This window comes from Streptomyces sp. NPDC006516, from assembly GCF_040611875.1.
In the GTDB taxonomy this organism is placed as follows: Bacteria; Actinomycetota; Actinomycetes; order Streptomycetales; family Streptomycetaceae; genus Streptomyces.
This window is the reverse complement of the sequence record NZ_JBEXPD010000013.1, coordinates 113945-229287: the sequence shown is the minus strand read 5'-3', so window position 1 is coordinate 229287 and position 115343 is coordinate 113945. Positions and strand designations below refer to the sequence as shown.

Sequence of the window (115343 nt, the reverse complement as noted above, 5' to 3'; positions counted from 1 at the left end):
CCGTGCGGACGTACGCGTCGGACACGAACTGGCCGTTGGCGATGTTGTCCCAGAGGTTCGACGTGCCGTAGGGACCGGAGATCCACTCCCCCGGCATCTGGCAGTAGACCGGGACGCTCATGCCGTACGGCAGTGTCCGGACGATCCCGTACTGCGTGCCCGGCCCCCTGCGCACGTTGACCCGGTAGCCGGGCGCGATGGGATAGACGACGGTCGCCGCGGCGAGCGTCGCCACCTCCTCGGCAGCCGTCTCCGCGACCACCGCGGTCGCGGTCGCGACATCCGTGGTGACGTTCTCCTCAACACCCATGCGGGCCTCCCCCGTTGAAAGCGATGCGTGTGACGCGCAGGCTAACAAGCCCCACGCTCCTCGCACGCACCATCGACTAGGCTCCGTGCGTCGCGCTTGCGGTCGAACACACGGGGGTGGGCGATGCCGCCGCTGCGAGGGACCGGATCACATCCGGAAGCGGAGCATCCTGAGTACGCCGGGCAGTACCGGCTCGAGGCATGCCTCGGGGCGGGCGGCATGGGTGTCGTCCACCTGGCACGCTCCCCCTCGGGGCTGCAGCTCGCGGTCAAGGTGGTGCACCGCCAGCACGCGGCGGACCCAGAGTTCAGGGCGCGTTTCCGGCAGGAGGTCACTGCTGCCCGGCGGGTCAGCGGGGCGTTCACCGCGCCGGTCGTGGACGCGGACCCGACGGCCGCGCTGCCCTGGATGGCCACCCTGTACGTGCCGGGCCCGACCCTCTCGGCGCAGGTGAAGCGGAACGGCCCGATGAGCCCGGCCGAACTGCGCAGGCTGACGGCGGGACTCGCCGAGGCCCTGCGCGACATCCACCGGGCCGGGGTCATCCACCGGGATCTCAAGCCGAGCAACGTGCTGCTCCCCGACTCCGGGCCCAAGGTCATCGACTTCGGGATATCCCGGCCCTACGACAGCGATGTGCGTACGGAGACCGGAAAGCTGATCGGCTCTCCGCCGTACATGGCGCCCGAGCAGTTCCAGCGGCCCCGCGAGGTGGGTCCCGCCGCCGACGTGTTCGCGCTCGGGGCGGTACTGGTCCACGCGGCGACGGGCCGGGGCCCCTTCGACTCGGACAGTCCCTATCTCGTGGCCTACCAGGTGGTGCACGACGAGGCGGACCTGGCCGGAGTGCCGGAGGACCTCTCGCCGCTGGTCGGGCGCTGCCTGGCGAAGGACCCCGCGGAGCGCCCCACCCCGGACGAGATCATGGCCGCTCTGCACCCTCCTTCCTACGAGGCGGCGGCCTTCATCCCGGTGCAGCGCAAGCCGCTCGCCGTCGAGCGCGGGGAGCCGGCGGCGTCCCGGGAGGGCGTCTCGCCGGAGGCCGCGGAGACGACCACGCACATCCGGGCGGCGAACGGGCCTGCGTCCGGCTCGGACACGGGGACCGGCCGGCGGGCACGGCGCAGGCTCGCGGTCGCCGCCGCGCTGTCGGTCCTGGTGGCCGGGGGCGTCTGGGCGGCGGGTGCGAGCTCCGGGACGCCGGAGGCAAAGGGGCCGGGCAGCGGGACGGAACGTCCGGCTGCCTTCGTACCGTGGCAGACGCCGCTGCGGTCCCAGGAGGGCTCCACCCCGGCGTGCGCCCCCGCCGGTTCCTCGCTGTACTGCGTCTCGGCAGGGTTCGGCGCCGCGGCTCTGGATCCCGCGCACGGGCGGGTGCTCTGGTCGCACACCGAGCCCCTCTCGGGGCAGTCCGGTCCCGCCTCGGGGGGTGTACGGCCCGGCGGCACGGTGGCCGGGAACGTGGCCTACACCGTCGTGCCGGGCGAAGTGCTGCGCGCGTACGCCACGGCCACGGGCACGGAGCTCTGGCACAAGGACCTCTCCGCGTACCTCGACACCCCGTTCCCCGCGGGGGACCTGCTGCTGACGGCCCGGCAGGACGGCACGCTCCAGGCGCTCGACGCGGGTACCGGCGCGTCCCGCTGGCGGCACGGCGTCCCGGGGCACCGGGCTCCGGCCTACGCGCTGTACGAGGGTGGGACCGGGGTCGCGTACGTCTTCGAGAACTCGGCGCAGGGCACCACCACTCTCGTCACGGCGATCGAGGCGAGGACCGGGGACACGGCCTGGCAGCGCGAGCTGGACGGGCTGCTCACCCCGGTCGGCACCTCGGGCGGGGCGCTCCTGCTGACGGCGATGAACGAGAAGGCCCAGACGACCGGTCTCGTCCGCTACGACCCCGCGCGCCGCGAGGCGACCCGGGTGCCGTTGCCCTTCCGGATGAACGCCCCGGAGACCGTGGTGGACGGGGACACCGCCCTGCTGCTGGAGCGCGGGGGAACCCTGCTGGCTGTCGACGTCCGCCCGGGCGCCGCGCGCGCCGAGCGGTGGCGGCTGGAGACGGCCGTCGGGACGACCTCGGCACCCGTACTCGGAGCGGGCGGCCGGCTGTACTTCTCGGCGGCCGACGGGCGTCTGCTCGCCGTCGACACGGAGCACGGGACGCTGCTGGGCCAGACGCGGCCGAGGCTCAGGGCGGGGAAGCTCAGCCATGCCTCGTCGCTGCCCGCCCCCGTCGTCCTCGGCGGGAGCGTCGTCGGGACCGCCCCGGACGGGTCCGTCTTCGCCGTGGACGCGAACGGCCCCGCCGCCTGGTGAGACCAGGGGCGGGGCCGGGCGGGGCCGCTGTGGATCAGCCGAGCTTGGAGACGTCGCGGACGGCGCCCTTGTCCGCGCTGGTCGCCATCGCCGCGTACGCGCGCAGCGCCTGGGAGACCTTGCGCTCGCGGTTCTTCGGCGCGTACACGCCGTTCAGCGCCTCGCGGCGGGTGGCCAGTTCCGCGTCGGGGACGAGGAGCTCGATGGAGCGGTTCGGGATGTCGATCCGGATCCGGTCACCGTCCTCGACCAGCGCGATCGTGCCGCCGGACGCCGCCTCGGGCGAGGCGTGGCCGATGGACAGACCGGACGTGCCGCCGGAGAACCGGCCGTCCGTGACGAGCGCGCAGGTCTTGCCGAGGCCCCGGCCCTTGAGGAACGACGTCGGGTAGAGCATCTCCTGCATGCCGGGGCCGCCCTTGGGGCCCTCGTAGCGGATGACGATGACGTCGCCGTGCGTGATCTCCTTGCGGAGGATCTTGTCGACGGCGTCCTCCTGGGACTCGCAGACCACGGCCGGCCCCTCGAAGGTCCAGATCGACTCGTCGACGCCCGCCGTCTTCACCACACAGCCGTCCACGGCGAGGTTCCCCTTGAGGACGGCCAGGCCGCCGTCCTTGGAGTAGGCGTGCTCCATGTCGCGGATGCAGCCTCCGGCCGCGTCCGTGTCGAGGCTGTCCCAGCGCTCGGACTGCGAGAAGGCGGTCGCGCTGCGGACGCAGCCCGGGGCGGCGTACCAGAGCTCGACGGCCTCGGGGGACGGGGAGCCGCCACGGACGTCCCAGTTCTTCAGCCACTCGTCGAGGCTGCTGGAGTGGACCGCGTGCACGCCTTCGTTGAGCAGCCCGCCGCGGCGCAGCTCGCCGAGGAGGGCGGGGATGCCGCCGGCCCTGTGCACGTCCTCCATGTAGTACGTCCCGCCGGGCGCCACGTTGGGGGCGACCTTCGCGAGGCAGGGGACCCGCCGGGAGATCTCGTCCATCTCCGGGAGGCCGAAGTCGAGCCCGGCCTCCTGGGCGGCGGCCAGCAGGTGGAGGATCGTGTTGGTGGAACCGCCCATCGCGATGTCGAGGGCCATGGCGTTCTCGAACGCCTCGCGGCCGGCGATGCTGCGGGGCAGGACGGAGTGGTCGTCCTCCTCGTAGTAGCGCTTGGTGATCTCGACGATCGTGCGGCCGGCGTTCTCGTACAGCGCCTTGCGGGCGGTGTGGGTGGCGAGGACCGAACCGTTGCCGGGAAGGGCCAGACCGATCGCCTCGGCGAGACAGTTCATCGAGTTGGCGGTGAACATGCCCGAGCAGCTGCCACACGTCGGGCAGGCGTTCTCCTCGATGCGGAGGATGTCCGCGTCGGAGATCTTGTCGTTGACCGCGTCCGAGATCGCGTCGACGAGGTCGAGGGTGCGGACCGTGCCGTCGACCAGTGTGGTCTTGCCGGCCTCCATCGGACCGCCGGAGACGAAGACCACGGGGATGTTGAGGCGCAGCGCGGCCATCAGCATGCCGGGGGTGATCTTGTCGCAGTTGGAGATGCAGATCAGGGCGTCGGCACAGTGGGCCTCGACCATGTACTCGACGCTGTCCGCGATGAGGTCACGGGAGGGCAGGCTGTAGAGCATGCCGCCATGGCCCATGGCGATGCCGTCGTCCACCGCGATGGTGTTGAACTCGCGGGGCACCGCGCCCGCGGCCTTGATGGCCTCGGAGACGATCCGGCCGACGGGGGCGAGGTGCGTGTGGCCCGGCACGAACTCGGTGAACGAGTTGGCCACCGCGATGATCGGCTTGCCAATGTCCTCACTGGCTACGCCGGACGCACGCATAAGGGCGCGGGCGCCCGCCATGTTGCGGCCGTGGGTGACAGTGCGGGACCTCAGCTGGGGCATCGTCTCTCGCTCCTTCGACAGAAAAGACTGCTCCCGAGGTTACGCCTCCCGTGCCAAGATCTGGACACACTGTCCGTAATGCGGGATACGGAACTCAACGGGCGGACAGGGACGGCGCCTTCCCGGCCGCGCCTTGCCCCCGCCCCCGTGCCCTGTGCCCGTACCCCCGCCCCCGCGCCCTGCCGCGCCCAGGGCCATGGCCCCCACGCCCGCACGGGTCGCGCGCGTCACACCCGGGCGCCGCACCTCACCGCGGGCCGTCGCATGTCACACAGCGGGCAGCGCCTGGAGCCGTCCGGCATGCAGTGCGGCCAGCCGCTTGCCGCCCGCCACCACGTACCACTGCTCCAGCGAGCCCTTGCCGTCGTTGTAGGTCCAGCGGAGCTTTCCGTCGCGGGCGTCGTAGGCCTGGACGCCGCCGTTCTCGTCGAACTCCGTGGCTCCGTAGAGCGTGTCCCCGACCTTGGCGAACTGGAGGGGGACCGAGACGTCGAGCAGGTCGGTGTTGTGCCACCGCTGCTTGCCGGTGGAGGGGTCGACGGCCCACAGGGCGTGGGCGCTGTCCGAGGCGTAGAGCACCCCGTCGAGGATGCTCGGGCCGTTGAACGAGGAGAACTCCTCGGTCTTCAGCGCCCAGCGCTCACTGCCGTCCTCCACGGAGAAGGCACGCAGGTGCCGGCTGTCGGCGACGAACACCGCCCCTTCGTGCACGGCGATGCGCTCGAAGTTGGAGCTGCTGATCTTCTTCGTCCACAGCTGGCGGCCCGTCGCGGCGTCCCGGACCGTGAGGTTCTTGCGGTGGTCCGTGTAGACGAGCCGGCCGTCCAGCACCACGGAGGTGATGCCGGACTCCTCGGTCCCCGCGTCCCTGCGCTCGGTCCAGACGGCCTTGCCGGTGCGGAGGTCGATGGCGGCTATCACGTTGTGCTGCGAACTGAGGTCCTTCTCCAGGATTCCCGCGATCACGTACACGTGGTCCTTGTCGGCGCCGACGGGCCGGGGCTGGGCGTACCGCCCGTCCAGGCGGCTGCGCCAGGTCTCCTTGCCCGTGGCCGGGTCCAGGCCCACGAGGTCACCGTCGTACGTGCCGCTGGCCAGGTAGAGCGTGCCCCCGCTCATGATCAGCCGCGCGCCGGGCTGGGCGGCGCCCTTCAGCGACCAGAGCTCCTCACCGGTGGCGAGGTCCCGGCCGACCAGGGGATCGCCGGCCACCAGCACCACGTTCCCGGCGACGGCGAGCACCTCCTGGTTACCGAGGGTCGTGGCCTTTGCGGGGTGCTGCCACAGGGCACGCGGGGCGGTCCCGGCGGGCGGTGTCGTGAACGCGTCCCCGCCCTCGGCTCCGCCACCGGGCTTCGAGGCCCCGGCTCCCCCGGCGGGGTCCGTCTCCTCCGGGCCGCAGGCCGTCGTCAGCGCCCCGGTCAGCACGAGGCCGATCCCGGCACCGGCCATCCGCAGCAGGTTGCGACGGGGCAGGGCGGAGGACCTGGTGCCCTGCGCCGGCTGTTCCTGGCTGTTCGCGTTCCGAGTCGTCATGATTTCGCTCCCCCATGGTTGCCATTCGCGACGTACGGCCGCGGTGCACGGCTTTCGCACAGCCAACCATCAGGATTCGGACAGGTCAGCAGCTGATACTGATCCGCAACAACGCTGTGAAGCCACCGGCACAGCCGTCACAGGAGCAAAACCCGGGGAGGGTCAGCGGTCCGCGAGGTACCGCTGGAGCGTGGGGGCCACCATGGCGACGATCTTCTCCGGTTCCGCGGACGCCAGCGGCTCCGCCTTGATCACGTACCGGAGGATCGCGATGCCGACCATGTGCGAGGCCGCGAGTTCGGCGCGGAAGGTGGGATCGGGCACGTCGAGCTCCGCCGCGATCCGCTCCAGCAGCCGCCGGAGCACGAAGCCGCGCAGCACCCTCGCCGCCGCCTCGTGGGTGAGCGCGGAGCGGAGTATCGCCAGCATCGGCGCCCGCGACACCGGGTTCTCCCACACGCCGATGAAGTAACGGGCCAGCCGCTCCCCCAGGTCCTTCTCGGGACCTTCCAGGATCGTGGGGAGGACGAGCGCCGGCTCGAAGGAGACCTCCACGGCCGCGGCGAACACGTCGTCCTTCGTGCCGAAGTAGTGGTGGACCAGGGCGGCGTCCACGTCGGCCGCCTTGGCGATGCCCCGGACCGACGTCTTGTCGTAGCCGCGTTCGGCGAACTCGGTACGGGCCGCCTCCAGGATCCGGGTCCTGGCGTCGGGGCCGGTGGCGTGCGCCGTCCGCGGGGGACGGCCCCTGCGCCGGGGGGCGGGGCCGTCGGTGCCGGGGGTCACTGGCCGGGCGTCCGCGCCGACGAGGCCAGGTGGAGCCGGGTGAAGGCGAGCGCCTCCGCGAGGTCGGCCTCACGTTCGGCCGACGACATGGCGCGCCGGGTGTTGACCTCGATGACCACATGCCCGTCGAAGGAACTACGGGCCAGCCTCTCCAGCAGCTCCGCGCACGGCTGGTCACCCCTGCCGGGCACCAGGTGCTCGTCCTTGCCCGAGCCCTTGCCGTCGGCGAGGTGGACGTGGGCGAGCCGGTCGCCCATCCGGTCCACCATGGCCAGACCGTCGGTGCGCGCGGTCGAGGTGTGCGAGAGGTCGACGGTGAAGTGCCGGTAGTCGTCGTTGCTGACGTCCCAGGCGGGGGCGTACGCGAGCATCTCGCGGTCGCGGTAGCGCCACGGGTACATGTTCTCCACCGCGAAGCGCACATCGGTCTCGTCCGCCATGCGCCAGATGCCGGTCACGAAGTCGCGGGCGTAGTTGCGCTGCCAGCGGAACGGCGGATGGACGACCACCGTCGAGGCGCCGAGCTTCTCGGCAGCGGCCCTGGCCCGCTGGAGTTTCACCCACGGGTCGGTGGACCAGACGCGCTGGGTGATCAGCAGACAGGGCGCGTGCACGGCGAGGATCGGGACCTGGTGGTAGTCCGACAGCCGTTGCAGCGCCTCGACGTCCTGACTCACGGGGTCGGTCCACACCATGACCTCGACACCGTCGTAGCCCAGGCGCGCGGCGATCTCGAAGGCCGTCGCCGTCGACTCCGGATAGACCGAGGCCGTCGACAGGGCGACCTTCGCATCCGGGATGCGCACCACTGGTTCTGCCACGTGGACAGGGTACGGGCAGCGGTACGCCTCGCCGAGGGACCCCGGCTGAAAGTGAGCAGGACCATGACCCGGTCCGGACGGTCAGGCGAGCACCGCGTGCGCCGCCGGCAGGTGGTCCAGCCGGCGCAGGATGACCCCTTCGCGCAGCGCCCAGGGGCAGATCTCCAGCTCCTCCACGCCGAACAGGTCCATCGCCCCCTCGGCCACCATCGCCCCCGCGAGCAGCTGCGCGGCCCGTCCGGGGGTGACCCCGGGAAGCCCGCCCCGCCGCTCCACGGTCATCACCGACAGCTTCGGCACCCACTCCTCCAGGGCCTTGCGGGTGAGGACGCGCTGCACGTACAGGCCCTCGGCCGAGCGCGCGGCGCCCGAGATCCTGGCCAGTTGCCGGAAGGTCTTGGAGGTCCCGACGACGCGATCGGGCGGACCCAGCCTGGTGAAGTCGCCGACCGTACGGGCGATGCCGGCGCGGACGTGGCGGCGCAGCGCCCGTACGTCGGCCGGGTCCGGCGGGTCGCCCGGCAGCCAGGCGGCGGTCAGGCGGCCCGCGCCGAACGGCAGCGAGACGGCGGCGTCCGGCTCCTCGTCCATGCCGTAGCCGACCTCCAGCGAGCCGCCGCCGATGTCGAGGACCAGCAGCTTCCCCGCGGACCAGCCGAACCACCGGCGGGCGGCCAGGAAGGTCAGCCGGGCCTCCTCCTCACCGCTGAGGACGGCGAGGGCGACGCCGGTCTCGTCCCGCACCCGGGTCAGCACCTCGTCCGCGTTGCTCGCCTCACGCACGGCGGACGTGGCGAACGCCAGCACGTCCTCGCAGCCCTTGTCCTCGGCAGCCTGGAGCGCGTCGGCGACCGTCGTCACGAGGCGCTCCACGCCCTCGGGGCCGATGGCACCGTCCCGGTCGAGGAGTTCGGCCAGCCGCAGCTCCGCCTTGTGCGAGTGTGCGGGCAGCGGGCGGGCGCCGGGGTGCGCGTCGACCACCAGAAGGTGCACCGTGTTCGACCCCACGTCGAGGACTCCGAGTCTCATACGCGCACGCTACTGCGGCTTACTCTGGGCGCGTGCCAAAGACGAAAAAGGCGAAGCCGGACAAAGCCACGAAGAAGCAGCGGAAAGCGAAGCAGGAGATGCAGCAGCCGGAAGCAACGGGGCCGGGCGGGCCCGACGAGAAGGGGCTCGACTTCGCGCGGGCCTGGGTCGAATTCCCCGACCCCACCGACGACGAGCAGGTCTACCGCTGCGATCTGACCTGGCTGACCTCCAGGTGGTCCTGCATCTTCGGCAGCGGCTGCCAGGGCATCCAGGCGGGTCGCGCGGACGACGGCTGCTGCACGCTGGGCGCCCACTTCTCGGACGAGGACGACGAGAAGCGGGTGGCCGGGCACGTGGCACGGCTCACCCCGGAGCTCTGGCAGTTCCATGACGTCGGCACGAAGACGGGCTGGGTGGGCGTCGACGAGGACGGCGAACGCCAGACGCGGCGCTGGGAGGGCTCCTGCATCTTCCAGAACCGGCCCGGCTTCGCGGGCGGCGCGGGCTGCTCGCTGCACATCCTGGCTCTGCGGGAGGGCAAGGAGCCGCTGGAGACCAAGCCCGACGTCTGCTGGCAGCTGCCGGTCCGCCGGACCTACGACTGGATCGACCGGCCGGACGACACCCGCGTGCTCCAGATCTCCATCGGGGAGTACGACCGGCGGGGCTGGGGACCCGGCGGGCACGACCTGCACTGGTGGTGCACCTCCGCGACCTCGGCGCACGGGGCCGGAGAGCCGGTCTACGTGTCCTACCGGCCCGAGCTCACCGAGATGATGGGCAAGGAGGCCTACGACCGGCTGGCCGAGCTGTGCGAGCAGCGGCTGGCGTCCCTGCTGCCGATGGCGCCGCATCCGGCGGACCCCGCCTGAGCCGCAAGGGCTGCTGGCGCCGCGCGTACGGGGGCCCGGCCCGCCGCTGCCGGGCGCTCCGCCTCGCACCCGGGCCGGCCGCGTCACCCGGGCCGGGCGCGTCACCCTGCCGGTCCGGACGAGGAGTCCGAGGGCGCCGGGTCGGACGGCGGAGCGGGCTCGGTGGAACCGCCGGTCGGTGAGGGTGTGGGAGAGCCGGGGGTCTCCGTCGGCTGCTCCGTCGGAGTCGGGGTCGGGGTGGGCGTCGGCTCCGGGGCCGGATCCGTCGGCGGTGGGGTGGACGGCGTGGGGCCGGGCGGCTGCGTGGGCGGGGGAGGTGAGGGCCGCGGGCTCTCCGGGCGAGGTGACGCGGCGCCGTGTCCGGTGATCGCGACCGCGGATCCCGTGGGGCTGAGCACCACGCGGGCGTTCCAGGGGCCCTGCGGTTCGGCCGCGCTGTTCACGAAGACGTAGAAGGTGACGCTCCGGCCGGGGGCGACCGTGCCGGACGTGCGGCTCAGGCGCAGCCACGCGGCGTCGGCGCGTGCCGACCACGCGACGGCCTCGGTGCCGGTCGCGGTCAGGGTGATCGCCGTACGGCTGCCGGACGAGCGGGCCGAGACCGCGAGCCTGCCGGCGCCCCGCGGCCCCGGTCCCACGCTGATGACCTCGGCCGAGACGTCCGGTGTCCGGGGGTCCTGAGTGAAGGCGCCGTCGCCCTCGGGGCGGGCGTTGCCCGCGTTCTCGTAGTGGTCGTACGCGTCGTCGCCGAGCCCGGACCCTTCGTCGGTGTCCGCCGCGCTGACCGAGGTGTCGCGGCCCTCGCCGGTCAGCGGCGCGCCCCGGTAGGCGGCCCAGAGGGCGATCACGGGGGCGGCGACGACGGTCGCCACGACCGTCGTCGTCACGACCCGGGCGCGCACTCTGTCCCGGCGTGCGGCGTGGTCCTTGGGATCCAGGGGAAAGCCCGTCCGGCCGAAGCGCGGTGCGCCGGACCGGGAGCGCCGGGCGTGGGCCAGGGCGACGCGCACGGAGGGGCGGGGCGCCTCGACGACCGGGAGGGCGGCCGCCGGGGTGACGGCCGCTCCGGGCCAGGGGCCGGCGGCTCCGGCGCGCTCGGCGGCGCGGCGGCAGCGGGGGCAGTCGTCGACATGCCGGACGAGCTCCCGGCGCAGGGCCGCCGACAGCAGCACCTGATGGGTCCCGGTGAGCCGGGCGACGGCCGGGCAGTCGCCCTTCTCCACGACGGCGAGGGCGGCGCGGGTGCGCTCCACCTCGCAGGCGGCCCCGGCCAGGAGCTCCCGCGCGCCGGCGGCGTCGAGGCCGAGGACGGCCGCGACGGCACGCGGCGTGAGCCCGTGGCGTACGGCGAGCTCCAGCGCCTCGCGCTGCTCGGGGGTGGTGCCCGCAGCCTCCGGCCAGGCGAGCTGCGCGAGCTCGCGCCGGCGCGCTTCGGCCGCCGGGGACTCCTGGGCGGCCCCGGGGGCGGCGGCTTCCTCCGGGGTGCCACCGCCCCCGGAGGGACGGGCGGGCGCGGTCGGTGCCGTGGGGCGGCGGTGCGCCTGTCGGCCTTTGCGCTGTTCCGTCAGCGCGCGCAGGCACATCCACCTGGCCAGGGCGTACAGCCAGGATTTACGTTCCTCCTCGGCCGTGGGGCACCGGCCGTCCTGCCGTTCGGCGATCGCGAGGACCGAGCCGAGCGCCTCCGTGGCGGCCTCGTGGTCGCAGAGCACGGAGAGGCAGTAGGTGAACAGGCCGTCGAGGTACGGCTCGTAACGTGCGGGCGATCGCTGCTCCGACGGGCGGGCCGTGCGGCGGTGCGCCCGGTGTGCGCCGGTGCGGGGTGTGGGGGTCTCCAGCCTGCTGCTCGTCACGGGGCGACCGTAGGCAGATGAGGGCGCAAGCACGACAGCACTTTCCGACATTTAATCCGTACGGGTGACACTCTCCCTCGAAAGGGGACAGGAATCCGGTTTCTCTCCGGAACTACCGCATCGGCCACATGTTCGTTCTCCTCGCCCGCGACCGGCACTGTCGGACCCCACCTATACGGTGACGCCATGGCTGCCCGTACGAAATCCGCGAAGGACCGTCCGTCCTACCGCTGCACCGAATGCGGCTGGACGACGGCCAAATGGCTCGGCCGCTGCCCGGAGTGCCAGGCCTGGGGCACGGTCGAGGAGTTCGGCGGCGCACCCGCGGTGCGTACGACCGCGGCGGGCCGGGTCTCCTCGGCCGCCGTACCGATCGGCCAGGTCGACAGCAGGCAGGCCACGGCCCGCTCGACCGGGGTCGGGGAGCTCGACCGTGTGCTCGGCGGGGGGCTCGTGCCCGGCGCCGTCGTGCTGCTCGCCGGTGAGCCGGGCGTCGGGAAGTCGACGCTCCTGCTGGACGTGGCCGCCAAGGCGGCGAGCGAAGACCACCGCACCCTGTACGTCACGGCGGAGGAGTCCGCGAGCCAGGTGCGCATGCGGGCCGACCGGATCCGGGCGATCAACGACCATCTGTACCTGGCGGCCGAGACCGACCTCTCGGCGGTGCTGGGACATCTGGACGCGGTCAAGCCGTCCCTGCTGGTCCTCGACTCCGTGCAGACCGTCGCCTCGCCGGAGATCGACGGCGCGCCCGGCGGTATGGCGCAGGTCAGGGAGGTCGCGGGGGCTCTCATCCGGGCCTCGAAGGACCGCGGGATGTCCACGCTCCTGGTCGGCCACGTCACCAAGGACGGGGCGATCGCGGGGCCGCGGCTCCTGGAGCACCTCGTCGACGTGGTGCTCTCCTTCGAGGGCGACCGGCATGCCAGGCTCCGGCTCGTGCGCGGCGTGAAGAACAGATACGGCGCGACGGACGAGGTCGGCTGCTTCGAGCTGCACGACGAGGGGATCACCGGCCTGGCCGACCCCTCCGGCCTCTTCCTCACCCGCCGCGACGAGCCCGTCCCCGGCACCTGTCTGACGGTCACCCTGGAGGGCAAGCGCCCCCTCGTCGCCGAGGTGCAGGCGCTGACGGTCGATTCACAGATCCCCTCGCCCCGGCGCACCACCTCGGGCCTGGAGACCTCCCGGGTATCGATGATGCTGGCCGTCCTGGAGCAGCGGGGCCGGATCAGCGCGCTCGGCAAGCGGGACATCTACAGCGCCACCGTGGGCGGCGTGAAGCTCACCGAGCCCGCGGCGGACCTGGCGATCGCCCTGGCCCTGGCCAGCGCGGCCAGCGACACACCGCTCCCGAAGAACCTGGTGGCGATCGGTGAGGTGGGTCTCGCCGGGGAGGTCCGAAGGGTGACCGGGGTCCAGCGCCGGCTGGCCGAGGCGTACCGTCTTGGGTTCAAGCACGCCCTGGTTCCACGGGACCCGGGGAGGGTCCCGGCCGGTATGAAGGTCACGGAAGTCGCCGACATGGGCGACGCGCTCAGAGCCCTCCCGCGCAGGTCTCGTCAGGACGGACCACGGGAGGACGGCGCACGCCGGTAGACTTTGCCCTGGTCTCGCCCGCCCGTACGAACGGTATGAGGGACGCAAGGGCACCGCAAACCTGTGACCGGAGGAGTGCAGTGGCAGCCAACGACCGGGCAGCATCGCCCGGAAAGTCCGGCCAAGGCACGGGTAACGAGGCGCTGATGCGCGCCTCGTTGAGCGCGGTCGCGCCCGGAACGGCCCTCCGCGACGGCCTGGAGCGCATCCTCCGCGGCAACACCGGCGGACTGATCGTTCTCGGTATGGACAAAACCGTCGAATCCATGTGTACCGGCGGTTTCGTGCTGGATGTGGAGTTCACCTCGACCCGCCTGCGCGAACTGTGCAAGCTGGACGGCGCGATGATCCTCGACAAGGACATGACCAAGATCCTCCGGGCCGGCGTCCAGCTGGTCCCGGACGCCTCGATCCCCACCGAGGAGACGGGTACCCGGCACCGCACGGCGGACCGGGTCTCCAAGGCCTGCGGCTTCCCCGTCGTCTCGGTCTCCCAGTCGATGCGGCTGATCGCGCTGTACGTGGACGGCGAGCGGCGGGTCCTGGAGGAGTCGTCCGCCATCCTCTCCCGCGCCAACCAGGCCCTCGCCACCCTGGAGCGGTACAAGCTCAGGCTGGACGAGGTCGCCGGCACGCTCTCCGCGCTGGAGATCGAGGACCTGGTGACCGTCCGGGACGTGACGGCGGTCTCGCAGCGGCTGGAGATGGTCCGCAGGATCGCGACCGAGATCGCCGAGTACGTCGTGGAGCTGGGCACCGACGGCCGCCTGCTCGCACTCCAGCTGGACGAGTTGATCGCGGGCGTGGAGCCGGAGCGGGAGCTGGTCGTGCGCGACTACGTACCCGAACCGACCGCGAAGCGGTCCCGTACGGTCGTGGAGGCGCTGTCCGAGCTGGACACGCTCAGCCACACCGAGCTGCTCGAACTTCCGGTGGTGGCGCGGGCGCTGGGTTACAGCGGCTCGCCGGAGACGCTGGACTCGGCGGTCTCCCCGCGGGGTTTCCGGCTGCTGGCCAAGGTGCCGAGGCTGCCCGGGGCGATCATCGAGCGCCTGGTGGAGCACTTCGGCGGCCTCCAGAAGCTGCTCGCCGCGAGCGTGGACGACCTCCAGGCGGTGGACGGTGTCGGCGAGGCACGCGCCCGGAGCGTGCGGGAGGGCCTCTCGCGGCTGGCGGAGTCCTCGATCCTGGAACGCTACGTCTAGGTTTCATCCGCCCGGCTCACGGGTTCGGGCCGTACACCCCGGCCCCGCGCTGCCGGTCACGCACCCCGGCCCGGCTCCCTCCGGGACACGCGGGGCGCACGCAGGGACCGCGCAGGGCGCCCGCGCAGAATCGATTCTGCTGCGCCGCACGGCGGTTGGGCCCCGCCGGAGATCACTCCCCGTGGCACACCGCCGAGTTGTCAGTCCCCGGCCGGGACGATCAGTCCTTGGCCAGCACGAACGAGGCGCGCAGCACGGTCTCGCCCGGGATCTTCGCTTCCAGCAGATACGTGCCCGGGGCAGCGGCGCCGGCGGGCGGCGTCGCGCACTTGGGCGCGCTCTTCCCGCGGTTCCAGTCCACGGTGTGGACGACCGTCCCGCCGGCCGGGATCCTCAGGAAGAGGGCTCCGGCCTTCGGGCAGTCGGCGGAGGACCACAGCTGCTCGTCGTCCTCGCCGGCTTCGGTGATCGTGAGCACCGCGCTCTTCGGGCCGAGGTCGGCCTTGCAGTCGGCGGCCGAGGTGTTGCTCGCCGTCAGCCGGAAGCGCGGCTTGTCGTCGGGGCCGTAGCTGAGCTCGGTCTTCAAGGTCAACCGCAGCGTGGCGGGCGTGCAGTTGGGGAGGGACGAGCCGGCCGGGACCTGCTGTCCGGCGCTCGTACCGCCGCTGGTGCCCGCGCTCGCACCCGTCGACGTGGAGCCATCCGCTCCGGTGCCCGCTCCCCCGGCGCCCGAGCCGGTGTCGCCGCCCGGACCGGCGGCCCCGCCGCTCGCTCCGGAGCCCGTGGATCCGCCCGTTCCGGACCCGCCCGACTCATCGCGTCCGCCCGGGGGTTGACCGACGACCGGTCCCGAGCTGGAGGGGCCGGGAGTGATGGACGGGGCGGGATCCGAGCCTCCGGGCTTCCCGTCGTCCTGCCCGCCGCCACTGCCGCCACGCGAGGTGACGGCCCACGCAACCAGGGCCGCGAGCAGCGCGATCACCAGCACCGCTACTGCTCTCCGACGCCAGTAGATGCTGGAGGGAAGCGGCCCGACCGGATTGCGCATAGATCCCACGGACCGAACTGTACGAGAGATCCAGGCCAACTCCGGCCCACAACCGCCGCTCTGATCGACAAGTTTTCCAGATCATCATCACGGCTCGGCCGCTGTCGGGCAGTTACAGCCACTTTGCCCGGCTCGGGCATCGTCCGCCCCGTACGAAGGGACAGAACGGGTGGCGTTATCACCCCGTGAGCCCTCAGCCGGACCGACACCCCCGTGGCCGTGCCCCCTCCCGCGTCTTCCGTGCCAGGATCGTAGGTGCGATGACTGCCACGACTTCGACACAGACGCCCCCCGCCTCCCTCCATGCCCCCGTCATCGGGTGGTTCGAGCAGCACGCCCGCGATCTGCCCTGGCGCCGCCCCGAAGCGGGCGCCTGGGGTGTGATGGTGAGCGAGTTCATGCTGCAGCAGACCCCGGTGAACCGGGTCCTCCCGGTCTACGAGCAGTGGATGGCCCGCTGGCCCCGCCCCGCGGACCTGGCCGCCGACGCACCGGGCGAAGCCGTCCGCGCCTGGGGCCGGCTCGGTTACCCACGCCGCGCGCTACGCCTGCACGGGGCCGCGCAGGCGATAACGGAACGCCACGGCGGCGATGTGCCGAGCGAGCACGGCCAGCTGCTCGCCCTGCCCGGGATCGGGGAGTACACGGCGGCGGCCGTGGCCTCGTTCGCCTACGGGCAGCGTCATGCCGTACTCGACACGAACGTACGCCGGGTGTTCGCCCGGGCCGCCACCGGCATCCAGTACCCGCCGAACGCGACGACCGCCGCCGAGCGCAAGCTCGCGCGCGCACTGCTCCCCGAGGAGGACGACCGCGCCGCGAGCTGGGCGGCGGCCACGATGGAACTCGGTGCCCTGGTGTGCACCGCGAAGAACGAGGACTGCACGCGCTGCCCGATCGCCGGACAGTGCGCCTGGCGGCTCGCCGGGAAGCCCGCCCACCAGGGACCGCCGCGCCGCGGTCAGACGTACGCCGGCACGGACCGCCAGGTGCGGGGCCGGCTGCTCGCGGTGCTGCGTGACGCGGTCACCCCGGTGCCGCAGTCCGCACTGGACGCGGTGTGGGAGGAGCCCGTGCAGCGGGCGCGCGCCCTGGACGGCCTCGTGGCCGACGGTCTCGTCGAGCCTCTGGCGAACGGCCGGTACCGGCTGCCCCTGTCCTGACGCATCATGGCGGCGCGGCTGTCCAGCGGCTGTTACACAACCGATGGACAGCCGTGCGTCCGTGTACGGCTGCTCCGCACACCCTCGTGACAACCCCTCCGTAACGTCATCGGACGTCGGCCACGGGACCACCCGGCCGACGGCGGTACGACGGGGATCCACGGGGACGGAGGCGGTTGTAATGGCGCAGGGCGAGGTGCTCGGCTTCGAGGAGTACGTACGGACCCGGCAGGACGCGCTGCTGCGCAGTGCCCGCCGGCTCGTGCCCGACCCCGTGGACGCGCAGGACCTGCTGCAGACCGCGCTGGTCCGCACCCTCGGCCGCTGGGACGGGATCGCGGACAAGTCCCTCGCCGACGCCTATCTGCGCCGCGTCATGATCAACACGCGTACGGAGTGGTGGCGGGCCCGCAAGCTCGACGAGGTCCCCACCGAGCAGCTTCCCGACGCGAGCGTCGACGACGGTGCCGAGCAGCGCGCCGACCGCGCCCTGCTCATGGACGTACTCGGTGTGCTGGCTCCGAAGCAGCGCAGCGTCGTCGTGCTGCGACACTGGGAGCAGATGAGCACGGAGGAGACGGCCGCGGCCCTCGGCATGTCGGCCGGTACGGTGAAGAGCACGCTGCACCGTGCCCTCGCACGGCTCCGCCAGGAGCTCGAGGACCGCGCGGCCCGGAGCGGCGAGGCCGAGGGGGCACCCGCACCGGCACGGATACCCGCACAGCGGGACAGGCGTCATGACGAGCGGGGGCGGGAGCGGTGCGCGGCCTGACAGGCAGCGGTGGCGACAGGCCGGCGGGGAGCCGGGGAGTCGGGGCCACCGTGGCGGCGGGGAGTACGGCGGTGGCCGGGCTCGCCGCCTTCGGCCTGTTCTGCTCCGGCTGTTCCACGAGTGGTACGGGCACGCGTGACGAGGGCCCGGCGGGTACCCAGCAGGTCGCGGTGGCCACCCCGACGAGCGCCGTCCCCGCGGGGACGGCCACGCCCATGCCCCGGGTCGACGCCGTGCGACTCGTGAAGGCCGACCCCGAGGTGAGCCGGCGGCTCAAGGAGGACCTGAAGCCCTGCACCGGTGACGAGTACCCGGTCGACACCTCCTACGGCACGCTCACCGACGGCTCCTCGGCCGATGTCGTGGTCAACGTGATGACCTGCGGCGATTCGGTGGGGGTCGGAACGTACGTCTACCGCAGGCTCGCCGACGGTTCGTACGGGAACGTCTTCGCCGCCGAGGTCCCCGCGGTCTACGGGACGATCGACCGGGGCGACCTGGTGGTGACCACCCAGGTGTACGGCTCGAAGGACTCGGTCGCCTACCCGTCCGGCGAGGACGTCGTCACCTATCACTGGGCCTCCGGCCGGTTCACGGAGACCGACCGGGTGCACAACGAATTCAACCGGGCCGTCGGCGGCGGGGAAGGCGCTCTCCCCGCACCGCAGCCGACGCAGAACTGAGAGCCGTTCGCATGGCCGAGACCCATGTCCTGTTCGTCGAGGACGACGACGTCATCCGCGAGGCCACCCAGCTCGCCCTGGAGCGGGTGGGCTTCGCCGTCACCGCGGTGCCCGACGGCCTGCTGGGCCTGGAGGCCTTCCGGGCGGACCGTCCGGACATCGCGCTGCTGGACGTGATGGTGCCGGGGCTGGACGGTGTCAGCCTGTGCCGTCGCATCCGGGACGAGTCGACCGTGCCCGTGATCATGCTGTCCGCGCGGGCGGACGCGATCGACGTGGTGCTGGGCCTGGAGGCCGGGGCCGACGACTACGTCACCAAGCCCTTCGACGGGGCGGTGCTCGTCGCACGCATCCGCGCCGTCCTGCGCCGCTTCGGCCATGCCTCCGGGGCGGGCGGCCGTACCGACGGGGGCGCCGGGGCCCGGGACGACGCGGACGGCGGCGTGCTGGTCTTCGGTGACGTGGAGATCGACACCGAGGGCATGGAGGTGCGCCGAGGAGGCGCGCACGTGGGTCTCACGCCGACGGAGATGCGGTTGCTGCTGGAGTTCTCCTCGGCTCCCGGGACGGTCCTCTCCCGGGACAGGCTCCTGGAGCGGGTCTGGGACTACGGCTGGGGCGGGGACACCCGGGTCGTCGACGTCCATGTGCAGCGGCTGCGCACCAAGATCGGGCAGGACAGGATCGAGACGGTCCGCGGCTTCGGCTACAAGCTGCGCGCATGAGACGGCTGGCGCTGCGGACGGGTGTCCGCTGGAAGATCAGTATCGCGATCGCCGCGGTCGGCGCGCTCATCGCGCTGGCGCTGAGCCTCGTCGTCCACAACGCAGCCCGGGTGTCGATGCTGGAGAACGCCCGCGAGGTGCAGCTGGAGCGCCTGCTGTTCGCCCAGCGGCTGTACGAGGCGGCGAGCACCCAGAAGCCGTCCCCGAAGTTCGGCGCCAAGATCAACGATCCGGCGCTGCCGCCGAGTCTGCGTGACCGGATCCGGGACAACCGGCGCGCCACCCATGTCGACGAGAAGGCCGACGGGGTGCCGGACGTCTGGGCGGCCGTTCCCCTGGCCAACGGCGACGTGCTGTCGCTGCACACCCGGTTCGCCGACCGCAGCGCCACGATCATGAGTGACCTGGACCGGGCGCTGATCATCGGCTCGGTATCGGTCGTCTTCGGCGGCTGCGCGCTGGGCGTCCTGATCGGCGGCCAGTTGTCCCGGAGGCTGCGCAAGGCCGCGGCGGCGGCCGGCAAGGTCGCCCAGGGCAACACGGAGGTCCGCGTACGGGAGGCCGTCGGAGGTGTCGTGCGCGACGAGACCGACGAGCTGGCCCGGGCGGTGGACGCCCTGACCGACGCGCTGAACGAGCGGATCGAGGCGGAGCGCAGGGTCACCGCGGACATCGCCCACGAGCTGCGCACCCCGGTGACGGGGCTGCTCACCGCGGCCGAGCTGCTGCCCCCGGGGCGGCCGACGGAGCTCGTACGGGACAGGGCGCAGGCGATGCGGACCCTGGTCGAGGACGTCCTGGAGGTCGCCAGGCTGGACAGCGCGTCGGAGCGGGCCGAGCTCCAGGAGCTGCCGCTCGGCGAGTTCGTGAGCCGCCGGGTCAGGCTGCTGGATCCGGAGATCGCGGTACGGGTGGTGCACGAGTCCTGGGTGTCCACGGACCCGCGCCGGCTGGAGCGCATCCTGGGCAATCTGCTGGGGAACGCCGCAAAGCACGGCGCGGGGCCGGTCGAGGTCACGGTCGAGGGCCGGGTCGTACGGGTCCGCGATCACGGGCCGGGCTTCCCGGAGGCGCTGCTGCGGGAGGGACCGAGCCGGTTCCGTACGGGCAGCAGCGACCGGTCCGTGCGGGGGCACGGGCTGGGGCTGACCATCGCCACCGGGCAGGCACGTGTCCTGGGCGCGAGGCTGACCTTCCGCAACGCGGGGCCGCCCGGGAACACCGGCGACACCAGGGACACCGGGGACGCGGGCGGGGCCGTGGCCGTGCTCTGGCTGCCCGAGCACGCCCCGACGAACACCGGGAGCTTCCCGATCCTGCGGCAGACCGACCTGGACTGAGCGGGCACGTGGCCACCCCGGGCCCCGGAGGCGAGTCGCCTCCGGGGCCCGGGGTGTGATGCGCGGCTGGTCAGGCGTTCTGCGACGCCTTGGCCGCCGGGGAGGCGGTGGAGTCGTCGACCTGCGCGGAGTCCGTGACCTCGGTGACCTGCGCGGCGTCTGCGACGTCGGCGTGCGCGGCGTCGCCGGAGTCGGCGGCCGGCGCCTCCGGCTTCGCGGCGCCCCGCAGCGGTACCTCCTTGACGAACAGCGCCGCCAGCAGGGCGATCACCGCGACGGAACCACCGACCAGGAAGGCGATGTGCGTACCGGAGGCGACGGCGTGCTCGTACGCCTCGCGGGCCGCGTCCGGGAGCTTCGCCAGGCTCGCGGCGTCCAGCTGTGCGGACCGCTCCGTCACCGCGCCACCGCCGCGGGCCGCCATCTCGTCCTGCACGCGCCCGGTGAAGAGGGCGCCCATGATCGCGACTCCGAAGGAACTGCCGAGCGTGCGGAAGAGGGTGGTGGCGGAGGAGGCGACACCCATGTCCTTGAGCTCGACGCTGTTCTGCGCGACGAGCATCGTGATCTGCATCAGGAAGCCCATGCCCGCGCCGAGCACCGCCATGAAAACACCGGAGGTGAAGCGCGAGGTGCCGGTGTCCATGGTGGCGAGCAGGAAAAGACCGGCGACCATCAGGATGCTGCCGAGGATCGGGAAGATCTTGTACTTGCCGGTGCTGGTGGTGATCCGGCCCGCGACCAGCGAGACGACCATCATCGAGAGCAGCAGCGGCAGGAGGAGGAGCCCGGAGTTGGTCGCGGAGGCCCCCTGGACCGACTGCTGGTAAAGCGGGAGGAAGAGCACCGCTCCGAACATCACGAAGCCCACCATGAAGCCGACCACCGACATGAGGGTGAAGTTGCGGCTTCGGAAGATGTGCAGCGGCATGATCGGTTCGGCGGCCTTCGTCTCGACGAAGACGAACCCGACGAGGGAGGCCACGCCGAGCGCGATCAGCTCCATGATCACGGCCGAGCTCCAGGCGTACTCCGTACCGCCCCAGGTGGTGACCAGCACGATCGCGGTGATGCCCACGGTGAGGAGGGCGGCGCCCGGATAGTCGATCCGGGCCGTCGACCGCTCCTTGCGGGGGAGGTGCAGGACAGCGGTGACCATGGCCAGCGCGACGGCGCCCAGCGGGATGTTGATGTAGAAGCTCCAGCGCCAGCCCAGGTGGTCGGTGATGGTGCCGCCGACCAGCGGTCCGCCGATCATGGCGATCGCCATCACGCCGGCCATCATGCCCTGGTACCTGCCGCGCTCCCGGGGCGGAACCAGGTCACCGAGGATCGCCATGACTCCGACCATCAGGCCGCCGGCGCCGAGTCCCTGGACCGCGCGGAAACCGATCAGCTGGCTCATGTCCTGGGCCATACCGCTCAGCACCGAACCGATCAGGAAGATCACGATGGACGTGAGGAACACGCCCTTGCGCCCGTAGAGGTCGCCGAGCTTGCCCCAGATCGGGGTGGAGGCCGCGGTGGCCAGGGTGTAGGCCGTGACCACCCAGGACAGATGTTCCATTCCGCCCAGGTCGCCGACGATGGTCGGCATCGCGGTGCCGACGATCAGATTGTCGAGCATGGCCAGCAGCATCGTGATCATCAGGGCGAGAACGACCACCCTGACGCTGCGTGCCGCCGGCTCGGCCGGTGTCTCCGCCGCCTTCTCGAGTTCCGCCATGTCGTCTCCCCTGACCCCTGATCCCCTGAAACACCTGGTCTGCCACCACCCGGGCCCTTACTTGCCGCCCGGCTAGCTGACTACACTGAGGGAAGGTAGACCCGTAACTAGCCGGGCGTCAAGTAAGTTCTTGGGAGAGTCGCATGGGCAGCACGCCGCAGCCGCGCCGGGGCAACACCCGCCAGCGCATTCAGGACGTCGCCCTGGACCTCTTCGCCGAGCAGGGGTACGAGAAGACCTCGCTCCGCGAGATCGCGGAGCGGCTCGGGGTGACCAAGGCGGCGCTGTACTACCACTTCAAGACCAAGGAAGACATCCTCACCAGCATCTTCGAGGACCTGAACCGGCCGATCGAGGAGCTCCTGGAGTGGGGCAGGCAGCAGCCGCGGACCCTGGAGACGAAGAAGGAGATCCTGGTCCGCTACAGCCAGGCGCTGGAAGCGGCCTCACCGCTCTTCGTCTTCATGCAGGAGAACCAGTCGACGGTGCGCGAGCTGAAGATCGGCCACACCATCAAGCAGCGGGCCGTCTCCCTGGTCGACCTGATCAAGGATCCCGACGCGGCGCTCGCCGACCAGGTGCGCTGCTTCACCGCGCTCATGGCCATGCACGCGGGCGTGTTCGCCCTCAGGGACGCCGAAGGCGACCCCGGTGAGAAGCGCAGGGCTGCTCTCGAGGTCGCCTTCGAGCTGGTGACCAGGGCCCACGATCAGGGCCCCGACGGCGCCGCGTAGGACGGGCGCCGGGTCACGTCAGATGTGGACGTGCACGGAGTTCAGGAACGAGACCGGGTTGATCGCCGAGCCGTAGTTCGGAGTGGTCCGGATCTCGAAGTGCAGGTGCGGGCCGCTGGAGTTTCCGGTGTTGCCGGACAGGCCGATCTTCTCGCCCGTCTTCACACGGTCGCCGATCTTCACGTCGATCTTCGACAGGTGCGCGTACTGCGAGTACTTGCCGTTGGCGTGCTTGATCACGATGGCGTTGCCGTACGCGGGACCGTCGCCGCCACCGTTCGGGCCGGCCTTGACGACCCGGCCGGTGTGCGCGGCCTCGACCTTGGTGCCGATCGGCACCGCGAAGTCCTGGCCGGAGTGCTTGCTGGCCCAGCGGTCGCCACCGGTGCCGTAGGTGGCACTCAGCACGTACTTGTTGACCGGGGCCTCCCAGGCGGCCTTCTTCTTCGCCGCGGCCTTCTTCTTGGCAGCGGCCTTCTTCTTGGCCTCGGCCTTGTCCGCCTTCGCCTTCTCGGCGGCCTTGCCCTGGGCGGTCGCCTGCTGGGCGACGGAGCCCGCGGTGGTCGTACCGGCGAGGGCGGCGGTGTCCGTAGTGCCGGACGCGAACGCCGCGCCCGCACCGAACACCATCGACGCACCCAGGCCGGCGGCCACGACGGCGCCACTGACGCGGGACATGGACGGGCGGCGGGAGTGCTGGAACGTAACGCGCTTCGACATGCGGTGAGAACCTCCGGGGTGACTGGACCCGGTGCTCGGACCGGGCTTGCTCCACCTTGGTAACCCGCACCCCCGGCAACACTCAAACCCCCCATCTACGAACAAAAGCCGTAGTGAAGGGGACGGGAATTCACTCTGGTCACCCATCCCGAGGCGGCAGACGATCTCCCCGGATATTTTCCGGCGTGCGGGTTTAAGCCCAGCTCCAAAGGCGTCCTTCCCGGACACTGCCCGCCAATACGGGCATACCAACCCAAACGCCGAAAGCCTCAGCCGAGGCGGGCCGAAAGTCCCTCCGCCGATCTCCGCCCTTTCTCCTACCGTGCCTAGTAGGCCTCGAAAGGCCTGTGCGCCTTGTCACCGCCGGTGGGCCCGAAGCCTGTCCGTTTCGGGACCTTCGGCCCTGCGGCCTGACTACGCTGACCGGCACCTGCACAGCACCCCGGGGGGAAACAGATGACCGACGACACCGCCCATGGCCTGGACGGCATCGAGCTCGCCGACGCCGTGGAATCGATCCGCAACCAGCTCGTCGACGCGGCGACCCGCGCCACCGGCACACCCGTCGCCTTCTCCGTCGGCGACATCCAGATGGAGTTCACGCTCGAACTCCGCCGGGAGAACAAGGCAGGGGGCAAGGTGAAGGCCTGGGTCGTGGAGGCGGGCGCCGACACCTCCCGGTCCACCGGCACCACGCACAAGGTCGCCTTCACCCTCACCCCCCGCAACGCCGTGACCGGGGCGGCCTGGGAGATCGGCGACGAGGAGGCGGGAAGCACCGACCACTTCGGTGACGTCACGACGGCCGCGCGGTGAGCCTCCTCCAGCCGGCCGACCGCACGGTGGTGGTCTCCGGCGCCCTTCAGGGCAGCGGGGTCCTGCTCACCGACCGGCTGGTACTGACCTGCGCCCATGTGGTCAAGAGCGGCAGTCGCTGCTACCTCGCCCATCCCGCCCTCGGCTCACGGATCGCGGCGTCCGTCGCCTGGATCGACCACGACCTCGACGCGGCCCTGCTCCAGACCGAGGTGCAGGTGATCGAGGCGGGACCCGTGCGGCTCGGTCTGGTGGACACCCGTCAAGCCATCCACGGCTGCGAGATCACCGGCTTCCCGCGCATCCAGCGGTACGGCGCCGAGAAGCGCGTGGAAGCCGACCAGTACACCGCGACCGTCCTGCCCATGGCGGGCCGGCTGCGCAGGCTGCTGGTCTGCGATCTCGACCAGCCGCCGGCCGTACGGCCCGACGAGGAGCCCTCCGTGCTCGCCGGCCTCTCCGGCGGCCCCGTGTTCGCGGGGGACGTACTGCTCGGCATCGCCCGCCAGGTGCCACGGCAGCGCGGCGGCAGACGGGTCGAATGCGTCCCCCTCGGCCCGGTACTGAGCGCGGGCCCGTTCCGGCTCGTCTACGAGCAGACCGGCCCCCGCCTCCAGTACGAGAGCGTCCGGGGCCACTTCCCCGAGGACCTGCGGTACGAGGAGGCGTACGCGGCCTCCATCGGCGCCGCCTACCGGCGTACGAAGATCTTCGGTCTGGACGAGCTGGGACGGCACGACTCACAGTGGGACCTGGACACGGCCTACCTGAGCCTGGAGGCGCAGTCCCAGCCCCGATCGCTCGCGGTCCCGCCCACAGGGCCCCAGCGGGTCGACGCGCTTCTCGCCGACCGCCCTCGGGTCCTGCTCCGGGGCGACGCGGGCGCCGGAAAGACCACGCTCCTGTGGTGGCTGGCCGCCCATACGTCGGCACGCACCCTGAGCGACGCCCTGGAACCGCTCAACGGCCTGATCCCCTTCGTCGTCCCGCTGCGGACCCTCCGGGCCCGGGGCAGCAGCTTCCCCGGGCCGGCGGAGCTGTCCGAGGCAGCCGGCCTGGTGATCGACCGGGCGCCGGACGGCTGGGCGGGCCGGGTGCTGGAATCGGGCCGGGCACTCCTGCTGGTCGACGGCCTGGACGAGGTTCCCCCCGAGGAACGGGAACAGGCACACGCGTGGCTCTCCCAGCTCCTGCTCCGCTACCCGGACACCCGCTGCGTCGCCACCGTCCGCCCGCTGGCCGTGGAACCGGGCTGGCTGGACTCCGAGGGCTTCGAGGAGCTGCGGCTGCTGCCGATGCGGAACGAGGACATCCAGTCCTTCGTGAGGTCCTGGCACAGGGCGGCGCGGCTGTCCGAGGACGACGAGGACCTGGAGAGGCTGACCGAACTGGAACGGGACCTCTCCCGGCAGTTCGCGCAGAACTCCATCCTCCGGGACCTGGGCCGCACCCCGCTGCTGTGCGCGGTGATCTGCGCCCTGCACCGCCGCCGCGAGGGCTTCCTCCCGGAGACCCGCTGGAAGCTGTACCGCTCGGCGCTGGAGATGCTGCTGGGCCACCGCGACCGGCGGCGCCGGATCGAGCGCCCCGAAGGCATCGTCATGGACGTCGAGGAGCACACCCAGCTCCTCCAGCGCATCGCGGTGTGGCTGGTGCGCGAGGGCCAGTCGGAGTTCACCCGCGAGCAGGCTCTGCGGCAGCTGGACCGCGCCCTGCCCGGGATGGGCCGGGTCAGCGCCCAGGGCACGGCCGACCAGATCCTGACCCACCTCCTGAACCGCAGCGGCCTGCTCCAGGAGCACACGGACGAGACGTACCAGTTCGCCCACCGCACCTTCCAGGACTTCCTCGCCGCGAAGGAGCTCATCGAGGACGACCACCTCGGGGAACTGCTCGGGCACGCCGGCGAGGAGCAGTGGCAGGACGTCATCCTGCTGTCGGCCGGCCACTGCGGGCGCAGGGAGCTTCCCCTGCTGGTGGAAGGGCTGCTGGACGCGGGTCTGGCCTACCGGGAGGGGACCTCGCGCCGCACCGGCCTGTACGTCCTGGCCGCCCTGTGCGAGCAGCACGCGGCGTGGCTGGAGGGAGAGGTACGGGAACGGCTCCGGCGCTCGATGGAGGCCCTCTTCCCACCCTCCGGCGAAGGCCACGTGCAGGAACTGACCCGGCTCGGCGACGCGGCACTGGCCTTCCTGCCCGCACCGGGGAGTGTGCCGACCGACAGTCCACCCGCCGTGCGTATGGTGCAGTTGCTCAGCCGGATCGGCGGCCGCGCGGCGATCGGGCACGTCCGGGAATGGGCAGCCGCCCACCCGTCGGTGATCAGTGACGTCGCGACGAACTGGGCCGCCTTCCCGCCCGATGAGTTCGCCACCGAGGTGCTGGCCCACTGGGACCTCGCCCGCGACTACGTCGTGGCCCAACGGCCGCAGTTGTCCGCCCTGCGCCGCCTGCCGACGCTGCGAAAGCTCGCCCTCATCGGTGACCTTCCGGAGGACGAGCTGCGCGCCGCGCTGGAAGACCTCCAGCTCACGGCGCTCCACCTCCACGCGAACACCCGAGCCGTGGACCTCGCCGCGCTCGGCTCCCAGAGCAGTACGTTGCGGCATCTGAGACTCCAGGCCTGTCCGGCCGTTGAGAGCCTCGCGCCGCTCGTGGACCTGGCCGTGCTCGACACGTTGCAGGTGCACGCGTCCGGCTGCCCTGCCGACTTCCTGTCTCCGGTGCCGGGCTTGGCGCGGCTGACCCGCCTGGACGTCACCGGCCTCGCATCCGGCGAACTGAGCGCGTTGCCCGTCCACCCGGGGGTGGTTCGTCTGCGCGTGGGTAGCGACCGGGCAGTGGTGCTGGACGGGCTGTCTGCCTGGGAATCGCTGTCGGGTCTGAGGATCGGTCAGGTCAGCCGGCTCGACCACCTGCTGACAGCCCTGGGGGCGAACCCACGGATCACCTTCCTCGAACTCGATTCCCTGCCATGGGAGTACCCGGCGTTCACGGTCCCTCCGGTGACCTCCCTGAAGTGCCTCACCGTGCGAGCCCCCCGGGACGGCGCCCACCTGCCGGCGGTCTGCCGGCTCTTCCCAGGACTCAGCGACCTGGTCCTGACCACCGCCTCTTCCACCGGAGAACTGGATCTCACCTCACTGCACCCGTGGCCCGGGCTGCGCGTGACGGTTGTCGGCGATCGTGTGCCCGCGCTCCGAGGGCGGGACGGGCTGGGTGACCGGCTCAGCGTGGTCGCCTACTGATCCGCTCTGAGGCCCCCGCCACAGAAAAGGGGCTGCCCCGGACCGAAACCGGTCCGGGGCAGCCCCTTCGACGCTCAGGCGCTACGCGCCCTACGCCTCCTTCGTCAGGTTCGGGCCGCCGCCCGCCGCCTGCTCGATCGGCGGGACGTCGGGCAGTGCCGACTTCTCCTCGCCACGGAACGAGAACTTCTTCTCGTCCCCTTCGCCCTCGGTGTCCACGACCACGATGTGACCGGGGCGCAGCTCACCGAAGAGGATCTTCTCCGAGAGGATGTCCTCGATCTCGCGCTGGATCGTCCGGCGCAGCGGCCGGGCGCCCATCACGGGGTCGTAGCCCTTCTTCGCCAGGAGCGACTTGGCCTCGGCGCTGAGCTCGATGCCCATGTCGCGGTCCTTGAGGCGCTCATCCACCTTGGCGACCATCAGGTCGACGATCTGGATGATGTCTTCCTCGGTCAGCTGGTGGAAGACGACCGTGTCGTCGACACGGTTGAGGAACTCGGGCCGGAAGTGCTGCTTGAGCTCTTCGTTGACCTTGACCTTCATCCGCTCGTAGTTCGTCTTGACGTCGCCCTGGGCGGCGAAGCCCAGGTTGAAGCCCTTTGAGATGTCCCGGGTCCCGAGGTTGGTCGTCATGATGATGACCGTGTTCTTGAAGTCCACGACCCGGCCCTGGGAGTCGGTCAGACGACCGTCTTCCAGAATCTGGAGCAGGGAATTGAAGATATCGGGGTGGGCCTTCTCGACCTCGTCGAAGAGGACGACGGAGAACGGCTTGCGGCGCACCTTCTCGGTGAGCTGGCCACCCTCCTCGTAACCCACGTAACCGGGGGGCGAACCGAAGAGGCGGGAAACCGTGTGCTTCTCGCTGAACTCCGACATGTCGAGGGAGATCAGCGCGTCCTCGTCGCCGAAGAGGAATTCGGCGAGCGTCTTGGAGAGCTCCGTCTTACCGACACCGGACGGGCCGGCGAAGATGAACGAGCCACCGGGGCGCTTCGGGTCCTTCAGGCCGGCTCGCGTACGGCGGATCGCCTGCGAAAGGGCCTTGATGGCGTCCTTCTGCCCGATGACGCGCTTGTGGAGCTCGTCCTCCATGCGCAGCAGACGCGAGGACTCCTCCTCGGTCAGCTTGAAGACCGGGATACCTGTGGCGGTGGCCAGGACCTCGGCGATGAGCTCCCCGTCGACCTCGGCGACGACGTCCATGTCGCCGGCCTTCCACTCCTTCTCCCGCTTGGCCTTCGCCGCCAGCAGCTGCTTCTCCTTGTCGCGGAGCGAAGCTGCCTTCTCGAAGTCCTGGGAGTCGATGGCCGACTCCTTGTCGCGGCGGACGCCCGCGATCTTCTCGTCGAACTCGCGGAGGTCCGGCGGCGCGGTCATCCGGCGGATGCGCATCCGGGAACCGGCCTCGTCGATCAGGTCGATCGCCTTGTCCGGCAGGAAGCGGTCCGAGATGTAGCGGTCGGCCAGGGTCGCGGCCTGGACCAGCGCCTCGTCCGTGATCGAGACCCTGTGGTGGGCCTCGTAACGGTCGCGCAGACCCTTGAGGATCTCGATGGTGTGCGGCAGCGACGGCTCCGCGACCTGGATGGGCTGGAAGCGGCGCTCGAGCGCGGCGTCCTTCTCCAGGTGCTTGCGGTACTCGTCGAGCGTCGTGGCACCGATGGTCTGGAGCTCGCCTCGCGCCAGCATGGGCTTGAGGATGCTCGCCGCGTCGATCGCGCCCTCGGCGGCGCCCGCACCCACGAGGGTGTGGAGCTCGTCGATGAACAGGATGATGTCGCCGCGGGTGCGGATCTCCTTCAGGACCTTCTTCAGGCGCTCCTCGAAGTCACCTCGGTAGCGGGAACCCGCCACCAGGGCACCGAGGTCGAGGGTGTAGAGGTGCTTGTCCTTGAGGGTCTCGGGCACCTCGCCCTTGACGATGGCCTGGGCCAGGCCCTCGACGACCGCCGTCTTGCCGACGCCGGGCTCGCCGATGAGCACCGGGTTGTTCTTCGTACGGCGGGAGAGCACCTGCATGACCCGCTCGATCTCCTTCTCGCGCCCGATGACCGGGTCGAGCTTGGATTCGCGAGCGGCCTGGGTGAGATTGCGGCCGAACTGGTCCAGCACCAGGGACGTGGAGGGCGTGCCCTCCGCGGGGCCCCCGGCGGTGGCCGCCTCCTTGCCTCCCGAGTACCCGGAGAGCAGCTGGATGACCTGCTGCCGCACCCGGTTCAGGTCGGCGCCCAGCTTCACGAGGACCTGGGCCGCGACGCCCTCGCCCTCGCGGATCAGGCCGAGCAGGATGTGCTCCGTGCCGATGTAGTTGTGGCCGAGCTGAAGGGCCTCGCGGAGCGACAGCTCCAGGACCTTCTTGGCCCGGGGGGTGAAGGGGATGTGCCCGGACGGGGCCTGCTGGCCCTGACCGATGATCTCCTCCACCTGCTGGCGGACCGCCTCGAGCGAAATCCCGAGGCTCTCCAGGGCCTTAGCGGCGACACCCTCACCCTCGTGGATCAGGCCCAGGAGGATGTGCTCGGTGCCGATGTAGTTGTGGTTGAGCATCCGGGCTTCTTCCTGAGCCAGGACGACAACCCGCCGCGCGCGGTCGGTGAACCTCTCGAACATCGTTAATCGCTCCTCAGAGCGGTCAGGCAGTAAGGGGTCGGTCCCCTCCCTGTCCTTCCGCAGCTTAGTCCCGCAAGCGGGGACCGCTCATTTCAACTGCCGACACCCGGCCCTGCTTCCCGGGGGTTCTCCCGCCCCGAACGCCGACAACTGCTCCAACCCGATGGTGCGAGACGATGTTCCCGCAGGCCAGGCAGATAGCCCTTTCGCCAGTACGCCGATGGCGAACGTGAGACGTTTTTGCCCGCGTGTCGCCCCTTCCCACTAGGGATGTCTTACCCGCACCCACTGACAGTCCATGCGGCGCACCCCCGTTTACTCCGCTACGGGCGAACAACTTCGCGCCGCCGGACGCTCCCGCACTCCCCCGTGGTAGGCACACGACGGAGCCGATCATGCGCACTGCGTAACCCGGAGGCCGGTTCGGGGGTTCATCGGACATGGCTTCCCTCGTCCCGCCTCCCCGCTCGTCACCCGAATCGGACGGCTGCGCGCGGTGGTACGCCCGCGAGCTGGACTGGGCCACGACGGGCACATCGCCGGTACGGCTGCTCACAGGGCTGCGCTTCGACGTGCTGGAGGTGCCGGCCGCGGCTGGTCACGCGGCGCTGCGCCGCGTGGGGCCCACCGGCCCGGTGGCACTGGCGGGTGGTCGCATGCGGCTGCTGGTGGCCGCGGGCAGCGCGGAGGAACTCCCCGGGCTGCTCGGCTGGCTGGAGTGGGGCGGGATCTCCCTCGACCTCACCGCCATCGGCCACGGCGGGCACATCACGGCTCCGCTGCCGCCCGACTCGGCAGCGGCGGGCTCGCCGGGGGCCGCGTTCTGGCTGCGGCCCCCTGGGACGCGCCAGGAGGTGGAGCTGTCACTCCCGGCCCTCGGCGGCCTCGGGAGCAGGGGTGGGGATGCTCCCGATCTCGTACGACTCGTCGACGCGGCGGCCACGGAGTGCCACCGGGTCAGGCTCACGCACGCACGGACACGCCTGCGGGCCCATCGGCCGACAGGTCAGCCGTTGGCCTTCTCGTAAGCCTCGCGGATCTCGGCCGGAACTCGACCACGGTCATTCACATTGTGGCCGTTCTCGCGCGCCCACCTACGGATCTCCGCGGTGTCCTTGTTGCCACCCGTGACGGCGCGGCCCTTGCCACGGCCGGTCGCGGCGCGACCACCGGTGCGACGGCCACTCTTGGTGTACGGCTCGAGAAGACCACGGAGCTTGTCCGCGTTGGTCGTCGTGAGGTCGATCTCGTACGTCTTGCCATCCAGAGCGAACGTCACTGTCTCGTCCGCCTCGCCACCGTCGAGGTCGTCAACAAGAAGGACCTGAACCTTCTGTGCCACCGGATTTCCTTTCATCGAAAATGCAGTACGCGGAAAGGAAACCGCTTTTCCCGGGAAAACACAAACCCCTGGGAGAGGTTCAGGAGTGCAAGAACACGGGAAACATGCGCGATTCGGACATAGGGTTCCGGAGTCTTCCGCCGTTCACAGGTGCAGAAGCATCCGGCTGTTGCCCAAGGTGTTCGGCTTCACTCGTTCGAGACCCAGGAACTCGGCGACACCCTCGTCATAGGAACGCAGCAGCTCACTGTAGACATCTCCGTCGACCGGCGTCTCTCCGATCTCGGTGAAGCCGTGTGCGGCGAAGAAGTCGACTTCGAAGGTGAGACAGAAAACCCGGCGCACACCGAGCCAGCGCGCGGTCTGCAAGAGCTTGTCCAGCACCTGGTGTCCGACTCCGGCGCCCTTGATGCGGGGATCGACGGCGAGAGTACGGACTTCGGCGAGGTCTTCCCACATCACGTGGAGTGCGCCGCAGCCGACGACACGGGCGTCCTCGTCGCGTTCGGCGACCCAGAACTCCTGGATGTCCTCGTAAAGCGTCACCGTCGCTTTGTCGAGCAGGATGCCTTCGGAGACGTAGTCGTCAAGGAGTGTCCGGACAGCGGTCACATCGCTCGTCCTGGCGCGGCGGACGGTGATGGCCGGCCTATTTACCGACGGGCCGGTATGAAGATCTGTGCCCCGCGCCGTTTCCGGGCCGGGACGAGCTCCCGTTAGCGACTCGGTACGGTGCTCGGTTTGTGGCTGCTCTGAGGACATCCCCCGACGCTATCTCCCGCTCTCCGGCGGCGCTTCATCGGCTGCGGCCTCGTCATCCGGCGCGCTCCCGGACGGTTCGGGGAAGGCGGGCGCGACGACGCGCATCGCGTCACCGAGAGCCTCGCGTTGCTCCGCGGACATCATGCCGAAGAAGGCGACCAGCGCGGCGGCGGGGTTGTCACTCCGGGACCACGCTTCGTTCATCAGTGCGGCCGAGTATGCGGCGCGGGTGGAGACCGCCGTATATCGATATGCGCGGCCGTCGACTTCGCGGCGCACCCAGCCCTTCTGATGGAGATTGTCCATTACCGTCATGACGGTCGTGTACGCGATGGACCGTTCCTGTTGCAGGTCCTCGAGAACTTCCCGCACCGTGACCGGCCGGTTCCATTGCCAGACCCGTGTCATCACGGCGTCTTCCAGCTCTCCCAATTGGCGAGGCACAGCATCACCTTAGTGCTAGATGTCTGGAATGGGATATTTCTGGGACGACAAAAGGGCGCACGACTCCACGGGAGCCGTGCGCCCTTCGTGCTCGGGTCCGGGCCGGACGCCCTGGCTAGGCGCGCGGCGCCTGTTCGGCGGCTTCGGCGCGGGCGATCGCCGCGTCCACGGCGGCGTCCTCCTTGGCCTTGTTGGGGCCGCCCTGGCTCTTGATGATCGTCACGACGACGCCGACGAAGAAGACGGCCATCACCACGGGGGGAACGAGCGCGGATACGTAGTCCATGCCGTCCAGGGTAGCGAGCCCGGCATTCCGGCCGGTCCCGGGCACCCCTCCCAGGCGTGGCGCGCCTCAGGAGGCGGCGCGCTCCTCCGGCGGGGCCGCCGGTGCGGGCCTGCGTCGGGGCGGGAAGACCTCGGACGGTTTCGGCGCCGGACGCTCGCCGGGGGAGGACGGCCGGGACGGGGCGGAGGGCCGCGCCGGCGCCGGGGGCCGCTCGGGCTCCTCGGCCGCCGCCATACCGCCGGCGAGGGCCAGCAGCCTGCCGCGCGGCGCGGGCGCGGTGACGGGCACCGCGCGCCCTGCGAGGCGCGCCCGGACCGAGCGCTCCGCGAGCACCTGGCAGCGCTCCAGGAGGGCCGCGGCGACCCGCCCGCCGCGCAGGGCGCGCAGAGCCGCGAGGTCGTCGGGACGGGGGTCGTAACCCGCCGCGAGGGCGTCCTGGAGGAGCTCCAGGTAGCCGCTGAGCGAGCCGGGGAGCGCTTCGCGGTAGCGGGCGAGATCGGCGAGGAGGAAGGCGCGCAGCCGGCCGGCCTCGCTCACCGCCTCGTCCACCGCACCCGCGAGCCGCAGGCAGTCCTGGACATCCTCTTCCGGCAGGGGCGTGGGGTGGAGGGCGGTGGCGAGAGCGTGTCGGAGCACCCGGAGCTCGTCCGCGCTGAACGCCATGCCGCCGCGTGATCCGTAGGGCGTGGGCATGCCGCGACAATACGTGCTAAATGGACAAAATCCGCTTAACTGGCCGCTCGGCGGCGCGGCGTCGGGCACCGCGCCGCCGAGCCGTTCCCGCAGGTGGCCATGGGCGTGCGCTACATCCGGGCGAGGTTCCGCTCGTACACGAGGCGCAGCCCGATGAGCGTCAGCCAGGGTTCGTGCTCGTCGATGACTGAGGAGTCCTTCAACACCATCGGAGCAAGGCCCCCGGTCGCGATGACCGTGACCTCGTCGGGGTCGGCCGCGAGCTCCTTCTTCATCCGCTCCACGACACCGTCGATCTGGCCGGCGAAGCCGTACACGATGCCGGACTGCATGGCCTCGACGGTGTTCTTGCCGATCACGCTGCGCGGCCTGGCCAGCTCGATCTTGCGCAGCTGGGCGCCCTTCGCGCCGAGGGCCTCCACCGAGATCTCGATACCGGGCGCGATCACCCCGCCCGCGTACTCGCCACGCGCGGACACCGCGTCGAAGGTGGTGGCGGTGCCGAGGTCGACGACGATCGCCGGGCCTCCGTAGAGCTCGACGGCGGCGACCGCGTTGACGATGCGGTCCGCGCCGACCTCCTTCGGATTGTCCATCAGGACGGGCACACCCGTCTTGACGCCCGGCTCCACGAGGACCGCCGGGACATCGCCGTAGTAGCGGCGGGTGACCTCGCGGAGTTCGTGCAGCACGGCGGGGACGGTCGAGCAGATCGCGATGCCCTCGATGCCGTCGCCGAGCTCCATGCCGAGCAGGGGGTGCATGCCCATCAGACCCTGGAGCAGCACGGCGAGCTCGTCGGCGGTACGGCGGGAATCGGTGGAGATCCGCCAGTGCTCGACGATCTCCTCGCCGTCGAACAGGCCCAGGACGGTGTGGGAGTTGCCGACGTCGATGGTGAGCAGCATCAGGCGTCGGCCCCGTCGGTCGGCGTGACGTCGCGGAAGTCCAGGCCGATGTCGAGGATCGGCGAGGAGTGCGTGAGCGCGCCGACGGCCAGGTAGTCCACCCCTGCCTCGGCATAGGCCCGGGCGGAGTCCAGGGAGAGCCGGCCCGAGGACTCCAGCAGGGCACGGCCTCCGACGAGAGCGACGGCCTCGGCGGTCGCGGACGGGGTGAAGTTGTCCAGCAGGATCAGGTCGGCGCCCGCGTCGAGCACCTCGCGTACCTGCTCCAGGGTGTCGACCTCGACCTCGATCGCCAGCTCCGGGTAGGCCTTCCTGACGCGCGTGAACGCCTCGGCGACTCCTCCGGCGGCGATCACGTGGTTGTCCTTGACCAGCGCGGCGTCCACGAGCGACATCCGGTGGTTGACACCGCCGCCGCAGCGCACCGCGTACTTCTCCAGGGCGCGCAGTCCCGGAGTCGTCTTGCGGGTGTCACGGACCTGGGCCTTCGAGCCTTCGAGCACGTCGGCCCAGGCACGGGTCGCCGTGGCGATCCCGGAGAGCCGGCAGAGCAGGTTGAGCGCGCTGCGCTCGCCGGTGAGCAGGTCACGCGTGCGGGTGGTGACCGTCAGCAGCTTCTGCCCCGGCACGACGCGGTCGCCGTCCTCGACGTGCCGCTCGACCTCGAACTCCTCGGTGCAGACGATGGACAGGACGGCCTCGGCGACACGCAGACCGGCCACGACGCCCGCCTCACGCGCGGTGAAGTCGCCGGTGGCGACGGCGTCCGCCGGGACGGTCGCGACGGTGGTGACGTCCTCGCCTCCGTCGAGGTCCTCCTCGATGGCCACGTGGGCGATGTCCTCGACCTGCACCGGGTCCAGCCCGGCCTCGGACAGCAACTGGGCGAGCGCGGGGTCCAGCCCGCACTCCAGGCCGTCGGGGTCGTAGCCGTCACCGCAGCCGCAGCCGTCGCCGCAGCCGCCCCCGGACTCGGCGGGTGCGCCGATGTGGATCAGCGGTACGTCCACGGGTGTGGGGCGCGGATTCTCTTCGGGCGTGCTCACGGTTACGGCTCCTCGGGGGCGTCGGCGGGCTGGTTGCGGAGGCTGGTGGGCGGTGCTGTGTCCGCCGGGTTCCCGGGGTCGGCGGCACGGGGGTCCAGGGCACGTACGGGCGGGAACGCGGCACCGTCCGTCGTGCGGACCACGGGCTGCCGGTCGGGGGTGACGCGCACGACGAGGTGCCGGAGCCAGCCGGAGTCGTCGCGGTCCGGGAAGTCCTCGCGCCAGTGGCAGCCACGGGTCTCCTCGCGCTCACGGGCGGCGGCGACCAGCACCCGCGAGACGAGCAGCAGGTTGGTGGCCTCCCATGCCTCGACCCCGGGCACCGCGTCCTTGGAGCCGGCTTCCTCCGTGGCGGCGGTCAGCCGGAGCGCTTCCAGCTCCTGCGCCGCGGTGGCGAGGCTGGTGGCGGAGCGGATCACTCCGGCGCCCCTGGTCATGATGCGCTGGATCGTGGTGCGGGACTCGGCGGTGAGCAGCGGGACGGTCCGCGAGTCCGCCTCCAGCTCGGGTATGCGCCCGGACCCGGCCCGGGGCGCGTCCCCGCTCGCGGCCGCGGCCGGAGCGCCGGTGATGTCCGCCGCGATGCGCTCGGCGAAGACCAGGCCCTCCAGCAGGGAGTTGGAAGCGAGCCGGTTCGCGCCGTGCACGCCCGTGCAGGCGACCTCCCCGCAGGCGTACAGGCCGGGCACGGTCGTACGGCCGCTGAGGTCCGTGCGCACGCCGCCCGAGGCGTAGTGGGCGGCGGGGGCCACAGGGATCGGCTCGGTCACGGGATCGATGCCATGGGCACGGCAGGCGGCCAGGATCGTCGGGAAGCGCTGTTCCCACATCTCGGCGCCGAAGTGGCGGGCGTCGAGGTACATGTGCTCGGTGCCCTGGAGATGCATCTGGCGGGTGATGGCCTTGGCGACGATGTCACGGGGAGCCAGCTCGGCGAGCTCGTGCGTGCCGAGCATGAAGCGGGTGCCGGACGCGTCGACGAGATGGGCGCCCTCGCCCCGCACGGCCTCGGACACCAGCGGCTGCTGGCCTTCCGAGTCGGCGCCCAGAAACAGGACGGTCGGATGGAACTGGACGAATTCCAGGTCGCTGACCTCCGCGCCCGCCCGCAGCGCGAGCGCCACCCCGTCGCCCGTGGAGACCGGGGGGTTGGTGGTGGCGGAGAAGACCTGGCCCATGCCTCCGGTGGCCAGGACCACGGCGGGGGCGCGGACGGCACCGACGCCGTCGTGCTGGCCCTCACCCATGACGTGCAGGGTGACGCCTTCGGTACGGCCTTCCGCATCCGTGAGGAGGTCCAGGACCAGGGCGTTCTCGATGGTGCGCAGGGCGGCCGAGCGCACCGCGCCGACCAGGGCGCGGGAGATCTCGGCGCCTGTCGCGTCGCCTCCGGCGTGCGCGATACGGCGGCGGTGGTGGCCGCCCTCACGGGTCAGGGCGATCGCGCCGGTGTCCGTGGTGTCGAAGTGGGCACCGGTGTCGATCAGCCTGCGTACGGCGTCGGGGCCCTCCGTGACGAGGGCGCGCACGGCGGCCTCGTCGCACAGCCCGGCCCCGGCGACCAGGGTGTCGTCCAGGTGCTGCTGGGGGGTGTCGCCCTCGCCGAGCGCCGCGGCGATGCCGCCCTGTGCCCAGCGGGTGGAACCGTCGTCGAGGCGCGCCTTGGTGACGACGACGGTGGCGAGGCCGGCCGCGGCGCAGCGCAGGGCGGTGGTCAGACCGGCCACACCGGAGCCGACCACGACCACGTCCGCTTCGATGGCCCAGCCGGGGGCGGGGGCTGTCAGCCGTATTCCGGTCACGTGAGGGCTCCGAGAGTCAGCGGGATGTTGTCGATCAGCCGGGTGGCGCCCACCCGCGCGGCGACGGCGAGGAGCGCCTCGCCGGTGACGCGGTCGTCCGGGATCTCGGTGAAGTCGGCCGGGTCCACGAGCGCCACGTAGTCCAGGACGAGCGGCACGGCGGCCTCGGCGGCCTCGTCCAGCACGGCCTGCGCGGCGGCCCGCACCGCGGCGGGCGCGACGGTCGGCCTGGCCAGCGCCACCGCCTGGGTGTCGGCGGCGGCCCGGGCCTCCCCGAGCCGGGTGAGGGCGGCGGCCCGGCCCTGACGGTCGGGGACCGTCCTGGCGCGGGCGTGCAGCGCCTGCTGGGCGGCCAGCCGGTCACGGGCGGCGAACAGGGCGCGGGGCAGGGCCAGCGCGGTGTGGCGCTCCTCGGCGGAGAGGAAGCGGTTGCGGCTGGAGAGGGCGAGCCCGTCCGGGTCGCGGACGGTCGGTACGGCGACGATGTCGATGCCGAAGTTGAGGTCCCTCACCATGCGGCGGACCAGCGCCAGCTGCTGGGCGTCCTTCTGGCCGAAGAACGCCGCGTCCGGCCGGGTGAGATGGAGGAGCTTGGCGACGACGGTGAGCATGCCGTCGAAGTGCCCGGGGCGGTGGGCGCCCTCCAGCCGCTCGCCCATGGGGCCCGAGGTGATCCTGACCTGCGGGTCACCGCCGGGGTAGACCTCCTCGACGGCCGGCGCGAAGACCGCGTCGGCCCCCGCCTCCGAGGCGACGGCGAGGTCGGCGTCCAGGGTGCGGGGGTAGCGGTCGAGGTCGGCCGCCTCTCCGAACTGGAGCGGGTTGACGAAGACCGTGACCACGACCTGGCCGTCGGGCCCCGCCGCGGCCCGCGCCGCGCGGATCAGGGTGGCGTGGCCCTCGTGGAGCGCGCCCATCGTCATGACGACGGCGCGACGGGCCCCGGGGGCCCGGCCGAGGGCGTCCAGCTCCGCGGCGGTGCTGAGGAGGGTGACGGGTGCGGTGTTCATCGGCTCTCCCCCGGTCCGGACTGGTCCGGGCCCTGTGTTCCGTTCGTCCCGTTCATGGGATCGCTGTCCGAGAGGACGCCGAGGAGGTCCTCCGCGAGCTCCGGCTTGAGCAGCCCGTGGTCCAGCGCCCGGTCGGCCGTGGCGCGGGCCATGGCGAGGTATCCGGCCACCGTCTGCGGGGCGTGCCGCCTCAGCTCGTGGATGTGCGCGGACACCGTACCGGCGTCCCCCCGGGCGACGGGGCCGGTCAGGGCCGCGTCGCCGGAGCGCAGGGCGTTGTCGAGCGCGGCCCCGAGCAGGGGCCCGAGCATCCGGTCCGGGGCGCCCACGCCGGCCTTGCCGAGCAGTTCCATGGACTGTGCGACGAGGGTGACGAGGTGGTTCGCACCGAGGGCGAGTGCCGCGTGGTAGAGCGGCCGGGACTCCTCCGCGATCCATTCGGGCTCGCCGCCCATCTCGATGACGAGCGCCTCGGCGGCGAGCCTGAGCTCCTCAGGGGCGGTGACCCCGAAGGAACAGCCGGCCAGCCGCTGGACGTCGACGGAGGTGCCGGTGAAGGTCATCGCCGGATGCAGCGCGAGCGGGAGCGCGCCGGCCCGCAGAGCCGGGTCGAGCACCTTCGCGCCGTAACGTCCGGAGGTGTGCACGAGCAGCTGGCCGGGCCGCACGGCGCCGGTCTCGGCGAGTCCTTCGACCAGGCCGGGCAGCGCGTCGTCCGGCACGGTCAGCAACACGAGCTCTGCCCGGGCGAGCACCTCGGCGGGGGTCACCAGGGGTACGTCGGGGAGCAGCGCGGCGGCCCGGCGCACCGACGCGTCGGAGACGCCGGACACCGCTACCGGGCGGTGCCCGGCGAGCTGCAGCGAGGCGGCGAGTGCGGGGCCGACCCGCCCCGCGCCCACGACTCCTACGGTGAGGCGGGCAGGGCGGTCCCTCGCGTCGAGGGGTTCCTTCGAAACTGATGCGTTCACGCGGCGACGGCCTTCCGTTCCAGTCCGCGGGGGGTACCGGACGATTCCTCTGAATGCTACGCCAGCGTTTCCGCGCAGCCCGCGACCGTCCACACCCTGTGGATAACTTCTGACGACAGGGGAACCCGCGGTAGGGCCGCTCCGGCGGTCCGGGTGATGATCGTCCCATGGGAGTCACCGATGAGCAGAAACAGCGGAACCGCAGGCTGACCGCATGGCGGCGATCGGGAAAGGTGCTGGCGCGCGCCTCGGCGGACCACACCCTGGGAGAGCGGCTGACCGCGCTGGCCGCCGACGCCGGCACGGTCCACGACCTGGGTGAGTGGACGGATGTGTACGGCGACGGCGTCGTCGCCGAGGTCGAGCGGCGCACGGCGGACCTGCTGGGGACGGAGGCCGCGGCCTTCTTCCCGACCGGGACGATGGCCCAGCAGGTCGCGCTGCGCTGCTGGGCCGGTCGCACGGGCAGTCCGGTCGTGGCGCTGCATCCGCTCGCCCACCCCGAAGTACACGAACGGAGCGCCCTCACCTCGGTGAGCGGGCTGCGCACGGTGCATCCCACGCGCGCTCCCCGGCAGGCCACCGCCGAGGAGATCCGGGACTTCCCCGAGCCCTTCGGCACGCTCATGGTGGAGCTTCCGCTGCGGGACGCGGGATTCGTGCTGCCCTCCTGGGAGGAGCTGGAGGCAGCCGTGGCCGCCGCCCGCGAGCGGGACGCCGTGGTGCATCTGGACGGGGCACGGCTGTGGGAGTGCACGCCGCACCTCGGGCGGAGCCTCGCGGAGATCGCCGCGCTCGCCGACAGCGTGTACGTGTCGTTCTACAAGTCCCTGGACGGCCTCTCCGGTGCGGTGCTCGCCGGCTCCGAGTCACTGGTCGAGGAGGCCAGGACCTGGCGCCACCGGTACGGCGGCCAGGTCTTCCAGCAGTATCCGGCGGCCCTCTCCGCCCTGCTGGGACTGGAGCGGGAACTGCCGAGGCTGCCGTCGTACGTGGCGCACGCGAAGGTGGTCGCCGGCGCTCTGGCGGAGGGCTTCGGCGACTCCGCCGTGCCATGGTTCCGGGTGCACCCGGAACCGCCGCACACGCACCAGTTCCAGGTCTGGCTGCCGTACGCGGCGGACGTCCTGGACGAGGCCTCGGTGCGGCAGGCCGAGGAGACGGGTGTGACCCTCTTCCGGCGCTGGTTCGCGGCTCCGGCCGGGCCGCCCGGACTCTCGTACACCGAGGTCACGGTCGCGGCACCAGGGCTGGAGTGGACGGCCGGGGACGTCGGGGAAGCGGTGGCGGATTTCGTGGCGCGGCTGGCGTAGGCGCCTCATGCCAAGGGCGGGCGGTGGGCGGCCGTCCAGGCGCGGATCCGCTCACGGACCGAGCGCAGGACCTCCCGGTCGTGGGTGCCGGGCGGCGGGGGCGGCGCCACGCCCTGCCGAGCCGCCCGATAGCTGTCGAGCATCTGCTGCTGAACGCTGTCCATGCCTCCAGCCTGAACCCGTCGCCGCAGGTCCGCCCGTGGACCGACGACCGCGGTCAACCGTGGTCCGGGCCCGTCCGCGCACCCCGCACCATGGAGGGGTGAGCGTGCACATCGACATCGCGGGCCTGCCTCCCGAGCGCATAATCTTCGAGACCTCCCCTCTGGCCGAGCTGGGGCTCGCCCTGCACGCGCTCTCCGAGCCGGGCCACCACCCCGGCCTGCACGGCTGGGCGACGGCGACCTCCGCCGCCCTGGAGCCCGACCTCGCGGACCGGCTCCACGAGGCGGAGTTCCTCTGGCGGCACACCTTCTCCGACGTCTTCATGCCCTTCGCCGGTGTCCGGGGCGGAGACGGCAGGACCGGCACGACCCTTGCCGAGGACCTGGACATCCTGGACAAGCTCGACGACGAGCGCTTCGTCTCCGCCGCCCTCGAGTTCACCTGCACGAGCCTGTACGGCACGGGGGCGCCGTCACCCCTCACCGACACCGCGATGCGTGACCGCGCGCTGCACATGGCCGCGGCCCGAGGGGCTCAGCAGCTGGAGTTCACCCAGCAGCTGCTGGACGATCCCGGCGCCGTACGCGGCTGGATCAGGCGTCTCCTGGAGGACTGCGACCAGGCCTTCTTCGCCGACACCTGGCGGCGGGCGCAGGTCCAGCTCGTCGCCGACGCCCGGCACAAGACGGAACTCCTGCGGCACAAGGGCGTCCCGGCCGCGCTGAGCGCGGTCTCCGCGGCCCTGTCCCTGGACGAGGAGGCCGGCAGGATCAGCGTCGACAAGCTGACCCAGGGCAGGACCGACTTCTCGGGGTCTGCGGGCCGCGCCGGGCTCACCCTCATCCCGACCAGTTTCGGGTGGCCGCACCTGATGGTGCTGCACGCCCCGGGATGGCGACCAGTGATCCACTACCCGGTGCACCGCCCCGAACTGCCCTCCCCCGCCTCCGTCGAGCTGCTCCGGCTGCGGATGGAGGCACTGGCCCACCCGATGCGCATGCGGATCTGCCGCGACCTGGCCCGCTCCCCGTACTCGACCGGCGAACTCGCCTCCTCGCACGGCATCACACCGCCCGAGGTCTCCCGCCACCTCGCGGTGCTCAAGAAGGCCGGCCTGATCACCACCCGGCGGCGCGGGAGGTACGTCCTGCACTCCCTGGACCTGACGGTGGTGGCCCGGCTCGGCAGCGACTTCCTCGAGGGCGTGCTCCGCTGATCTGAGGGGCGGTCAGCCGCCGCCGCAGGGTCTCCCGCTCGGCGGGCCCAGCGGTCAGGCCGCCCCGCCACCCGCCCTGACCAGCCCCGTCTCGTACGCGAGAACGACGACCTGCACGCGGTCGCGCAGCGCCAGTTTGGTGAGGATGCGGCCGACGTGGGTCTTCACGGTCGCCTCGGAGAGCACCAGTCGCGCCGCGATCTCGCCGTTCGACAGCCCCTGGGCGACCAGCAGCATCACCTCGCGCTCGCGCTCGGTCAGCTTCCCCACCTGCTTGTTCTGCGGCTCCGGCGTGGTGCTCGGCAGCATCGGGGAGAAGCGGTCGAGCAGCCGGCGGGTCGTGGAAGGGGCCACCACGGCATCACCGCTGTGCACCGAGCGGATGGCGGAGAGCAGCTCGCCCGGGGGCACGTCCTTGAGCATGAAGCCGCTCGCCCCCGCCTTCAGACCTGAGAAGGCGTACTCGTCCAGATCGAACGTCGTCAGGATCAGCACCTTGGGCGGATCGGTCTGCGCGCAGATGCGCCGGGTCGCCTCGACGCCGTCGAGACGTGGCATGCGGACGTCCATCAGCACCACGTCGACGGCCGTGGACCGCAGGACCTCGATCGCCGCGGCTCCGTCACCCGCCTCCGCGACGACCTCCATGTCCGGCTGGGCGGCGAGGACCATCCGGAACCCCGTGCGCAGCAGCACCTGGTCGTCGACGAGCATCACGCGGATCGCCATGAGGTGTCCTGTCCTTCCGTCACTGGTTGGCGGGCTTGAGCGGAAGCAGGGCGCTGATCCGGAAGCCGCCGCCCTGGCGCGGGCCGGCGTCCAGCGTGCCGCCCACCATGCCGACCCGCTCGCGCATGCCGATCATCCCTTGTCCCGCGCCGTCGATCCCGCCGTCCTCGTACAGCTCGTGCGGCGCCCCTCGGCCGTCGTCCTCGACGAGGAGGCCCAGTCCGTCGTCGAAGTAGACCAGCCGCACGCTCGCCCCCGCGTTCGGGCCGCCGTGCTTACGGGTGTTGGTGAGAGCCTCCTGCACGATGCGGTAGGCGGTCAGCTCGACCCCGCTCGGGAGCGGGCGCGGGGTGCCCTCGATCTTGAAGTCCACCGCCAGCCCGGTCTCCCTCACCTTGCCGACGAGCTCCTCGATCTGCTCGACGTCGGGCTGGGGGACGTACTCCCCGCTCTCCTGCGCGTCTCCGGTCCTGAGCACCCCGAGCAGCCGCCTCATCTCGGCCAGTGCCTGGCGGCCGGTGCCGGAGATGGTCTCCAGTGCCTGCCGGGCCTGGTCCGGGGAGGAGTCCATCACGTACGCGGCACCGTCGGCCTGGACCACCATCACCGAGACGTTGTGCGCCACGACATCGTGCAGCTCGCGGGCGATACGGGCGCGTTCGGCGGCCACGGCCACCTTCGACTGCGCCTCACGTTCGCGCTCCAGCCGGGCGGCACGCTCCTCCAGCTGACTGAAGTAGGCCCGCCGGGTGCGTACCGAGTCGCCGAGCACCCAGGCCAGGACGAACGGCACGGTCATGATGACGACGTAGCCGACGGTCTGCGCCCAGCCGCCCGTCGGGGCGTCGTCGGGCCAGCGGAGCCGCGAGATCCCGGCCGCCGCCAGGCTGCACCCGAGGGCGAGCCGGGACGCCCACCGCTCCCCGACCGTGGCCACGGTGTAGGTGATCACCAGCATGGCGAAGTCGGCCACGTCCGGCCGCACGCCGAACAGCAGTTGCGCGACGCCCATCAGGATCGCGAGCAGCAGCATCTTCTCCGGCGCACGGCGGCGCAGCGCGACGACGGCGCACAGCCCGACGGCGATCGGCACCGCGGCGATGCGTTCCAGGCTGTCGCCGGTCCGGTCGGCCACGATGGACACGCCGGAGAACCCGAGGAGGCCGACAGCCCAGAGGATGTCGACGCCCGTCGGGTGTCTGCGGATGAAATCGTAGAAGCGCTGCACGTTACCCAGCGTAGGGACAGCTGATCGGTACCAGGTCAGCCGAAGGACCGATCCGGCTCCTGGGACCGTACTCCCCAAGGTGGAGACTTGCCTACGTGACGGATGACTGGTGCCGATGGCGGGAAGCCGCAGAGTCCGCTTTGTACGGCGAAAAGGGTTTCTATCGGCGCCCGGAAGGCCCGGCGGGCCATTTCCGCACCTCGGTGCACGCCTCCGCGCTGTTCGCGACCGCCGTCGCCCGGCTGCTCTCCGCCACGGCCCAAGAGCTGGGCACGGACTCCGTCGACCTGGTCGACATGGGTGCGGGCCGCGGCGAGCTGGTGACCGGGGTGCTGGCGGCACTGCGCAGCGGTGCTGTCGCACCCGTGCCGGCGGTGAGGGCGTACGCGGTGGAGATCGCCCCGCGCCCCGAGGGCCTCGACCCGGCGGTCGAGTGGTGCGCCGAGCCGCCCCGGGGCGTGCGAGGGCTGCTGTTCGCCAACGAATGGCTGGACAACGTGCCCACCGACATCGCCGAGGCCGACGCCGACGGGGTGGCCCGCTACGTCCTCGTGCGCCCCGACGGCGCCGAACGGCTCGGTGATCCTGTGACCGGGGCGGACGCCGTGTGGCTGAGCCGCTGGTGGCCGCTGTCGCGGCCCGGCGACCGTGCCGAGATCGGCAGGCCGCGCGACGAGGCCTGGGCCCGGGCCGTCGCGTCGCTGACCGCAGGCACGGCCGTGGCGGTGGACTACGCGCATGTACGGGCGGCCAGGCCGCCGTTCGGGACCCTGACCGGCTTCCGGGACGGCCGCGAGGTGCGGCCCGTCCCCGACGGCAGCTGCGACCTGACCTCGCACGTGGCCCTGGACGCGTGCGCCGCCGCGCACGACGGGACCGAACTCCTGGACCAGCGGACCGCTCTGCGGGAGCTGGGCATCAGCGGCGAACGCCCGCCACTGGCCCAGGCGTCGACGGATCCGGCCGGTTACGTGCGGGCGCTCGCGTCGGCGGGCGAGGCCGCGGAGCTCACCGCTCGGGGCGGTCTGGGGGACTTCGGCTGGCTGCGGCAACGGGTCGCGGGCCGCCGGGAGGGATGGCGGGGCCCGGACGGCAAGGGGGGATACTGTCCCGCATGACGGAGACGACGATCGGCATCGGCGGCGCGGCGGAGAGCACCGACATGGTGCTGAACATCGGTCCCCAGCACCCCTCGACGCACGGTGTGCTCCGGCTGCGGCTCGTGCTGGACGGCGAGCGGATCCTGCAGGCCGAGCCGGTCATCGGCTACATGCACCGGGGCGCGGAGAAACTCTTCGAGGCCCGGGACTACCGCCAGATCATCATGCTCGCCAACCGGCACGACTGGCTCTCGGCGTTCTCCAACGAGCTCGGGGTCGTCATGGCCGTGGAGCGCATGCTCGGCATGGAGGTCCCGGAGCGTGCCGTCTGGACGAGGACACTGCTCGCGGAGCTGAACCGGGTCCTGAACCATTTGATGTTCCTCGGCTCCTACCCCCTCGAACTCGGCGGGATCACCCCGATGTTCCACGCCTTCCGGGAGCGGGAGGAGCTCCAGGCCGTGATGGAGGAGGTCTCCGGCGGCCGGATGCACTACATGTTCAACCGCGTCGGCGGCCTCAAGGAGGACCTGCCCGCCGGCTGGCTCGGCCGGGCCAGGGACGCCGTGGCCTCGGTGCGTTCGCGGATGGACGTCTACGACCGGCTGGTCCTCGGCAACGAGATCTTCCGGGGCCGCACCCGGGGCGTGGGGGTGCTGTCCGCCGACGCCGTGCACGCGTACGGGGTCTCGGGGCCGATCGCCCGCGCTTCGGGTGTCGACTTCGACCTGCGGCGCGACGAGCCGTACCTGGCGTACGGGGAGCTGCGGGAGACCCTCAAGGTCGTCACCCGCTCGGAGGGCGACTGCCTGGCCAGGTTCGAGTGCCTGCTGGAGCAGACCCACAACGCGCTGGACCTCGCCGACGCCTGCCTGGACCGGATGGCCGACCTGGCGCCGGGCCCCGTCAACCAGCGGCTGCCCAAGGTGCTGAAGGCGCCGGAGGGCCACACCTACGCGTGGACCGAGAACCCGCTCGGCATCAACGGCTACTACCTGGTCTCCACGGGCGAGAAGACCCCGTACCGGCTGAAGCTGCGGTCCGCCTCGTACAACAACATCCAGGCCCTGACGGAGCTGCTGCCCGGCACGCTCGTCGCCGACATGGTGGCGATCCTGGGATCGCTCTTCTTCGTCGTCGGGGACATCGACAAGTAGCCCCGGGAGGCCCGCAGGCAGTGCCCGGAGGGCCGTCGGGTGCCGATGCCGGCTCGGCTCCGGGCTCGGGCCCCGGACGAGCACCTCAGGAGGAGATCGCGCTCCGCAGCTCGACGACGTCCAACTGCTCGGTCTCGTCGTGCGGGGTCAGGTCGATGACCTTGCCGACCGCGCGGTTCTCGGCCGTGCCGGTCCGGTGCGCCGCCAGCGCCTCCTCACCCACCACGTCCGCGAGGTCCTCGTTCTGCACCGACTCGATCGCGGCGCTCGCCTTCTGCGTCCCGAAGAAGTCGAAGCTTCCCTGCGGCACGAGGTGGCGTCGCGCCGCGGCGTACGGGACGACGGCGGACGCGGCGGGCACCGCACGCGGCGGGCGCACCGGGGCGGGCGACAGCTGCGGGGCGGGCAGGGCGGTCCGGGGGCGGCGGTGCTGGAGGTCACCCGCTCCGGCGACCGCCGCGTGCTTCCCCTTCGAACCGTCTCCCTCCGCGTCCCGCTCGGCGGCCCGCTCCGCGAGGTCCCGCTGCCTGGCCAGCTCCGCGGTACGGCGGGCCTCCTGGAGCGCGGCGTTGCGCGGGAGGTCCTGGAGTGCCTGGGCGGCGCGCAGATAGGCACCGGCGGTCGGCGTGGACCGGGCGGGCAGGAGCTCACGCGGCCCGGAGGCCTCGATGGCGAGCTGCCTGCGGCCCTCCAGGGCACTGGCCCGCTCGGTCTCGGCGTTGGCGTATCGGCGGAGCAGCGCGGCGTGTTCGTTCCGCAGTCCGGCGAGCTCCACGCGCTTGCGGCGCAGCTTGGTCTCCAGCCGGGTGCGCAGTTCCCGTGATTCCTCGAGGTCGGCCTCGATCTCGGCTATGCGTTCCTCGGTCTTCCACTCGTCGCTGGCTCGTGCCCGGGTCAGTTCCGCGACGCGCAGCCCCGCGGCCCGGTCCCAGGTGCGCATCAGGCAGGCGCTGGTGAGGGCGGCGGCGGCCGTCACGGCCACCAGGCCCCGGAGGGCGAGCGGTTCCGCGAGGAGCCAGGCGCCGGCGGCACAGACGACCGGCACTCCGGCCAGCACGGCGGGCGGCAGGATTCTGTGGAGGGGCGGCGAATGGCGGTGGCGTCCTCGTGGCATGGCGCGAAATTTACCGTGCGTGCGAGTCACTTGGGAGGCCGCCCGGCAATCTGTTCCCCGCCGGTTACCTTGCGGCCTCTCAAGTGGCCCTGCGAAACGCCCTTCTACTTCTTGATCAAGCCCTTCGAGCGCAGATAGTCGGCGGCCGCATCGGCGGGCTTGGCGCGCTCGGCATCGACCTTGCGGTTCAGTTCCGCGAGATCCTCCGTGGTGAGCACGTCGGTGAGCTTCGCGAGGGCCTCCGCGATCTCCGGGGCACCCGCGTCCTTCGCATTGACCACCGGAAGGACGTTGTCCGCGTTCTGCAACTTCTTGTCGTCCTCCAGGAACACCAGCCCGTACGGTTCGAGCACCGCGTCCGTGGTGGTCGTGAGGACCAGCTGGTCCTTGCCGTCCTTGACCGCCTGCTTGGACTGCGGGGTGCCGACGCCCTTGGGGTCGATGCCCGTGACGTCGATGCCGTAGGTCTTCTTCAGCCCCGGCGCGCAGAACGGGCGCACCTCGCACTCGTCACCCGCCGCGATCTTCACCTTGATCTTGGAGCTGCCGAGATCGGAAAGCGTCTCCAGGTCGTTCTTCTCGGCGAATTCCTTCGAGACCGCGAAGGCGTTCTGGTCCACCGCGTCGCCGGCCGGAAGGACCTTCAGCCCGAGCGGGGTGGCGAGCTTCTCCAGAGCGGCGACGGTCGCCGTCACATCCCCCGAGGCGACGGGGTTCTTCTCGGCCTCCGCGGCGCCGTTGACCTTGGCGTTGAGGAATTCCGCGAGGGTCGCCGCGTATTCCGGTACGACGTCGATCTCGCCCTTCTCCAGCGAGGGTTCGTACAGTTCGCGGTTCTTCACCGTGGTGATCGAGGCGTCGTATCCGGCGTCGCCCAGAATCTGCGCGTAGAGCTCGGCCATCACCTTGGACTCGGTGAAGGCGGCTGCGCCCACGACGAGCGAGCCCTTCGCGGAGCCGCCGCCCGAGGCAGCGTCCGAGCCGCTCTTCTCCTTCTCCAGGCTGTCGCCGCCGCAGGCGGCGAGCGACCCTGCCAGCGCGACCACTCCGATGACCGCACCCGCTATGCGCGAGGTCCTGCTCATGGTGTTCTCCGTCCGCGAAAAATGATGTGCACAGTGCGAAAAGTCCGGGGCGTTCATACGGTCCTGCGGCGGCGCAGGGGCGACAGCAGCCGGTCGAGTGCCACGAGCACGCCCTCCACCACCAGAGCCAGCAGCGCGACCAGTACGGCGCCCGCGAAGACCTGCGCCGTGTCGTAGGTGTTGAAACCGGCGGTGATGATCCTGCCCAGCCCTCCGAGGCCCACCATCGCGGCGATCGAGGCGGTCGCGACCACCTGGACGGCGGCGGACCGCAGACCGGTCATGATCATCGGGTAGGCCAGCGGGAGCTCGACCCGCACGAAGAGCTGCGCACCGGACATGCCCATGCCCCGCGCGGCCTCCAGCACCGACCGGTCCACCTCCCGCATCCCGACGTAGGCGTTCGTCAGCAGCGGCGGCACGGCGAACAGCACCAGCGCGATGACGGTGGGCAGATAGCCGGAGTTGCGCAGGGGGGTCATCATGAAGAGGGCGAGCACCGCGAACACCGGTACCGCACGCCCCACGTTGGAGAGGTTGACGGCCAGCGCACCGCCCTTGCCCACGTGTCCCAGGTACAGCGCGACCGGCAGGGCGATGACGCAGGCCACCGCGAGGGCGACCCCACTGACGTACAGATGCTCCGCCAGGCGGTGCGCCGCTCCGCCGTCCCCCGTCCAGTTGCTGCCGGTGGTGAGCCAGGCCCACGCCTCCCCGATGACCCCCATGGATCAGACCGCCTCCGTCTTCGCGAGGCCCGCCCCGGCGGATGCCCTGGCGGGCGTCCGTATCCGGGTCCAGGGCGTGAGCAGGCGCTGCACGCCGAGCAGCAGCAGGTCCGCCGCCACCGCGAGCAGGACGCAGAGCACGGACGCGGTGAGCACCTGGGCCTTGAAGAAGCTGGGCAGGGCGTCCTCGATGAGATTGCCCAGGCCGCCCTTGCCGACGAGGGAACCGACCGTGGTCAGCGCGACCGTCGAGACCGTCGCGATGCGCAGGCCTGCCATCAGCGCGGGCAGCGCGAGGGGGAGTTCGACCTCCCACAGGAGCCGGGCGGGCCCGTATCCCATGCCCTTGGCGGCCTCTCTCGCCTCGTCCGGCACGGCTTCGAGGCCCGCCAGAATGTTGCGCACGAGGATGGTCAGCGAATACAGCACAAGACCGGTGACGACGAGGGCCGCCGACAGTCCGAAGAGGGGCAGCAGCAGCGAGAACATCGCCAGCGACGGCACGGTGTAGAGCACGGTGGTCAGTCCCAGCACCGGGCCCGCGAAATGCCGGCCGCGGCGCGCGAGCAGCGCGAGCGGAAATGCGACCAGGAGCCCTATCAGCACGGAAGCAGCGGTGATCCAGATGTGCTGGACGGTCGCTTCGGTCAACTCGTGGCTGCGGGAGCGCAGATACTCCCCGCAGATCCAGTCGTTCGCCACCAGGCAGTTCTGCTCGGCCATCCGCCCCCACCTCCTGTTTGCCCTCGCGATGTCGCCCCGGCCCGCTCCCGGGTGACCCTATCCCCGACCACCGACAATCGCCGAGGCTGTCGTATTCCGGCAACATGGCCTTCACAGAACCCGCGTCACAATGGGGAATCATGATCCGTTTCGAGCACGTCACCAAGCGGTACGCGGACGGCACCACCGCCGTCGACGACCTTTCCTTCGAGGTCGCCGAGGGTGAACTGGTCACGCTCGTCGGACCTTCGGGCTGTGGCAAGACGACCACCATGAAGATGGTGAACCGCCTGATCGAACCGACCGAGGGCCGGATATTCCTCGACGGGGACGACATATCCGCCATCGACCCTGTGCAACTCCGGCGCCGTATCGGCTATGTGATCCAGCAGGTCGGCCTCTTCCCGCACAAAACGGTCCTGGAGAACACGGCGACCGTCCCCCATCTCCTCGGCTGGAAGCGGGGAAAGGGGAAGGAGCGCGCCGCCGAACTGCTCGATCTCGTCGGACTGGATCCCTCCGTTTATGGCGGCCGATATCCGGAGCAGCTTTCCGGCGGTCAGCGTCAACGCGTGGGCGTGGCAAGGGCACTGGCGGCCGACCCGCCGGTGTTGCTGATGGACGAGCCTTTCGGCGCGGTCGACCCGGTGGTGCGAGAGAGACTCCAGAGCGAATTCCTGAAACTGCAGGCGACGGTCCGCAAGACCGTCCTGTTCGTCACGCACGACATCGAGGAGGCCGTGCGGCTCGGCGACCGGATCGCCGTGTACGGACAGGGCCGCATAGAGCAGTTCGACACGCCCGCCACCGTGCTCGGGGCCCCCGCGACGCCTTACGTCGCCGACTTCGTGGGAGCCGACCGGGGCCTGAAGCGGCTTTCGGTCACCCCGGTCGAGGAGGGCGACCTGGAGCAGCCGCCCGTCGTCCATCTCGACGATCCACTGACGAAGGCGACCGAGCGGCTGCGGGCGCAGGGCGCGCGCTGGGCGGTCGTCCTGGACGGCCAGGACAATCTGCACGGCTGGCTCCCCGCGGACGACGCGGCGGCGGCCGACGGCACGGTCCGGGAGCACGCCCGGCGTATGGAGGCATGGCTTCCGCTGGGCGCGCCGCTGAAGCAGGCCTTCGCCACGATGCTGCAGCACGACGCGGGCTGGATCGCCGTGATCGACAAGGAGGGCGCCGGCCGCTTCCTCGGCGTCCTCACCCCGGCCCGGCTCCACGAGGCGCTGCGCCGGTCGATCGACGCCGACGCGCAGGACGTGCCGCGCTCGGAGGTCGCCGTGGAGACGGTGGCGGGCGCCGGCACCCGGTGAGCCCGCGGCAAGCGGGCGGTCGGCCCCTGTGACCCGTCGGCGGGCCTGCGCCCGCCGGGCGTGTCGCGCACCCGAGGGGCGGTGTGAGTCCGGCCGGGCCGCCCTCCCGCCGGCGGCGGGAGGCCGGGCGGATCCGCGCACGCGCCGGCCCCGGGTCCGCGGGTTCGCGGGGCGCCCCCAGGACGGCCCCGGAGGGCGTCCCCGCCCCGCCTCCGCCCTGCGCGCAGGCGGGCCCCCGTGCACGCGGCCCGGACAGCAGCGTTCCGGGCCTACGCTGGTCGCATGAGTACGTTGCGAGGACGGGGCACGGTCCGAGGTCTGCCGGAGTGGGACCGCTGCGCGGTCATGGGGGTCGTCAATGTGACGCCCGACTCCTTCTCCGACGGAGGCCACTGGTTCGACACCACAGCGGCAATCAAGCACGGCCTCGAACTGGTGGCCGAAGGGGCGGACCTCATCGACGTCGGCGGAGAGTCGACCCGCCCGGGCGCGAGCAGGGTGGACGCGGACGAGGAACTGCGACGGGTCATCCCCGTCGTGCGGGGGCTGGTGTCCGAGGGCGTCACCGTCTCCGTGGACACCATGCGCGCCGGCGTGGCCGAGCAGTCCGTCGCAGCCGGAGCGGCCCTGGTCAACGATGTGAGCGGCGGCTTGGCCGACCCGGACATGGTCCCGGTCGTCGCCGCCGCCGGGGTGCCGTTCGTCGTCATGCACTGGCGCGGTTTCAGCGAGTCGATGAACAGCCGCGCGGTCTACACGGACGTCGTCGGCGAGGTCGTGGCGGAACTCCGCCAGCGCATGGACGCCGTGATCGCGGGCGGGGTGGATCCCGCCAAGCTGGTCATCGATCCCGGCCTGGGCTTCGCCAAGGACGCCGCGCAGGACCTCGCACTCGTCGCACACCTGGACCGGCTGCGCGACCTGGGCCGGCCCCTGCTCGTCGCCGCGTCGCGCAAGCGCTTCCTCGGTCATGTCCTGGCGGGTGAGGACGCGACCCCGCCGCCCGCGCGTGAACGGGACGCGGCGACAGCCGCGATCTCCGCCCTCTCGGCCAACGCCGGCGCCTGGGCCGTCCGCGTCCACGCGGTACGGCCCACCGCCGACGCGGTGCGGGTCGCCCGCGCCGTCGAAGGAGCCGCGTGAGCGCCGCCCGCGAAGAACACGAGGAGGCCGCCGCCGACATCGCGGCGGTCGAGCAGGCCAACACCGACTTCTACGAGGCGATGGAGCGGGGCGACCTCGCCGCGCTCTCCGGCCTCTGGCTCCCCGGCGAGGACCTCACGGTCTCCTCCGTGCACCCCGGCTGGCCCGTGCTCAGGGGTCGCGGCGAGGTGCTGCGGAGTTACGCGCTGATCATGGCCAACACGGAGTACATCCAGTTCTTCCTGACCGACGTCGGGGTGTCCATGACCGGCGACACGGCCCTGGTGACCTGCACCGAGAACATCCTCAGCGGCGGCCCGGCGGAGGACGGCAACGCACTCGGCCCGCTGGTCGGCCAGCTCGTCGTCGCCACCAATGTGTTCCGGCGCACACCCGACGGCTGGAAGCTGTGGTCCCACCACGGTTCCCCCGTACTGGCCGAAACCGGTGAGGAAGAGGACGAAGAGCCGTCTCCCTGAGCCGCTCCGGCCTCAGGGGGGATTGAGCCACGCGATCACCGGGTATACGCGGCTATCAACCCTTGCCGGGGCTGCCCGCGTCCCCCCGTGCGCGGGCGTTGTCGGTGCTCGCGGGTAGATTCGGTAGACGGCACCTCACCGCCCGCACGCGGCTTGGTGCCTCCAGAGACGACGAACAGCAGGAGTGATTCGCGTGGATCGTGTCGCGCTGCGCGGCCTCAAGGCACGCGGGCACCACGGTGTCTTCCCCAAGGAACGCGAAGAGGGCCAGACCTTCATCGTGGACCTGGTGCTCGGCCTCGACACCCGCCCCGCGGCAGCCGCCGACGACCTGTCGAAGACGGTCCACTACGGCGTGGTCGCCGAAGAGGTGGTCGGTGTCGTCCAGGGTGAGCCGGTCGACCTGATCGAGACCCTCGCGGAACGCATCGCGCAGCAGTGCCTCAAGCACGACGGGGTCGAGGAGGTCGAGGTCGTCGTCCACAAGCCGGACGCCCCGATCACCGTCCCCTTCGACGACGTGACCATCACCATCACCCGGAGCCGAGCATGACTGCATTTTCCACCGAGGGGCAGAGCGACCCGACCGTACAGCCGGTTCCCGCCGCCGTGGTCGAGCAGGTCGACGCGGCAGACGTCACCCTCTCCAATCCCAAACTCGCCGTGATCTCCCTCGGCTCGAACCTCGGCAACCGCCTGGAGACGCTCCAGGGCGCCGTCGACGCCCTGGAGGACACCCCCGGCCTCCGGGTCAAGGCCGTCTCGCCGGTCTACGAGACGGAGCCCTGGGGCGTCGACCCCGGCTCCCAGCCGTCGTACTTCAACGCGGTGATCGTCGTGAAGACGACCCTGCCCCCCTCCTCCCTGCTGGAGCGCGGCCAGGCCATCGAGGAGGCCTTCGACCGTGTCCGCGAGGAGCGCTGGGGGCCTCGCACCATCGACGTCGACATCGTGTCGTACGCCGATGTGGTGTCCGACGACCCGCTGCTCACCCTGCCGCACCCGCGCGCCCACGAGCGCGCCTTCGTCCTCGCCCCCTGGCACGACGTGGACCCGGAGGGCCAACTGCCCGGCGCGGGCCCCGTCTCCGACCTGCTGGCCGGTCTCGGCCGCGAAGGAGTGCTTCCCCGGCCCGACCTGGAACTCCGTCTCCCCGAGTAGTCGTTAGGCTCAAGGACAACGAAGCGGGCGGCGGCCCGGGTGGACGACCCGGGCCGGGCGCCACGGGCCACGGCAGCGAAGGGCGGCACTCTCGGTGAAGCAACTACGGCTCCGGCTCCTGGCCGGCCTCTTCGCCGGGGCCGGCGTGCTGTCCTGGGGCGCATCCCGCCTCTGGGACTCCCTGGGCACCCTGCCGAGCGTGCCCCTCGCCGCGCCCATCGTGCTGGCCGCGATCGCCGTCGTCCTGCTCGCCGCGGCCCTGTCCATCCGGTCCCGGCTGCGCGCCCAGCGCGAGCGGCGTCCGGGGGCGAAGGGCGTGGAGCCGCTGATGGCGGCGCGTGCCCTGGTCTTCGGCCAGGCGAGCGCGCTCGTCGCCTCCCTGGTCGCCGGGATGTACGCCGGCACCGGCGTCTTCCTGCTCGGCTCCCTCGACGTACCGCCCCGCCGGGACCAGGCCATCTACGCGGGCTTCGCGGTTCTGGCGGGTGTCGCGGTCGTCGCCGCGGCCTTGTTCCTCGAGCGCGTCTGCAAGCTCCCGGAGGACGGCGACGACGACAGGAACACCGCCCAGGCCGCCTAGAAAGCCCGCGACGGTACCGGCCCGGGATCGCTCCCGATCCGGACGGGCCGCCACGGGGTTCCTCGTGCTCCGGGCGTGCGGCCGGACCCACCGGGTCGCCCCGGTGCACTCAGCGGTTCCGCAGGCCCGGACCTGTTCGGAGCGCCGCCGTCAGCGCGCCATGATGAGGCTCATCGCCTCGGCGCGGGTGGCCGGATCGCGCAGCTGACCGCGCACCGCGGAGGTGAGCGTCTTGGCCCCGGGCTTGCGGATGCCCCGCATCGACATGCACATGTGCTCGCACTCGACGACGACGATGACCCCGCGCGGCTCCAGGATCGCCATGAGGGACTCGGCGATCTGCGTGGTGAGCCGCTCCTGGACCTGCGGCCGACGGGCGTAGACGTCGACCAGCCGCGCCAGCTTGGACAGGCCCGTGATCTTGCCGGAGGTCGCCGGGATGTAGCCGACGTGGGCGACGCCGTGGAACGGCACCAGGTGGTGCTCACACGTGCTGTACACCTCGATGTCCTTGACCAGCACCATCTCGTCGTGACCGAGGTCGAACGTCGTCGTCAGGACGTCCTCGGGCTCCTGGTGGAGGCCCGCGAATATCTCCTTGTAAGCACGTGCGACGCGACCAGGTGTCTCCAGCAGACCCTCACGGTCCGGGTCCTCCCCGACCGCGATGAGCAGCTCCCGTACGGCGGCCTCGGCCCGCTTCTCGTCGAATACGCCGATCGAACCCTGCCCGTCGAGCGTCACCGGGTCGGTCATCTGTGCCTCGTTCCTCTGTGCAGTCACATGCGCAGGCCCGCCCGGACCTCGATGCACAAGGCAGGCATGGCGCAGGCGTACGAAAAAGCCGCGCCCCCACAGGCTAGAACCTGAGGGGCGCGGCATCCATTCCGGGCCTGGTGGAGCACCCGTGAGAGGGGCCACACCAGGGCGGGCAGGGGACTAGCTCTCGGGACGGTCCTCCGGATGCGGCTCCGGGGAAGCGCCGTTGTTCTTCGTGATGTCCGTCGGGGCGATCTCCGGAGTGGCCGAACCATTGGCAGCGCCGTTGGTCAGGGCCAGTTCCTTGGGAGACAGCACGGGCGGACGCGTCGACGGAGTACGCCGGGCGGAACCGGTCCACGCCGGGCGGGCCGGGCGCTTCACGATCGGGGCGAAGATCTCTGCGATCTGCTCCTTGCCGAGCGTCTCCTTCTCGAGAAGCTCCAGGACCAGCGCGTCGAGGATGTCGCGATTCTCCACGAGGATTTCCCACGCGTCGTTGTGCGCGGTCTCGATGAGCTTCTTGACCTCTTCGTCGACGAGGGCGGCTACCTCTTCGGAGTAATCCCGCTGGTGGCCCATCTCCCGGCCCACGAAGGGCTCGGTGTTGTCGCCGCCGAACTTGATCGCACCGAGACGCTCGGTCATGCCGTACTGCGTGACCATCGCGCGGGCCGTTGCGGTGGCCTTCTCGATGTCGTTCGCAGCGCCGGTCGTCGGGTCGTGGAAGACCAGCTCCTCGGCCGCGCGCCCGCCCAGCATGTACGCCAGCTGGTCGAGCATCTCGTTGCGCGTCGTGGAGTACTTGTCCTCCTCCGGGAGCACCATCGTGTAACCGAGGGCACGGCCGCGGGAGAGGATCGTGATCTTGTGGACCGGGTCCGACTGGGGTGAGGCCGCCGCGACCAGGGCGTGTCCGCCCTCGTGGTACGCGGTGATCTTCTTTTCCTTCTCGGACATGATCCGGGTCCGCTTCTGCGGGCCCGCCACGACGCGGTCGATGGCCTCGTCGAGCATGTGGTTGTCGATCAGCTTCTTGTTGCTGCGCGCCGTGAGGAGCGCCGCTTCGTTCAGCACGTTCGACAGGTCGGCACCGGTGAAGCCGGGGGTACGACGGGCGACCGCGTTGAGGTCGACGTCCTCCGCGACGGGCTTGCCCTTCTGGTGCACCTTGAGGATCTCCAGGCGGCCCTGCATGTCCGGGCGGTCGACGGCGATCTGCCGGTCGAAGCGTCCGGGACGCAGGAGCGCCGGGTCCAGGATGTCCGGCCGGTTCGTGGCGGCGATCAGGATGACGCCGCCCTTCACGTCGAAACCGTCCATCTCGACGAGCAGCTGGTTGAGCGTCTGCTCGCGCTCGTCGTGACCGCCGCCCATGCCCGCACCACGGTGCCGGCCGACGGCGTCGATCTCGTCGACGAAGACGATCGCCGGAGCGTTCGCCTTGGCCTGCTCGAAGAGGTCACGGACACGGGAGGCACCGACACCGACGAACATCTCGACGAAGTCGGAACCGGAGATGGAGTAGAACGGCACGCCCGCCTCGCCCGCGACAGCGCGAGCGAGCAGCGTCTTGCCCGTTCCGGGCGGCCCGTACAGCAGGACGCCCTTGGGGATCTTGGCGCCGACGGCCTGGAACTTCGCCGGCTCCTGGAGGAATTCCTTGATCTCGTACAGTTCCTCGACGGCCTCGTCCGACCCCGCCACATCGGCGAAGGTCGTCTTCGGCGTGTCCTTGGTGATCAGCTTGGCCTTGGACTTGCCGAACTGCATGACCTTGGAGCCGCCGCCCTGCATCTGATTCATCAGAAACAGGAACACGACCACGATCAAAACGAAGGGCAGCAGGGAGAGAAGGATCGAGACGAACGGGGACTGCTTCGACGGCGAGACGGTGTAACCCTTCTCGATGTCACCGCTCTCGAACTTCTTCTGCAGCGTGTCGGCCAGCTCGACACCCTGGTTGCCGATGTAGCTCGCCTGGAACTTGCTGCCGGACTCGCCCTCGAGCTTCTGCTTGTCCTTCAGCTCGATCTTCAGGATCTGTTCGTCACCGGTGGTCAGCTTGGCCTGCTCCACCTGGTTCTTACTGATCGCCTGGATCACCTTGCCGGTGTCCACCGTCTTGTAGCCGCCGGACGAGCCGACGACCTGCATCAACACGACCACGGCGAGGACGGCCAGCACGATCCACATGACCGGCCCACGGAAGTATCGCTTCACGTCCATCCATACGGAGCGAAGTCGCCCCGTCCCTCCTGCCCGTAGGTAAATGCTGCTGTGAGAAAAGACTGTTCTTCGGACGGTACCCCAGCATTGTCACCCGTGACCGCAGCGGACGTCCGACAAACCCGTCTTCGAAGGCTCCAACGGCCCGAACGCCACAAGGGTTCCCGGGAGTCCGGCCGGGTTCGGCCGGGTGCCGTGGGGCCAGGCGGGTCAGCCGCCGTAGACGTGAGGGGCGAGCGTACCGACGAAGGGGAGGTTGCGGTACTTCTCCGCGTAGTCCAGCCCGTATCCGACGACGAACTCGTTGGGGATGTCGAAGCCGACCCACTTCACGTCGATCGCGACCTTGGCGGCGTCCGGCTTGCGGAGCAGCGTACAGACCTCCAGGCTCGCGGGTTCGCGGGAGCCGAGGTTGGTCAGCAGCCAGGACAGCGTCAGCCCGGAGTCGATGATGTCCTCGACGATCAGGACGTGCTTGCCCTTGATGTCGGTGTCGAGGTCCTTGAGGATCCGGACGACACCGGAGGACTGGGTGCCCGCGCCGTACGACGAGACGGCCATCCAGTCCATGGTGACGGGGGTGGACAGCGCACGGGCCAGGTCCGCCATGACCATCACCGCGCCCTTGAGGACGCCGACGATGAGCAGGTCCTTGCCCGCGTACTCCGCGTCGATCTTCGCTGCCAGCTCGACGAGCTTCGCGTCGATCTCTTCCTTGGTGAGGAGCACCGACTGAAGGTCGGTGCCCATGTCCTTCTCGTTCACCCGCGTCTCTTTCTCTGCCCTGCCGGACCCGGACTGTGCCCCGGGCCGGACCGGCGTTTCGCCTGCACTTCAGCCGCTTGCGCTTCAGCTCTGCCGAATCACCAGTCTGCCACCCTGCCGCCGCACCTCGACGCGGCCGGGCAGGTTGATGGCGCCCTGACCTCGCCAGCCGGTGATGAGCCGGTCGACTTCCTCGATGTGACGGGCGAAGAGGGAACCGGCCGGGGAGCCGGCGTCGATCACGGCGCGGCGCAGCACCCGGCGGCGTACCGCGGGCGGCAGGACGGAAAGCTTGGCGCACTCCAGCCGTCCGTCGTCGTCGCGGACCGAACCGGCGGCCTCGGCCGCCCAGGTGTCCAGGGCGTCGGCGTCGTCGCGGGAGAGCTGCGCCGTACGGGCGAGGGCCTCCACCACACCCTTGCCCAGCGCCTTCTCCAGGGCGGGCAGGCCTTCGTGACGCAGCCGGGAGCGGGTGTAGGCGGGATCGATGTTGTGGGGGTCGTCCCAGACGGGGATCGACTGGACCAGGCAGGCCTTGCGGGCGGTCTGCCGGTCGAGCTGGAGGAAGGGGCGGCGGTAGCGGCCGGCCGGGCCCGAGGCGGCGGCCATCCCGGAGAGTGAGCGGATCCCCGAACCCCGGGCGAGCCCGAGCAGGACGGTCTCGGCCTGGTCGTCGCGGGTGTGGCCCAGCAGGACGGCGGCGGCGCCGAGGCGCTCCGCGGCGGCGTCCAGGGCGGCGTAGCGGGCGTCACGTGCGGCGGCCTCCGGCCCACCGTCCCTTCCGACCTGGACGGCGACGGCCTCGACCGGGTCGAGCCGCATCTCGGCGAGCCGGGTGACGACCTCGTCGGCGCGGAGGCCGGAACCGGGCTGGAGGTTGTGGTCGACGGTGATTCCGCCGGCGCGGACGGGGAGCTTGCGCGACTCGAACGCGAGCGCTGAGGCGAGCGCCATGGAGTCGGCACCCCCGGAGCACGCGACGAGCACCAGCGGGGTGTCGGGACGTTCCGGAAGTCCGGAACGGCGGCCGCCCGCACCGGCTTCGGCCAACTCGGCGTGCCCGGCCTGTTCGGTGAGACGGCTGTGTTCGGTGACGACGTCGTGGAGTACGCGGCGGACCGCCAGGCGTATCGCCGCGACCGCAGGATGGGGACCCATGTCCGGTGCCCTTCGGGTGGAGTTCTGGGAGGGGTGCCTCGGGGCGCCGGGACGGAATCCCGTCACTCAGAGTGCGTCGATGGTGACAGAGCCAAGCTGTTCATCGAGCATTGCACGCCTTCCCATGCCCCTACGGTCCCTCGGATGGGTGATTGGAGGGGCAATCTTCTGCCACCGGACCGGCCATGATCACGAATCTGCCTTACGGTGCACCCGCGCCACCCAGTCCGCCGGCGCGGCGATCTCGGCCTTCGTCGGGAGGGTGTTGGGGGAGGTCCACACCCGGTTGAAGCCGTCCATGCCGACCTCGTCGACCACCGCCCGGACGAACTTCTCGCCGTCGCGGTACTGCCGGAGCTTGGCGTCGAGCCCCAGGAGCTTGCGCAGCGCCAGGTCCAGCCGACTGGCCCCGCGCGCCCTGCGCTGCTGGAACTTCTCCCGGATCTCGGCGACCGAGGCCACCACCTCGGGGCCCACCCCGTCCATCACGAAGTCCGCGTGCCCTTCGAGCAGGGACATCACGGCGGTGAGGCGGCCCAGGATCTCGCGCTGGGATGGCGTCTGGACGATCTCGACGAGGCTGCGTCCGCCGTCCTCGCCCTCCTCCCCTTCGGGGCGGCTGCCGCCGGTGAAGGTCTGCGCGGCCTCGCGGAGGCGTTCGAGGACGGTCATCGGGTCGACGTCGGTCTCGTCCAGGAAGGCCTGGATCTCGCCCTGGAGGTGGTCACGGAGCCAGGGGACCCCGGTGAACTGGGTGCGGTGGGTCTCCTCGTGGAGGGCCACCCAGAGCCTGAAGTCGTGCGGGTCGACCTCGAGTTCGCGTTCCACGTGGACGATGTTGGGAGCGACCAGCAGCAGCCGGCCGCCGCCCGCTGCCGCGCCGGGCAGCTCGCGCGTGACGGGGGCGAAGGTCTCGTACTGGCCGAGGACACGGGAGGAGAGGAACGACAGCAGCATGCCCAGTTCGACACCGGTCACCTTGCCGCCCACCGCGCCGAGCACGGCATTGCCCGGGCCGCTGCCCCGCCGGTCCTGCATCTTCCCCAGCAGCGGACGCAGCAGCTCGCGGAAGCCCGCGACGTTGGCCTTGATCCAGCCCGCCCGGTCGACGACCAGGACGGGGGTGTCCTCGGGTTCGTGCCCGTCCGGGATCATCCGGGTGAACGAACGGACGTGCTCCTCCGAGGCCTTGGCATGCCGCCGGAGCTCCGCGACGACGGCGCGGGCCTCCTCACGGCTGATCTCGGGACCCGGCCGCACGAACCGGGTCGCGGTCGCGACCGCGAGTTTCCAGTCGACCATCTCGGCACCACCGATGCTCGTCATGCGTCAACCGTACGTGAGGTGGTCGCCCCGTGGTGGGGTGTCAGGCGCTCATCCGGTCGCTTTGGTGAGGGTGGTGGCCAGGGCGTCGAGTGAGGCCTCCGCCTCGTCCGGGGACGTGGTGCCGGAGGCGAGGAAGGCGAAGGCGAGCAGCCGCCCCTTCGCGTCGACAGCGGTACCGGCGAGACTGTTCACCCCGGTGAGGGTGCCCGTCTTGGCCCTGATCAGGCCGGTTCCACGCGACGTGGCCGTGTAGCGGTCCCCGAGGGTCCCGCTGAAACCCGCCACCGGAAGGCCCGTGAGGACCGGACGGAGCTCGGGGTGGTCCGGGTCGGCCGCCAGGGCGAGCAGTCCGGCCAGCAGGGTCGCGGTCACCTTGTCGGCACGGTCGAGACCGCTGCCGTCGGCCAGCCGGGCGCCGGCGACCGGCAGGCCCAGCGCCTTGAGCCGCGCGGTGACCGCCCGGCGGGCTCCTTCGAAGGAGGCGGGCTCCCCCGCCTTCAGCGCGGTCTGCCGGGCCAGGGCCTCGGCGATGTCGTTGTCGCTGTTGGTCAGGGCGCGTTCCACGAGCGCGGAGAGCGGCGCGGACAGGTGCGTCGCAACCGTCCGGGCCCCGGCGGCGGTCCGCCCGGGTACGGGCTCGGACCGGGTCTCGACACCGGCCTCGTCCAGCATCTCCGCGAAGGTGCGCGCCGCGTCGCCCGCGGGGTCGTCGGTGCGGGGGGCCGGCCCCCGGCTGCTGCCGTCCAGGCGGCCCTCGTCGGTCATGAGCGCGCTGACTCGTGCGATGTTCTCGTTGGGGCCGATCGGGTGCAGGGCCGGGCCGGAGTAGCGCGACGTGTCGTACGTCAGCCGGACGGCCCCGGCACCGCCGTCGCGCAGGGAGCGCGCGGTGTCGGCGGCCAGGGAGCGAAGGGCCGCCTCGTCCAGGGTGGGGTCGCCGCCCCCGGCCAGGGTGAGCGTCCGGGAGTCCGGGGAGAGCCGGACCGTCGTGGCGATGCGGTGACCGGGCCCGAGCGCGGAGAGCGCGGCGGCGGCCGTGGCGATCTTCACCGTGGAGGCGGGGGTCATCGGGGTCGTCGCGCCTTCGGCGTACAACTGCTCGCCGCTGGCCACGTCGACGACCACCGCGGTGCGTACGGAACCAAGGGCAGGAGCGTCCAGCAACGGGGCGAGGGCGGCCGCCAGGGCGCTCTTCCCCGCCGCGGCCGAGAGTCCGGTGGTGTCGCCGAGAGCGGTCAGGACGGGGGGCGCGCTGGGGGCGGGCGCCGGCCCGTCCGGCGCCTCCCCTTGGTGATGTGCGCCACCTGCGCGCTCCCGGACGGTTGCCAGGTCCCGCTCGGCCTTACGCTGACCGGAGTCCCACGGACCGGCGGCCAGGACGGCACCGACGGCGACCACCAGGCCGAGCACGGCGGAGCCTGCGACGAGCCGGAGGTCCTGCGAGCCGCTCCCACGCTTCAGGTACGTCGGGGCTTTCCACCCGCCCCATCTGTTCAACGGTTCGTCCGTCGGTTTCTCCACCGGCTCGGCCACCGTTGACCAGCCCCTTTCGCGAGCACTCGTCTGCGTGAGGGACACTTAACCACCAGTCGTATGTGTTGATCATGGAGGAGCCACCCGTGGAGTTCGACGTCACCATCGAGATCCCGAAGGGTTCGCGGAACAAGTACGAGGTGGACCACGAGACCGGTCGGATCCGCCTGGACCGTCGACTCTTCACCTCGACCAGCTACCCGGCCGACTACGGCTTCGTCGAGAACACCCTCGGCGAGGACGGCGACCCGCTGGACGCGCTGGTCATCCTGGACGAGCCGACCTTCCCCGGCTGCCTCATCAAGTGCCGTGCCATCGGCATGTTCCGCATGACCGACGAGGCCGGCGGCGACGACAAGCTGCTGTGTGTCCCGGCGTCCGACCCCCGGGTGGAGCACCTGCGCGACATCCACCACGTCTCGGAGTTCGACCGCCTGGAGATCCAGCACTTCTTCGAGGTCTACAAGGACCTGGAGCCGGGCAAGTCCGTCGAGGGCGCCGACTGGGTCGGCCGCGCCGAGGCCGAGGCCGAGATCGAGGCCTCCTACAAGCGCCTCGAGGCGCAGGGCGGCTCGCACTGACGTGATCCTTCCGGTTCCGCTTACGGGCGGGACGGGGCGGCTCACGGCGCATGGGGCCGGCCGGCCCCGCTGACCGTACACACGGGCGGCGCACCTTCACCAGGTGTGCCGCCCGTTGTGCGTTGCCCCCCATGTCCGTGCCCATACTGGGCAGAAGCGCTCCCAGGACGGACGGGCGGTCGAGGAGGAACGAGGTCGAGTGGTGGCGGAACAGGGCGGTCCCGAGGACCAGAAGCCCCAGTCCGACGAGGCACGCAGCGCCTTCGTCCCGCCGGCGGGTGTGGAGCAGCCGCCGCCGGCCGAGGACGACCACCCCACCTCGGAATTCGCCCTCCCGGCCGGACTTCACACCGATCCGTCGACCTCATCCGGTTCCGGACCGGGTTCCGCTTCCGGGCCCGGTGGCGGTGGATCGGGGTCCGACACGCTCTCGTCCGCCTTCGTGCCGCCGAGCGGCTACCAGGCGCAGGCTCACCCTCCGGCCTTCACTCCCGCGCACGGCATCCCGATGGTCCGGCTGACCAAGGAAGCACCTTGGCAGGACCGGATGCGCACGATGCTCCGGATGCCCGTGTTCGAGCGCCCGGCACCCGAGATGGTGCAGAAGACGGACGATTCGGGCCCTGCCGTCCCCCGCGTGCTCGACCTGACGCTCCGTATCGGCGAGCTGCTGCTCGCGGGCGGTGAGGGCGCCGAGGACGTCGAGGCGGCCATGTTCGCGGTGTCGCGCTCCTACGGGCTCGACCGCTGCGAGCCGACGGTCACCTTCACGCTGCTGTCCATCTCCCACCAGCCGTCCCTGGTCGACGACCCGGTGACCGCCAGCCGCACGGTGCGCCGACGGGGTACCGACTACACCCGGCTGGCCGCGGTGTTCCGGCTGATCGACGACATCACGACGGCGGAACACGTCGAGGTCTCGCTGGAGGAGGCCTACCGGCGCCTGGCCGAGATCCGCCGTAACCGTCACCCGTACCCGGGCTGGGTGCTGACCGTCGCCGCGGGCCTCCTCGCGGGCTCGGCGTCGGTGCTGGTCGGCGGTGGTGTGCTGGTCTTCCTGGTGGCGGCGGCGGGCGCCATGCTCGGCGACCGGCTGGCCTGGCTGTGCGCCGGGCGCGGGCTGCCCGAGTTCTACCAGTTCACGGCCGCTGCCATGCCTCCGGCGGCGATGGGCATCGCGCTGACCCTCACCCATTCGACGGACATCCGGCCGTCGGCGGTGATCACCGGTGGGCTCTTCGCGCTACTGCCCGGGCGGGCCCTGGTCGCCGGGGTGCAGGACGGCCTGACCGGCTACTACATCACCGCGGGGGCCCGGCTCCTGGAGGTCATGTACTTCTTCATCGGCATCGTGGCGGGCGTGCTGCTGATGCTCTATCTGGGGGTCCAGCTCGGCGCGCAGCTGAACCCGGAAGCACGGTTCGTGCCGAACGACCGGCCGGTGATCCAGATCCTCGCCTCGATGCTCCTGACGCTGGCCTTCGCCGTCCTGCTCCAGCAGGAACGCTCGACCGTGCTCGCGGTGACCCTGAACGGGGGCGTGGCCTGGGTCATCTACGGGGCGATGGCCCGCACCGGAGGTATCTCACCGGTGGCGGCGACAGCGGTCGCGGCCGGGCTGGTGGGGCTGTTCGGCCAGCTGCTCTCGCGCTACCGCTACACCTCGTCGCTGCCGTACATCACGGCGGCGATCGGCCCGCTGCTGCCCGGCTCGGCGACGTACTTCGGGCTGCTCGGCGTGGCCCAGAACGAGGTGGACGCCGGGCTCGCCTCGCTCTTCACCGCGGTCGCCACGGCGCTGGCGATCGCCATCGGGGTCAATCTGGGGAGCGAGATCTCGCGGCTCTTCATGCGGGTGCCCGGCGCGGTCGAGGGCGCCTCCCGCCGGGCGGCCAAGCGGACCCGGGGCTTCTGACACACGAACGGCGCCCTGGTCCCCGCGCGGGGACCAGGGCGCCGTTCGTGTACGCGGTTCAGCGCCCGTTCTGCCAGCCGTACTGGCCCTGGTCGCCTTCCTGGCCTTGGCCCCGGCCGTACTGACCCTGCTGACCCTGCTGACCCTGCTGACCCTGCTGACCCTGCTGACCCTGCTGACCGGCGTCGTACCGGCCGTCGTGAGCCTCGTCGTACGGGGCAGCCTGGCCGTGGCCGTACTGCCCACCCTGGGCGCCGCCGTACTGGCCGCCCTGGGCGCCGCCGTACTGGCCGTTGCCGTACTGATCGCCCTGGTCGGCGTACTGCCCGCCGCCGTACTGCCCCGCCTGCGGTGCGCCGTACTGACCACCCTGGCCGCCGTAGTGGCCCCCCTGGTCGGCGTACTGCTGGCCGCCGTACTGGCCACCCTGGTCTGCGTACTGACCGCCGCCGTACTGGCCACCCTGCGCGCCGCCGTACTGGCCGTTCTGGGCGCCGCCGTACTGGCCCGCCTGGGCGCCGCCGTACTGGCCGTTGCCGTACTGATCGCCCTGGTCGGCGTACTGCCCGCCGCCGTACTGACCCGCCTGCGGTGCGCCGTACTGACCACCCTGGGCGCCGTACTGCTGGCCGCCGTACTGACCCGCCTGCGGTGCGCCGTACTGCTGAGCGCCGTACGAGGCCGCCGGGTCGTTGTCGTACGGGCCGGCCGCCGGGCCCTGGCCGGGGCCGGCCTGCGGGCTGCCGCCGGTGCCGGGGCCGCCGTCCGAGGGGCCGTGGTCGTCCTCGCCCTCCCGCGCCGCCGCTTCCTTCTTCGACTTGCTGCGGGCCCGCAGGAACTCGATCACGATCGGCACCACGGAGATGAGCACGATCAGGATGAGGATCATCTCGATGTTCTCGTGCACGAAGTCGATCTTGCCGAGGGCCGCCCCGAGGAGGGTCACCCCGACGCCCCAGAGCACGCCGCCGATGATGTTGAAGATGATGAAGGAGCGGTAGTTCATCCGGCTCACACCGGCGATGATCGGCGTGAAGGTCCGGACGATGGGCACGAAGCGCGCCAGGACCAGCGACTTCGGGCCGTACTTCTCGAAGAACTCGTGAGCCTTCTCGACGTTCTCCTGCTTGAAGAGACGGGAGTCCGGGCGCTTGAAGAGGGCCGGCCCCACCTTGCGGCCGAAGAGGTAACCCACCTGGTCGCCGATGATCGCCGCCAGCGCGACCAACAGGCAGACGAGCCACAGGGGGTACTTCAGATCGCCCGTGGTCACCAGGAGACCCGTGGTGAACAGCAGGGAGTCACCCGGCAGGAAGAAGCCGATGAGCAGCCCGGACTCGGCGAAGACGATGAGCAGGAGGCCGGGCAGCCCGAAGGTGTTGAGCAGGTAATCCGGGTCCAGCCAGCTCGGGCCGAGCGCAAGCGTATTCAAGGGTCCGGGCTCCAGGGTCGGTCGATGTGCGGCAGCTGCGTGGCCGCCCCAAGCTATCAACGCCGGGGAGGACGCCTGGGTTCCACTGGCGTAAGCAAGGATGCGCACGGAACGAACCGGGGCAAAGCTTTCCGCAGGAGGTGCCACACATGGGCATTGAGGACTACGGAGGCGGACAGACGCCCCGGGCGGACGTCCTGGTCGTCACCACGAACGACGTACCCGGCTATCAGGTGACACAGGTCATCGGTGAGGTGTTCGGGCTCACGGTTCGCTCCCGCCATCTCGGCAGCCAGATCGGGTCCGGGCTGAAGTCGATGATCGGCGGAGAGCTGAAAGGGCTGACCAAGACCCTCGTCGAGACCCGTAACCAGGCCATGGAGCGGCTCGTCGACCAGGCCAGGGCGCGCGGGGCCAACGCGGTCCTGATGATGCGGTTCGACGTGAGCGAGGCGGCCGACGTCGGCACCGAGGTGTGCGCCTACGGCACGGCAGCCGTGATCAGCAACTCCTGACCGGCCCGTCTTCCCTCCGGCCGGCTCGACCGGCCTTGTCACCGAGAGCTGAGACCGCACATGGCACTCCACAAGGGTTCACGCGACGCGGACGCGTCGTCCGACGAGCACCGCCGGCTGGCCCTCAATCCCTTCTTCGGGGAAGCCGACCCCACGGCGCCGATGATCGCCGCGCCCCCGACGCACCAGCTCCCGGAAGGGCCGCTGCCGCCGTCGACAGCCTACCGCCTCGTCCATGACGAGCTGATGCTCGACGGGAACTCCCGGCTCAACCTCGCGACCTTCGTCACGACCTGGATGGAGCCCCAGGCCGGCGTGCTGATGGCCGAGTGCCGGGACAAGAACATGATCGACAAGGACGAGTACCCGCGCACCGCTGAGCTGGAGCGGCGGTGCGTGTCGATGCTCGCCGATCTCTGGAACGCCCCCGATCCCTCGACCGCGGTGGGCTGCTCGACCACGGGGTCGAGCGAGGCCTGCATGCTGGCGGGCATGGCGCTCAAACGGCGCTGGACGGCCAGGAACGCCGACCGCTATCCGGGGAGCGCACGGCCCAACCTGGTGATGGGCGTCAACGTGCAGGTCTGCTGGGAGAAGTTCTGCACGTTCTGGGAGGTGGAGCCCCGCCAGGTGCCGATGGAAGGCGAGCGTTTCCATCTGGACCCGCAGGCGGCAGCCGAACTGTGCGACGAGAACACCATCGGCGTCGTCGGCATCCTGGGCTCGACCTTCGACGGCTCCTACGAGCCGATCGCGGAGCTGTGCGCCGCGCTGGACGACCTCCAGGAGCGCACGGGGCTCGACATCCCGGTCCATGTGGACGGGGCGTCCGGGGCGATGATCGCGCCCTTCCTCGACAGCGACCTGGTGTGGGACTTCCGGCTGCCCCGGGTGTCCTCGATCAACACCTCCGGCCACAAGTACGGCCTGGTCTACCCGGGTGTGGGCTGGGCGCTGTGGCGCACGCCGGCGGAACTGCCGGAGGAGCTGGTGTTCCGGGTCAACTACCTGGGCGGCGACATGCCGACCTTCGCTCTGAACTTCTCCCGGCCCGGCGCACAGGTGGTGGCGCAGTACTACACGTTCCTGCGTCTGGGCCGGGATGGTTACCGGGCCGTTCAGCAGGCGTCCCGGGACATCGCCATGCATCTGGCCCGGGAGTTCGAGGCCCTGGACGACTTCCGGCTGCTGAGCCGGGGCGACGAGCTTCCGGTGTTCGCCGTGACGACCAAGCCCGACGTACGGGCGTACGACGTCTTCGACGTGTCGCGGCGGCTGCGTGAGCGTGGCTGGCTGGTGCCCGCCTACACCTTCCCCGCCAACCGCCAGGACCTCGCGGTCCTGCGTGTGGTCTGCCGCAACGGCTTCTCGTCGGACCTCGCGGAGATGCTGCTGGACGATCTGCGGGGGCTCCTGCCGGAACTGCGTGGCCAGGCCCACCCGCTGAACAGGGACAAGGCGGCCCAGACGGCGTTCCACCACTGAGGCACCCCCGGCCGGAGGGCGTCCCCGGGGCCGGAGACGGGGGCGGCCGGCGTGGTCAGACGGCGTCCCCGGGGCCGGGGACCCCCGTCGCGCAGGGGTTCTCGTGGCCCTGGGTGAGCACGCCCACGAAGGGCTCGCCCTCACCGGCGAAGGTGTACGCGCCTGCCTCGATCCGTGCGATCAGGCCGCGGGTCCACTCGGCGCCCGCGTCCGCCGAGTGCACCCACATGTTCATGATCTCGCCGATGTGGCCGAGCGACGCCGGGCCTTCGGGCGGCGTGTAGTCGTCCGTGACCGAGGCACGCCAGCCCTCGATCGCGGCGATGCGCTCGCGCAGGAGCGCCACCGCCTCGGACCGTTCCAGGTCGACGATGAAGCCGATACCGGCCGAGAGGACGTCCACGCTCTGGTCGTACGAGGTCAACGAGGCCCGCAGCAGGGCGAAGAACTCTGCGGTGCCCTGCTCGGTGATCTCGTATTCCGTACGGGGCGGACCGCCTGCCGTCGACGGGGCGACCTCGTGGGCGACGAGCAGCTCCTGCTTCGCCATCTGCTTGAGCGCGTGGTAGATCGAACCGGGCTTCGCGCTGGACCACTCGTGGGCGCCCCAGAACTCCAGGTCGTTGCGCACCTGATAGCCGTGCGCACGGCCGTGCTGTCGCACGGCGCCCAGGACCAGGAGCCGGATCGCGGACATACCACCCACCCTTTGTGGTCAACTTCGACCAGGGTAGCCCGCCTCCTCCGCGACGAGGTCGAGCGCTTTCCTGCCGTCCAGGGACTCGCGGACGATGTCGGCGTGCCCCGCGTGCCGGGCGAGCTCCTCGACCAGATGGAGCAGCATCCAGCGCATGGAACAGCGCCCGTTCTCGGGGAACCAGGGGGCCGGGGGCAGCGGGAAGGTGTCGTCCATGCTCTCGACCTCGTGGAGCACGAATGCCTCCGTCTCGGCGGCGGCCTTCTCCCAGAACTCGAGCATCCGGGGCACCGTCTCCTCGCCGACCAGACGGAAGCCGTCGATCCAGGTCTCCTGGGTCCGCTGCTTCTCGTTCGGACGCTGCTGGGCCAGCCGCAGCCAGTTCAGTTCCATCTCGGCCCCGTGCTTGAGGAGTCCGGAGAGCGAGAGGTCGCTCACACCGGGCCGGCCTGCCGCCTGCTCCTCCGTGAGCCCCAGGACCGAGCGCCGGATCGCGCCGCGCTGCGCCTCGACGAATGCGAGGAGCGCTCCGCGCTCGTCTCCGGGAGCCTCTGCGGGAACGTGAGTGACCATGGTGTCCGCCTTCGTCCGTACGTGATCTGCGTCGGACGCCAACGTAGGGACCCAACAGGCCAGGTCCTGACCTGTATCGCGCGGAGCCGGCCCGAAAGGACGGATCAGAAGGGGAAGACCGTCCGGCCGTGCTGGACCGAGATCCACTTCCAGGTGGTGAACGCCTCCACGGCGGCCTCACCGTTCAGCCGTCCCATGCCGGACTGCTTCTCGCCGCCGAACGCCACCAGTGGATCGTCCTGCACGGTCCCGCCGTTGACGTGGAACATCCCGCCGGCGATCCGCCGGGCGAACCGCACCCCGCGCTCGGTGTCCGACGTGTGCACGGCTCCGCTCAGCCCGTAGGGGCTGTCGTTGACGATGCGTACGGCGTCGCTCTCGCCGTCGAACGGCATCAGCAGTGCCACGGGCCCGAAGATCTCCTGCTTCAGCAGCGGAGAGCCCTCCGGCAGGCCGGTCAGCACGGTCGGCTCGACGAGATTGCCGCGGGTGCGCCCCCGTACGAGCGCGGTGGCTCCCGCCGCGACGGCCCCGTCGACGAGCGCCGTGAGCGCCTCGGCCTGGAACTCGCTGATGACCGGGCCGATGCGGGTCTCCGGGTCGCGCGGATCACCCGCCCTCAGGGCGGCGACCTCGGCCGTGAAGCGCTCGGTGAACTCCGCCTCGACGGACCGGTCCACCAGGATACGGTTGGCCGCCATGCTGATCTGGCCCTGGAACAGGAAGCGGCTGTGGACGGCGGCCCGCACCGCGTGGTCGAGATCCGCGTCCTCCAGCACCACCAGTGCGCTGTTGCCGCTGAGTTCGAGGATGGTGCGCTTGAACATCCCGGCGGCTATCGCCGCGACATGACGGCCGACGCGGTCCGAGCCGGTGAACGAGATCACCTTCGGCACCGGGTGTTCCAGGAACGAGTCGCCGATCTCGGCACTGTCGGTGATCAGGACGTTGAGGAGTCCCGCGGGCAGGCCGGCGTCCTCGAAGATCCGGGCGACCAGTCCGCCGCCGGCTATCGGGGCGTTCTGATGGGGCTTCACCACGACCGCGTTGCCCAGCGCGAGGGCTGGGGCCACGGTCTTCATCGTCACCAGGAAGGGGAAGTTGAAGGCGCTGATGACCCCCACGACCCCGACGGGCAGACGGTAGACCCGGTTCTCCTTGCCGTCCGCGAGCGAGGGAAGCAGCCGGCCCATGACACCGAGCGCCTGGCCTGCCGCCTCACGCAGGAACTCCAGTGCCGCCCGCACCTCGTACTCGGCACGGAGACGGGTGCCGCCGAGTTCGTCGATGATCAGCTCGACGATTTCTTCCCTGCGGTCCTCGACGAGGCGTGCGGCCTTCTCCAGAACCGCACGCCGCTCGTAGGGGCTGACCGCAGCCCATTCCCGCTGTGCGCGTTCGGCCGCGCGGTAGGCGAGATCGACTTCGGCGGCGGTCGCCACGGTGATGGAACAGAGTTTTTCGCCGTTGTAGGGATTGAAATCGATGATGTCCCACGAACCACTGCCGGTCAGCCACTCACCGTCGATGTACTGGCGGGCCAGTTCACTGGGGAAGGACATTCAATCCCTTACTGCAGGCGCAGACTCCTGTGGACACTCATCTTACCGGCGAATCAAGTCAGTTGCAGGAGTCCCCGGAGAAGATCCCGGCTCTCCTCAGGCCCCGGACTGTCCTCGTGGAGCCGCACCATCGCCTTTTCGTACTGGGCGACTTCCTCTGCCTTGTCCAGATAGAGCGCACTTGTCAGCTGCTCCAGATAGACGATGTCCGACAGATCGGATTCAGGAAAACGCAGCATGGTGAATGCCCCGCTCTCACCGGCGTGGCCGCCGAAACTGAACGGCATCACCTGAAGAGTGATGTTCGGCTGCTCCGACATGTCGATCAGGTGCCGCAGTTGGGCCCGCATCACTTCACGCCCGCCGTAGGGGCGGCGCAGCGCCGCCTCGTCGAGTACGGCGTGGAAGCGGGGGGCCCGCTCGGAGACCAGCGCCTTCTGGCGGGCCAGACGCAGCGCGACCCTGCGGTCGATCTCCGCCGCCGGAGCACCGGGCATCCCGCGCGCCACCACCGCGTGGGCGTAGGCCTCCGTCTGCAACAACCCGTGCACGAACTGCACTTCGTAGATCCGGATGAGCGAGGCCGCTCCCTCCAGACCGATGTATGTCTGGAACCAGCCGGGCAGCACGTCGCCGTAGCTGTGCCACCAGCCCGCCACATTGGCCTCACGGGCCAGACCGAGGAGGGAGTCCCGCTCCGCCTCGTCCGTGACTCCGTACAGCGTGAGCAGGTCCTCGACGTCCCTGGCCTTGAAGCTCACCCGTCCCAACTCCATGCGGCTGATCTTCGATTCGGAGGCGCGGATGGAGTAGCCGGCCGCCTCACGGGTGATACCGCGCGATTCGCGCAGACGCCTGAGCTGTGAGCCCAGCAGGATGCGCCGCACCACAGAACCACTCGACTCGCCTGCCGACACTGGCTTCCGACCCTCCCCATCGCTTCCCGTACACCGGAGCTCCCCCGAACCCCGGAGGCGGATTCTGCCACCAAAACGCTTCAGCCCGTACTCATTCGATTACAGAAATGGCAAGACTTTCCGAAAGCTCCAAAACTATGAAGCGGAAGAAATGAGTCCGAACCGGCACGGTACCGGGCAGTTCCGGCGCGTGCACGTGCATCTGCCCTTGCATCTGCCGTACGCATTCGGAACCATGGTCCTCGCGCACCTGCGTGCTCGTTCGTGTTGTGCCGCTGTACCCGCAATGCCCGCTTCAAGCAGTGCCGCAAGCAGTGCCGCTACAGCCGCGAATCCCGGGAGTGCCTCGCATGGGGACGAATGGATCGACGATGCTCGAGCCGTTACGGCAGGGGCTTCCCCCCATCGACCCCTCGGCGGTCGCGGGCTCGGCCTCCTGCACGCTGCCGGCCCGGTTCGAAGCGGTGGGCGGGGCACGCAAGTTCACCCGCACGACACTCACCTCATGGGACCTGGGGGACCGGTTCGACGATGTCGCCCTGGTCGTGTCCGAGCTGGTCACCAACGCGCTGCGGCACGCCCTTCCGGCCGACGCGCCACGGGAGCGGCACGACTGTGCCGTGCGGCTGCACCTGATGCGCTGGACCTCGCGGCTGGTGTGCGCGGTGCGCGACCCCAGCGAGGAGAGCCCGGTCGCGGGCGAGGCCCCTGACTCGGCCGAGTCCGGCCGGGGGCTGTTCCTGGTCGAGTCGTTCAGCGACGGATGGGGCTGGTACCCCTCCCCTGTGCCCGCAGGCGACACGCCGCCCGACGGTGGGCTCGGCAAGGTGGTCTGGGCACTGTTCAGGCTGACGGACCACGCGTCGGCGGAGCGCCCCGTTCCGGCCGACGCTTTCTCCGACCGCCCGTAGGACGCCACATCCTGGACCGGTCGCGGGCGGTCAGCCGCCCGCGACCAGATGGTCGAACTCTCCGTCCTTGACGCCCAGCAGCAGCGCCTCTATCTCGGCCGGCGTATAGACGAGCGCGGGCCCGTCCGGGTGGCGCGAGTTCCGCATCGCCACATTTCCGCCGGGCAGTTTCGCGAACTCCACGCAGGACCCCTGGGAGTTGCTGTGTCTGCTCTTCTGCCAGACGACTCCGCGAAGCTCTGTGGCCGCCATGCCGTTGTACACGTCGTGCACAGGACGCTCCCCGAGTTGCAAGGTGCAAGTGTCAACTAGCTCGGATCATAGCTGTGTTCATATGCCAATGCATGAGCAGATGCACGTGCACGCGGGGTGCGCGCGCGATTACAGGTTTTCCCCCGATCCGCTCACCGTGTTCCCCGTTCCCACGCTTCCATGAGGAAGAGACGAAGCGCACGTCAATTTGGCTCCCGCACAACGGAGTTGTTCTTGAAACCGCTGATAGCTTGGCGCCGTCCTCGGGCCGTGAATCAGTAAGGGGGAACTCCACATGGACCACATGCACCGGCTTCCGCGCGGCGGGGTCCTGAGCGCTGCCGTGCTCGTCGCCGCGCTCACCCTCAGCGCCTGTGGCAGCGACGACGAGGACACGAGCGGCGTGACTCCGTCCGCCGGGTCCACTTCCGCGCGGAGCACGGCCCCCACCGACGACGGCGCCGCGACGGCGGAGGCGGCGGAGGCGCTGGAGGGCACCTGGACCGGGGGGACCAAGAGCGACCCCGTCGCCCTCTCGGTCACCTCGGGCAAGGCGGCACTCATCGCCGACCGGCACGTCTGCCAGGGCGAGGTGAAGCACACGGGCGAGGTGAAGCTCGCGCTGAAGTGCCTCGACGGGAACACCGACCGCACCTCGGGCACCGTCACATCGAACGACGGCAAGAAGCTCGTCGTCTCCTGGGGGGCCGGGGCCGAGGACACCTTGACCAGGGCCGCCGCGGCCACCCTCTCGCCGGGCCTCCCCACCCCCTGAGCTCCCTGCCCTACGTCGCCCGCCCGCTGCTGATCTCCAGCGACCGGGAGAAGTCCGCCAGGGCGTGCAGCAGCAGGGTGGCCCCGTTCCGCACGAAGGAGTCGGGGGACGGTTCCGTGCCGGTGTCCCAGGACGCCAGCACCTCCCGGACGGGCCCCCAGTCCGGGACGCGCCGTTCCCGTACCGCCTTCGCTCCCGCCTCGGTGACCTGCCGCAGTGCGTGTGCCAGGTCGGCCGCCTCGGGGACGGGGCCCGCGGACGCCGCCGGCAGATGGGCCTCCATGAGCATCGCCACCCTGCCGAACTGGGCGAGCGCGTCCTGCGCGTCGGACGCGACGGTCCGGGAGATGCCCCGGTGGCGTACGGGCTCGTGCTGGGCGTTCTCAAGTGCCTCCTGCCAGGCGACGCGCGCCTCCCTGGTGGTCAGCAGCGCGGTGCGTACGTCGGCGAGGCTCCGCGACGCGGGATCGGCGTACCGGTCGAGGACGGTGGCCGCGTACCGCCCGTCCGTGACCAGCCAGTTGGCGAGCCTGTCGCGCAGCCTGGGCGTCTCCCAGGCCGGGTAGAGGGCATACGCCGTCATCGCGAGCAGCCCTCCGATGAGGGTCAGCACGACGCGTTCCGGCACGGTCTGCGACCAGTCGTCGCCAGCCATGCCGAGCAGGAAGACGACATAGGCGGACACGCAGACCTGGCCGACGGCGTACCCGGTGCGCATCAGCAGGTACATCAGCCCGGCGCTGATGACGGCGAGCAGGGCGGAGAGCTCAGCCGTCGGGTGGAACGCCTGGACGATCCCGGTGGCGACGGCGACCCCGAGCACGGTGCCCAGGAAACGGGCCACGGACCGGGAGTACGTCTGGGTGAACTCCGGCCGCATCACCATGACCGCGGTCATCGGGGCCCAGTAGCCGTGGCCGAGCGGCAGGGCCGCCCCCATCAGGTAGCCCACCGCGGTCACCGCCGAGACCCGGATCGCGTGGCGCAGGATCGTCGATCCCCGGCGCAGTTCGCGGCGCATGGACCGGTACACGACGGGGATCAGCCGCAGCAGGGTGGGGCGGCGGCGGTGCGGGACGAGGGGCTCACCGGGGGTCCTGTCGTCCGTACCGGTGCCCTCGGCGATCTCGATGACGTCGGCGAGGAGCGAGGCCAGCCGGTCGGCCGCCCGGCGGGGCGGGCCGACGAGGATCACCTCGGTGTCGGGGGACTTGAGCACGGAGAGCGCCGTCTCGTCCAGCCGTACCGGGTCACCGTGGCGCACCGCCCGCGCGGCCGAGTCCAGGAGGGATCCGGCGGCGCCGAGAAGCTCCCGTGCCCAGTAGCGCTCGGGCCCCTCCGCCGGCACACCCAGGGCGGGGTCGGCCAGCGAGGCGAGGACCGGGCGCAGCCGCTCGGCGACCCCGCGTGCTCCGTGCAGGTCCGCGGGACGACGCCGGGCCTGACGGGGGGTGACGGCGGCGGCGTTGCGCGCGGTCATCAGCGGTACGGGGTCGAAGGGCGCGACCGGGTCGTTGCGCAGCCTGCGGGCGTAGTCGGCCTCGGCGGCCAGGGCGTCGGCGAGCGCGTCGCGCTGGGCGCCCCATCTCCGGACCGGGAAGAGCACGATCAGCGCCGCCTGGACCAGCCCGCCGACGGCCATCATCCCGGCGTGCGCGGCGGCGTCGGCGACCGAGGTGGGCAGAGTGATGGTGACCAGCATGATCGCGACGTTGGATCCGGCGATGATGCCGCCCGTGGGGCCCGCCGCCCAGGTCATTCCGGCGGCGAACGTCCAGAGGACCAGGAGGGCGAGGAACAGCAGGGTGTGGGACACGGTGACATAGCCGACGAACGTCGAGACGGCCAGGCTGGCACCGGAGACCAGGGCGAGGACGGGCCGGGGGCGCCAGCTGCGCTGGAAGGTGGCGATGGCGGCCTGGAACGCTCCGAAGGCGGAGCCGGCGGCGATCACCGGGCCGAAGAGCGCGAGGCTCACGCCGACCACGAGAGCCAGCCCGGCTGCTCCGCGCACCGCGATGAGCGGTTCGAGACTCCGCCGCTCGATCGTCAGCCCCGAGCGGGCGGTCTCCTTCAGCGCCCGGAGCCAGCTCATGAGCCGAGCCTAGCCGGATTCACCGACAAGTCCGACTTGTGCCGCACTGGCCGGAGGGGACCTTTCGCCGGACCGGCCTGGGGCTTTCGCCGGGGGCGGCCGGGCCTTCCGCCGGGAGCGGTCCGGCTTCTTCCGTGCCGACGCGGGAGGGCCTACGGGCGGATGCGCGGCTTTCCGCCGCCCATCCTGGCCCGGTCGGCCGCCTCCGTGCCGTGCGTCCAGCCCTCGGCGTCCGTCGCCCCGCGCAACCGGGTCGTGGTCGTCCGCGGGAACATCCGCTCGGCCGTGTCCGTCACCGCTACATCCCGGGCCGCCAGGACCGGCAGCAGGGCTCCGGCATCCCCCGCCCGCCCTCCGCCGCCGCTCTCCTCGCCCGCCTCCGCGGTGACGCGGGCGGTGTCCGCCGCGAGACGGCTGCCCAGCCGCTGCGCGTACGCCATCAGGAAGGACTGCCGGAATGTCTTCGTCCGCTTGCGCCCTCCGGCCCGCTGCCCGGCCTCCGCCTTCGTCATCGCGGCGGTGCCCTGCACCAGCAGGGAGGTGAAGAGCAGTTCCACGGCCTCCAGATCGGGCTCGAAACCCACGACCGTGGTGAAGCCGAGATCGCTGTTCCACACGGCGCGACAGCGGTTCGCCGAGGCGACGGAGTCGAGCAGCACCGCCTTCGCGCTCTCGTACGGGGCATCGACCCCGATCCGGACCGCGCCCGGCGTCCCGGCGCTGTGCGTACGGGCGGCGAGGAGTGCCTCGTCGATGCTGTGCCGGGCCATCAGCTCCTGGGCCTTGGTGGTCAGGGCCTCGGCCTCCTCCGGAAAACCGGTCGCCTCCGCCTTGGCGAGCAGCGCGCGGATCCTGGTGAGCATGCGGGGTTCGCCGGCCACCGGCGCCCGGTGCGGGGCGTCGGCGGCGGTGCCGGGGGGAGGCCCGACCGGCTCGATGACGGGGAGCCGCAACAACAGCCGGTACAGCTCCAGGAGCGCCGAGGCGTACGTGAAGCGGTCGGGCCGGTTGCGCGGTGCTGGGGCGGGCAGCCCTGCGAGCTGGTCCGCCCAGCGGGGCGGGAGCGTCGCGTACGCCCCGGTCTCGGCCGTGATCAGCGCGGAGACGAGCGCGGGCGCCGGCTCCTCCAGCTCGCGGCGGACAGCCCGTACGACGTCGGCCGGCTGCCAGCCGCGCGCCCAGGCCCGCCGGACGAACTCCTCACCCCGGCGGTGCAGCTCCTCGTCCGACAACGGATCCGCCGCCAGGAGGGAGGCACCGGTGTCCAGGCCCGCGTCGCCTTCCGAGTACAGCGCCGCGGCACACGCCCGGTCGATCACCGATTCCATCGGGCCAGGGTAGGCGGCGACCGGCCGGTCAGTGTTCCCCGGGGAGCAGGACGAGCTTGCCGCGCACGTGTCCTGCCTCGCTCAGTTCCTGTGCCCGGGCCGCCTCACGGAGCGCGAAGGTCCGCTCGACGGGGATCCGCAGCGCACCGACCGCGGCCTGTTCCGCGTACTCCGCGAGCCGTCTGCCCTCACCGGGACGGACTCCGCCGCCTGCGGAGAAAGCCACGCCGTAGTGGGCGGCGTCCGGGTCCGCGATGGTCGAGATCCGCTCGGCCGTACCGCCGCGCAGCCGCACCGAGTCCTCCAGCGCCCCCCGGCCGGCCGCGTCGAACACCGCGTCCACCCCCTGGGGCGCGGCCTCCCGGACCCGTTCCACCAGCCCTTCCCCGTACGCCACCGGCACCGCGCCGAGCACCCGCAGATAGTCGTGATTGGCCGGGGAGGCGGTGCCGATGACGGTCGCGCCCCGGGCCGTGGCCAGCTGCACGGCGGCGGAACCCACCGCTCCGGAGGCGCCGTGCAGCAGCAGCGTCTCGCCCTCGGCCACCGCCAGCTCGTCCAGCACCCGCGTGGCGGTCGCCGTGGCGACCGGCAGGGCGGCGGCCTCCGCCCAGCCCAGACCCTCCGGCTTCGGGGCGACGGCACCCACGTCGGCCAGGACGTACTCCGCGTACGCACCGGTCGTGCTCCGGCCGAGGACCTCGTCGCCGACCGCGAACTCCGTGACGCCCTCGCCGGTCTCGTCGACGACACCGGCGAACTCGCTGCCGGGTGTAGCGGGCAGCGGGGTGGGGAAAGCCGCCTCCATCCAACCGTTGCGGATCTTGTAGTCGACCGGGTTGACCCCGGCGGCCCTGACCGCCACCCGGATCTGGCCGGGGCCCGCGTGGACGTCGTCCACCTGGGCCGGGTGCAGCACGCCGGGGCCGCCGAACTCCTCGTACACGATCGCTTCCATCGCCGTCTCTCCTCCAGGCCGTCCTCGCGCGTGCCGGCACACCGTGCCGGGTGCTCCCCCACCGATACTCGCGGCAGTCGGACGCGGGCGCCCGGCGAGTCCGGGGCACTGTCAGTGCTGGGTGCAAGACTCGGCTCATGACCGAACGCTGGGCTCTGGCCACCGCCGAGGCCGGCGGCGCGCTCCTGGTGCCGCTGGCGCGCGACGGCCTGCCCGCGGGTCCCGTCCTGGCCGAACCGGACCTCGTGGAGTCCGTCCGCTCCCGTCCCGAGGTGGTCCGCTGGGTCTGGCGCTCCACGGCCGGGATCTATCCCCGGCTGCTCGCCGCGGGCGTCCGGGTCGAGAGGTGCTACGACATCGAGTGCGCCGAGCTGCTGCTGCTCGGCCACGAGGGGCGGCTCGGCGAGCCCCGCTCCGCCGCGGCGGCGTGGGCGCGGCTGCGCAACGCACCGGTGCCGCCCGATCCGCCGCCCCGCTCCGCCGAGCCCGGCTCCCAGTCGTCCCTCTTCGAGCCCCGCTCCGGCACCGACCTCCCGTTCGATGCGCTGCTCGAGGTGTACGCGGAGCAGCAGCGCCGCCACGACGCGGCGGAGCACCCCGGCAGGATGCGGCTGCTCACCGCCGCCGAATCGGCCGGCATGCTGGTCGCCGCCGAGATGAACAGAGCGGGCCTCCCCTGGCGGGCGGACGTACACCGCGAGGTGCTGGACGGCCTGCTCGGCGAGCGGTACGCGGGCGGGGGCGAGCCCCGCCGCCTCGCAGAGGCCGCGGACGAGGTGTCGGCGGCCTTCGGCAGACGGGTGCGGCCCGATCTGCCGGCGGATGTCGTCAAGGCGTTCGCACAGGCCGGGATCAGGGTGAAGTCGACACGGCAGTGGGAACTTCAGGAGCTCGACCACCCTGCGGTGGAGCCCCTCATCCGGTACAAGAAGCTGTACCGCGTCTGGACGGCGCACGGCTGGAGCTGGCTCCAGGACTGGGTGCGCGACGGCCGTTTCCGCCCCGAGTACCAGCCGGGCGGCACGGTCAGCGGGCGGTGGACCACCAACGGGGGCGGGGCCCTGCAGATCCCCAAGGTGATACGCCAGGCCGTCGTCGCCGACGAGGGCTGGCGACTGGTCGTGGCGGACGCCGATCAGATGGAGCCCCGTGTGCTGGCGGCGATCTCCCGCGACCGAGGGCTGATGGAGGTGGCCGGACACGAGGGCGACCTCTACAAGGCCCTGTCCGACCGGGCGTTCCACGGCGACCGCGATCACGCCAAACTGGCCCTGCTGGGCGCGATCTACGGCCAGACCTCGGGCGACGGCCTGAAGAATCTCGCGGCGCTGCGGCGCCGGTTCCCGCATGCCGTCGCCTACGTCGACGACGCGGCGAAGGCCGGCGAGGAGGGCCGTCTCGTCCGCACCTGGCTGGGCCGCACGAGCCCGCCCGCTGCCGGGGCCGAGGAGGGGGACGAGGCGGGCATCCCGCAGGAGAGCGAGGAGCCCGCGTCCGAGGGGAGCACCTACGGCTTCACACCGGGCTACGCCTCGTCGAACGCCCGGGCGCGGGGCCGGTTCACCCGCAATTTCGTGGTCCAGGGCAGCGCAGCGGACTGGGCCCTGCTGCTCCTGGCCGCGGTGCGGCAGACGCTGGCCGCCGGGGCGATGCGGGCGGAGCTGGTGTTCTTCCAGCACGACGAGGTGATCGTGCACTGTCCGGCCGAGGAAGCACCCGCCGTGGTGGAGGCGATCCGGGAGGCTGGGGAGCTGGCGGGACGGGTCGCGTTCGGCGAGACGCCGGTGCGGTTCCCGTTCAGCACGGCGGTCGTCGAGCGCTATTCGGACGCCAAGTAGCCCACCAGACCCCCGGACACCGAAAGCTTGCCCGCACACCAGGACGCCGAGGTCAGGGAGCCGTGCCCGGCGCGCCCCGAGGCGTACCCTGCCCCGGCGGCAGGCCGCTATAGGCTCCGGCCATGGCGACGCACGAGCACGAGATCACCGAGCCTGTCGACCTCTGCCTGCCCGACGGCACCCTGAACCCGGCAGCGGTCGGCTGGTCCAGGAAACCGCTGCACCGTGCCAATCTGCGCGGCTGGGGGCGGACCAAGCGGTGGGAGTACTGGTGCGTGACCACGCCCACCCATCTGGTCGCGCTGACCGTGAGCGACCTCGACTTCCTCGCCCTGAACTCGGTCTACACCTTCGAATACGGGCCTGGCGGGCGCGAGTTCGAGTGTTCCTCGCTGGTCCCGGCCGCCCGGGGGGTCAGCCTTCCGGACACCATCGCCGGGGCGCCCGGCTCCGAGGACGTGGTGGTCGGCCCCGCCCGGCCGACGGGCGGCAAGGTGCGCGTGGAGATCCGCGACGAGAACGCCGGCACCAGACTGCGGGCCCGCTGCCTCACCCCGGAGCGCCTGCCGTTGGAGGTCGACATCCTCGTGGCGCGGCCGGAACACCACGAGTCGCTCTCCGTGGTCGTGCCCTGGAGCGGTCAGCGCTTCCAGTACACCTCCAAGCACACGGCGCTCCCCGCGACCGGCCGGGTACGGATCGACCGCGAGATCCTGACGTTCGGCGGGGACGGGAACGACGCCTGGGCCGTCCTGGACCACGGCAGGGGGCGCTGGCCGCGCACCGTCGACTGGAACTGGGGCGCCGCTTCCGGCCGTACGGACGGACACACGGTCGGCCTCCAGTTCGGCGGGCGCTGGACCGAGGGCACCGGGGCCACGGAGAACGCCCTCTGCGTCGACGGCCGGCTCACCAAGATCGGTGAGGAACTGGACTGGCAGTGGTCCACCTCCGACCTGCTGGCGCCCTGGACCGTCCGCGCGCCCTCGTCCGGCCAGGTGGATCTGGCGTTCACCCCGTTCCACAAACGGTCCGTGCACACCGACGCCGGGCTGATCGCCAACCGCACCGACCAGTGCTTCGGCCACTACAGCGGCCGGATCCGTACGGACGACGGCACCGAGATCGCCGTGGACCAGCTGCTGGGCTGGGCCGAAGACGTCCACATGCGCTGGTGACTCCCCCGCGGGCAACCGCGCGGGTAGGTTTCCCCCCATGCATATAGGCCCACTCCTGGGCTCGGGCCGCACCGCCGACGTGTACGCACTCGACGGCCCCTGGGTCCTGCGCCGCTACCGCGACGGCATCGACAGCACGGGTGAACTGGCAGTCATGTCGTACCTCTCGGCCTCGGGCTACCCGGTTCCGCGCCTCGGCCCTCCGGCCGAGGCGGCGCGGCCCACGGACCTCGTGCTGCAGCGGCTGACCGGACCGACACTGGCGGACGCCCTGCTGGCGGGCACGGTCACCGGCGCCGAGGGTGCGGACCTGCTCGCGCGGCTGCTGAGGGAGCTGCACGCGATACCCCCACGGCTCTCCCAGGACCCGGAGGACCGGATCCTGCACCTGGATCTGCACCCGGAGAACGTGATCCTGGCCCAGGAGGGCGCCATGGTGATCGACTGGCTGACGACTTCCGAGGGGCCACCCGCGCTGGACCGGGCCATGTCCGCGCTGATCCTGGCCCAGGTGGCACTCGACCCGTCATCGGCCGCCGGGAGCCCGGCCCGGGAACTGCTGGCGGCTCTGCTCTCCCGGTTCGCCGACGACGGCGGTGTACCGGCGGTGTCCCTGGCCCGTGCCACCGCCCTGCGCGCGGCGGACCCCCGGCTCACGGCGGGGGAGACCGCCGTGCTGGAGGACGCGGCCTCGCTGGTCAGAGCGCTCGCGGGCTGACCGCGCCGATCACCGTCGGGGCCAGGTCACTTCCGCAGGTAGGCCAGCACCGCGAGGACCCGCCGGTTCGTCGCGTCCGTCAGGGAGAGGTCGAGTTTGGTGAGGATGGAGCCGAAGTGCTTGCTCACCGTGCCCTCGCTGACCGTCAGCGCCTCGGCGACGGAGGCGTTGGACCGGCCCTCCGCCATCAGGGCCAGGACCTCCCGCTCACGAGCGGTGAGCCGGGACAGCGGATCGCGACGGTGCCTCAGGAGCTGGCGCACCACCTCGGGGTCGACGACCGTACCCCCCTCGGCGACCCGCTGGAGCGCGTCGACGAACTCCTCCACCTTGCCGACGCGTTCCTTCAGCAGATAGCCCACCCCCGTCCCGTCGCAGGAGTCGAGCAGCTCCTCGGCGTACGCCCGCTGGACGTACTGACTGAGCACCAGGACGGGCAGCCGGGGCCGGACTTCGCGCAGAGCGACGGCGGCCCGCAGGCCCTCGTCGGAGAAGCCCGGTGGCATCCGGACGTCCGTCACCACGATGTCCGGGACGTGTTCCGCCACGGCGGCGGTGAGCTCCTCGGCGGTGCCGGTCGCGGCCACCACCTGGTGGCCGAACCTCTCCAGCAGACCGACGAGGCCCTCTCGCAGGAGCACGCTGTCCTCGGCCAGCACGATGCGCAGCATCCAACCCTCATTCGGCCAGGCGGGCGGGGACCCGTGGTACGTCGAGCCGGAACACGGTCGGTCCCCCGGGCGGGCTGGACAGTAGCAGCCGCCCGTCCACCACGGAGAGCCGGTCGGCGACGCCCTGGAGTCCGGTGCCCCCGGCCGTGGCGGCGCCGCCGTCCCCGTCGTCCCGTACTTCGACGGTCAGCCTCCCCGCCTCGGCGCCGCCCGTCACCCACACCCGGGTCGCCCCGCTGTGCTTGGCCACATTGGCGAGCGCCTCACAGACGGCGAAGTAGACGGCGGTCTCCACAGGCTGTGGAAGCCGCTCGGGGAGGTCGAGATCGACCTCCACGGGTACGGCCGAGCGGTCGGCCATGTCCTCGACCGCCGCCGCCAGGCCCCGGTCGGTGAGCACCTGGGGATGGATGCCCCTGATCAGCTCCCTGATCTCCACCAGCGCCTCCCCCGCCTCCTCGTGCGCCTTGGCCAGCAGGCCGCCCAGCGGCTCGGCCGGATCCTCCAGCCTGGCCAGCCCGAGCGTCATCGAGAGGGCGACGAGCCGCTGCTGCGCCCCGTCGTGCAGGTCGCGTTCGATCCTGCGGCGCTCCGCCTCGAAGGCGTCCACCAGCCGCTTACGGGAACCGCTCAACTCCTCGATCCGGGCGTCGAGTCCGCCCGCGTCCGCCGACAGCAGCGCCCTGGTCAACGCGGCGCGCGCCACCGCCGCCCATCCCAGCGGGTAGGCGGACAACGGCAGCAGCACCAGCCCGAGCAGCGCGGCGGCGAACGCCTGCGGATACGAATCGGCCAGACCGAGCTTCAGCACCCGCACCTCGTCACCACCGGTCACCGCGGCCATGACCAGAGGCGTCGCCAACAACCCTCCGCAGACGGCGAGTACACCGCCGACGAGCAGCCCTTCGAGCGGCCACAGCACCCCGGCGAACAGCAGCGCGTAGCCGAACTCCCGCCAGGTGGCCTGCTCCCGGAGCCGGGTCCGCAACCACGCCGTCAGCCCTGGTCCTTCCGGGGCCCTGTGCGGGTCCCCGAGAGGCACCGGGTCGAGCAGGCGCAGCCGGCGCCGCTCCACGGCCGCCACCGGGACACCGATCAGGGCGAGCACCAACAGGAGGGGCAGGCCGACGAGTACGAGGGTGAGCGCGCCGCCCGCCACCGCCAGCAGCAGGACGGTCACGAGCAGGGCCAGGCCGGCCGGGACGCTGCTCAGCAGATACAGCGCCGCGCGCCACGGCCAGCCGCCGAGCGGATAGCGGCGGTGGACGAGGGCCTGCCGCAGGGTGTGGGAGCTCATGTGCCGCACGGTAGACAGCCCGGACGTGGGTCCACCACCCGGCGGGCGGGGGTACGGAGGTGGAGCTGGCTCCACCCCCAGGACTCCTCCTCGCTGCGATGTGGGCGGCGAGCGCCGCCGGTTGAGTGGTGCACATGAATCAGTCACCAGCAGCCGTCCGGCTCGACACCGTCACCAGGTCCTTCGGGAAGGCCGCCGAAGGGGTCACGGCCCTGGACGGCGTCAGCCTCACCGTGCCCCGGGGCTCCTTCACCGCGATCATGGGGCCGTCCGGCTCGGGGAAGTCGACGCTCCTCCAGTGCACGGCCGGGCTCGACCGGCCCACCTCCGGCAGAGTGTTCCTCGGCGCCACGGACCTGACCGGGCTGAGCGAGCGGAAACTGACACTGCTGCGCCGTGAGCGGATCGGATTCGTCTTCCAGGCCTTCAATCTGCTGCCCGCGCTCACCGCCGAGCAGAACGTGGCGCTCCCCCTCCGGCTGGCGGGCCGCAGGCCCCGGCGGGCGGAGGTGCGTGCGGTACTGGAACAGGTCGGCCTCGCCTCCCGGGCCGGCCACCGGCCCGCCGAGCTCTCCGGCGGCCAGCAGCAACGCGTCGCCCTGGCACGTGCGCTGGTCACCCGCCCCGAGGTGCTCTTCGGTGACGAACCGACCGGAGCACTCGACTCCCGTACGGGACGGGAGGTCCTGGAACTGCTGCGGTCGATGGCCGACGACGGCCGGACGGTCATCATGGTCACCCACGATCCGGTGGCGGCCTCCTACGCCGACCGCGTCGTGTTCCTGGCCGACGGATCGATACGGGACGAGCTGCTCGATCCGGCGGCCGAGCAGATCGCCGCGCGCATGACCTCCCTGGCGGTGGTCCCGTGCTGAGCTCCGCCCTCCGCTCGATGCGGACCCGCTGGGTCACCTTCATCGGCTCGTTCGTCGCGCTCGCCCTGGGCGTCGGGCTGATCGCCATGACGGGCCTGGCTCTGGCGGCCACGTTCGACGCCCCGCAGCGCGGCCCGGAACGATTCGCCGCGGTCCCCGTGGTGGTGGCGCCGTCGGACACCCTCCGGGTCGCCACCCCCGCCGGGGAGCGCACGGCGAAGCTCGCCGGCCCGCGCCCGGTCCCCGCGAGCCTGGCCGCCGCGCTCGCCGGTCTGGGGCGTACGACGGAGGACCGCACGTTCCCCGTGGGCCTGGCGGGGCAGGCTGCCACCGGGCACCCCTGGTCGATCGCCGCCGCCACTCCGTACCGCCTCACCGCGGGCCGCGCTCCGGGCGCGGCCGGTGAGGTGGCCGTGACGGCCTCCGCCGGTGAGGGGCCGCGCCCCGGAGACCGGGTCCGGGTCACCACTCCCGGGGCCCCGGCGAAAACCGGGGTCCGCACGGTCGTGGGGATCGTGGCGGACGCCGGCTTCGAGAAGGCGGTGTTCTTCGCCGACGCGGAGGCCGCCCGCATCCGCCCGGCCGTCGACGCGGTGGCCGTGCACGCCGAAGCGGACGCCGTACGGGCGCTGACCTCGCCGGTCCCCGGCATGAGCGTCCTCACCGGCGACGACAGGCGACGGGCCGATCCCGATCCCGACCGGGACGCCGAGGCCCTGACCGCCGTCAACGCGATGCTGGGCACCGCGGCCGGCATCACCGGTTTCGTGTCGGTCTTCGTCGTCGCCTCGACGTTCTCCTTCGCGGTGGCCCAGCGCAGAAGGGAGTTCGGGCTGCTCCGCACGGCGGGCGCGACCCCGGGACAGGTGCGGCGCGCGGTCGTCGCGGAGGCGCTAGTGATCGGCGTACTGGCCTCGGCCGCCGGCTGTCTGCTGGGCGAGGCCGCCGCACCCCTGCTGGCCGGCCGGCTGGTCGACGAGGGCCTGGCCCCGGCGTGGTTCGCCGTCGGCGACGCGACATGGCCCCTGCACACCGCTTTCTGGACCGGACTGTGCGTAGCCCTCGCCGGGGTGGTCGTGGCCGCGCACCGGGCAGGACGGGTCCGGCCCGTGGAGGCGCTCCGCGACGCGGCAGTGGACGAGGGCCGGATGCCGCCGAGCCGCATCCTGCTGGGGGCGGCCGTCCTGCTGACCGGCCTCGCGCTGCTGGGCTGGTCCCTGCTGACCGACCCCGGGGACGTGCTCAAGCGAAAGACGTACATCCTGCAGCCGATGTGGATCACCGTCGGCTTCGCGCTGCTGGCGCCCCTGCTCGTGCGCCCGCTGACACGCCTGCTCACCTGGCTGCCCGCCCGCCTTCCGGGTGCCACCGGGCTGCTGGCCCGGCAGAACGCGTCCGCCGCCGTCCGGCGCACCGCGGCGGTCGCGGCACCGGTCCTGATCACCGTGGCGCTGGCGGGCTCCCTGCCCGGCACGGTGGCCACTCTCGACGAGGCCAAGGCGACCGAAGCGGTGGCCTCCTCGGGCGCGGACTACGTGGCGGGCGGGGACGGGCCACTCGACCCGCGCTTCGTCCAGCGCGTACGGAGCATCCCCGGCGCCGTCACCAGTGCTTCCCGCTCCACCGGCGTCGTCGTCCTGGAGGAGGGCACCGCGCTCATCTCGTCGGAGGCGAGAGCGGCCGACCCCGCGGCGCTCGCCGCGACGGCCCGGCTGCCCCTCGTCGCCGGACAACTCTCCGATCTGGACGACAACTCCATCGTGGTCAACGAGGAGTGGGCCACCCGGACGGTGGGACGGAGCGCCGACGTGTGGCTCGGCGACGGCCGCAGGACCTCGCTCCGGATCGCGGCCGTGATGCGGACGGGCACCGGGAGCAACGGGGTGTACGTCACGCCGGCCAACGCGGCCGGTGCCGCCGTGGACCGTATCGACGTCAAGCTCCGTGACGACGCGGACGCCACGGCGGTACGCGCCCTCCTGGAAGAGGCCGGGCGGGACACGGGTACCCGGGTCCTGACCCGGGACGCGTGGGTGACGGCGCACTACACGCCCACCGGTGGCAACACCCGGACCGGCATGCTGCTCATCCTGGGCATCGCCCTGCTCTACACCGGCATCGCGCTGGCGAACACCCTGGTCATGGCCACATCGGACCGGGTCCGCGATCTGGCGGTGCTCCGCCTCACCGGCGCCACGCACGCGCAGGTGCTGCGCCTGCTGGGGGTCGAGTCCCTGGTCGTGGTGGCGGTGGGAGCGGTCCTGGGAGCGGCGGTGGCAGGGCTGAACCTGCTGGGAGTGAAGGCGGCTCTGGAACTGCTCTCGGTGAACTCCCCGGTGGTCGTGCCCTGGACAGCCCTCGGCGTGGTCCTGACCGCGTGCGCCGTACTGGCCACGCTCTCCGCCGTACTGCCCGCGCTGGCGGCGCTGCGGACGAGGCCGGTCGAGACGGCGGGCGCCCGCGAGTGACGGGAGCGGCGGAGCCGGCGAGCGGGCCGGGCCGGCTCCGGGGCCGCACGTCTCACCGGAGCCGGGCCCGAGGGGATCAGGCCTCAGCCGTGGGGCCGCAGGCCAGGGGCCTCAGCGGGCCGGACCGGTCACGACAGGCAGCTCCGAGGGCCGGCCCCATTCGCTCCACGACCCGTCGTACACGGACACTTCCCGATATCCCGCGCACTCGGCCGCGAGCGCCAGGACGCATGCCGTGACCCCGGATCCGCAGCTGACGACCAGTCGCTCACGGCTTCCGGCCGACGCACGCAGGAGTGAGCGGAGTTCACCCCGGGAAAGCATCCGGCCGTCCCGCTGGACCGCGTCGAACGGCAGGTTCAGCGCCCCCGGCATATGACCGCCCCGGAGCCCGGGACGCGGCTCGGCGACCGTGCCTGCGAACCGCTGGCGGGACCGCGCGTCGAGGACGGCTGAGTAAGGGTCGGCCAGAGCCTCCACGACAGCGCCGCTGCCGACCAGCATCCCTGGACGGGGACGCGCGGTGAAGTCGCCCGCCGGACAGGCAGCCCCGGCGACTCCGGCTCCACGCCCCTCCACCGGATGCCCGGCGGCCTCCCAGGCGGGCAGTCCTCCGTCGAGCACGGAGACCCGGTCGAAGCCCATCGCGCGCAGCATCCACCAGGCGCGGGCACTGGAGTAGATTCCGGCGGCGTCGTACACGACCACGGTGTCCGTGCCGTTCACGCCCAGCGCACGCATCTCCGCCGCGAAGCAGGCCGCCTGAGGCATCGTGTGCGGCAGCGGTGAGGCCGGGTCGGACATGGCCCCGTCGATGTCGAAGCGGCGGGCCCCCGGAATACACCGCCCCGCTGAGCGGTGTGCGCCGACGGACGCGTCGAGGACCACGACACCCGGCACCCCGAGCACCGCCGCGAGCCGGTCCACATCGACGAGTGGGCGAGGCAGCTCACCCACCCCGTCGCAGGCGATCGGTCCCTCGTGTTCGGTGCTCATGGGGACATCCTCACGCCGCCCGCGCAGCGAGACCAGGGGCCCGGCGCCCGGGACGTCGTCGCCTTCTCCGGAAAAAGCAAAAGCCCCAGGTCACGGCGAGTGAGTCCTGAGGCTTCCACAGAGCCGCCTTCGGGATTCGAACCCGAGACCTACGCATTACGAGTGCGTTGCTCTGGCCAACTGAGCTAAGGCGGCACGCCCTGGCGCACCATGGTGCGGCAGCAGCGACGCCAAGTCTACACAGTTTCCGGGGGTGCTCCGCACCGCCCGCCCTCGTCGGCGTATCCGCAGGTCAGCTGCACTTCTTGCCGTTCTTGGGCGGGGTGCCCTCCAGCAGGTAGGTGTTGATCGCGGTGTCGACGCAGTCGCTTCCCCGGCCGTACGCGGTGTGCCCGTCCCCCTCATAGGTGAGAAGGGTGCCGGAGGAGAGCTGGTCGGCGAGGGCCTCGGCCCACTTGTAGGGAGTGGCCGGATCGCGGGTGGTTCCGACCACGACGATCGGCGCGGCGCCCGCCGCTTCCGTGCGGCGCGGGGTACCGGTGGCCTCGACGGGCCAGGAGCCGCAGTTGAGGGCGGCCCAGGCGAAACCCCTGCCGAAGACCGGGGAAGCCTTCTCAAAGTCGGGGAGCGCCTTCTCCGCCGCCGAGGGGTCCGCGAAGGCGGGGGCGAGGTCGAGGCAGTTCACGGCGGCATTGGCGAACATCAGATTGGAGTACTTGCCGCTCGGCTCGCGCTCGTAGTAGCTGTCGGCCATCGCGAGCAGACCGGACCCGTCGCCACGCTGCGCACCGGCGATGGCCTCTCGGAGCTGCGGCCACGCGGCCTCGTCGTACATGGCGGCGATCACGCCTGTGGTCGCCAGGGACTCGGTCAGCTGCCGGGTCTCACCGGTCTTCACCGGCGCGGAGTCCAGATCGGTGAACAGCTTCTTCAGCTCCGTCGCCGCGTCGGAGGTGTTCGTGGTGCCGAGCGGGCAGTCGGCCTGCTTCACGCAGTCGGCGGCGAAGGACTGGAACGCCGCCTCGAAGCCGGCGGTCTGGTCACGGTTGATGTCGATCGCGGGGAGCGAGGGGTCCATCGCTCCGTCCAGGACCAGACGGCCCACCCGCGCGGGGAAGAGGTCGGCGTACGTCGCGCCGAGGAAGGTGCCGTACGAAGCACCCACGTAGTGCAGCTTCTCGTCACCGAGGAGAGCCCGCAGGATGTCCATGTCACGCGCTGTCTCGACCGTGGAGACGTGCGGGAGGACCTTGCCGGAACGCTTCTCGCAGCCGTTCGCGAACGTGTCGAAAGCCTTGCTCAGCGCGTCGATCTCGCCCTTGTCGTCGGGGGTCTGGTCCACCTGTGTGTAGGCGTCCATCTCCTTGCCGGTCAGGCACGTGACCGGTTCGCTGCGGGCCACCCCGCGCGGATCGACGGCCACGATGTCGTACCGGGCGCGGACAGGGGCGGGGTAGCCGATGGCCGCGTACCCCTGGAGATAACCGACGGCCGAGCCGCCGGGTCCGCCGGGGTTCACCAGGAGCGAGCCGATCCGCTTCCCGGGGCCCGTGGCCTTCTTGCGGGAGACGGCCAGCTTCACGTCACCGCCGTCGGGTTTCGCGTAGTCCAGCGGGGCCTTCATCGTGGCGCACTGGAAGCCCTCCACACCGCAGTCCCGCCAGCGCAGCTTCTGGCCGTAATACGGTTCCAGCTCCTCGGCGACGGCCGAACCCGTCGCCGACGCGCTGGGCGCCGAACTGCCGCTGCAGCCCGAGACGAGAAGGCCGGCAGTGCCGAGCGCGGTGGCGAACGTACGGAGCAGGCGCCTGGAGTCCATCCCCGGAGCGTAGCCCCCGGGTGACGAGTCGACCGATTCCATCCCCGTACGGGTGAATTCACTCCTCCTGGCGGCCCACGACCCCTCCGTGCTGCGGCCGCCCCTCACAAGCCGGCCCCTCACAGGCTGAGGAGGACCGTCACGATCCGTCCCGGCTGGGCTGCGCCGCCCGGCGTGCGTCAGCCGGCCCGCAGCGACATCGTCATGGCCTCCACGGCGAGCAGAGGCGCGACATTGCGGTCGAGGGCGCGCCGGCAGGCGATCACGGCCTCGATCCGGCGCAGGGTGCGCTCGGGGGTGGACGACTCGGCGACCCGGTCGAGTGCGTCCCGTACATCGGTGTTGGAGAGCGCGATCCGGGAGCCCAGCTGCAGGGCCAGCACATCTCGATAGAAACCGGTGAGCTCACTGAGCGCCAGATCGAGGCTGTCGCGCTGTGTACGCGTCCGCCGGCGCTTCTGCCGGTCCTCCAAATCCTTCATCGCACCGGCCGTACCGCGCGGCATCCGGCCCCCGGCCACGCCCCCGAGCGCCGCCTTCAGGTCCTCCGTCTCCTTGACGTCGACCTCCTCGGCGACCTGCTTGGCGTCGTCCGTGGCCGTGTCGATGAGCTCCTGGGCCGCCTTGAGGCAGCCACCGACGTCATGGACACGCAACGGGAGCTTGAGCACGGCGGCACGGCGCGCCCGCGCCCGCTCGTCCGTGGCGAGACGGCGCGCACGGCCGATGTGCCCCTGGGTCGCGCGGGCTGCGGAGGCGGCCCGCTCGGGGTCGATGCCGTCGCGTCTGATCAACACGTCCGCCACGGCGTCCACCGGTGGTGTGCGCAGCGTGAGATGGCGGCAGCGGGAGCGGATCGTCGGCAGCACGTCCTCGAGGGAGGGAGCGCAGAGCAGCCACACCGTGCGGGGCGCGGGCTCCTCCACCGCCTTCAGAAGGACGTTGCCCGCGCCCTCCGTGAGGCGGTCGGCGTCCTCCATGACGATGACCTGCCAGCGGCCCACCGCGGGTGAGAGCTGAGCGCGGCGGACCAGCTCACGGGTCTCCTTCACGCCGATCGAGAGCAGATCCGTGCGGATCACCTCGACGTCGGCGTGCGTTCCGATCAACGCCGTGTGGCAGCCGTCGCAGAAGCCGCAGCCGGGCGCGCCGCCCAAGGCCCGGTCCGGGCTGGTGCACTGGAGCGCGGCGGCGAAGGCACGAGCGGCGGTGGACCGGCCGGAGCCGGGCGGTCCCGTGAACAGCCAGGCGTGGGTCATCTTCGAGCCGGGGGGCATCGTCTCGCCCGCGGAAACGGCGGTGATCAGCGCATCGGCGTCCCGGGCGGCGGCACCGAGCTGCTCCTGCACCCGGTCCTGTCCGACCAGGTCGTCCCATACGGTCATGGTCACCGCCCTTCCGGAGGCGTCGTGCGGGAAAACCGGAATCCCGGCGCTTCCCTATTGTGCGGGAAGGGTCTGACAGTCCCGGCGTCCCGTCCTCGCTCCCACCGTCCGCCCGTCCGCAGGGCGCCCGGCACAGGTGGCCCGGCGCGGGGCGCCCCTCAGCGACCCGCCGCACGCAACCCGCGCACGGGCGGCGCGGCCGTCAGCGGCGCGGCCGGCGACCACCCCGGCCGGAGCCGCCCTGGTCGTCGTCCTGCCCGCCGAGCAGCTCGTCGGCCAGCGACGGCAGATCGTCGAGCGGCGTCTCCTCCGCCCAGTCGGATCGCTGCCGCTTCTGGCGTCCGGAACCGCCCTGGGAGTCCCGTCCGGCCCGCGGGTCGTCGCTGACCTGCGGCAACTCGCGCGTGCGCTCGTTCTCGCCCTCGGAGCGGGAAGCGCCGCGCTCGTCACGGAAGACGCCAGGCGGCACCCGGTCCGTCGGGCCCTCCCCCCGGACGGGCGGCAGCACGGCCGTCTCGTCCGCGTCGCGCACGGCCGGCATCACCGTCGTCTCTTCCGCGTCGTGTGCCGGCTGGTCCGGCCGGGCGATCGGAACCGGCTGGGTGATCTCGTTCGGATTCACGACAGGGGTCGGGACGGTGAGCTCGTTGTCCGGTACGGCCGGCCCCGGTCGGCCGGAGTACCCCACCGGCCCGGACGGCCCCGACTCCGGGTGCCCGGTCTCGCGGGAACGCCTCGCCGCCTCGGCGGCCTCGGCCTCCTCCGCCCGGGCAGCGGCCTCGGCCTCGGCGCGGCGGCGAGCCTCCTCGGCCCGGACCAGCGCCTCCTCGGCCTTGCGCTGCTTCTCCAGGCGCAGTTCCTCCGCCTCCTTGCGCAGCCGTGCCTCTTCCTGTGCCTGGAGCCTCAGCCGCTCCTGCTCGGCCTCGCGCACACGCTCCTCGGCCTCGATGCGCGCCCGCTCCTCCTCGGCACGTCGGCGCGCCTCCTCGGCACGCCGACGGGCCTCCTCCGCCTGACGCTCGGCCTCACGCTGACGCGCTTCTTCCTCCTCGCGACGCCTGCGCTCCTCCTCCTCGGCACGGAGCTTGGCGAGCTGAGCCTGCCGTTCACGCTCCAGCCGCTCCTCCTCGGCCTTGCGGGCGGCCTCTTCCTCGGCCTTGCGCCTGGCCTCCTCCTCCGCTGCCCTGCGCGCCTCCTCCTGGGCCCGGATCTCGGCCTCGGAGAGCGGCAGGAGCTGGTCGAGCCGGTGGCGTACGACCGTGGTGATCGCCTCGGGCTCCTGTCCGGCGTCCACGACCAGGTAACGCGCCGGGTCGGCCGCGGCCAGGGTCAGGAAGCCGGAACGCACCCGGGTGTGGAATTCGGCCGGCTCGGACTCCAGCCGGTCGGGCGCCTCGGTGAAGCGTTCCCGCGCCGTCTTCGGGTCGACGTCCAGGAGAACCGTCAGGTGCGGCACGAGTCCGCTCGTCGCCCAGCGCGAGATCCTGGCGATCTCGGTCGGGGCGAGGTCGCGGCCGGCGCCCTGGTAGGCGACGGACGAGTCGATGTAGCGGTCCGAGATGACGATCGCGCCGCGCTCCAGCGCCGGACGGACGACCGAGTCGACATGCTCGGCGCGGTCCGCGGCGTACAGCAGCGCCTCGGCGCGGTTGGACAGGCCTGCGGAGGACACGTCGAGCAGGATCGAGCGCAGTCGCTTGCCGACCGGGGTGGCGCCCGGTTCGCGGGTGACGACGACCTCGTGGCCCTTGGCCCGGATCCAGTCGGCGAGGGCCTCGACCTGGGTGGACTTGCCGGCACCGTCGCCGCCCTCGAGGACGAGGAAGAAACCGTTCGCCGTGTGCGCCTCGGCGGGGTCACCGCCGCGCAGCGCCTCACGCAGGTCGCGCCGGAGCGGCACTCCGGCGCGGTCGTCGGTCTTGGCGAGGACGATCACCGCGACGGGCAGCAGCAGGGCACCGACGAGCATCAGGGTGAACGCCGCACCGCCGTGCGCGAAGACGAAGTCACCGGACCCCAGACGGTGCCGGCCGATGGCGGCCGCGACCAGCGGACCACCCACCGCGCCGAGTGCGACCAGCACCCGGACGACGGCCTGGAGGTGCTCGGTGGCCCTGGCCTGTCGGGTCACCTCCGTCTCCTGGTCGATGACCGCGTGGCCGATGTGTGCGGCGACGCCCGCCGCGTAACCGGCCACCAGCGCGATCAGCAGGCCGGTGGCCGTGTCCGGCACCAGGCCGAGCGCGAGGAGCGCCACTCCCGTGACCGCGATGGCCAGCGCGAGCAGCCGCCGCCGTGACAGCGCGGGAAGCACGCCGCTCGCCGTACGGATACCGAGTGCGGTGCCCCCGGTCAGGACCAGGATCAGCAGGGCGAAGGTGGCGGGTCCGCCACCGAGGTCGGCGGCGTGCAGCACGGAGACGCCGGCAGCTGCCGCGATGGCCCCGGCGACCACGGAGCAGGCGGCGACGACCAGCGGGAGGCTGCCGGTGCGGCCCTTGTCGGGCCCCGTACCGGTGGACGGCCGGCGCAGCCCCTCCAGGGGCGAGCGCGGGCGGGGCGTCCGGGTGTCCGGCAGCTGGAGGAAGTACAGGGTCGAGATCGAGGCGGAGAAGAACCCCGCCGCGACGTAGGAACCGAGGGCGGCCTGGTGGGCGGAGAACCAGTCGAAGCCCGTGCCGAGCAGTTCACCGATCAGTGCGGCGACCACCAGCACGGCCGCGGCGGCGGGCACCGCCAGGAAGTTCGTCCGCAGGGAGAGCCTGCGCAGGGAGTCGAGGTGGTCGGGCAGCGGGCGCACGGCAGCGCCCTCGGGGGGCGGTGCGGGCAGCAGGGCGGGGGCGGCGCTCTCCTTGGCCACCGTCCACACCCGCTCGCCGGCTCCGGCCACGAAGACGGTGATCAGGATCATCATGAGTGCCTTGTCCGGCATCCAGTCGATCCACAGGGGCGCGACGACCAGCAGGGCGAGCCGCAGCCCGTCCGCCCCGATCATCAGCCAGCGCCGGTCCAGCGGACCGGCGGGCGCCGTGAGTGCCGTCAACGGCCCCAGGAGTACGGCTCCGAAGAGCACGGTGGAAAGAATCCGGGCACCGAACACGGCGGCGACGGCAAAGGCCGCCCCGCGGTATCCGGCCCCGAATGAGCCCTCGAGGACCGCCGCTTGCAGCGACAACAACACCAGCACGAGAAGGGCGAGTGAATCGCCGATACTTCCGACGAGCTGTGCGCTCCACAACCGCCGGAGCGGGGGAACACGCAACAGGGCTCGTACGGCGCGCTCGCGTGAGTCTGCGGCAAGTGTGTCGGAGGTGGGGCTCACGACCGGTGGCTGCTCGGCTCGCGTCATCCGCCCAGCCTATCGGGACCGGTGCGGTACCCGGGGGCCGCGTCCGAACATGTGCCCACGGAAACCCGCGTCACCCGTGCGAGAACACCGGAGGAGCCGGGTCGTCCCAGCTCCTCCGGTGTTCCGGTGGACGGCGTACGAGTACGGCGCCTTCCGCGGTCAGCTCTCGTCGGCCGAAGCCGAAGCCGTCTTCGCGGTGGCCGCCTTCTTGGCCGTCGCCTTCTTCGCGGTGGCCGTCTTCTTGGCCGCCGTCTTGGTGGCGGTCGCCTTCTTGGCGGTCGTCGTCTTCTTCGCGGCGGTCGCCTTCTTCGCGGTCGCCTTCTTGGCCGGCGCCTTCTTCGCCGTCTTCTTCTTCGCCGGCCCCTTGGCCCGCTTCTCGGCGAGCAGCTCGTAGCCGCGTTCCGGCGTGATGTCCTCGACGCTGTCGTCGGTCCGCAGCGTCGCGTTCGTCTCGCCGTCCGTGACGTACGGCCCGAAGCGGCCGTCCTTCACGACCACCGGCGCACCGCTCACCGGGTCCGTGCCCAGCTCCTTCAGAGGCGGCTTGGCGGCGGCCCGGCCGCGCTGCTTCGGCTGCGCGTAGATCGCGAGGGCCTCTTCGAGGGTGATGTCGAAGAGCTGGTCCTCGGAGGTCAGCGAGCGGGAGTCGGTGCCTTTCTTCAGGTACGGGCCGTAGCGGCCGTTCTGCGCGGTGATCTCGACACCTTCGGCGTCCTCACCGACCACACGCGGCAGCGACATCAGCTTGAGCGCGTCGGCCAGCGTCACCGTGTCGAGCGACATCGTCTTGAAGAGCGAGGCGGTCCGCGGCTTCACCGCGTTCTTGCCGGTCTTCGGCGTGCCCTCGGGCAGCACCTCGGTGACGTACGGGCCGTAGCGGCCCTTCTTGGCGACGATCTGGTTGCCGGAGACGGGATCGGCACCCAGCTCGAAGTCGCCGCTGGGACTGGCGAGCAGCTCCTCGGCGTACTCGACGGAGAGCTCGTCCGGTGCCAGGTCGTCGGGGATGTCGGCCCGCTGGTGGCCCTCGCTGTCCTTCTCGCCGCGCTCGATGTACGGGCCGTAGCGGCCGACCCGGAGCTTGATGCCGTTGCCGACGGGGAAGGACGAGATCTCCCGGGCGTCGATGGCACCCAGGTCGGTGACGAGCTCCTTCAGGCCACCGAGGTGGTCACCGTCGCCATTGCCCGCGTCGGAGGCGGTACCGGCGCCCGACGTGTCGTCGCCCGCGCCGAAGTAGAAGCGCTTCAGCCACGGCACCGACTGGGCCTCGCCCCGGGCGATGCGGTCGAGGTCGTCCTCCATGCGCGCGGTGAAGTCGTAGTCGACCAGACGGCCGAAGTGCTTCTCCAGCAGGTTGACCACGGCGAACGAGAGGAACGACGGCACCAGGGCCGTGCCCTTCTTGAACACGTAGCCGCGGTCCAGGATGGTCCCGATGATCGAGGCGTACGTCGACGGGCGGCCGATCTCGCGCTCTTCGAGCTCCTTGACCAGCGAGGCCTCGGTGTAACGGGCCGGCGGCTTGGTGGAGTGGCCGTCCGCGGTGATCTCCTCGGCGGAGAGCGCGTCGCCCTCGGCGACCTGCGGCAGCCTGCGCTCACGGTCGTCCAGCTCGGCGTTCGGATCGTCCGCGCCCTCGACGTACGCCTTCATGAAGCCGTGGAAGGTGATCGTCTTGCCGGACGCGGAGAACTCGGCGTCACGGCCGTCGCTCGCCCGGCCGCCGATCTTCACGGTGACGGAGTTACCCGTGGCGTCCTTCATCTGGGAGGCGACGGTCCGCTTCCAGATCAGCTCGTACAGCCGGAACTGGTCGCCGGTGAGCCCGGTCTCCGCCGGGGTGCGGAAGCGGTCGCCCGAGGGGCGGATCGCCTCGTGCGCCTCCTGCGCGTTCTTGACCTTGCCCGCGTAGGTGCGGGGCTTCTCGGGCAGGTAGTTCGCCCCGTACAGCTGCGTGACCTGTGCCCGGGCCGCGGAGACCGCGGTGTCCGAGAGGGTCGTGGAGTCCGTACGCATGTAGGTGATGAAGCCGTTCTCGTACAGCTTCTGCGCCACCTGCATCGTGGCCTTGGCCCCGAAGCCCAGCTTGCGGCTCGCCTCCTGCTGGAGGGTCGTCGTGCGGAAGGGCGCGTACGGCGAGCGGCGGTACGGCTTCGACTCGACCGAGCGGACCGCGAACGCGGAGTCGGCGAGCGCGGCGGCCAGGGCCCGGGCGTTCGTCTCGTCCAGGTGCAGCGTCTGGGCGGAGCCGGCCTTCAGCTGTCCGTCAGGACCGAAGTCGCGGCCCTGGGCGATACGGCGCCCGTCGACCGCGCTGAGGCGGGCTGTGAGCGTGGAGGGGTCGGAGGCGTCACCGGTGCGGCCGGTGCCGAAGGTCCCGGTCAGGTCCCAGTACTCGGCGGAGCGGAAGGCGATGCGTTCGCGCTCCCGCTCGACGACGAGGCGGGTGGCGACGGACTGGACGCGGCCGGCGGACAGCCGCGGCATGACCTTCTTCCACAGGACCGGCGAGACCTCGTAGCCGTAGAGGCGGTCGAGGATACGGCGGGTCTCCTGGGCGTCGACCATGCGCTGGTTCAGCTCGCGCGGGTTGGCGACGGCGGCCCTGATCGCGTCCTTGGTGATCTCGTGGAAGACCATCCGGTGGACGGGGACCTTGGGCTTGAGGACTTCCTGCAGGTGCCACGCGATGGCTTCGCCCTCGCGGTCCTCATCGGTGGCGAGGAAGAGTTCGTCGGATTCGGCAAGGAGCTGCTTGAGCTTCCTGACCTGGGCTTTCTTGTCTGCGTTGACGACATAGATCGGCTGGAAGTCGTTTTCGACGTCCACGCCGAGGCGGCGTACCTCACCGGTGTACTCGTCCGGCACCTCGGCGGCGCCGTTCGGCAGGTCGCGGATGTGCCCGACGCTCGCCTCGACGACGTATCCGGGGCCGAGGTAGCCCTTGATCGTCTTCGCCTTGGCAGGCGACTCGACAATGACGAGTCGGCGGCCTGCGGTCTCGCTGGTCGGGGACAACTTCGCTCTTCTCTCCGGTCGGCACTCGTGGGCATCCGGGCAGCGGTAGGCGCTGCTCGCGGTGCTGTCGCTGCGGAGTGTGACGGTACAACCCGCCCCCGTGTCAAACGGCAAAAGCCCGCAACGGCCACTCGAACGGTAACCCGACTTCCGCCATTCCTGCCGCCCGGACTGCCCGGTCCACTCCTCACGGGGCCGTCGCCTGCGGGTTTCGCGGTGCTCTCAGGGAACCCGGCGGCCGGAGGCCCGGCGGCCTTCCGGCCGCTCCGGAGAAGTGGATCAGATGCGGGTGAAGCACCACACGCCGAGGACGAGGAAGAGTACGCCGAAGAGCGTGGCGAGAGCGGTGGAAGCGACGGGGCTCACGCCGAGGGCGACCGGCGCACGCTGAATGGTGCGCGCCCCCGTCCAGACGAGGAGGGCGGCGCCGAACAGGCTGAATGCCGTACCGGCGAAGACCGCGGTGACGCTCTCCATGTCCGTACCCCTCGTGTTCTGGCCATCGGCTGCTGCCCATGGCATACGTGCCCGGGCAGCTGTCGCCGCTCGGACGCGCGAGGCGCCGGCCGCTCGGCACAGGGGAGGCTGCCACGCCGGGGCGTCCTCGACACGAACCTCGGGTGAACACCGCACACCCGCTCGGGGAACGGCCCTGAGCGGAACCCGTGAACCGCGCCGGAGCATGACCCGACCTGACGTGAAGGCGCTGGTCACAAGGGGGACGGGATCCGGAACCCATGGCTCCGGCATACCGGAACGGAGTCCGGGGCGCGCGCACGGGACGTGGGCACCGGGTCAGCGCACGGGATCCAGGAAGCCCTCCTCCACCAGGAGCCGGATGGCCTGCGGGGTGCGATCACGCAGCAGCACCGGATCCTCAGCCATCAACTGGGCGATGGCGTCCAGAATCCGGCCCGCGGGCAGTGAACCGTCGCACACTCCCGCGAATCCGGCGCCGACCGCGTCCACCTTGGTCGCCCGCCGCATCCCACGGTGCTGACGCAGCACCACATGCTCGGGATCCTCGGCGCCCGGCAGTCCGACCTGCTCCTGCACGACCTCTTCGGCGAGAGTGAAGTGTGCTGCGAGCAACGCCGCGTCGTCGTGCTCCCGCAGATAGTCCTGCCGCGCGAAGTGGGCCTCGACGGCGGGCCCGAGGGGTTGCTCCACCGCGTGCGGCCACTCCTCCACGACGACCGAGGCGTTCCCGGCGACGGCTGCGGCGGACCTGCGGAGTGTGATCCAGCCGAAGCCGACCGCCTTCGTGCGGCGGGCCTCGAACTCGTCCAGCCAGGCCTCGTACCGCTCGGCGTACAGCTCGGGATCGGTGCGGTGGTCGCCGCTGTCGCGCAGCCACAGCTCGGCGTACTGCGTGATGTCCTGCACCTCGCGCTGCACGATCCAGGCGTCGCAGCCCGCGGGGACCCAGGAGCGGACGCGGTCCTGCCACTCCTCGCCCTCGACGTGCTGCCAGTTGGCCAGGAACTGTGCGTATCCCCCCTGGTTGAGCCGCTCCCCCGCCTGCTGCACGAGAGTCCGGCACAGGTCGTCGCCGCCCATTCCGCCGTCGCGGTACGTCAGTCGCGCACCGGGTGAGATGACGAAGGGCGGATTGGACACGATCAGGTCGTACGTCTCCGTACCGGCCGGCTCGAAGAGAGAGCCTTCCCTCAGGTCGGCCGGGGACGCGCCGGACAGGGCGAGCGTGAGACGGGTGAATTCCAGCGCTCGCGGGTTGACGTCCGTGGCCACGACCCTGGTGGCGTGCTGGGCGGCGTGCAACGCCTGGATGCCGGACCCCGTACCGAGGTCGAGGGCGGAGGTGACGGGCTCGCGCACCGTGATCCCGGCGAGCGTGGTGGAGGCCCCGCCGACTCCCAGGACGACCCCTTCCTCGTGTGAGCCGATGCCACCGGCCCCGCCGACCGCGCACCCCAGGTCGGAGACGATGAACCAGTCCTGGCCCTCCGGTCCGCCGTAGGGCCGGACGTCGACGGCGGCACGGACCAGGCCGCCTTCGGAGGTCACCCAGCCGTCCTCGACACACTCCTCCAGCGGGATCGCGGCGGCAGCCGCCTCCGCCGGCACAGGGCGCTGCAGGAGGAACAGCCGCACCAGCGTGTCGAGTGGCGTGTCCCCCCGGGTGGCGCGGAGCGCGGGGACGGTCTCGCTGCGGGCGAGAGCGGCGTACGCGGGCGCGCCGAGCCGTTCGAGGAGGCCGTCGGCGGTGAAGGCGGCGGCGATCAGGGCTTCGCGGAGCCGGAGGGCGTGCTCGGATGCGGGGAGGCTGGTCGTACTCACCCGACCATTGTGTCCGCTCCCACCGACAACGGCAGCGGCCCGGCCCCCACACGGGGTGACCGGGCTGCCCTGAGCGGTCTTCACCACTGCTGCCGGCCGGAGCCGGAGCCGTCGGCGGACCCCCGTTACGCCTTCGTGGCGCTCGCCGAGGGCGAAGCGGACTTCGCGGCCGAACCGGACGGTGCGGGGGCGGGCGACGCAGAGGCGGTGGGCTTCTGGCAGCCCTTCTGCTTGGCCATCGCGGAACCGACCTCGCCGGACTGGAGCTTCTTCAGCGCTTGGTCACCGTTGGTGCTGATCTTGTTCAGCTCGTCGGCGATGCCCTTGAGGCCGTCGGCGAACTTCGCCTGGTCCTCCGTGTCGAGCGCGTCGACCTTCGTCTTCAGCTCGGCGTAGGCGGCGGAGGAGGCGTTCAGCTCCTTCACCGCCTCCTTCTGCGTGGTCTCACCGCCGTCCACGGGCGGCGCGCCGGCCGAATTCACGGCCGTACCCAGCGCCTTGTAGGCCTGCGAGATCTGCTGGAAGGCAGCCGAGTCGGTCGCCTGGACGTCGGCGGGCTTGCTGTTGTCGGCCGTCTGCTGCTGGATCGAGGCATTGGCGTTCGCGATCTTCTGCAGCTGCGGCTGAACCTGGTCGCAGACCTTCTTCGCCCAGTCGTTCACCTTGTTGTCGCTGTCGTCGCTGCAACCCGACAGCGTCAGTACGAGTACCGCACCGCCGGACAGTGCGGCTGCAAGCTTCTTGTTCACCGGATGGGGTCCCTTCCAACGCTCTCGGCCCCGGAACTTACACGCCAAGTGGGCGACATTCAGGCGACCGGCATCCGATTTGTAATCTTTTGAAGCCATTTGCACCAAGGGAAATGAGGGAGATACAACTCACCTACGCGCTCGGACGCCCGTGCGAGCACTGCCCGGCCGGATCGCGGGACGTCTGCCGCACAGGCGGCGGGCGGCACGTCAGGTCGCGTCGCCCGCCGCCTCGCTGAGCAGGTGTTACGTGTACGACCGCCGAAGGCGGGCCGCGCCTCTCACGAAACAGCCGCAGGATCGGTGGACTTGACCGGCCCTCCTCCGCCACCCTCGTCGCCCGGACCGTCGTCGTCCCCCACAGCGATTCCCCGCCGCTTGGACACATAGACCGCGCCGATGATGACGACGACGGCGATGACAGCCACCACCGCGCGTACGGGCGCGCTCGCGTCGTCGCCGTAGCTGAACTGCACGACCGCGGGGGCGATGAGGAGCGCCACGAGGTTCATCACCTTGAGGAGCGGGTTGATCGCCGGACCCGCCGTGTCCTTGAACGGGTCGCCCACCGTGTCGCCGATCACCGTCGCCTCGTGGGCCTCACTGCCCTTGCCACCGTGGTGTCCGTCCTCGACGAGCTTCTTGGCGTTGTCCCACGCCCCACCCGAGTTGGCGAGGAAGACGGCCATCAGCGTGCCGGTGGCGATCGCCCCGGCGAGGTAGGAACCCAGCGCTCCGACACCCAGGGTGAACCCGACGGCGATCGGCGCCAGAACCGCGAGCAGGCCGGGCGTGGCCAGCTCACGCAGCGCGTCCTTGGTGCAGATGTCGACGACGCGGCCGTACTCCGGCTTCTCCGTACCTCCCATGATCCCTGGGTGCTCCCGGAACTGCCGTCGCACCTCGTAGACCACGGATCCCGCCGAACGGGAAACCGCGTTGATGGCCAGTCCGGAGAAGAGAAAGACGACTGCGGCTCCGAGGATCAGGCCGACCAGGTTGTTCGGCTGCGAGATGTCCAGGCTCAGCCCGAGCTCCCCCGCCCGGGCTCCGACGTCGTCGACCGCGGTGGCGATCGCGTCCCGGTACGCGCCGAAGAGCGCGGCCGCCGCCAGGACCGCCGTGGCGATCGCGATGCCCTTGGTGATGGCCTTGGTGGTGTTGCCGACCGCGTCCAGGTCGGTGAGGACCTGAGCGCCCGCGCCCGTCACGTCTCCGGACATCTCGGCGATGCCCTGGGCGTTGTCGGAGACCGGGCCGAACGTGTCCATGGCGACGATGACGCCCACCGTGGTGAGCAGGCCCGTCCCGGCCAGGGCCACCGCGAAGAGCGCCAGCATGATCGACGTACCACCGAGCAGGAAGGCACCGTAGACGCCCAGACCGATCAGGAGCGCGGTGTAGACGGCCGATTCCAGACCGATGGAGATGCCGGCGAGGATGACGGTCGCCGGACCGGTCAGGGAGGATTTGCCGATGTCCCGGACAGGGCGTCGGCCGGTCTCGGTGAAGTAGCCGGTGAGCTGCTGGATGAGAGCGGCGAGCACGATCCCGATGGCGACGGCGACCAGGGCGAAGACGCGGGGGTCGCCGCCGTGCGAGGTGATGGCACCGTCGGTGACCCCGTCCAGGGCGGCGTACGAGGACGGCAGGTAGGCGAACACGGCCACGGCAACCAGCACGAGCGAGATCACCGCGGACACGAAGAAGCCGCGGTTGATGGCGCTCATCCCGCTGCGGTCGGTTCGCCTGGGAGCGACCGCGAAGATCCCGATCATCGCGGTGACGACGCCGATCGCCGGCACCATCAGCGGAAAGGCGAGCCCCGCGTCCCCGAAGGCGACCTTGCCCAGGATCAGCGCGGCCACGAGCGTCACGGCGTACGACTCGAAGAGATCGGCCGCCATCCCGGCGCAGTCACCGACGTTGTCGCCCACGTTGTCGGCGATGGTGGCCGCATTGCGCGGGTCGTCCTCGGGGATGCCCTGCTCCACCTTGCCCACGAGGTCGGCACCCACGTCGGCCGCCTTGGTGAAGATGCCGCCTCCGACCCTCATGAACATGGCGATCAGGGCAGCGCCGAGACCGAATCCCTCGAGCACCTTGGGCGCGTCGGCGGCGTAGACGAGCACCACACAGGAGGCGCCGAGCAGACCGAGGCCCACCGTGATCATTCCGACCACGCCCCCGGTGCGAAATGCGATCTTCATCGCTTTGTGCGAAACGGTGGTGAGATCCTTTTCCGGTTCCCCCTCCGCAGGAGTCGCCTCGCGCGCGGCAGCGGCTACACGCACATTGCTGCGGACGGCGAGTCGCATACCGATGTATCCCGTGGCCGCCGAGAAAAGCGCGCCCACCAGGAAGAACAGCGAGCGCCCGATGCGCTGCGACGAGTTGTCGGCCGGAAGCAGCAGAAGCAGGAAGAACACGACGACGGCGAAGATGCCGACGGTGCGCAGCTGCCGCGCCAGATAGGCATTCGCGCCTTCCTGGACGGCCGCCGCGATCTCTTTCATGCGTTCGGTGCCTTCGCCGGCCGCCAGCACCTGGCGTACCAGCAGCTGGGCGACGACCAGCGCGGCAAGGGCGACGACCGCGACGACTACGACGATCAACCGGTTGCCGTCGGTGAGTACTGCGGCCGCGAGTGCGGTTGACGGGTCTGAAGGGACGGATACGTGCGCCAGTTCTGCCAGTGGGGTGTTGAGGAACTCCGCCATACGTCCTCCTTGACGCTGAGCGCTCAAGACGTGGACGGATTGTAGGGAGCGGAGCCTGATGAAAACAGTGGGTGGCCAATGAAATCGACGCTCGTCCACCCAATGGCAAATGATCTCGTCTTCGATTGGACCCGAATGCAGTAATGGGGCAGACACGTGGCACGTACGGGATTACCGGAGATCATTGATCAAGCGCAAAGAAAAGGCCCTGCTCAACTGTGCCAGAAATCGCGATCACATCCCGCCCGGTGACGCGCCGGGGTAAGCCGTACGGGTGCGGGTACGCCGTACGGGGGCGGGGAACGCCATATACGCGGTGGGCGGGGCGATGCGGGCACGGGTGGCGGTGGCGGGGCCGAGACGGCTGAGAACGCTTGGCGCGTCCCGGGGAGCCCCGCCGCCGATCAGGGGCGGCTTGGCACCTGGAATCGCCGATGACCCGCAGGGCGTGCGAAGCACCCGGAGTGACGGGGCACCCGGAGTGAGAGGGCCCCGGGAGGCGCGAGGGCTTCAAGGAAACAACGGGGCCGACTGTGCGCCGGAGGCGCTGCCGGACAGCGGTGCCAACCGCACAGCAGGGTGCCGACGGGGCAAGGGCGGGAGCTAAGCCGCAGCGGAGGCATACCTCTCAGGGCGGCGGCGCGGCACCGGCGCGGTGAGGCTGAGACAGCGCCGCGTGTCGCGCTCTCCCGGGTCGGCTGAGGCAGCGCCGCGTGTCGGGCTCTCCCGGCCGAGAAACCTCGAGGGGCGTTCGGCTGATCGGCTGATCACTCGGCCCATCCGCAACTCGGCGGACAGCCGGACGGCTCAGGGAAGAACCACGGCCGAGGCCGTCGGCCAGGTCATGCGGATCACTCCGCCTTCGGCTCCCGTGAGGACCTCCACGTCGTCGACCAGCCCGCTGATGACCGCGAGGCCCATCTCGTCCTCGCTGTCCGCTTCAGCCTCGCCCGGGCCCGTGCCACCGGGCGCGCCAGGCTGCGACGCGTCGCTTCCCGGAGCGAGAAGCCCGTCCCCCACCTCGATGGAGAACGCTTTCTCCTCCTCGGTCAGCACGACCGTGACCGGAGCAGCGATGTCGTGGCTCCTGTGCAGTCCGACGGCACGACTGCATGCCTCGCCGACCGCGAGTCTGACTTCGTCGAGCACCGCCTCATCGACGCCTGCCCGGCGTGCCACGGCGGCTGCCACGAGGCGGGCCGTCCTGACGTGTTCGGGCTGAGCGCTGAAGCGGAGTTCAACGGTTGGCATGGCCATCCCCCTCAAACGTACGGACGTGCGTCTCAGGGGCCCGGGCGTGGCGCCCGGTACCCCTGCTCTCATTTCCTCCGGAAACCGACGAAGCCGGCAGCCGACCCCAAGGGCCGACCGCCTGCTCATGACGGCTGTCTGCTGCCGTCTGCCGGTCCGTCACAGCGTGCCTGCCGGCCCTGGAAGGACCGGCATGCGCCCGACCGTCAGTCGGTTGCCGCGACAGCCTCGTCGACCGTGGTGTGGATGGGAAACACCTTGGTCAGACCTGTGATCCGGAAGATCTTGAGAATGCGCTCCTGGTTGCAAACCAGTCGCAGCGAGCCCTCATGGGCCCGCACACGCTTCAAGCCGCCCACGAGCACGCCGAGGCCGGTGGAGTCGAGGAAGTCGACGCCTTCCATGTCGACAACCAGGTGGTAGCTGCCGTCATTCACCAACTCGACCAACTGCTCGCGCAGCTTGGGCGCGGTATACACATCAATCTCGCCACCGACCTCGACGACCGTACGGTCGCCACCAGGGCCGGACACATTGCGAGTCGACAGGGACAGGTCCACGGATCCTCCAGCACCTTGCTATCGAGCGGTCGCCCCTCGGTCTCCCCGACGGAGGCCAGGGGACGGATCGCCAGCCGCGATGGCATTCAATCACTTACCAGCAGCCATGCACGACGCCTTGGGACCATTGTCCGTCACGCCAGTGACACACTCGGTGCCGATGGCCAAGAATCACCGCCCCAGCCGACCACCTGAGAACGAGGGCTCGCGCCCCTCTCCCACGGTGGTTCTCGACCGGCTCGCCGCAGCGGCGGGCCGGGCAGCGCGCATCACTCATACGGAGCACTTGCCCCCGCGTGCGGGAACCCATGCCACCTGGCCGGATCGCATCCGGCCGGAGGTGATCTCGGCAATTGCCCAGGCCGGAATCGACCATCCGTGGACGCACCAGGCCACCGCGGCCGAACACGCCTTGGACGGCGAGTCCGTCGTGATCGCCACCGGCACGGCGTCCGGCAAGTCGCTCGCCTACCTCGCACCGGTCCTGAGTGCTCTCGTGGACGGTTCGCAGGCCCCGAACGGCCGCGGCACGACTGCTCTGTACCTCGCGCCGACCAAGGCCCTCGCTGCGGACCAGCGCCGCGCCGTGAAGGCGCTGGCGGCGCCCCTGGGCGCCGCGGTGCGGCCTGCGGTCTACGACGGCGACACGCCGGTCGAAGAACGCGAATGGGTGCGCCAGTACGCCAATTACGTCCTGACCAACCCCGACATGCTGCACAGGGGCATACTCCCCTCCCACCCTCGCTGGGCCTCCTTCCTCCGCGCCCTGCGCTTCGTGGTGATCGACGAGTGCCACACCTACCGGGGTGTCTTCGGCTCCCATGTCGCCCAGGTGCTGCGCCGGCTACGCCGTCTGTGCGCGCGCTACGGCTCCGACCCCGTCTTCCTCCTCGCCTCCGCCACAGCGGCAGAACCATCGGTCGCCGCGGGACGTCTCACCGGCCTGCCCGTCAGAGAGGTCTCCGACGACGCCTCGCCCCGAGGCGAGATGGTCTTCGCACTCTGGGAGCCGCCGCTGACCGATCTGCACGGCGAGAAGGGGGCTCCCGTTCGCCGTACCGCGACGGCCGAGACAGCCGATCTCCTGACCGACCTGACCCTGCAGGGCATCCGTTCGGTCGCCTTCGTACGCTCCCGGCGCGGCGCCGAGCTCATCTCCGTCATCGCGAAGGAACGGCTGGCCGAGGTGGACCGCTCCCTTCCCGGGAGGGTCGCGGCCTACCGGGGCGGCTATCTGCCCGAGGAGCGCCGGGCCCTGGAACGGGCCCTGCACTCCGGCGACCTGCTCGGCCTCGCCGCGACGACCGCCCTCGAACTCGGCATCGACGTCTCCGGCCTGGACGCCGTCATCATCTCCGGCTATCCCGGTACCCGCGCCTCCCTCTGGCAGCAGGCGGGCCGCGCCGGACGCGCCGGACAGGGTGCCCTGGCCGTCCTGGTGGCCCGCGACGACCCGCTGGACACTTTCCTCGTCCACCATCCCGAGGCGCTGTTCCAGCAACCGGTGGAGTCCACGGTCCTGGACCCGGACAACCCGTACGTGCTCGCCCCGCACCTGTGCGCGGCGGCCGCGGAACTCCCGCTGACCGAGGCCGACATCGCGCTCTTCGGACCCGCGGTTCCCGATCTGCTGCCGCAGCTGGAGGCCGCGAAGCTGCTGCGCAGGCGAACGACCGGCTGGCACTGGACCCGACGGGAACGCGCCGCCGACCTCACCGACATCCGCGGAGGGGGCGGCCGTCCGGTGCAGATCGTCGAGGAGGGAACCGGCCGGCTGCTGGGCACCGTCGACGAATCCGCCGCCCACACCGCCGTCCACGAAGGCGCCGTCCACCTCCATCAGGGCAGGACCTATCTGGTGCGCCGACTGGATCTGGAGGACTCGGTGGCTCTGGTCGAGGAAGCCGTACCTCCCTACTCGACCAATGCCCGTGACACGACTGCCATCGCCGTCCTGGAGACGGACACCGAGATCCCCTGGGGTGACGGGCGGCTCTGTTTCGGTTCCGTGGAGGTCACCAACCAGGTCGTCTCCTTCCTGCGCCGCCGGCTGATCACCGGAGAAGTCCTGGGGGAGACCAAGCTCGACCTGCCGCCCCGCACCCTGCGCACCCGGGCCGTGTGGTGGACGGTCACCGAGGACCAGCTCGATGCCGCCCGGATCAGCCCCGAGATCCTCGATGGAGCGCTGCACGCAGCCGAACACGCCTCCATCGGCATGCTGCCCCTTTTCGCCACCTGCGACCGCTGGGACATCGGCGGCGTCTCCGTCCCGCTGCATCCGGACACACTCCTTCCCACGGTGTTCGTCTACGACGGCCATCCCGGCGGCGCGGGATTCGCCGAGCGCGCCTTCCACACGGCCCGCGCATGGCTCACTGCTACGCGTCAGGCCATCGCGTCCTGCGAGTGCGACGCGGGCTGCCCGTCCTGCATCCAGTCCCCCAAGTGCGGCAACGGCAACGAGCCGCTGCACAAACGAGGCGCCGTACGCCTGCTGACCGAACTCCTCAGGACCGCACCCACCGCCCCGGAGGAAGTTGGCCCGCCGGACGGGGAGAAGCGCTGAACTCATCTGCCTGCGCCGGTGCCCGAGGTGGGCCGGTGCCGGTATGGGTCGGTATCCGCCTGAGCCGGTTCCGCCCGGGTGGACACCGGTATCGCTGACCAGGGCAGGCCCGGCACCGGCCCCACCCAGGCGGACGCCGGTGTGGCCGAACGGTGCCCTCCCCGCAGCGGCCCCGCCCGGGTGAGCGCCGGTGTCGCCGAACGGGGCGGGCCCGGCACCTCGGTCTCCGGAGGCCCCGCTCTCGACCGCACCTCCGGTGCGTACGGGCCGAAGCGCACACGGGCGGTCACATCGGCGATCTCCCCATGAATCGCGCACCGGACCACTTCCGCACTCTGGGCCCTGGCAACCTCGCGCGCCGTCTCGCATGCCGCCTCTGTGCCGCGGAGCGCGCGGTCAGCAGCTGCGAGCGCCGCCAGGTCCGCCGCACCACCCGCCTTGTGGCGGGAAGACACGGCCTGGCCGAAAGCCAGCACCACCGCGAAGACCGCACAGAGCGTCGCCGTAGTGACGGCCACCCAGACCGTCGCCAGCCCCTGGTCACCGGTCCCCCGTCCGCGTCGCGTCGCGATCAAGGCACCGCCCCCACCGTCTCCTCGGCCAACGCGACCGCCTCAGCGGCCAGCGTCAGGGCCAGGGGCCCGGGCCCTGGAGTCGGTGCCTCGACCCGCACCCGCCACAGCTCGCCCACCCGCTCCACAGCCACCTCAGCCCTGGTCGGCGCCGCTTCCCTCGCTGCGGCCCGGACCATGGCCTCCGGCTCCGACCGGGCCGCAGCCCGCGCCCCCGCCCGGGCGGCGTCCACACAGCGGATCTGGTCCGCCGCGGCCACCAGAGCCCAGACGAGGGCCAGGACGAAAGCGACCAGGACGGGAAGGGCCATCGCAGCCTCCGCGGCCACCGCCCCCCGGTCGCCGTTCCGGCCCCGTTCCTCCCGCGAAGCCTCAGAGTTCCGCGAGGCCTCAGAGTTCCGCGGGGCCTCAGAGTTCCGCGGGGCCTCAGAATTTCGCATCGAGGGCGTCCTTGATCAGCGATTGCAACGCCGAGAGCACGGCTCCGCTGGTCACCACCTTGTAGAGCACCGCTGCGAACGCACAGGCGGCGATGGTGCCCACCGCGTACTCGGACGTCGTCATACCCCGGTCCAGGGCTCCACGCCCCAGACGCTGCCTGAACCTGTCCTGCCAGACCAGACATGCCGCAGCCAGCATCCGTCCCACGACTTTCCCACCCATCACGACCCCACGTTTCTTCGTCTCGATCATCGATTCGGAACTGCATTTCGGAATCCGCTGCCGCCCCGCGCCCGCCCTGGCTCCGCTCAGCTGTGGCACAGGTGGAGCCACCGGCCGGCCGGTGCCTCCCACGGCCAGGACACCGACGGGCCGGGACACCGACGAGCCAGGACACCGACGGGCCGGAGACCGACGGGTCGGACACCGCAGTGGACTTGCTGTGGGACACGGGCCGGCAAGCACCCATCGGCGGGCACCAGCACTGGCACCGGCATCGCCATCGGGACGCCCAACCGGCGGGCATCGGCCGACGCTTGCCGGCTGGTGTCCGCCTCAGCCGCTTCGTTCAGCGGTGATGCAGCAGGCCGGTCGCCAGGCCGATCACGACCGGGGCCACTCCCACCGCCAGAAAGGCAGGCAGGAAGCAGAGACCGACCGGTGCGGTGATCAACACGCCGGCCCGCTGGGCTCGCGCTGTCGCCGCGCTCGCCCGTTCGGCCCGCATCTCGTCGGCCAATCCGGAAACAGGCTCGGCCGCCGGGGCCCCCGTCGACCCGGCACGCTCCAGACAGCGGGCCAGGGGCGCAGCGCCCGGTATCTCCCCGAACCGGGCCCACGCCGCGGCCGGTTCCGCTCCGAGCCGGATCTCCGCCGCCGTGCGGGCGAGCTGGTCACCGACCGGACCGCCCACCGATTCTCCGACCGCCTCCGCCGCCTCCCTCGGTCCGGCACCTGCCGAGACGCAAGCAGCCAGCAGATCAGCGACCAGCGGCAACTGCCGGGCGACGAGAGCGGCTTCCGCTTCCCGTTCAACCGCTCCGCTTCGCTTTCCGGAGCGTTGCCACCGCCACACCGCGTACGCCGCGGCCAGGCCGACCGCCCAGCCCACCGATCGGCCGACAAGGATCCAGCCGGCCGCCCCGGCAGCCAGGGAAGGCAGGCACCGCCGGGCACGGACCAGACCTGGCCTCCGCACGGCCGGCCACTCCGGACGAGGATCGAGCGAGCGGGACCCGGACAGCAGCGCCGCCCGTCTCCGTATGACTCGCTCGTGTCGTCGCACGTTCCACACGAGAGTGAGATACACGGCTGTGCCGAGCACCGCACCGGCCGCACCTGCCATCCCCAACTGGTCCCCCGGGCCTGCCATCCCGTTCATCCGGCCTCCCCCGACCGCACGATCCGTGATGCCCAGAGCAGCCCAGCAGCTTCCAGGAGTCCTCCCGCCAGCAGGCAGACAAGTCCGCCCGGGGTGTTCAGCAGAACTCCGAGCGGGTCCGCTCCGAGAGCCGCTCCGAGCCCCAGCCCCACCGCCGGCAGCAAGGCCAGCACCACAACGGTCGACCAGGCACCGGCCAGCTGGGCGCGGAGCTCCTCCCTGCTGCGCCGCTCAGCCCGCAACGCGTGCTCCAGACGGGTCAGACCGGCCGCGAGGCCGGCGCCCCCGTCCACTGCCACCCGCCAGCAGGCTGCCACCCCCGCGAGTCCTTCGAAGCCGGGCCTGGACGCTGCCTGGAGCAGCGCTGCTGGTACGTCCCCTCCGAAGCGAGCTGCCGCCAGCACCGCGGACTCGGCAGCCCCCAGCGCCCCGGCGTGCCGCCCGGCGGTGAGCAGAGCCTCTCCGGGCTCGTGACCGACCCGTAGCTCACCCACCACAGCGGCGCAGAGAGCCGTCACCCCGTCGGCAACGCGCTCACGCTCACGCTGCCGCGCCCTGCGCCGTATCCAGCGCCGCATCAGCGGAACCGCCACGGCTCCTGCGAGTAACGGCAGCACCGATTCCCCGAGAGCGGCGAGAAGAGCCGCCACAGGGGCGCAGAGCCATTCCTTCCGCTCAAGACACAGGGCGCGGAGTCGTGCCCGTCCCGCCACTCGAGGAAGCTCCGCCCGCCCCCTCGCCGTCAGCGCCCGCGCCCGCCGCGCTCCCGGCTCCCTCGCCACAGCGATACCGGCGGCCAGTCCGGCGCAGAGCGCCATCACCCACGCCGAAGTCTGCACCAGCGCGCCGGGCGTCGCCGCGCTCACGAGTGCTGCCCGATCAGCGACCCGAGGCGCCCCCAGCCCCGCTCCGGCACGAACCCCTCCGCACCCCATCGCAGAGCCGGCACGGTGACCACCAGACCTGCCGAGTCCCGCTCGAGGACATGGACTTCGGAAAGTCGCCGTCGCCCGTCTCTGTCCCGCACGAGGTGGACCACCACAGAGAGCGCAGCCGCCAACTGACTGTGCACAGCCGCCCGATCGAGCCCCGCAGCCGTCCCCAGGGCCTCCAGGCGGGCAGGCACGTGTTCCGCGGCATTGGCATGGACTGTGCCGCAACCGCCTTCGTGCCCGGTGTTCAAGGCGGCCAGCAGCTCCGTCACCTCAGCGCCCCGAACCTCACCAACCACCAGCCGGTCGGGACGCATACGCAGGGCCTGGCGCACGAGGTCGCGCAGGGTCACCCTGCCCGCGCCTTCCTGATTGGCAGGGCGCGACTCGAGGCGCACCACATGGGGGTGATCCGGTCGCAGTTCAGCGGAGTCCTCGGCGAGCACGATGCGCTCGCGCTCGCCTACCGCGCCCAGCAGACTCGACAGCAGCGTCGTCTTCCCCGCACCCGTTCCCCCACTGATGAGGTACGAGACCCGGGCCTGCACCAGCGCCCTGAGCAGGTGGTCACCGCCGGGTGGCAACGTCCCGGCCCGGACGAGCTCTGCCAATGTGAAGGCCTTCGGCCGCACCACCCGCAGCGAAAGACACGTCGAGCCCACGGCAACCGGCGGCAGGACGGCGTGCATGCGCGTCCCGTCGGGCAGCCGCGCATCCACCCACGGCCGGGCATCGTCCAGCCGCCGACCCGCGACCGCCGCAAGTCTCTGAGCCAGCCTCCGTACGGCCGTCGCATCCTGGAACGTGACCCGGGTCAGCTCGAGACCCGTGCCCCGGTCCACCCATACCCGGTCGGGGGCGGACACCAGGACATCGGTCACCGCCGGATCGGCCAGCAGCCTCTCGAGCACTCCTGTGCCGACCAGTTCGCCCCGCAGTTCCTTCGCCGCGCCGAGTACTTCGGTGTCACCGAGCAGGCGGCCTTGCTCCCTCAGCGCGGCGGCCACCCCGGCAGGAGTCGGCGCGGCACCGCTGCTGGCCAGCCGCTGTCGCACCGCGTCGAGCAATGCGTCGGTCATGACCTTCCTCCGCCGGGGTGCCGGGCGTGGACGCCCTCGAGGCGGTCCGGCACATCCACCCGGTCCCAGAACTCCTTGCAGAAGCGGGCCAGAACACCCCGAGGGTTGCTGCCCGGCGGCTCACCACCCTCCTGGGCCGAGGACAGCCCAGGTTCCCGGGGCAGATCGCCCACTAGAGGCAATCCCAGTGCCTGGGCCACCCACTGTTCGTCCAGGCCCGCCGTGTAAGGGCCCCGTGCCACGACCCGCAGGTCGTCCAGGACCACGCCGGCTGCCGCCGACACCCTCCGGGCCGCCGCGACCGCCCTCAGCTCGCCGGGCACGACCAGCAGCCCGACGTCGAGCTGTGCCAGCACTTCCGCCGTGCTGTCGTCGAACCGGCGCGGCAGGTCCACCACCACCACTCCGCCGAGCCGACGCGCTGCGGCCAGTACCGACTGCATGGCCTGCGGTGGGACGGCCGCCTCCTCGCCCCGGCCCCAGCTGAGAACTCGCAGGCCATGCAGCGCGGGCAGGGACTCCTCCAGCGCCCCGCCGCCCAACCGCCCTTTGGAACGGGCGAAATCCGGCCACCGCAAGCCTTCGGCTTCCTCTCCTCCGAGCAGAACGTCGATGCCGCCGCCCAGGGGATCCCCGTCGATCAGCATGGTCCGCCTGCCCGACCTGGCCGCCGTCACGGCGAGTGCGCAGGCCAGCGTGGATGCGCCGGATCCACCGCGCCCTCCCACCACGCCCACGGTGAGCGCCGGCCTGCCCACACCTTCAGCCGCATTGGCGATCTGGTCGACCAGCCACCCTTCGGAATCCGGCAGCCGCAGCACATACTCGGCCCCGATCTCGACGGCACGCCGCCACACGTCCGGGTCGGCCCCGTCCCTTCCGACGAGCATGAGCCCGCCTCGCCTGGACGCCCCCTGACATCGCGGGGCCGCATCGTCACCGACGAGGATCAGCGGGGCCCGCTCCCAGCGCCCCTTCTCCTCAGGCAGCCCGTGATGCACCTCGGGCACCGCCCCGGCCGCCGCGCACAGTCTGAGCAGATCATCGAGCAAATCCACGTCCTCGGTCACGATCATCGGCCCGCCACGCAGCCGATCGGCGCCCGGCAGACCCACGTCCGCGAAAGATCCAGCCACCATCTCCGCCCCCTTCTCGCTGTCCCTTCAGTGCGGTTTCGCGCGCGGCCTCGGACTGATCCGAGATGCGCGATTCCGGAACCCGCGGACTTCACGGGCGGAATCAACATGCAACGGCTCGGAAAAACATGTGGATCTTGCTCAAAAACTGTGGACAACCGCAGCATTGTGAATATCTCGGTAGCTCGTACAGGGGACATTCGGAGCGCAGCCCTTCCGCTACGCACCGTCACGAGCCATGATCGAGGGAGTCCGCCCACAGAAACGGGAGGGCCGGGCAGCGAGGGCCGGCAGAGGCCTCACGCTGCGGCCAAAATGTGTCCGGACATGCGACGACCCCCGCCGGGGGGGAGAGCGGGGGTCGTCCCCACGGCCGACTCGGGGGGGGAGGAGTCGGACCGGGTTAGCACGGTCGCGAACGATCCGTGACTTCCATGGTGTACCCGAGCGTCTTCTCAGGCAAACCCACCCACCGGACTTTACGCCGAATGGCGGGCCCCTATGCTCACCTTTGTGGAAAATCGCTTCTCGCCGCGCACAGCAGCCTTCTTCGACCTGGACAAGACGGTCATTGCGAAGTCGTCGACGCTCACCTTCAGCAAGTCCTTCTACCAGGGCGGACTGATCAACCGCCGCGCCGTACTGCGCACCGCGTACACACAGTTCGTGTTCCTTGCCGGAGGCGCCGATCACGACCAGATGGAGCGGATGCGTCAATATCTCTCAGCGCTCTGCAAGGGCTGGAACGTCCAGCAGGTCAGGGAGCTCGTGGCCGAGACCCTCCACGACCTGATCGACCCGATCATCTACGACGAGGCCGCAACCCTCATCGAGGAGCATCACACAGCCGGGCGCGACGTGGTCATCGTCTCGACCTCCGGCGCCGAAGTCGTCGAACCCATCGGAGAACTGCTGGGTGCCGACCGAGTCGTCGCGACCAGGATGGTCATCGGCGACGACGGCTGCTTCACGGGCGAGATCGAGTACTACGCCTACGGGCCGACCAAGGCGGAGGCAGTCAAGGCCCTTGCCGAGTCTGAGGGCTACGACCTCTCGCGTTGTTACGCGTACAGCGACTCGATCACCGACGTGCCGATGCTGGAGGCGGTCGGCCATCCGCATGCCGTCAATCCGGACCGCACGCTACGCCGCGAGGCCACGCTCCGGGATTGGCCGATTCTCGTCTTCGACCGGCCGGTGCGGCTCAAGCAGCGCCTGCCCACCTTCTCCATGCCGCCACGACCGGCATTGGTGGCGGCAGCGGCGCTGGGTGCGGCTGCCGTGACAGCCGGGCTGGTCTGGTACGCCAACCGTCGCCGCTCCGCAGCGGCCATCCTCTGAGAGGCAACAGGGGATCCTCTCCGCAGACAGGCGCGGGGAGCCGTGGTCGGCGCCGTCACGACGACGCCCGAATCAGTATCGTTTGAACCGAAAAGTAAAGAAGTGTGGCCAGGACTTCCACTCCCCCCTGACCAGGAGTACAAAGGAGGCAACGGCCCGCGAGACCAAGGACATCCGAGAGGATCACCTTTTCACGCACAGATGGCCCCACGGACCGAGCATGAAAGCCGAGCACCCACGCGACGTCGACCCGTCGATTACGGGCCAGCCGCACCAGGTGACGGGCAACGACCCCGGCCTGATGGGCACATATCGAGGACGCTTGGTAACTGGGCGGACATGCCAGCGGCGGTACCGGAAACGGTACCGCCGCAACCCTTTCCGGGACCGGTCGAGCGCCCCCAGCGGCGCTCCCGCCTCAAGCCGCGCCGCGCTGCAGCGCCTCGCACACCGCCGTGGACTCCCTGACCCCGAGTTCCACCGAGCGCCCGCAATGGGCGATCCACGCAGCCATGCCCTCCGGGCTCCCCGAGAGATACCCCTCGAACGCCGCCACGTATGCAGCTCGGCCCTGCTCGGCATGCCCGACCTCAGCAGGACAGATCGACTTGGGATCGAGG

99 protein-coding genes, 1 tRNA gene and 1 pseudogene (2 of these 101 running past the window's edge) are annotated in these 115343 nt (G+C 71.3%); 36 read left to right on the top strand and 65 right to left on the bottom strand.

Annotated features, from left to right (window positions below; genetic code table 11):
* Positions 1-310 carry the 5' portion of an SH3 domain-containing protein gene (locus ABZY45_RS28930; RefSeq protein ID WP_356744536.1) on the bottom strand. The gene continues 35 nt to the left of window position 1, outside the view, so the window shows 310 of its 345 coding nt (coding positions 1-310); its start codon is at positions 308-310; its stop codon lies beyond the left edge, outside the window.
* Between the two features lie 123 nt (positions 311-433).
* On the opposite strand from ABZY45_RS28930, the gene ABZY45_RS28925 reads away from it, so the two are divergent.
* On the top strand, positions 434-2629 hold the full coding sequence (locus tag ABZY45_RS28925; protein ID WP_356744534.1) for a serine/threonine-protein kinase: 2196 nt from the start codon (positions 434-436) through the stop codon (positions 2627-2629).
* Between the two features lie 34 nt (positions 2630-2663).
* On the opposite strand, the gene ilvD is transcribed toward ABZY45_RS28925, so the two are convergent.
* From ilvD to ABZY45_RS28900, 5 genes are all read right to left on the bottom strand, one after another.
* On the bottom strand, positions 2664-4514 hold the full coding sequence (gene ilvD / locus ABZY45_RS28920; protein ID WP_356744532.1) for a dihydroxy-acid dehydratase: 1851 nt from the start codon (positions 4512-4514) through the stop codon (positions 2664-2666).
* 267 nt (positions 4515-4781) lie between these two features.
* Entirely contained in the window at positions 4782-5966 is a 1185-nt protein-coding gene (locus ABZY45_RS28915) for a PQQ-binding-like beta-propeller repeat protein (protein ID WP_356744567.1), read from the bottom strand.
* A 246-nt stretch (positions 5967-6212) separates the two neighbouring features.
* Positions 6213-6836 carry a TetR family transcriptional regulator gene (locus ABZY45_RS28910; protein ID WP_356744530.1) on the bottom strand — a complete coding sequence of 208 codons (624 nt, stop codon included), beginning with the start codon at positions 6834-6836 and terminating at the stop codon, positions 6213-6215.
* A complete protein-coding gene (locus ABZY45_RS28905; RefSeq protein WP_356744528.1) occupies positions 6833-7657 on the bottom strand; it encodes a sugar phosphate isomerase/epimerase in 825 nt (274 codons plus the stop codon). Before ABZY45_RS28905 ends, ABZY45_RS28910 begins: the two co-directional genes overlap by 4 nt.
* 81 nt (positions 7658-7738) lie before the next feature.
* Entirely contained in the window at positions 7739-8686 is a 948-nt protein-coding gene (locus ABZY45_RS28900; RefSeq protein WP_356744525.1) for a Ppx/GppA phosphatase family protein, read from the bottom strand.
* Positions 8687-8718: 32 nt separating this feature from the next.
* On the opposite strand from ABZY45_RS28900, the gene ABZY45_RS28895 reads away from it, so the two are divergent.
* Positions 8719-9561, top strand: a complete 843-nt coding sequence (locus tag ABZY45_RS28895; protein ID WP_356744523.1) for a hypothetical protein — start codon at positions 8719-8721, stop codon at positions 9559-9561.
* Positions 9562-9662: 101 nt separating this feature from the next.
* Here the strand turns inward: ABZY45_RS28895 and ABZY45_RS28890 are convergent, their stop codons facing one another.
* Positions 9663-11465: a hypothetical protein gene (locus tag ABZY45_RS28890; protein WP_356744521.1), complete on the bottom strand. Its 1803-nt coding sequence runs from the start codon at positions 11463-11465 to the stop codon at positions 9663-9665.
* A gap of 135 nt (positions 11466-11600) precedes the next feature.
* On the opposite strand from ABZY45_RS28890, the gene radA reads away from it, so the two are divergent.
* A complete protein-coding gene (gene radA, locus ABZY45_RS28885; protein WP_356744519.1) occupies positions 11601-13013 on the top strand; it encodes a DNA repair protein RadA in 1413 nt (470 codons plus the stop codon).
* Between the two features lie 80 nt (positions 13014-13093).
* Complete coding sequence (gene disA / locus ABZY45_RS28880; RefSeq protein WP_356744517.1) at positions 13094-14218, top strand: DNA integrity scanning diadenylate cyclase DisA; 1125 nt, start codon at positions 13094-13096, stop codon at positions 14216-14218.
* Positions 14219-14438: 220 nt separating this feature from the next.
* Here the strand turns inward: disA and ABZY45_RS28875 are convergent, their stop codons facing one another.
* Positions 14439-15266: a hypothetical protein gene (locus ABZY45_RS28875; RefSeq protein WP_356744565.1), complete on the bottom strand. Its 828-nt coding sequence runs from the start codon at positions 15264-15266 to the stop codon at positions 14439-14441.
* A gap of 260 nt (positions 15267-15526) precedes the next feature.
* Here ABZY45_RS28875 and ABZY45_RS28870 point away from each other — a divergent pair, with 260 nt between their 5' ends.
* The 5 genes from ABZY45_RS28870 (at position 15527) to cseC (ending at position 19949) form a co-directional block, all read left to right on the top strand.
* Positions 15527-16429 (top strand): A/G-specific adenine glycosylase, encoded by a 903-nt coding sequence (locus ABZY45_RS28870; protein WP_356744515.1) that lies wholly within the window; start codon positions 15527-15529, stop codon positions 16427-16429.
* Positions 16430-16610: 181 nt separating this feature from the next.
* A complete protein-coding gene (locus ABZY45_RS28865) occupies positions 16611-17201 on the top strand; it encodes a SigE family RNA polymerase sigma factor (RefSeq protein WP_356744513.1) in 591 nt (196 codons plus the stop codon).
* Between the two features lie 50 nt (positions 17202-17251).
* A complete protein-coding gene (locus ABZY45_RS28860) occupies positions 17252-17884 on the top strand; it encodes a hypothetical protein (protein WP_356744511.1) in 633 nt (210 codons plus the stop codon).
* 11 nt (positions 17885-17895) lie between these two features.
* On the top strand, positions 17896-18609 hold the full coding sequence (gene cseB, locus ABZY45_RS28855) for a two-component system response regulator CseB (RefSeq protein ID WP_356744509.1): 714 nt from the start codon (positions 17896-17898) through the stop codon (positions 18607-18609).
* Positions 18606-19949, top strand: a complete 1344-nt coding sequence (gene cseC, locus ABZY45_RS28850; protein WP_356744507.1) for a two-component system sensor histidine kinase CseC — start codon at positions 18606-18608, stop codon at positions 19947-19949. Before cseB ends, cseC begins: the two co-directional genes overlap by 4 nt.
* 70 nt (positions 19950-20019) lie before the next feature.
* On the opposite strand, the gene ABZY45_RS28845 is transcribed toward cseC, so the two are convergent.
* Positions 20020-21675: an MDR family MFS transporter gene (locus ABZY45_RS28845; RefSeq protein WP_356744505.1), complete on the bottom strand. Its 1656-nt coding sequence runs from the start codon at positions 21673-21675 to the stop codon at positions 20020-20022.
* 143 nt (positions 21676-21818) lie between these two features.
* On the opposite strand from ABZY45_RS28845, the gene ABZY45_RS28840 reads away from it, so the two are divergent.
* Positions 21819-22409, top strand: a complete 591-nt coding sequence (locus ABZY45_RS28840) for a helix-turn-helix domain-containing protein (protein WP_356744503.1) — start codon at positions 21819-21821, stop codon at positions 22407-22409.
* A gap of 18 nt (positions 22410-22427) precedes the next feature.
* On the opposite strand, the gene ABZY45_RS28835 is transcribed toward ABZY45_RS28840, so the two are convergent.
* On the bottom strand, positions 22428-23129 hold the full coding sequence (locus ABZY45_RS28835) for a M23 family metallopeptidase (protein WP_356744501.1): 702 nt from the start codon (positions 23127-23129) through the stop codon (positions 22428-22430).
* Positions 23130-23585: 456 nt separating this feature from the next.
* Here ABZY45_RS28835 and ABZY45_RS28830 point away from each other — a divergent pair, with 456 nt between their 5' ends.
* Together ABZY45_RS28830 and ABZY45_RS28825 are read left to right on the top strand one after the other, a co-directional pair.
* A complete protein-coding gene (locus ABZY45_RS28830) occupies positions 23586-23945 on the top strand; it encodes a trypco2 family protein (RefSeq protein ID WP_356744499.1) in 360 nt (119 codons plus the stop codon).
* The gene (locus ABZY45_RS28825) at positions 23942-27193 is read left to right on the top strand and encodes an NACHT domain-containing protein (protein ID WP_356744496.1); all 3252 of its coding nucleotides are present in this window, start codon (positions 23942-23944) and stop codon (positions 27191-27193) included. The genes ABZY45_RS28830 and ABZY45_RS28825 overlap by 4 nt, the downstream gene beginning before the upstream one ends.
* Before the next feature lie 90 nt (positions 27194-27283).
* Here the strand turns inward: ABZY45_RS28825 and ABZY45_RS28820 are convergent, their stop codons facing one another.
* On the bottom strand, positions 27284-29809 hold the full coding sequence (locus ABZY45_RS28820) for an ATP-dependent Clp protease ATP-binding subunit (protein ID WP_145809607.1): 2526 nt from the start codon (positions 29807-29809) through the stop codon (positions 27284-27286).
* A gap of 440 nt (positions 29810-30249) precedes the next feature.
* Here ABZY45_RS28820 and ABZY45_RS28815 point away from each other — a divergent pair, with 440 nt between their 5' ends.
* Positions 30250-30837, top strand: a complete 588-nt coding sequence (locus ABZY45_RS28815) for an SCO3374 family protein (RefSeq protein ID WP_356744493.1) — start codon at positions 30250-30252, stop codon at positions 30835-30837.
* Here the strand turns inward: ABZY45_RS28815 and ABZY45_RS28810 are convergent.
* The 10 genes from ABZY45_RS28810 to ABZY45_RS28765 all read right to left on the bottom strand — a co-directional run bounded on the left by ABZY45_RS28810 (position 30816) and on the right by ABZY45_RS28765 (position 39073).
* On the bottom strand, positions 30816-31151 hold the full coding sequence (locus tag ABZY45_RS28810) for an Lsr2 family protein (protein ID WP_073750230.1): 336 nt from the start codon (positions 31149-31151) through the stop codon (positions 30816-30818). The two genes, ABZY45_RS28815 and ABZY45_RS28810, sit on opposite strands and share 22 nt — an antisense overlap.
* Before the next feature lie 144 nt (positions 31152-31295).
* Complete coding sequence (locus ABZY45_RS28805; protein WP_356744491.1) at positions 31296-31913, bottom strand: amino-acid N-acetyltransferase; 618 nt, start codon at positions 31911-31913, stop codon at positions 31296-31298.
* 9 nt (positions 31914-31922) lie between these two features.
* Positions 31923-32357: a BlaI/MecI/CopY family transcriptional regulator gene (locus ABZY45_RS28800; protein ID WP_356744489.1), complete on the bottom strand. Its 435-nt coding sequence runs from the start codon at positions 32355-32357 to the stop codon at positions 31923-31925.
* A gap of 115 nt (positions 32358-32472) precedes the next feature.
* Entirely contained in the window at positions 32473-32643 is a 171-nt protein-coding gene (locus ABZY45_RS28795; protein ID WP_356744487.1) for a hypothetical protein, read from the bottom strand.
* Positions 32644-32709: 66 nt separating this feature from the next.
* Complete coding sequence (locus tag ABZY45_RS28790) at positions 32710-33306, bottom strand: hypothetical protein (protein WP_356744563.1); 597 nt, start codon at positions 33304-33306, stop codon at positions 32710-32712.
* Between the two features lie 140 nt (positions 33307-33446).
* Positions 33447-34244 (bottom strand): type III pantothenate kinase, encoded by a 798-nt coding sequence (locus ABZY45_RS28785; protein WP_356744485.1) that lies wholly within the window; start codon positions 34242-34244, stop codon positions 33447-33449.
* Entirely contained in the window at positions 34244-35290 is a 1047-nt protein-coding gene (gene nadC, locus ABZY45_RS28780) for a carboxylating nicotinate-nucleotide diphosphorylase (protein WP_356744483.1), read from the bottom strand. Before nadC ends, ABZY45_RS28785 begins: the two co-directional genes overlap by 1 nt.
* Before the next feature lie 2 nt (positions 35291-35292).
* Positions 35293-37092, bottom strand: a complete 1800-nt coding sequence (locus tag ABZY45_RS28775; protein ID WP_356744481.1) for an L-aspartate oxidase — start codon at positions 37090-37092, stop codon at positions 35293-35295.
* Positions 37089-38102: a pantoate--beta-alanine ligase gene (gene panC, locus ABZY45_RS28770; RefSeq protein ID WP_356744479.1), complete on the bottom strand. Its 1014-nt coding sequence runs from the start codon at positions 38100-38102 to the stop codon at positions 37089-37091. The genes ABZY45_RS28775 and panC overlap by 4 nt, the downstream gene beginning before the upstream one ends.
* Positions 38099-39073: a DUF2520 domain-containing protein gene (locus ABZY45_RS28765; protein ID WP_356744477.1), complete on the bottom strand. Its 975-nt coding sequence runs from the start codon at positions 39071-39073 to the stop codon at positions 38099-38101. The genes panC and ABZY45_RS28765 overlap by 4 nt, the downstream gene beginning before the upstream one ends.
* 167 nt (positions 39074-39240) lie before the next feature.
* Between ABZY45_RS28765 and ABZY45_RS28760 the strand changes: the two genes are divergently transcribed.
* Positions 39241-40386, top strand: a complete 1146-nt coding sequence (locus ABZY45_RS28760; RefSeq protein WP_356744475.1) for a beta-eliminating lyase-related protein — start codon at positions 39241-39243, stop codon at positions 40384-40386.
* Positions 40387-40391: 5 nt separating this feature from the next.
* On the opposite strand, the gene ABZY45_RS28755 is transcribed toward ABZY45_RS28760, so the two are convergent.
* Entirely contained in the window at positions 40392-40550 is a 159-nt protein-coding gene (locus tag ABZY45_RS28755; protein WP_356744473.1) for a hypothetical protein, read from the bottom strand.
* A gap of 104 nt (positions 40551-40654) precedes the next feature.
* On the opposite strand from ABZY45_RS28755, the gene ABZY45_RS28750 reads away from it, so the two are divergent.
* Complete coding sequence (locus ABZY45_RS28750; RefSeq protein ID WP_356744561.1) at positions 40655-41767, top strand: DUF5937 family protein; 1113 nt, start codon at positions 40655-40657, stop codon at positions 41765-41767.
* Between the two features lie 54 nt (positions 41768-41821).
* On the opposite strand, the gene ABZY45_RS28745 is transcribed toward ABZY45_RS28750, so the two are convergent.
* Both ABZY45_RS28745 and ABZY45_RS28740 read right to left on the bottom strand, forming a co-directional pair.
* Positions 41822-42496, bottom strand: coding sequence for a response regulator transcription factor (locus ABZY45_RS28745; protein WP_356744471.1), 675 nt, complete (start codon positions 42494-42496; stop codon positions 41822-41824).
* Positions 42497-42515: 19 nt separating this feature from the next.
* Positions 42516-43724: a sensor histidine kinase gene (locus tag ABZY45_RS28740; protein WP_356744469.1), complete on the bottom strand. Its 1209-nt coding sequence runs from the start codon at positions 43722-43724 to the stop codon at positions 42516-42518.
* 95 nt (positions 43725-43819) lie between these two features.
* Between ABZY45_RS28740 and ABZY45_RS28735 the strand changes: the two genes are divergently transcribed.
* Both ABZY45_RS28735 and ABZY45_RS28730 read left to right on the top strand, forming a co-directional pair.
* Positions 43820-44842 carry an SAM-dependent methyltransferase gene (locus ABZY45_RS28735; protein WP_356744467.1) on the top strand — a complete coding sequence of 341 codons (1023 nt, stop codon included), beginning with the start codon at positions 43820-43822 and terminating at the stop codon, positions 44840-44842.
* On the top strand, positions 44839-45981 hold the full coding sequence (locus ABZY45_RS28730) for an NADH-quinone oxidoreductase subunit D (RefSeq protein WP_356744465.1): 1143 nt from the start codon (positions 44839-44841) through the stop codon (positions 45979-45981). The genes ABZY45_RS28735 and ABZY45_RS28730 overlap by 4 nt, the downstream gene beginning before the upstream one ends.
* An 85-nt stretch (positions 45982-46066) precedes the next feature.
* Here ABZY45_RS28730 and ABZY45_RS28725 read toward each other — a convergent pair whose 3' ends face one another.
* The 4 genes from ABZY45_RS28725 to ABZY45_RS28710 all read right to left on the bottom strand — a co-directional run bounded on the left by ABZY45_RS28725 (position 46067) and on the right by ABZY45_RS28710 (position 49631).
* The gene (locus tag ABZY45_RS28725) at positions 46067-47095 is read right to left on the bottom strand and encodes a hypothetical protein (protein ID WP_356744463.1); all 1029 of its coding nucleotides are present in this window, start codon (positions 47093-47095) and stop codon (positions 46067-46069) included.
* Positions 47096-47199: 104 nt separating this feature from the next.
* The gene (locus tag ABZY45_RS28720; RefSeq protein ID WP_356744461.1) at positions 47200-48180 is read right to left on the bottom strand and encodes an ABC transporter substrate-binding protein; all 981 of its coding nucleotides are present in this window, start codon (positions 48178-48180) and stop codon (positions 47200-47202) included.
* 53 nt (positions 48181-48233) lie between these two features.
* Entirely contained in the window at positions 48234-48908 is a 675-nt protein-coding gene (locus ABZY45_RS28715; RefSeq protein ID WP_356744459.1) for an ABC transporter permease, read from the bottom strand.
* Positions 48909-48911: 3 nt separating this feature from the next.
* Positions 48912-49631, bottom strand: a complete 720-nt coding sequence (locus ABZY45_RS28710) for an ABC transporter permease (RefSeq protein ID WP_356744457.1) — start codon at positions 49629-49631, stop codon at positions 48912-48914.
* A 140-nt stretch (positions 49632-49771) separates the two neighbouring features.
* On the opposite strand from ABZY45_RS28710, the gene ABZY45_RS28705 reads away from it, so the two are divergent.
* The 6 genes from ABZY45_RS28705 (at position 49772) to ABZY45_RS28680 (ending at position 54310) form a co-directional block, all read left to right on the top strand.
* Complete coding sequence (locus ABZY45_RS28705) at positions 49772-50947, top strand: betaine/proline/choline family ABC transporter ATP-binding protein (protein WP_356744455.1); 1176 nt, start codon at positions 49772-49774, stop codon at positions 50945-50947.
* A 282-nt stretch (positions 50948-51229) separates the two neighbouring features.
* Entirely contained in the window at positions 51230-52090 is an 861-nt protein-coding gene (gene folP, locus ABZY45_RS28700) for a dihydropteroate synthase (RefSeq protein WP_356744453.1), read from the top strand.
* Positions 52087-52569, top strand: a complete 483-nt coding sequence (locus ABZY45_RS28695) for a nuclear transport factor 2 family protein (RefSeq protein ID WP_356744451.1) — start codon at positions 52087-52089, stop codon at positions 52567-52569. The genes folP and ABZY45_RS28695 overlap by 4 nt, the downstream gene beginning before the upstream one ends.
* Positions 52570-52762: 193 nt before the next feature.
* Positions 52763-53122 (top strand): dihydroneopterin aldolase, encoded by a 360-nt coding sequence (gene folB / locus ABZY45_RS28690; RefSeq protein WP_145809563.1) that lies wholly within the window; start codon positions 52763-52765, stop codon positions 53120-53122.
* Positions 53119-53730, top strand: coding sequence for a 2-amino-4-hydroxy-6-hydroxymethyldihydropteridine diphosphokinase (gene folK / locus ABZY45_RS28685; RefSeq protein WP_356744448.1), 612 nt, complete (start codon positions 53119-53121; stop codon positions 53728-53730). The genes folB and folK overlap by 4 nt, the downstream gene beginning before the upstream one ends.
* Before the next feature lie 94 nt (positions 53731-53824).
* Positions 53825-54310 (top strand): DUF3180 domain-containing protein, encoded by a 486-nt coding sequence (locus ABZY45_RS28680; protein WP_356744446.1) that lies wholly within the window; start codon positions 53825-53827, stop codon positions 54308-54310.
* Positions 54311-54460: 150 nt separating this feature from the next.
* On the opposite strand, the gene folE is transcribed toward ABZY45_RS28680, so the two are convergent.
* From folE to dacB, 6 genes are all read right to left on the bottom strand, one after another.
* Positions 54461-55066 (bottom strand): GTP cyclohydrolase I FolE, encoded by a 606-nt coding sequence (gene folE / locus ABZY45_RS28675; protein WP_356744444.1) that lies wholly within the window; start codon positions 55064-55066, stop codon positions 54461-54463.
* A 183-nt stretch (positions 55067-55249) separates the two neighbouring features.
* Positions 55250-57298, bottom strand: coding sequence for an ATP-dependent zinc metalloprotease FtsH (gene ftsH, locus ABZY45_RS28670; RefSeq protein ID WP_356744442.1), 2049 nt, complete (start codon positions 57296-57298; stop codon positions 55250-55252).
* Between the two features lie 210 nt (positions 57299-57508).
* Positions 57509-58048: a hypoxanthine phosphoribosyltransferase gene (gene hpt / locus ABZY45_RS28665; RefSeq protein WP_014155504.1), complete on the bottom strand. Its 540-nt coding sequence runs from the start codon at positions 58046-58048 to the stop codon at positions 57509-57511.
* Positions 58049-58147: 99 nt separating this feature from the next.
* Positions 58148-59221, bottom strand: a complete 1074-nt coding sequence (gene tilS, locus ABZY45_RS28660) for a tRNA lysidine(34) synthetase TilS (RefSeq protein WP_356744440.1) — start codon at positions 59219-59221, stop codon at positions 58148-58150.
* A 189-nt stretch (positions 59222-59410) separates the two neighbouring features.
* Positions 59411-60547, bottom strand: coding sequence for a zinc-dependent metalloprotease (locus ABZY45_RS28655; RefSeq protein ID WP_356744438.1), 1137 nt, complete (start codon positions 60545-60547; stop codon positions 59411-59413).
* A 48-nt stretch (positions 60548-60595) separates the two neighbouring features.
* Complete coding sequence (gene dacB, locus ABZY45_RS28650) at positions 60596-62080, bottom strand: D-alanyl-D-alanine carboxypeptidase/D-alanyl-D-alanine-endopeptidase (protein ID WP_356744436.1); 1485 nt, start codon at positions 62078-62080, stop codon at positions 60596-60598.
* 86 nt (positions 62081-62166) lie between these two features.
* On the opposite strand from dacB, the gene ABZY45_RS28645 reads away from it, so the two are divergent.
* Positions 62167-62661, top strand: a complete 495-nt coding sequence (locus tag ABZY45_RS28645; RefSeq protein WP_145809691.1) for an inorganic diphosphatase — start codon at positions 62167-62169, stop codon at positions 62659-62661.
* A 199-nt stretch (positions 62662-62860) separates the two neighbouring features.
* Entirely contained in the window at positions 62861-64576 is a 1716-nt protein-coding gene (locus ABZY45_RS28640; RefSeq protein ID WP_356744434.1) for a threonine/serine exporter family protein, read from the top strand.
* 58 nt (positions 64577-64634) lie between these two features.
* Here the strand turns inward: ABZY45_RS28640 and ABZY45_RS28635 are convergent, their stop codons facing one another.
* A complete protein-coding gene (locus ABZY45_RS28635) occupies positions 64635-66008 on the bottom strand; it encodes a DedA family protein (protein WP_356744432.1) in 1374 nt (457 codons plus the stop codon).
* Positions 66009-66157: 149 nt separating this feature from the next.
* On the opposite strand from ABZY45_RS28635, the gene ABZY45_RS28630 reads away from it, so the two are divergent.
* Complete coding sequence (locus ABZY45_RS28630) at positions 66158-66523, top strand: YbjQ family protein (protein ID WP_356744430.1); 366 nt, start codon at positions 66158-66160, stop codon at positions 66521-66523.
* Between the two features lie 60 nt (positions 66524-66583).
* A complete protein-coding gene (locus tag ABZY45_RS28625) occupies positions 66584-68008 on the top strand; it encodes a glutamate decarboxylase (protein ID WP_356744428.1) in 1425 nt (474 codons plus the stop codon).
* Positions 68009-68063: 55 nt separating this feature from the next.
* Here ABZY45_RS28625 and ABZY45_RS28620 read toward each other — a convergent pair whose 3' ends face one another.
* The 4 genes from ABZY45_RS28620 to ABZY45_RS28605 all read right to left on the bottom strand — a co-directional run bounded on the left by ABZY45_RS28620 (position 68064) and on the right by ABZY45_RS28605 (position 71757).
* Positions 68064-68705: a PadR family transcriptional regulator gene (locus ABZY45_RS28620; protein WP_356744426.1), complete on the bottom strand. Its 642-nt coding sequence runs from the start codon at positions 68703-68705 to the stop codon at positions 68064-68066.
* A gap of 18 nt (positions 68706-68723) precedes the next feature.
* Positions 68724-69278 carry a DinB family protein gene (locus ABZY45_RS28615; RefSeq protein WP_356744424.1) on the bottom strand — a complete coding sequence of 185 codons (555 nt, stop codon included), beginning with the start codon at positions 69276-69278 and terminating at the stop codon, positions 68724-68726.
* A gap of 104 nt (positions 69279-69382) precedes the next feature.
* Positions 69383-70840, bottom strand: a complete 1458-nt coding sequence (locus ABZY45_RS28610; RefSeq protein WP_356744422.1) for an aldehyde dehydrogenase family protein — start codon at positions 70838-70840, stop codon at positions 69383-69385.
* 53 nt (positions 70841-70893) lie between these two features.
* The gene (locus ABZY45_RS28605) at positions 70894-71757 is read right to left on the bottom strand and encodes a helix-turn-helix transcriptional regulator (RefSeq protein ID WP_356744420.1); all 864 of its coding nucleotides are present in this window, start codon (positions 71755-71757) and stop codon (positions 70894-70896) included.
* A 371-nt stretch (positions 71758-72128) separates the two neighbouring features.
* Between ABZY45_RS28605 and ABZY45_RS28600 the strand changes: the two genes are divergently transcribed.
* Positions 72129-72668: an ATP-binding protein gene (locus tag ABZY45_RS28600; RefSeq protein ID WP_356744418.1), complete on the top strand. Its 540-nt coding sequence runs from the start codon at positions 72129-72131 to the stop codon at positions 72666-72668.
* A gap of 30 nt (positions 72669-72698) precedes the next feature.
* On the opposite strand, the gene ABZY45_RS28595 is transcribed toward ABZY45_RS28600, so the two are convergent.
* Positions 72699-72941: a DUF397 domain-containing protein gene (locus ABZY45_RS28595; protein WP_356744416.1), complete on the bottom strand. Its 243-nt coding sequence runs from the start codon at positions 72939-72941 to the stop codon at positions 72699-72701.
* Between the two features lie 274 nt (positions 72942-73215).
* Here ABZY45_RS28595 and ABZY45_RS28590 point away from each other — a divergent pair, with 274 nt between their 5' ends.
* Entirely contained in the window at positions 73216-73695 is a 480-nt protein-coding gene (locus tag ABZY45_RS28590) for a hypothetical protein (RefSeq protein ID WP_356744414.1), read from the top strand.
* Between the two features lie 10 nt (positions 73696-73705).
* On the opposite strand, the gene ABZY45_RS28585 is transcribed toward ABZY45_RS28590, so the two are convergent.
* The 3 genes from ABZY45_RS28585 to ABZY45_RS28575 all read right to left on the bottom strand — a co-directional run bounded on the left by ABZY45_RS28585 (position 73706) and on the right by ABZY45_RS28575 (position 78076).
* A complete protein-coding gene (locus tag ABZY45_RS28585) occupies positions 73706-75790 on the bottom strand; it encodes an FUSC family protein (RefSeq protein ID WP_356744412.1) in 2085 nt (694 codons plus the stop codon).
* A gap of 152 nt (positions 75791-75942) precedes the next feature.
* Positions 75943-77118 carry a DUF2786 domain-containing protein gene (locus ABZY45_RS28580; protein ID WP_356744410.1) on the bottom strand — a complete coding sequence of 392 codons (1176 nt, stop codon included), beginning with the start codon at positions 77116-77118 and terminating at the stop codon, positions 75943-75945.
* A gap of 28 nt (positions 77119-77146) precedes the next feature.
* Positions 77147-78076 (bottom strand): NADP-dependent oxidoreductase, encoded by a 930-nt coding sequence (locus tag ABZY45_RS28575; protein WP_356744408.1) that lies wholly within the window; start codon positions 78074-78076, stop codon positions 77147-77149.
* Positions 78077-78213: 137 nt separating this feature from the next.
* Here ABZY45_RS28575 and ABZY45_RS28570 point away from each other — a divergent pair, with 137 nt between their 5' ends.
* From ABZY45_RS28570 to ABZY45_RS28560, 3 genes are all read left to right on the top strand, one after another.
* Entirely contained in the window at positions 78214-79914 is a 1701-nt protein-coding gene (locus ABZY45_RS28570) for a bifunctional 3'-5' exonuclease/DNA polymerase (protein WP_356744406.1), read from the top strand.
* A gap of 122 nt (positions 79915-80036) precedes the next feature.
* Positions 80037-81092: a DUF2804 domain-containing protein gene (locus ABZY45_RS28565; protein ID WP_356744404.1), complete on the top strand. Its 1056-nt coding sequence runs from the start codon at positions 80037-80039 to the stop codon at positions 81090-81092.
* A 37-nt stretch (positions 81093-81129) separates the two neighbouring features.
* Positions 81130-81810: a phosphotransferase gene (locus tag ABZY45_RS28560; RefSeq protein ID WP_356744402.1), complete on the top strand. Its 681-nt coding sequence runs from the start codon at positions 81130-81132 to the stop codon at positions 81808-81810.
* Positions 81811-81836: 26 nt separating this feature from the next.
* On the opposite strand, the gene ABZY45_RS28555 is transcribed toward ABZY45_RS28560, so the two are convergent.
* Both ABZY45_RS28555 and ABZY45_RS28550 read right to left on the bottom strand, forming a co-directional pair.
* Positions 81837-82481 carry a response regulator transcription factor gene (locus ABZY45_RS28555; RefSeq protein WP_356744400.1) on the bottom strand — a complete coding sequence of 215 codons (645 nt, stop codon included), beginning with the start codon at positions 82479-82481 and terminating at the stop codon, positions 81837-81839.
* A gap of 7 nt (positions 82482-82488) precedes the next feature.
* Positions 82489-83778: a sensor domain-containing protein gene (locus ABZY45_RS28550; protein ID WP_356744398.1), complete on the bottom strand. Its 1290-nt coding sequence runs from the start codon at positions 83776-83778 to the stop codon at positions 82489-82491.
* 134 nt (positions 83779-83912) lie between these two features.
* On the opposite strand from ABZY45_RS28550, the gene ABZY45_RS28545 reads away from it, so the two are divergent.
* Complete coding sequence (locus ABZY45_RS28545) at positions 83913-84653, top strand: ABC transporter ATP-binding protein (RefSeq protein WP_356744396.1); 741 nt, start codon at positions 83913-83915, stop codon at positions 84651-84653.
* The gene (locus tag ABZY45_RS28540) at positions 84647-87121 is read left to right on the top strand and encodes an FtsX-like permease family protein (protein WP_356744394.1); all 2475 of its coding nucleotides are present in this window, start codon (positions 84647-84649) and stop codon (positions 87119-87121) included. The genes ABZY45_RS28545 and ABZY45_RS28540 overlap by 7 nt, the downstream gene beginning before the upstream one ends.
* 111 nt (positions 87122-87232) lie before the next feature.
* Here the strand turns inward: ABZY45_RS28540 and ABZY45_RS28535 are convergent, their stop codons facing one another.
* The 12 genes from ABZY45_RS28535 to ABZY45_RS28480 form a co-directional block, all read right to left on the bottom strand.
* Complete coding sequence (locus tag ABZY45_RS28535; RefSeq protein WP_356744392.1) at positions 87233-88117, bottom strand: sulfurtransferase; 885 nt, start codon at positions 88115-88117, stop codon at positions 87233-87235.
* Between the two features lie 121 nt (positions 88118-88238).
* Positions 88239-88312 (bottom strand) — tRNA-Thr (locus ABZY45_RS28530).
* Between the two features lie 97 nt (positions 88313-88409).
* The gene (locus ABZY45_RS28525) at positions 88410-89936 is read right to left on the bottom strand and encodes an alpha/beta hydrolase (RefSeq protein WP_356744390.1); all 1527 of its coding nucleotides are present in this window, start codon (positions 89934-89936) and stop codon (positions 88410-88412) included.
* Positions 89937-90115: 179 nt separating this feature from the next.
* The gene (locus tag ABZY45_RS28520; RefSeq protein WP_356744388.1) at positions 90116-91321 is read right to left on the bottom strand and encodes a DNA polymerase III subunit delta'; all 1206 of its coding nucleotides are present in this window, start codon (positions 91319-91321) and stop codon (positions 90116-90118) included.
* 202 nt (positions 91322-91523) lie between these two features.
* Positions 91524-94670, bottom strand: coding sequence for a dTMP kinase (gene tmk, locus ABZY45_RS28515; protein WP_356744386.1), 3147 nt, complete (start codon positions 94668-94670; stop codon positions 91524-91526).
* 159 nt (positions 94671-94829) lie between these two features.
* Complete coding sequence (gene topA, locus ABZY45_RS28510) at positions 94830-97691, bottom strand: type I DNA topoisomerase (protein WP_356744384.1); 2862 nt, start codon at positions 97689-97691, stop codon at positions 94830-94832.
* Between the two features lie 279 nt (positions 97692-97970).
* Positions 97971-98168 (bottom strand): hypothetical protein, encoded by a 198-nt coding sequence (locus ABZY45_RS28505; protein ID WP_356744382.1) that lies wholly within the window; start codon positions 98166-98168, stop codon positions 97971-97973.
* A gap of 318 nt (positions 98169-98486) precedes the next feature.
* On the bottom strand, positions 98487-99992 hold the full coding sequence (locus ABZY45_RS28500; RefSeq protein ID WP_356744380.1) for a methyltransferase: 1506 nt from the start codon (positions 99990-99992) through the stop codon (positions 98487-98489).
* 125 nt (positions 99993-100117) lie between these two features.
* On the bottom strand, positions 100118-100741 hold the full coding sequence (locus ABZY45_RS28495; protein WP_356744378.1) for a small secreted protein: 624 nt from the start codon (positions 100739-100741) through the stop codon (positions 100118-100120).
* A 281-nt stretch (positions 100742-101022) separates the two neighbouring features.
* A complete protein-coding gene (locus ABZY45_RS28490; RefSeq protein WP_356744376.1) occupies positions 101023-103461 on the bottom strand; it encodes a sodium-translocating pyrophosphatase in 2439 nt (812 codons plus the stop codon).
* Between the two features lie 807 nt (positions 103462-104268).
* Positions 104269-104712, bottom strand: a complete 444-nt coding sequence (locus ABZY45_RS28485) for an ATP-binding protein (protein ID WP_356744374.1) — start codon at positions 104710-104712, stop codon at positions 104269-104271.
* A gap of 206 nt (positions 104713-104918) precedes the next feature.
* Complete coding sequence (locus ABZY45_RS28480) at positions 104919-105272, bottom strand: STAS domain-containing protein (RefSeq protein WP_003967428.1); 354 nt, start codon at positions 105270-105272, stop codon at positions 104919-104921.
* A 79-nt stretch (positions 105273-105351) separates the two neighbouring features.
* Here ABZY45_RS28480 and ABZY45_RS28475 point away from each other — a divergent pair, with 79 nt between their 5' ends.
* Entirely contained in the window at positions 105352-107841 is a 2490-nt protein-coding gene (locus tag ABZY45_RS28475; protein ID WP_356744372.1) for a DEAD/DEAH box helicase, read from the top strand.
* A gap of 227 nt (positions 107842-108068) precedes the next feature.
* Here the strand turns inward: ABZY45_RS28475 and ABZY45_RS28470 are convergent.
* From ABZY45_RS28470 to ssd, 7 genes and pseudogenes are all read right to left on the bottom strand, one after another.
* Positions 108069-108416 (bottom strand): annotated as a pseudogene (locus ABZY45_RS28470) (Rv3654c family TadE-like protein); the annotation flags it as partial.
* Complete coding sequence (locus ABZY45_RS28465) at positions 108413-108742, bottom strand: TadE family type IV pilus minor pilin (RefSeq protein WP_356744370.1); 330 nt, start codon at positions 108740-108742, stop codon at positions 108413-108415. The pseudogene ABZY45_RS28470 and the gene ABZY45_RS28465, both read right to left, overlap by 4 nt.
* Positions 108743-108839: 97 nt before the next feature.
* Entirely contained in the window at positions 108840-109052 is a 213-nt protein-coding gene (locus ABZY45_RS28460) for a DUF4244 domain-containing protein (RefSeq protein ID WP_356744558.1), read from the bottom strand.
* 370 nt (positions 109053-109422) lie between these two features.
* Entirely contained in the window at positions 109423-110235 is an 813-nt protein-coding gene (locus tag ABZY45_RS28455) for a type II secretion system F family protein (protein ID WP_356744368.1), read from the bottom strand.
* On the bottom strand, positions 110232-111053 hold the full coding sequence (locus tag ABZY45_RS28450; RefSeq protein WP_356744556.1) for a type II secretion system F family protein: 822 nt from the start codon (positions 111051-111053) through the stop codon (positions 110232-110234). Before ABZY45_RS28450 ends, ABZY45_RS28455 begins: the two co-directional genes overlap by 4 nt.
* A gap of 44 nt (positions 111054-111097) precedes the next feature.
* Positions 111098-112246: a TadA family conjugal transfer-associated ATPase gene (locus ABZY45_RS28445; protein ID WP_356744366.1), complete on the bottom strand. Its 1149-nt coding sequence runs from the start codon at positions 112244-112246 to the stop codon at positions 111098-111100.
* A complete protein-coding gene (gene ssd / locus ABZY45_RS28440) occupies positions 112243-113385 on the bottom strand; it encodes a septum site-determining protein Ssd (protein ID WP_356744364.1) in 1143 nt (380 codons plus the stop codon). Before ssd ends, ABZY45_RS28445 begins: the two co-directional genes overlap by 4 nt.
* Before the next feature lie 498 nt (positions 113386-113883).
* Here ssd and ABZY45_RS28435 point away from each other — a divergent pair, with 498 nt between their 5' ends.
* Positions 113884-114723 carry an HAD-IB family hydrolase gene (locus ABZY45_RS28435; protein ID WP_356744362.1) on the top strand — a complete coding sequence of 280 codons (840 nt, stop codon included), beginning with the start codon at positions 113884-113886 and terminating at the stop codon, positions 114721-114723.
* 418 nt (positions 114724-115141) lie between these two features.
* Here the strand turns inward: ABZY45_RS28435 and ABZY45_RS28430 are convergent, their stop codons facing one another.
* Positions 115142-115343, bottom strand: partial view of an oxidoreductase gene (locus tag ABZY45_RS28430; RefSeq protein ID WP_356744359.1) — the 3' portion only. It continues 623 nt past the right edge of the window; 202 of the gene's 825 nt are visible here — the last part of the coding sequence; its start codon lies beyond the right edge, outside the window — the gene reads right to left on this strand; the stop codon is at positions 115142-115144.

Coding starts and splice junctions, on each gene's coding strand:
- ABZY45_RS28925 (WP_356744534.1), top strand. CDS start 434: ATGCCGCCGCTGCGAGGGACCGGATCACATCCGGAAGCGGAGCATCCT.
- ilvD (WP_356744532.1), bottom strand. CDS start 4,514: ATGCCCCAGCTGAGGTCCCGCACTGTCACCCACGGCCGCAACATGGCG.
- ABZY45_RS28915 (WP_356744567.1), bottom strand. CDS start 5,966: ATGGCCGGTGCCGGGATCGGCCTCGTGCTGACCGGGGCGCTGACGACG.
- ABZY45_RS28900 (WP_356744525.1), bottom strand. CDS start 8,686: ATGAGACTCGGAGTCCTCGACGTGGGGTCGAACACGGTGCACCTTCTG.
- ABZY45_RS28890 (WP_356744521.1), bottom strand. CDS start 11,465: ATGTCGGAAAGTGCTGTCGTGCTTGCGCCCTCATCTGCCTACGGTCGC.
- radA (WP_356744519.1), top strand. CDS start 11,601: ATGGCTGCCCGTACGAAATCCGCGAAGGACCGTCCGTCCTACCGCTGC.
- ABZY45_RS28875 (WP_356744565.1), bottom strand. CDS start 15,266: ATGCGCAATCCGGTCGGGCCGCTTCCCTCCAGCATCTACTGGCGTCGG.
- ABZY45_RS28870 (WP_356744515.1), top strand. CDS start 15,527: ATGACTGCCACGACTTCGACACAGACGCCCCCCGCCTCCCTCCATGCC.
- ABZY45_RS28865 (WP_356744513.1), top strand. CDS start 16,611: ATGGCGCAGGGCGAGGTGCTCGGCTTCGAGGAGTACGTACGGACCCGG.
- cseB (WP_356744509.1), top strand. CDS start 17,896: ATGGCCGAGACCCATGTCCTGTTCGTCGAGGACGACGACGTCATCCGC.
- cseC (WP_356744507.1), top strand. CDS start 18,606: ATGAGACGGCTGGCGCTGCGGACGGGTGTCCGCTGGAAGATCAGTATC.
- ABZY45_RS28845 (WP_356744505.1), bottom strand. CDS start 21,675: ATGGCGGAACTCGAGAAGGCGGCGGAGACACCGGCCGAGCCGGCGGCA.
- ABZY45_RS28840 (WP_356744503.1), top strand. CDS start 21,819: ATGGGCAGCACGCCGCAGCCGCGCCGGGGCAACACCCGCCAGCGCATT.
- ABZY45_RS28835 (WP_356744501.1), bottom strand. CDS start 23,129: ATGTCGAAGCGCGTTACGTTCCAGCACTCCCGCCGCCCGTCCATGTCC.
- ABZY45_RS28830 (WP_356744499.1), top strand. CDS start 23,586: ATGACCGACGACACCGCCCATGGCCTGGACGGCATCGAGCTCGCCGAC.
- ABZY45_RS28820 (WP_145809607.1), bottom strand. CDS start 29,809: ATGTTCGAGAGGTTCACCGACCGCGCGCGGCGGGTTGTCGTCCTGGCT.
- ABZY45_RS28815 (WP_356744493.1), top strand. CDS start 30,250: ATGGCTTCCCTCGTCCCGCCTCCCCGCTCGTCACCCGAATCGGACGGC.
- ABZY45_RS28805 (WP_356744491.1), bottom strand. CDS start 31,913: ATGTCCTCAGAGCAGCCACAAACCGAGCACCGTACCGAGTCGCTAACG.
- ABZY45_RS28795 (WP_356744487.1), bottom strand. CDS start 32,643: ATGGACTACGTATCCGCGCTCGTTCCCCCCGTGGTGATGGCCGTCTTC.
- ABZY45_RS28790 (WP_356744563.1), bottom strand. CDS start 33,306: ATGGCGTTCAGCGCGGACGAGCTCCGGGTGCTCCGACACGCTCTCGCC.
- ABZY45_RS28785 (WP_356744485.1), bottom strand. CDS start 34,244: ATGCTGCTCACCATCGACGTCGGCAACTCCCACACCGTCCTGGGCCTG.
- panC (WP_356744479.1), bottom strand. CDS start 38,102: ATGAACACCGCACCCGTCACCCTCCTCAGCACCGCCGCGGAGCTGGAC.
- ABZY45_RS28760 (WP_356744475.1), top strand. CDS start 39,241: ATGGGAGTCACCGATGAGCAGAAACAGCGGAACCGCAGGCTGACCGCA.
- ABZY45_RS28755 (WP_356744473.1), bottom strand. CDS start 40,550: ATGGACAGCGTTCAGCAGCAGATGCTCGACAGCTATCGGGCGGCTCGG.
- ABZY45_RS28745 (WP_356744471.1), bottom strand. CDS start 42,496: ATGGCGATCCGCGTGATGCTCGTCGACGACCAGGTGCTGCTGCGCACG.
- ABZY45_RS28730 (WP_356744465.1), top strand. CDS start 44,839: ATGACGGAGACGACGATCGGCATCGGCGGCGCGGCGGAGAGCACCGAC.
- ABZY45_RS28725 (WP_356744463.1), bottom strand. CDS start 47,095: ATGCCACGAGGACGCCACCGCCATTCGCCGCCCCTCCACAGAATCCTG.
- ABZY45_RS28720 (WP_356744461.1), bottom strand. CDS start 48,180: ATGAGCAGGACCTCGCGCATAGCGGGTGCGGTCATCGGAGTGGTCGCG.
- ABZY45_RS28715 (WP_356744459.1), bottom strand. CDS start 48,908: ATGGGGGTCATCGGGGAGGCGTGGGCCTGGCTCACCACCGGCAGCAAC.
- ABZY45_RS28710 (WP_356744457.1), bottom strand. CDS start 49,631: ATGGCCGAGCAGAACTGCCTGGTGGCGAACGACTGGATCTGCGGGGAG.
- ABZY45_RS28705 (WP_356744455.1), top strand. CDS start 49,772: ATGATCCGTTTCGAGCACGTCACCAAGCGGTACGCGGACGGCACCACC.
- folP (WP_356744453.1), top strand. CDS start 51,230: ATGAGTACGTTGCGAGGACGGGGCACGGTCCGAGGTCTGCCGGAGTGG.
- folK (WP_356744448.1), top strand. CDS start 53,119: ATGACTGCATTTTCCACCGAGGGGCAGAGCGACCCGACCGTACAGCCG.
- folE (WP_356744444.1), bottom strand. CDS start 55,066: ATGACCGACCCGGTGACGCTCGACGGGCAGGGTTCGATCGGCGTATTC.
- ftsH (WP_356744442.1), bottom strand. CDS start 57,298: ATGGACGTGAAGCGATACTTCCGTGGGCCGGTCATGTGGATCGTGCTG.
- hpt (WP_014155504.1), bottom strand. CDS start 58,048: ATGGGCACCGACCTTCAGTCGGTGCTCCTCACCAAGGAAGAGATCGAC.
- tilS (WP_356744440.1), bottom strand. CDS start 59,221: ATGGGTCCCCATCCTGCGGTCGCGGCGATACGCCTGGCGGTCCGCCGC.
- ABZY45_RS28655 (WP_356744438.1), bottom strand. CDS start 60,547: ATGACGAGCATCGGTGGTGCCGAGATGGTCGACTGGAAACTCGCGGTC.
- ABZY45_RS28630 (WP_356744430.1), top strand. CDS start 66,158: ATGGGCATTGAGGACTACGGAGGCGGACAGACGCCCCGGGCGGACGTC.
- ABZY45_RS28625 (WP_356744428.1), top strand. CDS start 66,584: ATGGCACTCCACAAGGGTTCACGCGACGCGGACGCGTCGTCCGACGAG.
- ABZY45_RS28620 (WP_356744426.1), bottom strand. CDS start 68,705: ATGTCCGCGATCCGGCTCCTGGTCCTGGGCGCCGTGCGACAGCACGGC.
- ABZY45_RS28615 (WP_356744424.1), bottom strand. CDS start 69,278: ATGGTCACTCACGTTCCCGCAGAGGCTCCCGGAGACGAGCGCGGAGCG.
- ABZY45_RS28610 (WP_356744422.1), bottom strand. CDS start 70,840: ATGTCCTTCCCCAGTGAACTGGCCCGCCAGTACATCGACGGTGAGTGG.
- ABZY45_RS28600 (WP_356744418.1), top strand. CDS start 72,129: ATGCTCGAGCCGTTACGGCAGGGGCTTCCCCCCATCGACCCCTCGGCG.
- ABZY45_RS28590 (WP_356744414.1), top strand. CDS start 73,216: ATGGACCACATGCACCGGCTTCCGCGCGGCGGGGTCCTGAGCGCTGCC.
- ABZY45_RS28585 (WP_356744412.1), bottom strand. CDS start 75,790: ATGAGCTGGCTCCGGGCGCTGAAGGAGACCGCCCGCTCGGGGCTGACG.
- ABZY45_RS28580 (WP_356744410.1), bottom strand. CDS start 77,118: ATGGAATCGGTGATCGACCGGGCGTGTGCCGCGGCGCTGTACTCGGAA.
- ABZY45_RS28575 (WP_356744408.1), bottom strand. CDS start 78,076: ATGGAAGCGATCGTGTACGAGGAGTTCGGCGGCCCCGGCGTGCTGCAC.
- ABZY45_RS28570 (WP_356744406.1), top strand. CDS start 78,214: ATGACCGAACGCTGGGCTCTGGCCACCGCCGAGGCCGGCGGCGCGCTC.
- ABZY45_RS28565 (WP_356744404.1), top strand. CDS start 80,037: ATGGCGACGCACGAGCACGAGATCACCGAGCCTGTCGACCTCTGCCTG.
- ABZY45_RS28560 (WP_356744402.1), top strand. CDS start 81,130: ATGCATATAGGCCCACTCCTGGGCTCGGGCCGCACCGCCGACGTGTAC.
- ABZY45_RS28555 (WP_356744400.1), bottom strand. CDS start 82,481: ATGCTGCGCATCGTGCTGGCCGAGGACAGCGTGCTCCTGCGAGAGGGC.
- ABZY45_RS28550 (WP_356744398.1), bottom strand. CDS start 83,778: ATGAGCTCCCACACCCTGCGGCAGGCCCTCGTCCACCGCCGCTATCCG.
- ABZY45_RS28545 (WP_356744396.1), top strand. CDS start 83,913: ATGAATCAGTCACCAGCAGCCGTCCGGCTCGACACCGTCACCAGGTCC.
- ABZY45_RS28535 (WP_356744392.1), bottom strand. CDS start 88,117: ATGAGCACCGAACACGAGGGACCGATCGCCTGCGACGGGGTGGGTGAG.
- ABZY45_RS28525 (WP_356744390.1), bottom strand. CDS start 89,936: ATGGACTCCAGGCGCCTGCTCCGTACGTTCGCCACCGCGCTCGGCACT.
- ABZY45_RS28520 (WP_356744388.1), bottom strand. CDS start 91,321: ATGACCGTATGGGACGACCTGGTCGGACAGGACCGGGTGCAGGAGCAG.
- tmk (WP_356744386.1), bottom strand. CDS start 94,670: ATGACGCGAGCCGAGCAGCCACCGGTCGTGAGCCCCACCTCCGACACA.
- ABZY45_RS28505 (WP_356744382.1), bottom strand. CDS start 98,168: ATGGAGAGCGTCACCGCGGTCTTCGCCGGTACGGCATTCAGCCTGTTC.
- ABZY45_RS28490 (WP_356744376.1), bottom strand. CDS start 103,461: ATGGCGGAGTTCCTCAACACCCCACTGGCAGAACTGGCGCACGTATCC.
- ABZY45_RS28485 (WP_356744374.1), bottom strand. CDS start 104,712: ATGCCAACCGTTGAACTCCGCTTCAGCGCTCAGCCCGAACACGTCAGG.
- ABZY45_RS28475 (WP_356744372.1), top strand. CDS start 105,352: ATGGCATTCAATCACTTACCAGCAGCCATGCACGACGCCTTGGGACCA.
- ABZY45_RS28460 (WP_356744558.1), bottom strand. CDS start 109,052: ATGCTGGCTGCGGCATGTCTGGTCTGGCAGGACAGGTTCAGGCAGCGT.
- ABZY45_RS28455 (WP_356744368.1), bottom strand. CDS start 110,235: ATGAACGGGATGGCAGGCCCGGGGGACCAGTTGGGGATGGCAGGTGCG.
- ABZY45_RS28450 (WP_356744556.1), bottom strand. CDS start 111,053: ATGGCGCTCTGCGCCGGACTGGCCGCCGGTATCGCTGTGGCGAGGGAG.
- ABZY45_RS28445 (WP_356744366.1), bottom strand. CDS start 112,246: ATGACCGACGCATTGCTCGACGCGGTGCGACAGCGGCTGGCCAGCAGC.
- ssd (WP_356744364.1), bottom strand. CDS start 113,385: ATGGTGGCTGGATCTTTCGCGGACGTGGGTCTGCCGGGCGCCGATCGG.
- ABZY45_RS28435 (WP_356744362.1), top strand. CDS start 113,884: ATGCTCACCTTTGTGGAAAATCGCTTCTCGCCGCGCACAGCAGCCTTC.